We start from the raw sequence: 113,815 nt of genomic DNA, 5'->3' as shown, positions 1-113,815 counted from the left end.
CGAGACCAAGGAGTTCCTGTCCGGCTTCATCATGATCGAGGCGCGGGACCTGAACGAGGCGCTGCAGCTTGCCGCCAACATCCCGATGGCGCGGATGGGCAGCATCGAGGTGCGGCCGGTGTGGGAGCATTGCGGCGGCAGATGACCGATCCGGCCCGGGCGATGCAGCGGAGGATCGAGGCGGTCTACCGGACGGAGTCGCGCCGGGTGCTGGCCACGCTGATCCGCCTGCTCGGCGACTTCACCTTGGCCGAGGAGGCGCTGCACGACGCCTTCCGCGCGGCGGCGGAGCAGTGGCCGCGCGACGGCGTGCCGGCCAATCCCCGGGCCTGGCTGGTCTCCTCCGGCCGGTTCAAGGCGATCGACGGGCTGCGCCGCGGCACCCGCCTCGACGCGGCGCGGGCCGAGCTGGCCAAGCATCTGGAGGAGGCCGAGGACCCGCATGAGCACGAGGCCGAGGAGATCGAGGACGACCGGCTGCGGCTGGTTTTCACCTGCTGCCATCCGGCCCTGGCGCCCGAGGCCCGGCTGGCGCTGACCCTGCGCGAGATGTGCGGCCTGACGACGGAGGAGATCGCCCACGCCTTCCTGGCCGCGCCGACCACGGTGGCGCAGCGCATCGTCCGGGCCAAGGCGAAGATCCGCGACGCCGGCATCCCCTACCAGGTGCCGCCGAAGACCGAGCTGCCGGACCGGTTGGACAGCGTGCTGCAGGTGATCTATCTCGTCTTCAACGAGGGCTACCTGGCGTCCTCCGGCGCCGACCTGACCCGGCCCGACCTGTCGGGCGAGGCGATCCGCCTGGGCCGCCTCCTGGTCGAGCTGCTGCCGGAGCCGGAGGCGATCGGCCTCCTGGCCCTGATGCTGCTGCAGGATTCCCGCCGCGCCGCCCGCAGCTCCCCGACCGGCGACCTGGTGCTGCTGGCCGACCAGGACCGCCGCCTGTGGGACCGCGGCCTGATCGCCGAGGGCACGGCGCTGGTGCGGCGGGCGCTGGCGGGGCCGGAGGTGGGGGCCTATGCCCTGCAGGCGGCGATCGCGGCGGTGCATTCCGAGGCGCCCGACGCTGCGGCGACCGACTGGGCCGAGATCGTCGCGCTCTACGACCTGCTGCAGCAGGCCGACCCGTCGCCGGTGGTGGCGCTGAACCGGGCGGTGGCGGTGGCGATGCGCGACGGCCCGGCGGCGGGGCTGGCGCTGATCGACGCGATCCTGGCGCATGGCCATCTCGGCGGCTACCGTCTGGCCCACGCCGCCCGGGCGGATTTGCTGCGGCGGCTGGGGCGGAGGGCAGAGGCCCGCGCGGCTTATGAGCGGGCGCTCGACCTGACGCAGCAGGAGTCGGAGCGGAGATTTCTGTTGCGGCGGCTGGAGGGGTTGGGGGAGGGGGAGCGGCTGTAGATCAGGTTCGCCAATCCACGGCTACGGAGCCATTTCCGTTATCCGCCTCTGCAGCGAACCCCTCCCTAACGCAGTTCGCGTGATATACCTGCCGCATCCACCCGCAGCTCAATGGGGTAGCGAGTGGTCCATTGACAAGGGGATAGGAAGTGGCCTGGGCAGTGCCGGAGTACAAACCCGAGATAGTGAATGCCGCTGGCAAGGCGCTCGGTAAAATGGAGTTCCCGGTTGTCACCGACGAGGGTTTCGATGCTCTGAAGGTGATCAATAATTGGCGCGCTGCTCATGCTTATCCGTTGAATACCTTTCAGATCACGCTTCGTCATCGTGCTCGCAAGATCGAATCTGACGTCGTCATCGCTCAACGAGCCAAGCGACTAGATTCCATACATCGGAAGCTAGCTTCTAAGCTCACCATGCGAATGACGCAAATGCAGGATATCGCAGGCTGCCGAGCCGTGTTCGTTCGACTGCAGAATGTCTATAAATTGGTAGATGCCTACAAGAGTGGGAAATTTGACCATAAATTCCGAAATGAGAAGGACTACATAGTATCGCCAAAAGTGGATGGTTATCGATCATTTCATTTGGTTTACGAATATGTCGGTACTCAACAGACAAAAGTTTACGATGGGCTTCGTGTAGAAATTCAAATCCGAACTCAGCTTCAGCATTCTTGGGCTACGGCCGTTGAAGCTGTCGGTATATTCACACGTCAGGCATTAAAATCCAATCAGGGAGATGAAGATTGGTTACGCTTTTTTGCTCTTATGAGCTCGGCAATCGCAGCCATAGAGGGAACTCCATGTGTGCCTGATACTCCTACAAAAAAGTCGGAACTGGTTGCCGAATTGAAACGACTGGCGGCCAAACTCCGAGCACGCGAGATGCTTCGAGCTTACAATACTACATTGGATACCCTTGGCTCTTCAAAAGATGCCAAATATTTTATTGTTCAGCTCGATCCGGAGGCTGGGAGAGTGACGGTCCGACGGTATAAAGCCAAAGAGTCTGCCGAAGCCAACCGGGTTTATACGGATCTAGAGAGTCAGATTGCGGACGATTCCAGGCAGCAAGTGGTCCTCGTGTCCGTGGCGGATATCAATGCTTTGAAGCGCGCGTACCCGAACTATTTTCTTGATACGGCGCTATTTTCAAAGCTCGTTGAGCGCGTACTTAGGTCAGAGTTTCCCGATCCTGTCCCCGCTGAAATCAACTCCGTCCAGACCTGAGAACGTCGATAGCTCTGCTCGGTTTCGGTTGTTTGAATCACCGATCAGGGGGTTATGATTCCCCTGATCGGCAACCGAACGAGCCTACCGCCTCACACCATCCAGTCCGCATGCTCGATCTGGTCCGGGCGGACGCCGAGCAGGGTGACGCGGGTGCCGTCGTCGAGCTCGACCACCGTGCTCAGCAGCCCGGCCCGGACCGTGACGTCGGCGCCGTCGGCGATCAGCAGCTTGTCCTGGCGGACGTCGAAATCGGCGATCACGTCGCGGCCGTCGCCATGGCCGAAGGCGAAGCCGTCGGCGCCCCGGCCCCCGATCAGCCGGCCGTTCCCGCCGCTGCCGGCGATGCGGTCGCTGCCGGAGCCGCCATAGAGCGTGTTGTCTCCGCTGTTGCCGATGATCTGGGTGTCGGTGTCGCCGGCCCAGACGATCAGGTCGCGGTCGCCCTGCAGCACGATGCGCTCGACCGCGTCGTTCGCCTTGACGTTGACCGAGGCGCGGACCTCGTCGAACTCCCCGGTGCCCTTCACGATAGCGAAGTTGAAGAAGAAGGTCGGCGTGTCGGCGACGATGATGTTCGGGTTCTCCGGCGTGCCTTCGGCCGGGATGTGCAGTCGCGCCACCGATGGATCGTGATCGCTGACCTGGTCGGCGAAGCCGGCATTGGTGTGGACGATGTCGAACTCCAGCCCCGACCTGTACACGCCGTCGGTCGCCAGCATGTGGTCGAGCTCCTGGCTCGCGCCCTCGAACACGTAGCTCCAGCGCTCCTGCGGCGACAGCAGCTCGTCGGCCAGGTCCTTCAGCACGTGGCTGCCGTCGGTGTCGCCGCGCAGCACCTTCAGCGGGTCGTTCCATGAGAACTCGTTGAGGTCGCCGACCACCATCACCTTGGCGTCGGGATCGGAGGCCAGCCGGCCGTCGACATAGGCGTTGACGATCGCCGCCTGGGCCTCGCGCTGGTCCTCGCCGCGGTTCAGCGGCGGGAAGTCCTCGCCGTAGGTCGGCGAGCTGCCGCTCTTCGAGGTGAAGTGGTTGTTCACCAGCGTCACCGTCTCGCCGTTGAAGACGAAGTCGGCGGCCAGCGGCAGGCGGCTGGCGGCGAAGGCGTCGCCGTCCGACAGGTCGGGGTCGGTCAGCGCCTTGACCGAGCCTTCGACCAGGTCGACCCGGTCCGGGTTGTACAGGTAGCCGACCCGGATGTTGCCGCCGGGCTGGCCGCCCGAGGTGCCGTCCGCCGGCGCCACGTCGACATATTCGTAGCGCGGGCCGCCATTCGCGACGATGGCCTCGATCAGCACCCGCGCCGTTTCGGCGGCCGAGGTGACGCCGGTGATCTCGGCGCCGTCGCTGTCCTGCACCTCCTGCAGGGCGACGATGTCCGGCGAGCCCATGTTGCCGACGATCTGCTCGGCCAGCCGGTCGAACTTGCCGCTGCCGATGTCGTCGTCGACATTGTCCGGGTCCTGGTCTTCGACCAGGTTCACGTCCTCGACCTTGGGGTCGAGATTCTCGAGGTTGATCGAGCCGACGGTCAGGTGGTCGCGGTCGCCGGCCAGCGCCGTCGTCTCCGGCGTCAGCGTGCCGGGGGATTCGACCGTGACCGCCCGGGTCGCCTGGACCTCGTACCAGCCGAAATTGTAGCTGACGACGCCGGTGATATCGCCCAGCTTGGCGCCGGTATTGAAGTCCGGCATGAAGCTGCCCAGCAGGTCGTCGTCGATCTGGATCCGCTCCGGCTGCTGGTCGGTCTCGGAGATCAACAGGCCGCCGGCGCCGCTGCGGGTGCCGGTGGCGTGGTCGCCGTTGTCGGCCAGGACATAGGCCTCGCCGAAATTGTTGGTCGCGCCGATCACCACCGGGGCCGGGATGTCGACCAGCATGCCTTCCAGGCTCTCCCAGTAGTCGACGCCGTCATGGCCGGGGTCGTAGACGGTGCGGCCGTCATCGTCGATCGTCTCGGTCGGCGGGGCGTAGCCGCCGGCGCCGACGCTGACCGCGACCGGCACGGTCTGCTGCACGGCCGAGACCTCGATGTCGGCGCCGGTGATCTGGGTGACCGTCAGGTTGTGGGTCGAGGCGCCGCCCGGCTTGTATTCGGTGACCGTGCCGGTGACGTCGAGGCTGACGCCGAGCTGGACCTCGGCCGGCACGTTGCCGCTGCCGGTGTACACGAAGACCGCGTCCGAGGTGTCGGTGTTGCCGTCGCCCTGCGCGTCCTGGATGTAGAAGCCGTCGGCGGCGATGGCGGTGACCACGCCCTGCGTCGCCACCCGGTCGCCCTCGAATTCGGAGCGGTGGCCGGCGCCCTGGATCTCGTAGATCGCGTGGAAGTCCGGCTCGTCGACGGGCACCGGCGCGTTCTCGGCGTCCGGGGTGTTCAGCGCCTCGCCGGGGGCGGGGGTGCCGGCCTGGCCCGGCAGGCCGGCCAGGTCGAAATCGTTGCGGGTCCAGTCCGATGGGCTGTCGGTGTCGGCGCCGTCGGGCAGGCGCGAGGCGCCGCCGACGGTGAGGCCGGCGCCGTCGAAGCTCGGCGTCAGCACCGTGCTGCTGTAGAAGCGGTCGCCGCTGCCGCCGTCGTCGATCGCGACGCCGTCGCCGATCCGGCCCCAGGGCGAGGCGTCGAGCACGCCGTCGTCATTGGTGTCGAGATCCTGGCCGATCGTGCCGCTGTAGTTCTCCACCAGCAGCAGGGTGCCGCTGCCGTTCTGCAGCAGGTTCGACTGGAAGCCGCTGCTCCAGTATCCGTCCGCGTCGGTGCTGCCGATCTCGGTGGCGGAGATGATGCGGCCGGTGCCGCCGGCATCGCCCTCGATCTGCACCAGGGTCCAGCCGCTGTAGTCGGCCAGGGCGTCGCCCTTGATCTCGATATATTCCGAGCTGTCGGTGCCGACATGGTTGGCGACGAACTCGTTGAGCAACGGATCGGCCATGACGAAGTCCCCCCTTCTTCATCGGCAAGGGCCGAATCCCTTGCCGCTCCCGAAACACCTCTAAGGGGCTTCGGTTGCATTCGCATGACTCCGATAGCGGAAGCGGTCGTCTCGGTAGAAAAGACAGCCATAAGGCGATTTTCTGAAGATGGCTCAATTTCCCGTTGTCATGCCCGGGCTTGACCCGGGCATCCGGAGACTGTCGAGACCCTCTGGATTGCCGGGTCAAGCCCCGGCAATGACAATAGAATTTAGATCAATTCTATGGTTCGGGACTCAATGCCCCGTCGGGTCGGCCACCGTGATGCTGCCGTCGGCGATGGCGCGGCGGGCGGTCTCGACCGCTTCCTCCATCTCCGGGGTGACCAGCGGCCGGTTGTTCTGGTCGATCGCCCAGCCGACCGCGTGCTCGCGCACGCCCAGCGTCACCAGGCCGGCCTTCCAGGTGCCGGCCCGCATGTCGTCCAGCGACCGCAGCACGGCGATGTCGACCCGCTTCAGCATCGAGGTCAGGATGGTGCCGGGCACCGCGCCGTTCTGGTTGCTGTCGACGCCGATCGCGAGCTTCTCCCCCTCCCGCGCCGCCTGGAACACGCCGAGATTGGCCTCGCCGGCGACGGCGAAGAGGACGTCGGCGCCGCGCCCGATCAGGCCGCGCGCGACCGCGGCCGCCCGGTCCCGGTCGCGGAAGGCGGCGGCGTCGGTGCCGATATAGTCGACCAGGGTGGCGGTCTCCGGCCGCGTCGCCCGGGCCCCGGCGGCGTAGCCGGCGGCGAATTTCTGCATCAGCGGGATGTCGGCGGCGCCGACGAAGCCGATCGTGCCGGTCTTCGAGGCCAGGGCGGCCAGCACGCCGACCAGATAGGCGCCCTCCTGCTCGCGGAACACGATCGACCGGATGTTCGGCCCGTCGGCGACGCCGTCGACCAGGACGAAGCGGATGTCCTGATGGGCCGCGGCGCACGCCTTCACCGCATCGGCATAGTAGAAGCCGACGGCGATGATCAGGTTGGCGCCCTGCCGCACCATGCCGTCCACCGCCCCGGCGAAGCCGTCGACCGATTGCAGTTCGGCCTCGAGATAGGCCTCGCCGGTCTCGTTGCGGAAGAACTCCAGCGCGTGCATCGCGCCTTCGTTGAAGCCGCCGTCCCGCTTGTCGCCCAGCGCGTAGACGACGCCTGGCTTGACCGGCGCCTCCTCGTTGCCGCCGCCGCGCAACACCCCGTCGGGATCGGCGGCGGCCATCACGGACAGGCCGGCCACGGCCAGGCTGATGCCGGCAAGAAGGCGGCGGCGGTCGAGAGTCATGGTTTCCGTCTCCGGACGGCAGGGGCGGCGTGGTCCCGGAGATGGACGTGTTAAGCTTCGGTTACAAGAGCGCGTTCCGCAGCGCTCGTCTGCCATGCTTTTGCGGCCAATTCCCAACGATTCCGCCGGATCAGGCCGGCCGGTCCTTCAGCGCCACCAGGCGGATGCCGGCCTGTTCGAGCCGTTCGCGGATGCGGCGGGCGATGCCGACCGCGCCCGGCGTGTCGCCATGGACGCAGACCGTGTCGACCGGCACCGGGATGCGTTTGCCGCTGCGGCTGGTGACCGCCTGCTCCTCGACCATGCGCAGCACCCGCTCGGCCGCGACCTCGGGATCGTGGATCACCGATCCGGCGATCTTGCGCGAGGTCAGGGTGGCGTCGTCCTCATAGGTGCGGTCGGCGAAGACCTCGCGCACCACCGGCAGGCCCAGCTCCACCGCCGCGCGCTCCAGCGCCGTGCCGGGCAGGACCATATAGGCCAGGGTCGGGTCGACCGACTTGATGGCGCGGCCGATCGCCAGCGCCACCGCGTCCTCGACCATCGCCACATTGCTCAGCGCGCCATGCGCCTTGACGTGGGTGACGCGGTGGCCGACGGACTTGGCGATGCCCTGCAGCGCGCCGATCTGGTAGACCACCTGGGCCTCCAGCTCCTCCGGCGTGTCGCCCTTGATCACCCGGCGGCCGAAGCCCCACAGGTCGAGATAGCCGGGATGGGCGCCGACGCCGATGCCGCGGTCGCGCGCCAGGGTCAGGGTGCGCCGCATCACGATCGGGTCGCCGGCATGGAAGCCGCAGGCGACATTGGCGGAGGTGACGATCTCCAGCATCGCCGCGTCGTCGCCCATCTCCCAGGCGCCGAAGCCTTCGCCCATGTCGCAGTTCAGATCGACGCTCGCCATGTTTCCATCCCCGGACCGGCCTTGATGACTCCTGTATGAACTTCGCCGCCGGCCGCGGCAATCGTCGCCCAGCCCCCCGCATTCGTGCTATTCAGAATCAGCACGACCCAGCAGGGGACGCCCATGATGGCGGTGGGGACGAGCGCGCGGCGGGTGTTCGAACTCGTCTTGATCAAGCCGTCGCATTACGACGACGACGGCTATGTCATCCAATGGCTGCGGTCGGCGATCCCGTCGAACACGCTGGCGGTGCTGTACGGCCTGGCCCGCGACTGCGCCGAGCGCCGGATCCTCGGCGCGGATGTCGACATCGCCATCAGCGCGATCGACGAGACCAACACAAGGGTGCGGCCCGACGCGATCATCCGCCGGATCCGGCGCGCCGGGTCCGGGATGGTGGCGCTGGTCGGGGTGCAGTCCAACCAGTTCCCGCGGGCGGTCGACATTGCCCGGCCGCTGCGGGCGGCGGGGATCCAGGTCGGCATCGGCGGCTTCCACGTCTCCGGCACCATCGCCATGCTGCCCGGCCTGCAGCCCGAGGTGGCGGAGGCGCAGGCGCTGGGCATCTCGATGTTCGCCGGCGAGGCCGAAGGGCGGCTCGACGAGGTGCTGGTCGACGCCTTCAACAACCGGCTGAAGCCGCTCTACAACTTCATGGACGACCTGCCGAACATCGAAGGCGTGCCGATGCCGGTGCTGCCGATCGCGCGGGTGCGCCGCACCGCCGGCCAGCACACCAGCTTCGACGCCGGCCGCGGCTGCCCGTTCCAGTGCTCGTTCTGCACCATCATCAACGTCCAGGGCCGCAAGTCGCGCCGCCGGTCGCCCGACGATGTCGAGCGGATCATCCGCGAGAACGTGAAAAGCGGCATCAGCCGCTTCTTCATCACCGACGACAACTTCGCGCGCAACAAGGACTGGGAGCCGATCTTCGACCGGCTGATCGAGCTGCGCGAGCGGGAGAAGCTGTCCTTCCGCATGATCATCCAGGTCGACACCATGTGCCACCGCATCCCGCACTTCATCGAGAAGGCGGGCCGGGCGGGGGTGACCCGGGTGTTCATCGGGCTGGAGAACATCAACCCGGACAGCCTGGTCGGCGCCAAGAAGCGGCAGAACAAGATCACCGAGTACCGGAAGATGCTGCTGGCCTGGAAATCGGTCGGCGCCATGACCTATGCCGGCTACATCCTGGGCTTCCCGACCGACACGCCGGAGAGCATCGTCCGCGACATCGGCATCATCCAGCGCGAGCTGCCGGTTGACCTGCTGGAGTTCTTCTTCCTGACGCCGCTGCCGGGGTCGGAGGACCACAAGAACCTGTTCCAGGCCGGCATCCCGATGGACCCCGACCTGAACCGCTACGACCTGAACCACGTCACCACCGGCCATGCGCTGATGTCGCGCGAGGAGTGGCAGCGGGCCTACAGGCTGGCCTGGCAGACCTACTACTCGCCCGAGCATATGGAGACGGTGATGCGCCGGGCGGCGGCGACCGGGATCAGCGTCGGCAAGATCCTGTTCCTGCTGCTGTGGTTCACCACCTGCATCACTGTCGAGGGGCTGCACCCGCTGGAGGGCGGCTATCTGCGCCGCAAGGTGCGGACCCAGCGCCGTCCGGGCCTGCCGATCGAGCCCGCCTTGCCCTTCTATTTGCGTTATGCCGGCGAGACCGTGGCCAAGCACTGGACCATGGCGCGGCTGTGGTGGCGCTTCAACCAGGTCCGCCGGCGGATCAAGGCCGACCCGAACCGCAAGGCCTATCGCGACCTGGCGCTGACACCGGTGAGCGAGGAGGAGCTGGACACGCTGGAGATGTTCTCGGTGACCCAGGGCGCCCGCGCCGCCGCAGCCCGGGCGCACACCAAGCCGGCGTCGCAGCCGCAGGGCGCCACGGCGGCGGAGTGATCGGTCCTAACGGCGCCATCGGGACTCCCCCTCCCGCCGCGAGCGGCGGGCCCCTCCCTCTCCCCAAGGAGAGGGGAATACGAGCCACGGCCCTATCACCTCTCCTTGGGGAGAGGTCGAAATCGCGTCAGCGATTTCGGGTGAGGGGGCGGCGCCGATCCATCCATTCGGAACGGATCAGACCGCCACCTCGGCCGTGTCCGCCGTCTTGATCTCCAGCGCGGCCTTCAGCAGGGCCTGGGTGTAGGGGTGCTGCGGCGCGTCGAAGATCTGCGTCGCCGAGCCGTGCTCGACCACCTTGCCGGCCTTCATCACGATCACCTCGTCCGACAGGGCGCGCACCACCTTCAGGTCGTGGCTGATGAACAGATAGGCCAGGCGGTGCTTCTCCTGCAGCCCGCGCAGCAGGTCGACGATCTGGGCCTGGACCGACATGTCCAGCGCCGAGGTCGGCTCGTCCAGCACCACGAATTTCGGCTTCAGCACCATCGCCCGGGCGATGGCGATGCGCTGCCGCTGGCCGCCGGAGAATTCGTGCGGATAGCGGTGCCGGCTGGCGGGGTCGAGGCCGACCTCCTCCAGCGCCGCCACGATCATCCGCTCGCGCTCCGCCGCGGAGCCGCCGATGCGGTGCACCTGCAGCCCTTCCTCGATGATCTCGGCCACCGACATGCGCGGGCTGAGCGAGCCGTAGGGATCCTGGAACACCACCTGCATCTCCCGCCGCAGCGGGCGCATGTCGCGGAACTGCAGGCCCTGCAGCTCCCTGTCGCCGTAGCGGATCGACCCCTGGCTGGAGATCAGGCGCAGCAGGGCGAGGCCGAGCGTGGTCTTGCCCGACCCGCTCTCGCCGACCACGCCGACCGTGTGGCCCTCGCGCACGGCGACGTCGATGCCGTCCACCGCCTTCACATGGTCGACCGTGCGGCGCAGCACGCCGGCCTTGATCGGGAACCAGACCTTGATCTCGCGGGCCGCCACCACGGTGCGGGCGTCGGCCGGGGCGGGGGCCGGGGTGCCCTTGGGCTCGGAGGCCAGCAGGCGCTGGGTGTAGGGGTGCTGCGGCGCGGTGAACACCGCCTCGGTCCCGCCCGCCTCGACGATCTCGCCCTTGTTCATGACGCAGACCCGGTCCGCCATCTTGCGGACGACGCCGAGGTCGTGGGTGATCAGCAAGAGCGCCATGCCGAAGCGGCGCTGCAGGCTCTGCATCAGCTCCAGGATCTGGGCCTGGATGGTAACGTCCAGCGCGGTGGTCGGCTCGTCCGCGATCAGGATATCGGGCTCGTTCGCCAGGGCCATGGCGATCATCACCCGCTGGCGCTGGCCGCCGGACAGCTCGTGCGGATAGGCGTTCAGCCGCTGCTCCGGGTTCGGCAGGCCGACCAGGCGCAGCAGCTCCAGCACCCGGGCGCGGGACTGGGCGCGACCCATGCCCTTGTGCACCGACAGCACCTCGCCGACCTGCTTCTCGATCGTGTGCAGCGGGTTCAGGGAGGTCATCGGCTCCTGGAACACCATGGCGATCTTGTTGCCGCGGACCTCGCGCAGCACCTTCTCCGGCGCGCCCAGCAACTCCTGCCCGCGATAGCGGATGCTGCCGCTCGGGTGCCGGGCGCTGGGATAGGGCAGCAGCTGCAGCACCGACAGGGCGGTGACCGACTTGCCGGATCCGCTCTCGCCGACCAGCGCCAGGGTCTCGCCGCGGTCGAGATGCAGCGACACGCCCTTCACCGCCGGCACCGCGCCGCCGGGCACCCGGAACTCCACCGCCAGGTCGCGGATCTCGAGCAGCCTTTCGCCGGAGGCTGGTGTGTCGTTCATCGCGAAACCTCTTCGGCAGGGCCGTCCCAAACCGTCATTGCGAGGAGGCGCAGCCGACGAAGCAATCCAGGGGCCAATGCGTGCGGCCCTGGATTGCTTCGCTGCGCTCGCAATGACGGGATTGAAAGCCTGAAGGGGGCGTTCATGGCGTCTGGGCCTTGGGGTCGGTGACGGGGGTGGGGCCGGCCGCCACGGTCTTGCGCGGGTCGAAGGCATCGCGCAGCGCCTCGCCCATGAAGACGAGGAGGCTGAGCAGGATGGCCAGCGAGAAGAAGGCGGTGAAGCCGAGCCACGGCGCCTGCAGGTTGGCCTTGCCCTGGCTGACCAGCTCGCCGAGCGAGGCCGAGCCTGGCGGCAGGCCGAGGCCGAGGAAGTCGAGGCCGGTCAGCAGGCCGATGCTGCCGGTCAGGTTGAAGGGCAGGAAGGTGATGGTGGCGACCACGGCGTTGGGCAGCACGTGCTTCCACATGATCACCCGGTCCGGTTGGCCCAGCGCCCGGGCGGCGCGGACATAGTCCAGGTTGCGGGCGCGCAGGAACTCCGCCCGCACCACGCCGACCAGGCTCATCCACTCGAACAGCAGCATGATGAACAGGAGCGTCCAGAAGCCCGGCACGAAGAAGGACGACATGATGATCAGGAGGTACAGCTGCGGCATGCCGGACCAGATCTCGATCACCCGCTGGAAGATCAGGTCGGTCCAGCCGGCGAAGTAGCCCTGGATGGCACCGGCGAAGACGCCGATGACGGACGCGATCGCGGTCAGGGTCAGGCCGAACAGGATCGAGATGCGCAGGCCGTAGATCAGCCGGGCCAGCACGTCGCGGCCCTGGTCGTCGGTGCCGAGCCAGTTCACCGCCGAGGGCGGGGAGGGGGCGGGCTGGTCGAGGTCGTAGTTGATGGTGCGGTAGGAGAAGGGGATCAGCGGCCAGACCGCCCAGCCCTTGGCGCTGATCAGCTCGCGCACGAAGGGGTCGCGGTAATCCGCCTCGGTCTCGAACTCGCCGCCGAACGCCGTCTCCGGATAGGTCGCCAGCACCGGCACGTAGTAGTGGCCGTCATACTTGACCAGCAGCGGCCGGTCGTTGGCGATGAACTCGGCGAACAGGGTGACCAGGAACACCGCCAGGAACAGCCAGAGGGCGATCAGCCCGCGCCGGTTGGCGCGGAAATTGGCGATGCGGCGCGCGGTGATCGGCCGGATGCGGACTCCGAGGAAGCGTGGATGGGCGAAGTCCCGGCCCGAGGGCAAAGCCGCCTCAGACATTGCGGGCCTCGAAGTCGATCCGCGGGTCGATCAGGGTGTAGGTCACGTCCTGCACCAGCTTCATCACCAGGCCGAGCAGGGTGAAGACGTAGAGCGTGGCGAACACCACTGGATAGTCGCGCTGGATCGCCGCCTCGTAGCCGAGCAGGCCGAGCCCGTCGAGCGAGAAGATCACCTCGATGAACAGCGACCCGGTGAACAGCACGCCGATGAAGGCGCTGGGGAAGCCGGCGATGACGATCAGCATGGCATTGCGGAAGATATGGCCGTACAGCACGCGCCGCTCGGTCAGGCCCTTGGCCCGCGCGGTCAGCACGTACATCTTGCCGATCTCGTCGAGGAACGAGTTCTTGGTCAGCATGGTCAGGGTGGCGAAGCCGCTGATCACCATGGCGGTGATCGGCAGCACCATGTGCCAGAGATAGTCCAGGATCTGCTGGTACCAGGGCATCAGGGCCCAGCCGTCGGACGTCAGGCCGCGCAGCGGGAACCAGGCGAAGTAGCGGCCGCCGGCGAAGGTCACGATCAGCAGCATGGCGAAGAGGAAGCTGGGGATCGCATAGCCGACGACGACGGCGCCGGAGGTCCAGATGTCGAAGCGCGACCCGTCGCGCACCGCCTTGCGGATGCCGAGCGGGATCGAGATCAGATAGACCAGCAGCGTGGTCCACAGCCCCAGCGAGATCGACACCGGCAGCTTGGATTTCACGAGGTCGACCACCCGTGCGCTCTTGAAGTAGCTGCGCCCGAAATCGAAGCTCAGATAGTCGCGGATCATCAGCCAGAAGCGCTCGACCGGCGGCTTGTCGAAGCCGAACTGCTTCTCGATCTCGGCGATGAAGCGCGGGTCCAGACCCTGGGCGCCGCGATACTTGCTGGTGACGGCGCTGCCGCCGAGCTGGGAATTGTCCGCCGGGCGGCCGAAATCGCCGCCCCCGCCGCTGATCCGGCTGGTCGCGTCGGTGGCGGTGCCCTGGATCTGGGCGATCATCTGCTCGACCGGACCGCCGGGGGCGAACTGCACGATGACGAAGTTGATGACCATGATCCCGAACAGGGTCGGGATGATCAGCAGCAGGCGCCGGATGATATAGGCTAGCACGCCTCAGCCTCCCGCCCTGGCGACGCGGGTCGAGGTGAATGACAACAAGGGTTGATGATCACCGGCGCCGTCCCCTCAGGGCTTGCGGGTTGTGCTCGCTGTACCACCAGGTGGCGAAGCCGAGATTCATCTTGGGCCGCTTGTCCGGCCTGCCGAAGATGTCCCAGTACCCGATCCGGTCGACCGGATCGTAATACAGCATGATCGAATAGAACTGCCAGGTGATGTAGCGGTTGAACGCCCTGCTGGCCGCCCCCCGTTCATCCCACTCGTTCGTGGCGACCAGGTAATCGACCATCTCGTCGACGACGGGGTCGCGGGTCCCCTGGATGTTGAGTCCGCCCTTTTGGTCGGCATAGAGCGAATGCCAGCGGGACTTCTGCTCCGCGCCGGGCGGATAGGCGGGCGGCATGAAGCCGGGCAGGATGTCGAACTCGAACTCGTGCATCCGGGTCTGGAATTGCGGGACGTCCAGCAGTCTGGGCGTCGCCTGGATGCCGACGCGCCGCAGGTTCTGGGTAAACGGCAGGATCGTCTTCTCCATCTCGGAATCGAAGAAGATCATCTCGATCGAGGCGACGTCGCCGGTGGCGGTGTTGGTCAGCCGGTTGTCGCGCAGCTCCCATCCCGCCTGCTTCAGCAGGTCGAGGGCGGCCCGCATGTTCGACCGGATATTGCCGTTGCCGTCGGTGGTCGGCTGGCGAAATTCGGTGGTGAAGATCTCGTCGGGGATTCGGCCCCGGTACTTCTCCAGGATCTCCAGCTCACGGCCCTGGGGCAGGCCCTCGAACATGAACTCCGTATTGGGGAAATGCCCCTGCGCCCGCTGATAGAGCCCGTAATAGCTGGTCTTCTGCGTCGTCTCGAAATCGTAGAGGTAGTTGAGCGCGCGGCGGACACGCACATCCGAGAACAGCGGCCGGCGCAGGTTGAAGATCAGCATCCCGTAGGATTCCGGCGCCTGGGACGGAAACTCCTCCTTCTTGAAGGCACCGGTCTTCAAGGCCGGCAGGCTGTTGAAGCCGGTCGTCCATTCCTGCGGCGAGGTGATGCTCATGAAATCGAACTCGCCCGCCTTCAGCGCCTCATAGAGGACGTTGAAGTCGCGATAATACTGATAGGTGATCTGGTCGAAGTTCCCGGTCCCGATATTCTGCGGCAGATCCTTTCCCCAGTAGTCCTCGACGCGCTCCAGCGTGAAGGAGCGGCCGGGGTCGACGGCCTTGAGGCGCCGCCGGCCGCTGCCCAGCATCGGCTCCAGGATCGGCGCGCTGAAGTCGCGGGTCGACCACCAGTGCTTGGGCAGGATGGGCAGGGAGGCGACGCCCATCAGCAGTTCGGGATTCGACAGATCCTTGGCGGTGAAGCGGACGGTGCGGTCGTCCAGCACGTCGATCCGGTCGAGATACTCGTAATAGGTCGCCTTGAAATAGGGAGCCGCCTTTTCGCGGAAGGTCTCGTGAGTGAACAGGATGTCGTCCGTGGTGATCGGCTTGCCGTCGTGGAAATGCGGGCCGTCCCGCAGCCGGCAGATCAGCGAGAGCTTGTCCTCCGACTCCTCGATGCTTTCGGCGAGATTGGCGTACTCGACCGCGAGCTCGTCGAGATTGGAGGTGATCAGGGATTCGTACAGCGCGCCCATCACGACCCTGGTCCCCGTGCCGAGCGCCGAATAGTCGTTGAGCGTGTCGAAGGTGCCGCGCGTGCCGAGGATCAACTGGCCGCCCCTGGGCGCATCCGGGTTTACATAATCCCAATGCGCGAAGTTCGCGGGATACTGGGCGGGGCGGCCCAGCAGCGACAGGAAGTGGCTCGGCGGCTTGTATCCGGCCCGGACGGCGGGGGCGGCCTGGGCGAAGGCGCGGGGCCAGGGCATGGCCTGGGCCGCCGCGGCGAGCATCGAGCCCAGCGTGAACTGCCGGCGGGTGACTCTCGGATCCCTCATCGCTGGCTCCTCATCCCTGTCCGCGCTTCAACGCCGCATCCTTCGCTGGATCGATCCACCACGCGTCGGGGAAGCCTGTGCCGTAATAGGGCGGCGTCTCTGGCCGAGCGAACTTGTCCCAGAAGGCGAGGCGAGTCTTGTTCAGATAGTAGGACGGGATGATGTAGTGGCCGCGCAGCAGCACCCGGTCGAGCGCCCGGGTGGTGGCCTTGATCCTGTCGAGATCCTCATGCTCGGCGATGATCTCCTTGACCAGCGCATCGACGACCGGGTCCTTGATCCCGGCCCAGTTGCCGCTGTCCTGCTGGTCGACCGTGGTCGACATGAAATAGCCCTCCATCTCCGGGCCGGGCGGCGGGAAGAAGTTCGCCGCGATATAGATCATGTCGTAGTCGAAATCCTGCACGCGCCGCTGGTATTGCGGCGTGTCGACGATGCGGATCTCGGCCTTGATCCCCGCCCGCGCCAGATTGGCCACGAAGGGCTGGACCATCCGCTGCAGGCCGTCGTCATTATCCAGATACTCGAACCGGAAGGGCTGGCCGGTCGCGCTATTGGTCAGGGTGCCGTTCCGCACCTCCCAGCCAGCCTCCTTGAGCAGGCGCCAGGCCTCGCGCAACTGCGGCCGGATCTGGCCCGACCCGTCGGTCTCGGACACCGTGAAGGGGGTGGTGAAGATCTCTGCCGGGATCCGGTCGCCGAAGCGCTCCAGGATCGCCTTCTCCTCACCCTCCGGCAGCGGGAAATCCGTGGTACCGTAATCCGAATTCGGGAAATAGCTCTTCGCCCGGACATACTGGCTGTAGAAGACGTTCCGGTTCGTCCACTCGAAGTCGTAGAGCAGCGCGATCGCCTGCCGGACCCGCATATCCTGGAAGATCGGGCGCCGCGTGTTGAAGACGAAGCCGACGAAGCCGCTGGGGGTGTTGTCGGGCAGCAGCAGCTTCTGGACCCGACCCGACTTGACGACGTCCCGATCGTACTCCGTGGCCCAGCGCTTGGCCTGGTTCTCGGCCCAGAAGTCGAATTCGCCGGCCATGAACGCCTCGAACATCACGTCCTGGTCGCGATAATAGGTGTAAGAGATCCGATCGGCGTTGTTCTGGCCCACATTGACCGGCAGGTCCTTCGCCCACCAGTCGTCGACGCGCTCATAGGTGATGCCGCGACCCGGCTCGACCTTGGTGATCCGATACGGCCCCTCGGACAGCACCGGCTCGACATAGGATTTGGCGATGTCGCGGCCGGACGCCTCCCACCACCGCTTCGGCATCGGGCCGAAACCGCAGACTTTGCCGAGGGTCCGCCAATTGTCCCGGGTGGCGAAGTCGAAGCGGACCTGGCGTTCCGACACCAGCGTCGCCTTCTCGATATCGACCCAGAACTGCTTCAGCAGCGGGCGCGCATTCGCCTTGATGAAGTCGAAGGCGAAGACGAAATCCTCGGCCAGGATGGGGGTGCCGTCCTGCCATGTCGCCCGGGGATCCAGGGTGAACACGGCATGGGACAGGTCGTCCGGGACGGAGACGCTTTCGGCGATCATCGGATAGTAGCTGGACAGCTCGTCGCCCGAGCCGGTCATCAGGCTGCTCATGGTATTGCCGATGCCCGCGGCCCAGTCGCCGCCGACGCGGATGGTGTCCAGGCGCTCGAAGGTCCCGATCGCGGCGAGGCGGATGGTCCCGCCCTTCGGCGCCGCCGGATCGACGTATTTGAACTGCGTGAAATCCGCCGGATAGACCGGGTCGCCGAACTCTGCGAAGCTCTTCAGCGTCGTCAGGTTGCCCGCACCTGCCGCCAGCTTGGGCCGCGCCAGGGCAGGAACGCCGCCCAGAAGCGGGGCGGCGAAGCCCGTCGCCAGGGCCATCCGGCCGAATTCACGTCGCGTCAGCATGCTCTTCATCGACTTGCCCGGTTCAGCGCCGCATCTTTCGCCGGATCGATCCACCAGGTCGAGGGGAACGCGATCCCATTGGGGTCGCCGAAGCGGTGCGACGGCTGCGTCTTCGGCTGGCCGAAGCGGTTCCAGTAGGCCACCCAGGCGTCGGCCTTGCCCCATTGCGGGATCAGGTAGCGGTTCCACAACAACACGCGATCGAGCGCGCGGGTCGCAACCTGCAGCGACGACAGGTCGCGGGCGGCCACGACCTTGTCGATCAGCGCGTCCACCACCGGGTTGCGGATCCCCATCAGGTTGCCGGAGCCGTCGATGCCCGCCGCCTCGGAGCCGAAATAGGTGCGCAGTTCGCTGCCCGGCGGGGGATAGAAGGTGTAGGCGAAGATCGTGACGTCGAAATCGAAGCTCTTGTAGCGTTGCTGGAACTGCGCCGCGTCGACGATGCGCAGGCTCGCCTGGATGCCCACCTGCCGCAGCCGTTCGATGAAGGGCTGGGTCACCCGCTCGAACTGCGGTGTGTCGTCGAGGATCTCGAACCGCATCGGCTCGCCGGTGGCGATGTTGGTCATCACCCCGTCGCGCTGCTCCCACCCCGCCTCCTTCAACAGGCGCAGCGCGGTGCGAATGTTGTCGCGCATGTTGCCGCTGCCATCCGTCTTCGGCAGGGCGAAGGGGGTGTCGAACAGCGCATCCGGCACCTGGCCGCGGAACGGCTCCAGCAGCGCCTTCTCCTCGCCCTCCGGCACGCCGGAGGAACGGAAGCCCTCGGCGTTGAAGTAGCTGGTCAGCCGGTCGTACAGGCCGGAGAACAGGGTCTTGTTCACCCACTCGAAATCGTACAGCCAGCCCAGCGCCTCGCGCACCTTGGGATCGGAGAAGGGGGCCCGGCGCAGATTGAAGAAGTATCCCTGCATGCCGCGAGGATCCTCGCTGGCGATTTCGGCGCGGATGAGGCGCCCGTCGCGCGCCGCCGGGATGTCGTAGCCGGTGGCCCAGAACAGCGAGGTGAACTCCTGCCGGAAGTCGGAGTTGCCGCCCTTGAACGCCTCGAACTCGGCGTCGCGGTCGCGGTAATAGTCGTAGCGGATGCGATCGAAATTCCACTGGCCGCGGTTCACCGGCAGGTCGCGGCCCCAATAGTCCGGCACCCGCTCCCACGTCAGGGTCCGGCCGGGATCGACCGAGGCGATGCGGTAGGGGCCGCTGCCGAGCGGCGGCTCGACCGTGCCCTGGCCGACATCGCGGCCGTTCGAGGTCCACCAGTGCTTCGGCAGGACCGGCAGCGAGTTCGCCACCTGGCCGATCGGCTTGCGGGTGTTGCGGCTGGCGAAGGTGAAGCGCACCCGGCGGTCGTCCAGCGCTTCCGCGCCGGTGACGTCGCGGAAGAAGGACTTCAGGAACGGCTCGGCCTTGTCGCGCACCGTTTCCCAGCTCCACACCACGTCCTCGGCCGTCACCGGCACGCCGTCGTGCCAGCGCGCTTCCGGCCGCAAGGTGAAGATCGCCCAGGCGGCGTCGTCCGGAACCGTCACGCTCTCCGCCAGCAGGCCGTAATAGACCCCGGATTCGTCCTGGCTCTCCACCATCAGCGAATCATTGAGCAGACCGATCGACCGTGGCCATGTCGTGTCGGGGATGACGTTCAGCGTGTCGAAGGTGCCGACCGTGCTCAGCACTAGGCTGCCGCCCTTCGGCGCGTCCGGGTCGGCATAGTCGAAATGGGCGAAGCCGGCCGGGTATTTCGGCTGGCCGAACAGGGCCAGGGCATGGCTCGCCGCCGGCTCCTCCGCGCGAACGACGGCCGGGGCCGCGAGGGCGAGGACGAGCAGGAGGGCGGTGACGATGCGCATGAGGCTCCCGGGCCGGACATCCGGCGCCGCCATGGCGCCGGTCGATGGGCGGAGTCTAGGGAATCCCACGGCGCGGAATAAAGCCAAACATAAATGGAAACGGGACCGCTTTTGGCGGTCCCGCTCCGGAAAGGCAGGGCTGCGGCGATCAGCCGCCGCTCTTCGGCGCCTGTTCCGACCCGCCGGCCGGCGCCTCGCCGCCCGCCGGGGCGGCACCGCCTGCGGGGGCGGCATCCGGGCTCGGCAGCGGTGCGGGCGTGTCGGCGTTGGTGCGCAGCCAGGCGATCAGGTCGGCACGGTCCTTCTCGCTCTTCATCCCGGCATAGGTCATGGTCGTGCCCGGGATGTGCGCCTTCGGGCCGGCGAGGAACTCGTTCAGCTCCTCATAGGTCCATTTCGCGCCTTCCTCGTGCTTCTTCTTGATCGCGGCCGAGTAGTTGAAGTCTTCCTTGTGGCCCATCGGCGCGTCGACCAGGTTCCACTGGTTCGGGCCGACCTTGTTGGCGCCGCCCTTCTCGAAGGTGTGGCAGGCGGTGCAGGCCTTGGACAGCTGCTGCCCCTTGGCCGGGTCGGCGCTGGCCAGCAGCGGCGCGATCGGCGGGATCGACGGCCCGGCCTGCTCGGCGCCGGCGGCCGGCGCGGTGGCGACGGCGCTGGTGTCGACCTTGAATGCGTTTTCCTTCAGCGGTTCCGGCGAGACCAGGACGTCGGCAACGATGCCGGTCGCCATTCCGATGATGCCGGCCAGCAGGACAGCAGCGAATATTTTATTGAATTCCATGCCGGATCTCACCTCGAAGCGCGACGGCAACCTCCCCGGACGCACGACTCGATTCGGCCGTGCGGGCCCGCGGGTCTTGTAGAGGCGTTCCAATCGGTCTGGCAAGGGGCGATGTCCGGCTGCGACACCCTTTGCCGCCGCCGCGGAGGACGGCCGCGTGGCCCGTCCCGGCGATCATCCGGCGATCCGGGATTCGGCCCGGTCTTGACGCCGTCGCGGCAAGGGTGGATGACGCGGCATCATGAGCCCATCCGCCGCCTCCAACCCCATCGTCGTCATCCCCGCGCGCCTGGCCGCGACCCGCCTGCCGAACAAGCCGCTGGCCGACATCCATGGCGAGCCGATGATCGTCCATGTCTGGCGCCGCTCGGTCGCGGCCGGCCTCGGCCCCGTGGTGGTCGCCTGCGGCGACACGCCGATCGCCGAGGCGATCGAGGCGGCGGGCGGCACCGCGGTGCTGACCGACCCGGACCTGCCCTCGGGCTCCGACCGCATCGCCCAGGCGCTGCGCAGCATCGACCCCGACGGCCGCCATGACATCGTGGTCAACGTTCAGGGCGACCTGCCGACGCTGGATCCCGCCCTGCCGCGGGCCGCGGTGGCGCTGCTGGACGACCCTGCGGTCGATATCGGCACGCTGGCCGCGGTGATCGTGCGCGAGGAGGAGAAGACCAATCCCGCCATCGTCAAGGCGATCGTCGAGCGGGAGGAGGGGGCGCGGACCGGCCGCGCCTTCTACTTCACCCGGACCACGGCGCCGTCGGGCGAGGGGCCGCTGCTGCACCATATCGGCCTCTACGCCTATCGCCGGGCGGCGCTGGAGCGCTACGTGACGCTGCCGCCCGCGGCGCTGGAGCGGCGCGAGAAGCTGGAGCAACTGCGGGCGCTGACCGCCGGGATGCGGATCGACGTCGCCATCGTCGACACCGTGCCGCTCGGCGTCGACACCCAGGAGGAACTGGAGCGCGCCCGGCGCCTGCTGGCGGAAGGAACCGCGCGATGACCCGCGCCAAGAGGATCTCGTTCCAGGGCTGGCCCGGGGCCAATTCCGACATGGCGTCGCGCCAGGCCTTCCCGGATGCGGAGACGGTGCCGTGCCCGTCCTTCGAGGAGGCGCTGGCGGCCGTGCATGACGGCCGCGCCGATCTCGGCATGATCCCGATCGAGAACTCGATCGCCGGCCGCGTCGCCGACATGCACCACCTGCTGCCGGAATCGGGCCTGCACATCATCGGCGAGCACTTCCTGCGGGTGAACCACCAGCTGGTGGCGGTGCCCGGCGCGAAGCTGGCGGATATCCATGAGGTGCACAGCCATGTCCAGGCGCTGGGCCAGTGCCGGCAGTGGCTGCGGGCCCGCGGGCTGAAGCCGGTCAACCATGCCGACACCGCCGGCGCCGCGCGCATGGTGGCCGAGCGGGGCGACCCCGCCATTGCCGCCATCTCCAGCCGGCTGGCGGCGGAGATCTACAAACTGGAGATCCTGGCCGGCGACATCGAGGATGCTGAGCACAACACCACCCGCTTCGTCGTGCTGTCGCGCGACCCGGTGCGGCCGAAGCCGAACAACGGCCCGGTGATGACCAGCTTCGTGTTCGAGGTGCGGTCGGTGCCGGCCGCCCTCTACAAGGCGCTGGGCGGCTTCGCCACCAACGGCGTGAACATCACCAAGCTCGAGAGCTACATGCTGGGCGGCCGGTTCAGCCAGACCCAGTTCTACGCCGACGTCGAAGGCCATCCGGACGACCAGCCGCTGCGCTTCGCGCTGGAGGAGCTGCAGTTCTTCACCCGCAACTTCCACCTGCTCGGCGTCTACCCGGCCCACCCCTTCCGCCGCGACCCGAGCCAGATCGCTGCCGACGAGTGACGCCGGAACGGCTGGTCGGCTACTCCTCCGCCAGCCAGTCCTCCAGCAGGCGCCGGGCGATGCTGTCGCGGCGGGGCCGGCGGAACGATTCGTCGTCGACATGGCGGCGCAGCCAATCGCGCTCGAACCAGGCGGCCGATTCCAGCTCGTCCTCGTCGACCTGCAGCTCGGCGGTCACGGCGCGGCCGGTGAAGCCGACCATCAGCGACTGCGGGAAGGGCCAGGGCTGGCTGGAGTGATAGCGGACGTCGTCGACCCGGATGCCGGCCTCCTCCAGCACCTCGCGCTTGACCGCGTCCTCCAGGCTCTCGCCCGGCTCCAGGAACCCGGCCAGCACCGAATGCATGCCGGGCGGCCAGGCCTTCTGGCGGCCCAGCAGCACCCGGTCGCCGTCATGGATCAGCATGATCACCGCCGGGTCGGTGCGCGGGAAATGCTGGGTGCGGCAGTCGGGGTTGGTGCAGTCGCGGCGGTGGCCGGCGTCGCTGCTGGCCGTCGGGTGGCCGCAGACGCCGCAGAAGCGGTGGCGCGAGTGCCACCAGACCATGCCGCGGGCATAGGCCAGGAGGGCGCCCTCGTCATGCGGCAGCAGCGGCCCCACGGCGCGCAGGTCGAGGAAGCTGCCCATCCCGGCCAGAATCGGGTCCGCGGCCGGATCCGCGACGCCGCTGACATCGACCGCGAGATAGGTGACGTCGCCGTTGACGCCCAGCATCACGACCTCGGCCGCGGCCTCGCGCCACCAGGCCTCGGTCGCCGGAAGATAGGCGGCCTGCGGCGCCTCCGGCGGCCCGGCGATCAGGTTGCGGCCCTGCCATACCGGCAGGATCCGGGTGTGCTCGCTGACCGTGACGCGGGCTATCCACTCGGTGTCGCGGCGGTAGCGGCCGGCGCGGTCGAGCGACGGATGGACGTAGAAGTTCGGGCGCAGCATGTCAGGACACTGGCATGGGCCCGGCTGCCGCGCCAGAGGCCGGAAAAGCAACTGTGCCATCCGGGAAGGACGGGCTACATTGCATAAAATTGAAGGCCGAGAGAATCGGCCGGGTTCATGACACGAAGGGGGTCACGTCTATGAAGCTTTGCCGCCGGATCGGCCTCGGCCTGCTTGCCGCCACGGCTCTTGCCTTTGCCCTGCCGACCGCCGCCCAGGATTATCCGAACCGCGTCATCACCATGGTCGTGCCCTTCGCGGCCGGCGGGCCGACCGACACGGTGGCGCGGCTGATCGCCGAGCCGATGAGCAAGACCCTCGGCCAGCAGGTGATCGTCGAGAATGTCGGCGGCGCCGGCGGCACCATCGGCGCCTCGCGCGTCGCCAAGGCCGAAGCCGACGGCTACACCCTGCTGCTGCACCATATCGGGCAGGCGACCAGCGCCACGCTGTACCGCAACCTCGACTACAAGCCGGGCGAGGCCTTCGCCGGCATCGGCCTGGTCACCGACGTGCCGATGACCTTCGTCGCCCGCGGCGATTTCGAGGCGAAGTCGATGCAGGAGCTGGTGGAGTACGCCAAGTCGCACAAGGACGACGTGACGATCGCCAATGCCGGCGTCGGATCCGCCTCGCATCTCTGCGGCATGCTGTTCATGGATGCGATCGGCACGCCGCTGACCACCGTCGCCTACAAGGGCACCGGCCCGGCGATGAACGACCTGCTGGGCGGCGTGTTCGACTTCATGTGCGACCAGACCACCAACACGACCAGCCAGATCAAGGGCGGCAAGATCAAGGTCTACGCCGTCACCACCGACAAGCGGGTGCCGTCGCTGCCGGACGTGCCGACCACCACCGAGGCCGGGCTGCCCAATTTCAGGATCGGCATCTGGCACGGGCTCTACGCGCCGAAGGGCACGCCCCAGCCGGTGATCGACAAGCTCGAGGCCGCGCTGAAGCAGGCGCTGCAGGACCCGAACGTGGTCGCCCGCTTCGCCGATCTGGGCACCGAGCCGGTGCCGCTCGACCAGGCCACCCCGGCGGCGCTCGACGCCCATCTCAAGGCCGAGATCGCCAAGTGGCAGCCGGTGATCACGGCCGCCGGCGTCTACGCCGATTGAGTTCGCGTCTCCCGCCCCGCCACCGGATCCAGGAGCCGCGATGCGCCTCTCCATCCGTCATCCCAAGGACTTCTGGTCCGGGCTGATCTTCCTGGCCCTGGCGATCGGCTTCGGCTGGATCGCCCAGGGCTATTCCATGGGCCGCGCCATCAAGATGGGGCCGGGCTATTTCCCGATCGTGCTGGCCGGGATCCTGGCCCTGATCGGGCTGATCACCCTGCTGCGATCCTTCGTGCTGGAGGGCGAGGGCGTCGGCCAGTGGGCCTGGCGCGGCGGGGCGATCGTGCTGGGGGCGATGCTGCTGTTCGGCCTGCTGCTGCGCGGCGGCGGCCTCGCCGTCTCGGTGCCGGTGGTGGTCCTCGTCGGCGCCGCCGCGAGCGTCCGGTTCCGGGCGCCGGTGGCGGCCGCCGCCGCGGTCGCCATGACCCTTTTCTGCATCGCCGTCTTCATCTGGGGGCTCGGCCTGCCGATCCCCGTCTTCGGCCGCTGGTTCGGGAGCTGAGGCGACCATGGATCTCCTGCACGACCTGATCCTCGGCTTCAGCGTCGCCTTCACGCCGACCAATCTCGCCTACTGCTTCGTCGGGGTGCTGCTCGGCACGCTGGTCGGGGTGCTGCCGGGCCTGGGCCCGACCGCGACCATCGCCATGCTGCTGCCGGCCACCTTCGTGCTGCCGCCGATCGCCGCCCTGATCATGCTGGCCGGCATCTATTACGGCTCGCAATACGGCGGCTCGACCACCGCGATCCTGATCAACCTGCCGGGCGAATCGGCGTCGGTGGTGACCGCGATCGACGGCTACCAGATGGCCAAGCAGGGCCGGGCGGGCGCCGCCTTGGCCGCCGCCGGCATCGGCTCCTTCTTCGCCGGCACCGTCGCCACCTTGCTGATCGCGCTGTTCGCGCCGCCCCTGGCCGCCGTCGCGCTGAAGTTCGGACCGGCGGAGTACTTCTCGCTGATGGTCCTGGGCCTCGTCGCCTCGGTCGCCCTGGCGCACGGCTCGGTCCTGAAGGCGCTGGGCATGATCGCGCTCGGCCTCCTGCTCGGCCTGGTCGGGCAGGATGTCGAGACCGGCACGCCGCGCTACACCTTCGGCATCCCCGAGCTGTCGCAGGGCATCAACTTCGTCGCCATCTCGATGGGGCTGTTCGGCATCGCCGAGATCATCCGCAACCTGGAGGCCGAGCACCTGCGCGACGTCATGGTGCGCAAGGTCTCTGGGTTGCTGCCGACGCGGCAGGAGGCGCGGCGCATGGCCCCGGCGATCCTGCGCGGCACCACGCTGGGCTCGATCCTCGGCATCCTGCCGGGCGGCGGCTCGATCCTGTCCTCCTTCGCCGCCTATTCGCTGGAGAAGAAGCTGTCGCGCCGGCCGCAGGAGTTCGGGAAGGGCGCGATCGAGGGCGTGGCCGGGCCGGAATCGGCCAACAACGCCGGCGCCCAGACCTCCTTCATCCCGATGCTGACGCTCGGCATCCCGCCGACGCCGGTGATGGCGCTGATGGTCGGCGCCATGATCATCAAGGGCATCCAGCCGGGCCCGATGGTGATGACCGAGCAGCCGGACCTGTTCTGGGGCCTGATCGCCTCGATGTGGATCGGCAACTTCTTCCTGATCGTGCTGAACCTGCCGCTGATCGGCATCTGGGTGCGGCTGCTGAAGGTGCCGTACCACCTGCTGTTCCCGGCGATCCTGGCCTTCTGCTGCATCGGGGTCTACAGCCTCAACAACAACGTCTTCGACGTCTACCTGACGGTGGTCTTCGGCCTGGTCGGCTACATCCTGGTGAAGCTGGACTGCGAGCCGGCGCCGCTGCTGCTCGGCTTCATCCTGGGGCCGATGATGGAGGAGAACCTGCGCCGCGCCATGCTGCTGGCGCGCGGCGACGCCACGGTGTTCCTCACCCGGCCGATCAGCGCCGTGCTGCTGCTGCTGACCGTCGGCGTGCTGCTGGTGATGGTCAGCCCGGCGATCCGCCGCAAGCGCGAGGAGGCGTTCCAGGAGGAGGCAGGGTAGCGGTTCCGCCGCAACCCTTCCATGAGGGCAGGATAATGTCCGGCCATTCGGCTGGCTGAGGCGCCGGATTTGCGCTTATCTGGCAGGACATCCGTCTTCTTGCCCAGCGGTGACGCATGACCTCGCTTGCCGATCTCTCCGCCGTCGATCTCGTCGCCCGCTACCGCGACCGCAGCCTGTCGCCGGTCGAGGTGACCGAGGCGGTGCTGCAGCGGATCGAGGCCTGGGAGCCGAAGCTGCAGGCGCTGTGGGCGCTGGACCCGGCCGGTGCCCGCGCCGCCGCCAGGGAGTCGGCCGCGCGCTGGGCCGAGGGGCGGCCGCTCGGCCCGGTCGACGGCGTGCCGGTGACGATCAAGGAGAACATCGCGACCAGGGGCGTGCCGGTGCCGGTCGGCACCGCCGCGACGCCGCTGGGCCCGGCCGCCGATGACGCGCCGCCCGCCGCCCGGCTGCGCGAATCCGGCGCCGTGATCCTGGCCAAGACCACCATGCCGGATTACGGCATGCTGTCCTCCGGCCTCTCCAGCTTCCACAAGCTGGCCCGCAACCCCTGGGACCTGTCGACCAATCCGGGCGGCTCCAGCGCCGGGGCCGGAGCGGCAGCCGCGGCCGGCTACGGGCCGATCCATGTCGGCACCGACATCGGCGGGTCGATCCGGCTGCCGGCCGGCTGGTGCGGCATCGTCGGACTGAAGCCCAGCCTGGGGCGGATCCCGATCGACCCGCCCTATGTCGGCCGCGTCGCCGGGCCGATGACGCGGACGGTGGCCGACGCGGCGCTGGCCATGTCGGTGCTGGCGCGGCCGGACGGGCGCGACGGCATGAGCCTGCCGCCGGCCGACATCGACTGGTCCGACCTGGCGATCGACCCGAAGGGGCTGCGCATCGGCCTGATGATGGAGATCGGCGCCGGCCTGGGGCTGGACCCGGAGGTGGGAGAGGCGGTGACCGCCGCCGCCCGGCTGCTGGAGGCGGCGGGCGCGGTGGTCGAGCCGGTGCCGGCGATCCTGACCCGCGAGATGCTGGACGGCCTCGATGATTTCTGGCGGGCCCGGTCCTGGGACGATGTCGAGAAGCTGCCGGAGGAAAGCCGGGCGAAGATCCTGCCCTATATCCGCGCCTGGGCGGAATCGGGGGCGCGGCGTTCCGGCCTCGCCGTGATCCGCGGCTTCAACCAGACCATGGCGATCCGCAAGGCGGCCGCCGCGCTGTTCGCCTCGCTGGATTTCGTGCTGTCGCCGACCGCGCCGGTCGCCCGCTTCCCGGCGGAGTGGGCCTCGCCGGTCGACGACCCGGAGAAGCCGTTCGAGCATATCGGCTACACCGTGCCCTGGAACATGTCGGAGCAGCCGGCGGTGTCGATCAACTGCGGCTATACGCGGGCCGGGGCGCCGATCGGGCTGCAGATCGTCGGCCGGCGCTTCGACGACCTCGGCGTGCTGCGCCTGGCCAAGGCTTATGAGGATCGCCGCGGCCCGCAGCGGCCCTGGCCAGTGCTGTAAAGGCCAACGCCAGCTTCCCTCAATATCATTGCGAGGAGGCGAAGCCGACGAAGCAATCCAGGGGCCGGTGCGCACCGGCCCCTGGATTGCTTCGCTGCGCTCGCAATGACAGTGGAAAAGGGTTGCAGGCCCGAAGAATGGCTATTGATAATCACTTTCACTTGTTCCATTGGGTGCGCCCGACGCGACTCACCACTCCGGAACAGCCCCCATGATCTCCCGGCGCTTCCTCGGCCTTGCCGCCGTCCTTCTGTTCGCCGCCGGCGCAGCGTCGGCGGCTGACACGCAGACGATCGAAGACGTTGCCGGCCGTACCGTGCAGATCCCGGCCGAGGCCAAGCGGATCATCCTGGGCGAGGGGCGGCAGATCTATCTGCTGGCGGCGCTCGACACCGAGGCGCCGTTCCAGCGCGTCGTCGGCTGGCGTGACGATCTCGAGAAGGCCGACCGCGACGGCTATGAGATCTACCGCGCGAAATACCCCTTCATCGCCGACCTGCCGCGCTTCGGCGGCGCGAAGGAGGGCACCTTCGACGTCGAGCAGGCGCTGTCGCTGCATCCCGACGTGGTGGTGATGAACCTCGAATCGAAGCTGGCGACCGACGAGGGCGGGCTGATCGACAAGCTGGCCGCCGTCGGCATCCCGGTGGTGTTCATCGACTTCCGCGAGAGACCCTTCGAGAATGCCGAGAAGAGCATCCGCATCCTCGGCCGGGTGATCGGGCGGGAGGCGCGGGCGGAGGAACTGATCGCCTTCCGCCGCGCCGAGATCGAGAAGGTGACGAGTCGGCTCGCATCCTACACCGGGCCGCGGCCGAAGGTGATGATCGACCGCGCCGGCGGCTATAGCGACGAATGCTGCATGTCCTTCGGCGACGAAAATTTCGGCCGGATGGTCGAGGTGGCCGGCGGCGACAACATCGCCAAGGAGCTGATCCCCGGCACCTTCGGCACGCTGAACCCGGAGCAGATCGTGGCGTCGAAGCCGGACGTGGTGGTCGTCACCGGCAGCAACTGGACCCTCTACGAGACCGCCGGCGCCTGGGTCGGCGTCGGCCCCGGCGCCGACCGCGACGCCAGCCGCGCCCGGCTGGAGGCGCTGATGAAGCGGCCGGCCTTCACCACCATCCCGGCGACGCAGAGCGGCCGGGTGCATGCCATCTGGCATCAGTTCTACGACAGCCCCTATCAATTCGTGGCGATCCAGGCGCTGGCCAAATGGATCCATCCCGACCTGTTCGCCGACCTCGACCCGGACGCCACCTTCCGCGCCTTCCACGAGCGCTTCCTGCCGGTCGAGTACCGGCCCGGCTACTGGGTCTCGCTGACTCCCGGCTGACAGGCGGCGGCCGGATCGTCCGATCGGTCCTGTCATGAAAGCGCCACCGAGCGCCCGTAGATTGCGGACAAGCAACATGGCGGTCCGAGGTGCCGCAGCGCGTCGCGGCCCGACGGATCCGCCGGAAGGGGGCCGCCCGGGGTGGCGGCGGATCGAGGAGGGCTGAGCTCATGCCGGGACCCGTCACACCCGAATTCGTCGTCAACACCTGGAACGGCGCGTGGCAGGACAACCCGGACATCACGACGCTCGCGAACGGCAACATCGTCGTCATCTGGGATTCGCTGTACCTGGAGGACGGCCTGGACGTCCAATACGCCGCGGCCCAGGTCTTCCGCCCCGACGGCACGCCGGTCGGGGGCGAGAAGATCCTGTCGGACCTCGCCCTCGTCGCCAACTACGCCCGGATCGAGGCGCTCGAGGGCGGCGGCTTCGCGGCGGTGTGGGAAGGGAGTCCCGATTCGGTCCTGGAACGGGCCGACATCTACACCGCCGTCTATGACGACAGCGGCAACCGCGTCAGCGCGATCCAGAAGGTCAACCAGCCCACCGACGACTATTACTTCGCTCCCGAGATCGTCTCCCGCCCGGATGGCGGCTACACCGTCATCTGGTCGCGGGAAGGCATGGCCGACGGCGAACCGGCGTTTCATGGTGACAACTCCTTCGCCAGGAGCTTCTCGGCGGCCGGCGCGCCGATCGACGCCGTCTTCCAGCTCAACCAGCGGACCTTCGGCGACCAGCACGATGTGCGCGCGGTGCAGCTCTCCAACGGCAACATCGTCACGGTCTGGGAAAGCGAGTATGCCGGCCAGAGTCCGTACGGCACCCCCTCGGATCTGCGCGCGCGCATCCTCGGCCCCGACGGGCGGCCGGTCACGGCGGAGTTCGGCCTGTCCCCCGAGGCGAACGGCCCCAATGAGGGCTTCGCGCTCACCAACACGGACATCTCGGTCGCGGCGCTCACCGGCGGCCGCTTCGTCGCCACCTGGGTGGAGACGGTTCTCGAGGGCCGGCCGGATGGCGACACCGCCTTCCGGCTCTACGGCCGGATCTTCTCGGCCGACGGACGGCCCGAGGCGGCGACGTTCCAGATCAACACCTTCGACGGCGAGATCCCGGACCATTCGAGCGTGGTCGGCCTGGCGGGCGGCGGCTTTGCCGTGGTCTGGGACCAGTGGGGCCCGGACGAATTGCCGCTTCCGGACCGGCACTTCAACGAGGTGTTCGGCCAGTACTTCTTCGAGGACGGGCGCAAGGTCGGCGGCAACTTCCTGGTCAACCAGTCCTTCGTCGGCAACCAGGAGTGGCCGTCGGTCACGGCGCTGGAGACCGGCGGGTTCTTCGTGGCCTATGAGAGCGAGGGTCTCGACGGCGACGACGACGGGATCGGTGGCCGCGTGTACTCCGGCGTCACCGTGGCGACGCTGACGGGCTCCGCCGCCGCCGACCTCCTGCAGGGCGGCGCCGGCGGCGAGCGCATCCGGGGCCTCGGCGGCAACGACCGGCTGGTCGGGAACGGCGGCGACGACATCGTGACGGGTGACGCCGGCAATGACGCGCTCCGCGGCGGCGCCGGGGCCGACTGGCTCGACGGCGGCGCCGGCTTCGACACCGCCAGCTACGCCGACAGCAGCGTGGGCGTGACGGTGAACCTCGCCGCCGGCACCGGCAGCAGCGGCACCGCCTTCGGCGACCGGCTGGTCTCGATCGAGGCGATCACCGGCTCCGCCCATGCCGACGCCTTGACCGGCAGCGCCGCTGCCAACGTCTTCTCCGGCGGGGCGGGGGCGGATGTCTTCAACGGCGGGGCCGGCTTCGATACCGCCAGCTATGCCGACAGCAGCACGGGCGTGACCGTGAACCTCGCCACCGGCACCGGCAGCAGCGGCACCGCCTTCGGCGACCGGCTGGTCTCGATCGAGGCCGTCACCGGCTCGGCCCATGCCGACGCCATCGCAGGCAGCAGTGCCGCCAACACGCTCAGCGGCGGGGCGGGCAACGACGCGCTCCGGGGAGCAGGCGGGAAAGACCTGCTGACCGGCGGCAGCGGCGCCGACCGCTTCGTCTTCGCCGCCGCCGGCGACAGCGCGACGGGGATGGCCAATGCCGACCGGATCACCGATTTCAGCCATGCCCAGGCAGACAGGATCGACCTGTCGCAGATCGACGCCAATGGCAGCGGGATCGCCGGGAACGGCAGCTTCAGCTTCATCGGCACCGCCGCCTATACCGGCGTGGCCGGACAGTTGCGATACGTCCTCTCCGGCAGCGACGCCGTGATCGCCGGCGACGTCAATGGCGACAAGGTCTCCGACTTCAACATCGTGCTCAGCAACGTCGGCAGCCCGCAGGCTGCCGACTTCGTGCTGTAGCGCGAGAGTCGCCGTTCCAAGTTTGGCCGGACGGCCTCCCCGGTTTGGCGACCGTCTTCCTAAGTTTCGAGGGATGGGCGCGCGCCGGCGGCCGACAACAGCCACGGCTCGCCGCGCAGGCGCAGGAGGACTTCCATCCGGTTGGCGGCACTGAACTTGCCGAGCACCGCCGACACCTGGTGCTCGATCGTGCGCGGCGACCGCGACAGGCTTCGGGCGATTTCCTTGTTGCTCTTGCCCTCGGCGATCAGGGCCAGCACCTGCTGCTCGTTCTGTGTCAGGCCCAGCGGATGATGGCGGGCGGCCGTATAGGGTCCGCGACGCGCCTTCGGCAGCTGGACCGCGACACCCAGGCGCTGGGCGAGCTTTCGTGCCAGCGCGGCCGCGGACCGCGCCTCGATCGCCTCGAGCATGGTCACCGCGCCGGCCAAGGCCGTCCCCGCATCGGTGCCCCGGACCTGCATCAGGGAGAGCGCCGCCTCGTAGGGGAGGCCCAGCCGTGTCCATTCCGCCGCGGCCGCGGCCGGATCGCCGCGGAGCTCGAGCGACCGCGCCTCGAGGATCCGCACCCCGGGCGCCGGCGGCGCCTCCGCCATCCCGCATCGTCGCCACCAGACCGCCAGCTCGCCGACGTCCCAGGGGCTGAAGGCGTCGAGGCCCATCGCCGCGAGAGCCTTCAGCTGTGCGCGGCCGGCGTCGGGATCCTCGGCGAGCCAGGCGGCTTCGGTCAGCGCCAGCCGGACCGGTATGATCCGCTGGGGCTCGCCGGTCGGCGATCCTTCCTCGAGCGCCTGCTGCAGCAAGGCAGGGCCGTCGGGCTGGCCCAGCCGCACGCGCACCCTGCCGAGCGCCGTCAGGGCCGGCAGATGCATCACCACCGGCAGGCGTTCCAGGCTCATGACCCCCTGGGCGATGGTCTCCGCCTCGCGGAAGCGGCCCTGCTCCAGGCGGAACTGCGCCTGCCGGCCGAGCAGATACTGGGCCGCCGAATCGAGGTCGTGCCGGCTGCAGAAGGCGATGCCTTCGGCCAGCAGCCGTTCGGCCAGGGCGAAGTCCTTCGACACCACCGCATATTCGGCGAAGTTGGTGTAGGCCCGCGCCGCATGGTCGTGGAACCCGTGCTCGAGCGCCAGCGCGAGGCCTTCCTCCAGTCGCTCGCGGCCGCCCGGCCGGCCGGCGAAGAGAAGCGCGGTGCCGACATTGTTCAGGGCGTGGACGCGCGTCTCGATCTCGCCCAGCCGGTCGGCCAGCGCGATCGCGCGCAGGCCCCAGTCGACGGCCTCGTCGAAGCGATAGTGCAGCATGTGGAGCTGCGAGCGCGTGCTGTAGGCCATGGCCAGTTCCGGCCCCGGCGGCATGCCTTCGACCTCGCGCACCGCCTCGTTGGCGAAATGCTCCGCCTGCTCGCCTTCGCCGCGGCGCCAGTGCAGCCGTGACAGCCAGCGCAGGTTGAGGGCGACCTTGTCGATCCGCCCGAGGTCGCGCCAGATCGCAATGGCGCGGTGCCGCGCTTCGATGATCTCGTCATAGACCAGCAGCACCAGCCCGGCCTCGTAGGCCCAGTCCTCGTAGAGCTGGGCCGCCAGCGCCTGCGGCGCCTGCGCGACATAGGTGAGGGCCGTGGCCAGGTGCGAGGCCGCTTCGCGATGCGCGCCCATGCGCGAGGCCTGCGCGGCGGCCTGCGGCGCGAGCTCGAGCACCCGCGCACCGTCGCCGGCCCCGGCGGCGTGGTGCATCCGGCGGGAGAGCAGGGCGCTCGCCTGGGCCGTCAGGAGCCTCGATATCGCCGCGTCCATCTTGGCATGGAGCGACCGCTGCAGGCTTGGTGACAGCCGATCGAGCGTCGCCTGCCGGGCCAGGTCGTGGCGGAACGTCAGGGCGCCCTTGCCGTCCCGCCGCAGCAATCCGCGGGCCACGCACTGGTCCGCCAGAATCTCGGCCTCGCCGCCGAGTAGCGCCCGGATCAGCCCCGGTTCGGCACTTCCCGGAATGATGCTCATCAGGTCCAGCACCTCGCGCTCGCCGGCCGTCAGGCGCGACAGGCGGGACCACACCGCGTCGCGGATGGAATCCGGGATCTGACCCAGCTCGAACTCCCGGCTCGCCAGCAGCTCGGAGACGAAGAACGGGTTGCCTTCGGTGATGCGGTGGAGATCCGCGGCGGCGCGGCCCGCCTGCTCCGCCAGCGCGGCGACCGCTCCGGGAGACAGCGGCTCGAGCCTGATGCGGGTGACCGAGGCCGGCTGCAGGTCGCCACGCACATGCGTCAGGGGATGGTCGGCGTCGACCTCGTCGCTGCGGGCGCTGAGCACCATCATCGTGTGCAGGACGGAGATGCGGCGGCCCAGGTATTTGATGAGATCGAGCGTCGCGTTGTCGGCCCAATGCACGTCCTCGAAGACGAGCACCGTCGTGCCCTCCGCGGCCTGGAGGGCGCTCAGCAGTGCCGGAAACAGCCGCTCGGGCGCCGACGCCTGGTCGAGCAGGGCCGCCACGCGCGGGTCGAGCGACCGCGCCATGTCCTGCAGGGGGCCGAGCGGGCGCGGCGTGAACAGCGCCTCGCACCAGCCCCACAGCACCCGGCAGCTTCCGCCCGCACGGTCCGCGAACTCCTGCAGCAGGGACGTCTTCCCGATGCCGGCCTCACCTTCGAGCAGCACGGTGCGGCCGACGCCCGCCGCAGCGCTTCGGGCGGCCGCCAGCAAGGCTTCCAGTGGACCCTCTCGCTCGAGCAGCATCGGGCGCAACCGTCTTCAGGCTCCTGGCGAGCATACCGCGCCGGGGACGGCTTTGGCACGCCTGAGGACGGCCGTCTTCCGGCGATGGCGGCCGGGTCCGCTCTGCTCGCCGCATCCATTCACGGGCCGCGGCGGCAACAAGGCCCCGCTCCGGGCGGGGCCTTGCCTCCAGTCTCGGGACGCCCGGCCGCGGTCAGGCGGCCAGCGCCGGTGCGATCAGGGTCACCGGCGCGGCCTCGACCTCATGCCACTGGCCCTTGTCGTCGAGATAGCGATACGAGGCCGTGCCCGACTTCCAGTCCGGCGTCAGCGTCATCCGCAGCTCGACATTGGGCGGGATCACCGGCCCGATCCCGCCATGGGGCGGCCAATGGATCGGCGGATACCCGGTCAGCACCACCAGCAGCAGGGACGGCGCCGGCGGCAGCGTCGGCAGCTGGCTGTAGTTCCCCTGGAGCGTCGTGGGGATGTCGAGCGGCGGGCTCACCGCCTGGGTGATGCGGCCGAGGCCGTTGATCCGCTTCGTCGGCGTGTCGACGACGAGGTCCAGGGTGAACAGCTTCCCGCCGGGCCGGCTCTCGCCGATCCGGTAACTGGCGTGAAACAGCCCAACGCTCTCGGTACCTGTAGCCTTGCTCATGGACGTGTCCCTTTTTGTCTGCTGGTGGATCGGGCGTTCGGCCGGGCCGTCAGCCGGCCAGCCGCTGCACGTAGCTGTCGCTCTGCTCCGCCGGGATCGCCTCGACCGGCACGACGCGGTCGCCGTTCGAACCTGAGACGATGATCTTCGGCACGTACTGGCCGGGGAAGCTGCCTCTGACCACATAGGGCGTGGTGCCCTGGCCGAGGGGGCCGGTCCAGCCCATGACGTCGATCTTCAGGCCGCCGACCCAGTGCGGGTCCCGGACCAGGGTGATGCCGGTCGTGTAGTTCGGGGCATTGCCCTGGACCTCGACCAGGAACACGCCGAAGCCGTCCGGGCGCTGGACGAAGCTGGCCTTGGCGGTGTCGAACGGTTCGCTCTGATAGAAACCCATGACGGTTCTCCTGCTGTGACGGGCACTCGGGCGTCGACAAGGGCGCAGCAGCCCGGTGCAAGGGGGACAGGGTGGCCCGTCCGGCCGGTTCTGGCCGGCAAGCATTTCCCCGGGGAAATGACGCGCCGCACGCGCTGCGCCGGTCCACGGGATCGCGGGCCGTCGAATTTCATTGTGATCCACGACATGTCGGGGCGGCCGCCCCGACAGAACTCGATCCGGACGACGATCGCCCGAGCCCCTTTGGCTGCCGGCCTCCGGTCATGCTCGAAACTCTCATCGGCCCGATCGGCCGCCCGGCCTCGCAATTCCGGGGTTGGCATAAAGTAATATTCAGACGTTGCTGTCTTTAATCTCTATCGCTCAGCTTATGTTCCTATTTGCGCATGGCGATGTTCAGACCTGTGACCGGGATGTGAACCGCCATTTGCATCGCAATATTCAGAGCGCCGTCCCGCGGCCGCCCGAGGATGATCGGACCGTGTCCCGGGGATGGCGTGGCTCAGGCAGCGGCTTGGTCCAATGGTGCTGATCGGAAGGAGGGGCCGCGCCGGCGCTCCGCAGAGGGATGAGCTGACGCGGCCCCCGGCGAATGGCCTTCAGCCGATCTTCACGCTCATCCCGCCATCGGCCATCACCACCGAGCCGACCATGAAGCTGGCGCGGTCCGACGCCAGGAAGGCGACGACCTCGGCGATCTCCTCGGCTCGCGCCGCGCGGCCGATCGGGGCCTTGCGGCCGTGATCGGCCAGGAACTCCGACCCGTTGTCCATCTTGCCGGCCCAGATGTTGGTGACCACGTCGCCGGAGCCGACCGCATTGACACGGATGCCGTGCTCGATCGCCTCCAAGGCCAGGGTGCGCGTCAGCTGCACCAGGGCGCCCTTCGAGGCGGTGTAGGCCGCGATCTGCGGGAAAGCGAAGTAGGCTGCGTAGGAGGCGATGTTGACGATCGCGCCGCTGCGGTTCGGGATCATCGCCTTCATCGCCTCCCGCGAGTGGAGGAACGCACCGGTGACGTTCACCGACATGATCGCGTCCCAGTCCTCCCGCGTCATGTCGACCACGAGCTTGCTCATGATCCGCGCCGCGTTGTTGACCAGGATGTCGAGCCTGCCGAACGTCTCGACAGCGAGCGCCACGGCTTTTTGGGCGCTGTCCTCCTTCGAGACGTCGGCCACCAGCGGCACGATGCCCGGCCCCGCGAGGCGTTCGACGTCGGGATTGATGTCTTCAGCCACCACCTTGGCGCCGCGGGCGTGCAGAAGCTCCGCGATGGCGCGTCCGATGCCGCTGGCGGCGCCGGTCACGATGGCGATCTTTCCTTCGACATCGGTCGCGGGGGAGGTGTTCATGATCGGGTCTCCTTGCTTGATCTGCCGGCCAGGGAGGCAGGGCCGTCCGTCGCCGTGCCACAAACCTGGGAGGAGACGACGTCCCGATTAATCTGCCGTATCCGGAAAAGGTTCTTTAGGTTGACCGACATAAATCCGAGTGGCAGCCGACGAGCCCTATGAAAGCCAGCGGGACCAACGATCTTCGTGCCTTCGTGGCGGTTGCCGAGCAGGGCAGCTTCTCGAAGGCGGCCGAGAGGCTCGGGCTGTCGCCGTCATCGCTCAGCCAGATCATCCGCGCGTTGGAGGAACGCCTCGGCGTCCGCCTGCTGCAGCGCACGACCCGCAGCGTGGCGCTGACCGAGGCCGGTGAACGGCTGCTGCTGCGCATCCGGCCTGCGCTCGATGAGCTCGACGCCGCCCTGCGGGATGTCGGCCATTTCCGTGACCGGCCGGCCGGCCTCGTGCGCGTGCGGTGCCTGAGGCTGGCGTTCCGAACCTATGTCGAGCGGATCCTCGCCGCGTTCCACGACGCCTATCCGGAGATCACGCTCGACATCCTGGTCGATGACGCCATCGTCGATCTTGTCGCCGGCGGCTTCGATGTCGGGTTCACGCTCGGCGAGGTGCTGGAGAAGGACATGGTCGGCGTGAAGCTCGGAGCCGAGATCCGGCAGATCGCGGTGGCCGCGCCGAGCTACATCTCCAGGCATGGCCGCCCGGCCACGCCCAAGGACCTGCATGGCCATAACTGCATCCGTTGGCGCTGGCCGGGACGCAGCCTGCCGTACAACTGGGAGTTCTTCAGCAACGGCACTTGGGTCGAGGTGGAGGTCGACGGGTCGCTGATCGTCAGCGAACAGCAGATGGCCATCGACGCGGCCGTCGAGGGGATCGGCATCGCCTTCTGGGTCGAGCATGCCGTACAGCCTTTGATCGACGAGGGGAAGCTGGTGCCGCTGCTGCAGGACCACTCGGCTCCGTTCCCGGGCCTCTATCTCTGCTATCCGCGGCAGCGCCAGATGGCTCCGGCGCTGCGGGCGTTCATCGACTTCGTCAAGGCGAGCGCCGTGACGCCGTGAGGTCGTCCGAGGCCGTACGGCTCCAGGCCGGCGGGAAACGGGCCCCTCCGGTCGGTCGCCGCATGTCTGCCTCCGAGATGACGGCGCTGGTCGTGGCGCGCATATTTGTCCGGCATTGACAGGCGGCTGATCCCGGGTCCAGTGTCTGTCCACAAAATGGATAGTATGTCCATAATGTGGACAAAACGGAGGAAAGCGTCATGCCAACCGACGCTGACACCAAGCGGATGCCCTACCAGTATCCGAACCCGCCCGAAGCGCTGCGGGATATCGTCGTGCCCCATGCCGTGCCGCAGGACGAGCGGGTCTGGGTGCCGCAGGCCGAGAACGTCTGGTTCCGGCCGCTCTGCCTCAACATCTCCAGCGGCTACTGGATGAACCTGCTGCGGGTGCGGAAGGCCGGGGTGCTCAGCCGCCACCGCCATCCCGGGCCGGTGCACGGCTTCGTGCTGAAGGGCAGCTGGCGCTACCTGGAGCACGACTGGATCGCCACCGAGGGCAGCTACGTCTTTGAGCCGCCGGGCGAGACCCACACCCTGGTGGTCGACGAGGACGTCGAGGAGATGATCACCTATTTCCAGGTCAACGGCGTCATGTACTACGTCGACCCCTGGGGCAAGCACACCGGCTACGAGGACGTGTTCACCAAGCTGGATATGTGCCGCAAGCACTACGCCGAAGCAGGTCTGGGCGCCGACTACGTCGATCAGTTCATCCGCTGATCGCGCCGCCCGAAAAACCATAAGATCCCGAGTTCCGAGGAAACCGTCTCATGTCATCCGGCAAGCCGCCGCGGATCCGCCGGATCCAGTGGGTCGCCGTCGCCTTCCTGACCGCGGCCGGCATCGTCAACTATCTCGACCGCAGCACCCTCTCGATCGCCAACCACGACATCTCGGCCGAGCTCGGCCTGTCCGGCACGCAGATGGGGCTGCTGCTCTCCGCCTTCTCCTGGGCCTATGCCTTCTCGCAGCTGCCGGTCGGGGCGATGCTCGACCGTTTCGGCGCCCGCATCATGCTCGGCGCCGGCATGTTCTTCTGGTCGCTGGCCCAGCTGGCCGGCGGGCTGGCCCAGTCTCTGGGCCAGCTGATCGGCACCCGGGCGGTGCTGGGCGTCGGCGAGGCGCCGCAGTTTCCGGCCGGCGCCAAGGTGATCAGCGAATGGTTCCCGATGCGCGAACGCGGCATGCCGACCGGCGTCTTCATCGCCTCCTCCTGCATCGGCCCCGCCATCGCGCCGCCGATCCTGACCGCGATCATGCTGGCCTTCGGCTGGCGCCCGATGTTCGTCCTGATGGGCGTGCTCGGGGTGATCGTCGCCATCGGGTGGTACCTGATCTACCGCAACCGCGGCGAGACGGCCCTGACCGAGGCCGAGCGCTCCTTCCTCGACGACGGCCGCCCGGCCCAGGCCCGGCCGCGGCAGAGCTTTGCCGACTGGGCCGGGCTGTTCGCCAATCGCACCACCTGGGGCATGGTGTTCGGCTTCATGGGCGTGATCTACATGGTCTGGCTGTACCTGACCTGGCTGCCCGGCTATCTGGAGCATGAACGGGGCCTCAGCATCGCCCGCACCGGCTGGGTGGTGGCCATCCCCTATCTCGTCGGCGCGCTCGGCATGCTCTGCTCCGGCAAGGTGGCGGACTTCCTGCTGGCCCGCGGGGTCGGCGCGGTCGCCAGCCGCAAATGGCCGATGGCGGCGGGACTGATCGGCGGTGCGGTCTTCACCCTGCCGGCGGCCTATACGCCGAGCCTGACCATGGCCGTGGTCTACATCTCGCTGGCCATGTTCTGCATCAACTACGCCAGCTCCACCGCCTGGATGCTGGTCAGCGCCGCGGCGCCGTCGCGCCAGGTGGCGTCGCTCGGCAGCATCCAGAACTTCGGCGGCTACTTCGCCGGCTCCTTCGCGCCGATCATCACCGGCTTCGTGCTCGACCGGACCGGTTCCTTCGTCGACGCCCTGCTGATCAGCGCCGCCGTCGCCGCGGTCGCCGCCCTGGCGCTCATCGTGCTGGTGCGGAACCCGATCGAGGACCGGGCGGCGGCCGTCCCGGAGGGAAGACCCGCATGACCTTCCAGCCCGACCTCTTCGCCGGCCGCACCGCGCTGGTCACCGGCGGCACCCAGGGCATCGGCGCCGCCATCGCGGCCGGGCTGGCGCGGCTGGGGGCGACCGTGACCGCCGCCGGCCTGGCCCCGGCCGCGGGCGCCGAGGCGCCGCAGGGCGCGACGCTGGCCGAGCTCGACGTCACCGACGCCGCGGCGGTCGAGGCGCTGGTCGGCGGGCTCGGCCGGCTCGACATCCTGGTCAACTGCGCCGGGGTGATCCGCCGCGGGGCGGAGCACGACCCGGCGGTGTTCGAGCAGGTGCTGGCGATCAACCTGACCGGCACGATGCGGCTCTGCGCCGCCGCCCGGCCGCTGCTGAAGCAGACGAAGGGCTGCATCGTCAACACCGCCTCGATGCTCAGCTTCTTCGGCGGCGGGCTGGTGCCGGGCTACAGCGCCAGCAAGGGCGGGGTGCTGCAGCTGACCAGGTCGCTGGCCATCGCCTATGCCGAGGACGGCATCCGGGTGAACGCAGTGGCGCCGGGCTGGATCGCCACGCCGCTGACCCAGGCGCTGCAGGACGACCCGGCGCGGTCCGGCGCCATCCTGGCCCGCACCCCGATGGGCCGATGGGGCCGGCCGGAGGACGTGGCCCAGGCCGTCGCCTTCCTGTGCAGCCCGGCCGCCGGCTTCATCACCGGCGTGGCGCTGCCGGTCGATGGCGGCTATCTCGTCGCCTGAACGGGGCGAGGGGGCACGATGGGGCAGGGCGGTTCGGCGGCGGTGCAGGGGGCGGCGGCCTTCGGCAAGGCGATGGCGGTGCTGCAGGCCGTGGCCGATGCGGCCGAGCCGGTCTCCGTGGCGCAGATCGCCCGCGTCACCGGCCATCCGCGGCCGACCGTGCACCGCATCGTCGCGGCGCTCCAGGCCGAGGGCATGCTGGCCGAGGTGCCGCGCGGCGGCGCCTTCGGTCTCGGCCCGCGGCTGATGGCGCTGGCCGCCCGCGCCTGGGACCGGTTCGAGCTGCGCCTGATCGCGGCCGAGGAACTGGCGAAGCTGCGCGACGCGACCGGCGAGACCGTGCATCTCGCCGTCCGCAGCGGACCCGAGATGATCTATGTCGACAAGCTGGAGAGCCCGCGGGCGGTGCGCATGGCCTCGCGCATCGGCACCCGCGTGCCGCTGCATTCCAGCTCGGTCGGCAAGGCCTGGCTGGCGGCGCTGCCGCCGGCCGAGGCCGCGGCGCTGCTGCCGAAGCTCGAGCTCGCGCCGATGACGCCGCAGACCCTGACGACGGTCGCGGCGCTGGCCGAGGAGATCGAGCGCATCCGCGCCCGCGGCTATGCCATCGACGCCGAGGAGAACGAGGCCGACATCTGGTGCTATGGTGGCGCGATCGCCGGGGCGGGCGGGGCGATCGGCTGCATCAGCGTCAGCATCCCGAAATACCGCGCGGCCATCGACGACCCGGAGCGCTATGCCGGGCCGCTCCTGGCCTGCTGCCGGCGCATCGCCGCGCTGGCGGCCGACGGGGTGCGCTGAGCCGGCGACACGCAACTGTCATTCCGCACTTGCCACCGGCGGCCGGAACCCCGATATAGGGCGCGGGAGATCGGCGCGGGCGTGTCCCTCGCCAACCCGGTCAGGTCCGGAAGGAAGCAGCCGTAACGAGTTTCGATACGGGTCGCCGCCGGTCTCCCACCTTCCCTCATCGCTTGATCGCTCTTCGTCCGGCAGGTCGTGCTTCGGCCTTTCGACCACGGCTTCCATTCCTTATGATCGCGCGCCATGAGCGATGACGCAGCCCTGCCCCTGATCGAGGATCCGCCGCAGCCCGGGAAGGCCGCGGCCTACCGCGTGCTCGCCCGCAAGTACCGGCCGACCACCTTCGCCGAGATGATCGGCCAGGACGCGCTGGTGCGGACGCTGACCAACGCCATCGCCTCCGGCCGGCTGGCGCACGCCTTCGTGCTGACCGGGGTGCGCGGCGTCGGCAAGACCACCACGGCGCGGATCCTGGCCCGGGCGCTGAACTGCGTCGGCCCGGACGGCAAGGGCGGGCCGACCGCCGATCCCTGCGGCGTGTGCGAGCCCTGCCGCACCATCCTGCAGGACCGCAACGTCGACGTGATGGAGATGGACGCCGCCAGCCGCACCGGCGTCGACGACATCCGCGAGATCATCGACGGCGTGCGCTACGGCCCGGTGGCGTCACGGTACAAGGTCTACATCATCGACGAAGTGCACATGCTCTCCAAAAATGCCTTCAACGCGCTGTTGAAGACGCTGGAGGAGCCGCCGCCGCATGTGAAATTCGTCTTCGCCACCACCGAGATCCGCAAGGTGCCGGTGACGGTGCTGTCGCGCTGCCAGCGCTTCGACCTGCGCCGGATCGGCGCCGACCAGCTGCAGGAGTACTTCACCGGGATCCTGGACAAGGAAGGCGTGGCGGCGGAGCCGGAGGCGGTGGGCATGATCGCCCGCGCCGCCGACGGGTCGGCCCGCGACGGCCTGTCGCTGCTGGACCAGGCGATCGCCCAGGGCGCGCCGGTCGGCGACAGGCCCTTCATCGCCGCCGCCCAGGTGCGCGAGATGCTGGGCCTGGCCGACCGCTCCAGCGTCATCGACATCCTGGAGGCCGCCTTCGCCGGCGAGGGCCCGCGCATGCTGGAGGGGCTGGAGGCGGCGCGCCGGGCGGGAGCCGACCCGCAATCCGTCCTCGGCGACCTGCTGGATTTCATCCATTTCGTCACCCGCGCCCGCATGGTTCCGGCGGTGCTGGACGACCCGGCGGTGCCGGAGGTCGAGCGCAAGCGCGGCGGCGCCCTGGCCGAGAGGATCTCGCTGCCGGGCCTGACCCGGGCCTGGCAGACCCTGCTGAAGGGGGCGGGGGAGGTGCAGGCGGCGCCGAACCCGCAGGCGGCGCTGGAGATGGTGCTGATCCGCCTGCTCTATATGAGCGACCTGCCCAGCCCGGGCGAGCTGGTCCGCAAGTTCGGCGACCTGCAGGCCCAGGGGGCGGTGACCGCCGGCCCGGCCCCTGGGCCCGGTCCCGGCGGCGGCGCCCGGATGGCGGCAGGCGGCGGTGGCCTGTCGGTGGTGCCGGCCGAGCCGGCGCCGGTGGCGCTGGCGCCTGCTCCGGCCCCGGCTCCGGCGGCGGTCGCGGCCGCGCCGGCACCGAAGGCGGTGCTGCGGGCCGACCCGAAGAGCTTCGACGAGCTGGTGCAGATCGCCTTCCACCGCGACGTGGTGCTGCACGGCCAACTGATGAGCGCCGTGCACCTGGTGCATTTCGAGCCGGGGCGGCTGGAGTTCCGGCCGCATGACTCGGCGCCGCCGGACCTGGCCAACCGCCTGGGCACCGCGCTGCGCGACTGGACCGGCGAGCGCTGGGTGGTCAGCGTCTCCGGCGCCGAGGGGGCGCCGACGCTGACCCAGCAGGCCCGGACCGACCGCGAGAACGCCCTGGCGGCGGCGGCCGAGCACCCGCTGGTCAAGGCGGTGATGAGCGCCTTCCCGGGGGCGGTGATCCGCGACCTGCGCAACCCGCTGGAACAGGATGAGGTCGCGGGGCCGGCAGCCGAGCCCGCCCCGGACGCCACCGATGAAGAGGAGCCGCGAGAGGCATGAAGAATCTCGGACAGATGATGAAGCAGGCGCAGGAGATGCAGGCCAAGATGGCCGAGATGCAGTCGCGCCTGGGCGAGATCGAAGTGCCGGGCCAGGCCGGCGCCGGAATGATCGCGGTGGTGCTGAACGGCAAGGGTGAGCTCCGCTCGCTCAAGATCGACCCGAAGCTGGTCGACCCCTCCGAGGTCGAGGTGCTGGAGGACCTGATCGTCGCCGCCTTCAACGACGCCAAGGGCAAGGTCGAGGCCGCGGTGCAGGCCGAAACCCAGAAGCTGATGGGCGGGCTGAAGCTGCCGCCGGGGATGAAGCTGCCGTTCTGAGCAGCCGATCATGCCCCTTCGCCTCGCCTATATGGGCACGCCGGATTTCGCGGTGCCCGCGCTGCTCGCGCTGATCGAGGCCGGGCACGAGATCGCGGCCGTCTACACCCAGCCGCCGCGACCGGCCGGGCGCGGCCACAAGCTGCAGCCCTCCGCCGTGCACCGGGCCGCGGCGACGGCGCAGCTGCCGGTCCGTCACCCGGCCACGCTGCGCACGCCCGAGGCGCAGGCCGAGTTCCGGGATCTCGGCCTCGACGCCGCGGTGGTCGCGGCCTACGGGCTGATCCTGCCGCGGCCGATCCTGGACGCGCCGCGGCTCGGCTGCTTCAACATCCACGCCTCGCTGCTGCCGCGCTGGCGCGGCGCCGCCCCGATCCACCGCGCCATCCTGGCCGGGGACGACGAGACCGGGGTCACCATCATGCGGATGGAGGCAGGGCTCGACACCGGGCCGATGCTGCTGGCCGGGCGGGTGCCGATCGGGCCGCAGACGACCACGCCGGAGCTGCACGACGCGCTCGCGGCCCTCGGCGCCCGGCTGATCGGACCGGCGCTCGACGCCGTGGCCGCGGGCCGGGCGGTGGAGACGAAGCAGCCGGAGGACGGCGTCACCTACGCCGCCAAAATCGGGCCGGAGGACGAGCGCATCGACTGGGCCGATGCCTCGGCGATCGACCGCCAGGTGCGGGCGCTGACGCCGCGGCCCGGCGCCTGGTTCGAGCACGACGGCGAGCGCATCAAGGTGCTGGCGGCGATCCTCGCCCATGGTTCGGGCGAGCCCGGCACGGTGCTGGACGAGCAGCTGACGGTCGCCTGCGGCCGCGGCGCCATCCGCCTGACCCGGCTGCAGCGCGCGGGCAAGGCGCCCATGCCGGCGCGCGACCTGCTGAACGGTTTTCCGATCCCCGCCGGAACGATCTTGAGATAGCCGCGGAATAAGATCCCACCTCCATCGTTGTCACGGAAACGTCACATGATCCGGAGACAACGGTGCTCGCCCGACACTCCCTCGCGCCGCCCCTCGCACCGGGCCGCCTGACCCTTCCCGCACCGCGGACCCTTCTCGCCCTGTCGCTGGCGATGCTGCTGCCGGTCACGGTGGAGCTCGGGCTGGCCTCGTTCGACCGGCCGGCCCGCTCCGCCCTGATCTTGTTCGGCCTCGCCATCATCGGCTGGGGGCTGACCCGGCTGGACGACACGCTGGTGGCGCTGCTGGCGGCGCTCGGCATGGCGCTGTGGGTCTTCCCGGCTCCGGATCCGGTGTTCGCGGCGCTGGGCAACGACCTGGTCTGGCTGCTGATCGCCGCCTTCATCCTGGCGGATGCGCTGAAGCGCGCCGGGTTGGCCGACCGGCTGGCGCGGCTGGTGGCGGCGCGCGCCCGCAGCCCGCGCGCGCTGTTCCACGGGCTCGGCCTCGTGATGCTGGCGACCGCCTTCGTCGTGCCCTCGACCTCGGGCCGGGCCGCGCTGATGATCCCGGTGCACGCCGCGCTGGCCAGCGCCACCGCCAATTCCCGCCTGCGCCGCGCCCTGGCCCTGTTGTTCCCGACCGCGATCCTGCTGTCCGCCTTCGCCTCGCTGACCGGCGCCGGCGCGCATCTGCTGGCGGCCGAGATGATCGGGCGCTGGACCGGCCGGCCGATCGGCTTCCTCGACTGGGCGCTGCTGGGCCTGCCTTTCGCCCTGGCCAGCACCGCGTTGGCGATCGAGGCGATCCTCTTCCTGTTCCTGACGCCGGAGGACCGCCGCACCCCGCTGACGGCGCCGGCCACAATGCCGGCGACGCCCGGGCGGCAGACGCTGCCGGCGCTCGGGATCGCGGCCCTGGTCGTGCTCGGCTGGTTCACCGCGCCGCTGCACGGCATCGACGACACGCTGATCGCGCTGGCCGGGGCGCTGCTGCTGACCCTGCCGGGCCTGGGCGGCGGCGGGCTGCGCGACGGGCTGAAGGCGGTGGAATGGCCGCTGATCCTGTTCATGGCGGCGACCATCGCCATCGCCGACGGGCTGACCGCGTCCGGCGTCAGCGGCCGGCTGGTCGGCGGCGCGCTCGACGGGCTCGGCGGCGCGGCCCCCATCCTCGCCTGCGCCGGGCTCGCGGCGATCGGCCTCTTGCTGCATCTCGTGGTGCAGTCGCGCACCGCTCGGGTGTCGGTGCTGCTGCCGCCGGTCCTGGCCGGGGCGGCCGGGCTGGGGCTCGACCCCGCTGGCGCCGGGCTGCTCGTCGTCGCCGCCACCGGCTTCTGCCAGACGCTGATGGCCAGCGCCAAGCCGGTGGCGATGTTCGGCCTGGCCGGCGAGGACCAGGGCTACGGCCCGGCCGATCTTCTCCGTCTCTCCCTGGCGCTGCTGCCGATGCTGTTCGCGCTGCTGCTGCTCTTCGCCCTGGCCGTCTGGCCGGCGCTGGGCTTCGGCCGCTTCCCCCTCTGACCCGCTGTTCGAGGACGACATGATGATCACTCGATCGAACAAGCCGATTCGCGTCCTGCTGGCCCCGTCCGGCTTCAAGGAGGGGCTGGGCGTGGCCGAGGTGATCGACTGCATGGCCCGCGGCGTGCTGGCCGCGCTGCCGCAGGCCGAGATCCTGTCGGCGCCGATGGTCGATGGCGGCGAGGGCTTCACCGAGACCCTGGTGGCCCTGACCGGCGGGCGCCTGCACCGGGTCAAGGTCACCGGGCCGGTCGGGCAGCCGGTCGAGGCGCAGTTCGGCTTCCTCGGCGGCCGGGGCCGCATCGCGGTGCTGGAGATGGCGTCGGCCGCCGGGCTGCGCCTGGTGCCGGCCGGGGCGCGTGACCCGCTGCGCACCACCAGCCGCGGCGTCGGCGAGCTGATCCGCGCGGCGCTTGACGCCGGGGCGCGGCGGATACTGGTCGGCTGCGGCGATTCCGGCATCAATGACGGCGGCGCCGGCATGGCCCAGGCGCTCGGCATCCGGCTGCTGGACGCAACTGGGGCCGAGATCGGCGCCGGCGGCGGCGCCCTTGCCGGGCTGCGGCGGATCGACCTCGCCGGGCGCGACCCGCGGCTCGGCCGGGTACGGATCGACGTGGCGCTGAACTGGCACAACCAGCTGCTGGGGCCGCGCGGCGTCAGCCGGGTGTTCGGGCCGCAGAAGGGCGCGACCCCTGCGGCGGTCGAGGCGCTGGAACAGGCGCTGGAGACCTACGCGGCAGCGGTGCGCCGCGATCTCGGCGTCGAGCTGCGGGACATGCCGGGCAGCGGCGCCTCGGGCGGGCTCGGCGCCGGGCTGCACGCCCTGCTGGGCGCCGTGCTGCACCCGCGCTACGACATCGTCATGCGCTATATCGACATCGACGCGCTGCTGCGCCGGGCCGACCTGGTGCTGACGGCGGAGGGCAGCCTCGATGGCCAGACCCCCTTCGGCAAGGTGCCGTCCGAGATCGCCCGCCGGGCCAAGCGCTACGGCCTGCCGGTGATCGCGCTGGCCGGCACGGTCGGGCCGGATGCGCATCTCAACCTCGCCGCCGGCATCGACGCCTATTTCAGCATCCTGAAGCGCCCCTGCTCGCTGGCGGAGGCGCTGGCCGAGGCGCCGCGGCTGGTCGCCGACGCCGCCGAGCAGGCGCTGCGCATGGTGCTAGCCTGCCTTTCCCAGCCCCCTTGTGCCCTGCGCCGTCGTCCCATGCCCGCAGGGCAGGAGAACGGCGCAGCGCGATGCGGCACATCGGGCAAGCCGTTCGACGCACCCTGCGGGCATGGGACGACGGCCCGGAGGGTCGCCTTGCGGCGGCCGCCTGCGGGCGCGGGCCGCTCGACCGTATGACCCGATACGCTCTTCGCGGCTCGCGCCCACATCCGACTCGCCGCAAGGCGACGCAGGACGCAAGGGGGCTGGGAAAGGCAGGCTACGATGACCGACGCTGGCGCTTCTCGCCGGGGCCGCTATGGTGCGGCGCATGGCGCGGTACAAGCTCACCATCGAGTATGACGGACGGCCCTTCGTCGGCTGGCAGCGGCAGGCCCATGGCCTGTCGGTGCAGCAGGCGGTCGAGGAGGCGATCTTCCGATTCTGCGGCGAGGAGGTGCGGATCACCGCCGCCGGCCGCACCGATGCCGGGGTGCATGCGGCGGGGCAGGGGGCGCATGCCGACATCGCCCGGCCGACCGATCCCGGCACGGTGCGCGACGCGGGCAATTTCCACCTGAAGCCGCTGCCCGTGGCGATCCTGGCGGCGGAGGAGGGGGACGACCGCTTCGACGCCCGCACCTGGGCCGTGATGCGCGCCTATCGCTACCGCATCGTCAACCGCCGGGCGCCGCTGGCGCTCGAGGCCGGGCAGGCCTGGCAGGTGGCGCGGCCGCTGGACGCCGCGGCGATGCACGAGGCGGCGCAGCACCTGGTCGGGCACCACGACTTCACCAGCTTCCGCGCCGCCGAATGCCAGGCCAAGTCGCCGATGCGGACGATGGACCGGCTGGACGTGGTGCGCCGCGGCGAGGCGATCGAGATCGAGGCCGAGGCGCGGTCCTTCCTGCACCACCAGATCCGCAACATCACCGGCACGCTGAAGCTGGTGGGGGAAGGCAAGCGCCCGCCCGGCTGGGTCGCCGAGGTGCTGGCAGCGCGCCACCGTGCCGCCGCCGGCGCCACCGCGCCGCCGGACGGGCTGTGCTTCCTGTGGGTGCGCTACAGGGAGGACTTGGCGACCAGGTCGACCCAGCCGGCCAGCAGCTCGGAGGCCAGTGCGTCGAACACCACCAGCCCCGCCGCGATCGGCACGTCGACCTCGACCGCGGTGCGCAGCACGAAGCCCTCATAGAGGTAGCAGGCGGCGGCGACGGCGATGGCGACGACGATGCCCACCGTTCCGGGCAGCAGGCCGACGGCGTCGAGGACGATGCGCACGAACTGGGCCAGCATGATCAGCAGGGTAGCCCAGTTGTAGGCGACGATGGCCTCGGGCAGGCGCCGGCCACGGTCGAGCCATGGCAGGATCCAGGTCAGCGCCGCCGGCATCAGCGCCCAGGCGGCGGCAAAGCCGAAGGTCTGCACGATCAACGGCAGCGGCTGCAGCAGCAGGGGCCATCTGTCGCCCAGGAACAGGGCCTGGACGATCATGTAGAGCGGGAAGGCCAGCACCGCGGCGAAGAAGCTCTTGGCCGCCCCGTCCGGCGAGATGTCGAACATGGCCATGCCGCCGGTGTCGCGCCGCGCCAGGCGCCAGGCGCCCCAGACGCCGCGGATGATGTCGGCCGAAGACACCGCCATGGCCGTCAGCCCTTCTCCGGGAAGCTGTCCTCGAGCACCGCCTGGTAGATCCGGGTCAGCGTGTCGATGTCCTCGACCGGCACGTTCTCGTCGGTCTTGTGGATGGTGGCGTTGACCAGGCCGAGTTCGACCACCGGCGCATGATCCTTGACGAAGCGGGCGTCGGAGGTGCCGCCCGAGGTGCTGAAGGCCGGGCGGCGGCCGGTCACCCGCTCCACCGCCCCGGCGACGCGCCCGGTCAGCTCGCCCGGCGCGGTCAGGAAACTGTCGGCGCCGCTGCGGAGTTCCAGCGCATAGTCGCCGCCGACCGAATCGAAGCGCTGGCGCAGCCAGGCGCCCAGGCTGTCCGCCGTCCAGGTGTCGTTGAACCGGATGTTGAAGGTGGCGCGGCCCTCGGCCGGGATCACGTTGGCGGCCGGGTTGCCGACATCGATGGTGGTGATGGCCAGCGTCGACGGGTCGAAATGGGCGCTGCCCTCGTCGATCTCGGGTCCGGGGCCCAGTGCCGCCAGCATCCGCACCAGCCGGGGCAGGGGGTTGTCGGCCTTGTGCGGATAGGCGACATGGCCCTGCACCCCGCGCACGGTCAGCCGGCCGGTCAGGCTGCCGCGCCGGCCGATCTTCATGGTGTCGCCCACCGCCTCGCTGCTGGACGGCTCGCCGACGATGCAGGCGTCGATCGCCTCGCCGCGCGCCGCCAGGGCCTGCAGCACCTTCACCGTGCCGTTGACCGCCTCGGCCTCCTCGTCGCCGGTGATCAGCAGGCTGATAGAGCCGCCGAACGCAGACCCGCGTTCGGCGAGGAAGCGGCCGGCGGCCGCGGCGAAGGCGGCGACCGCGCTCTTCATGTCGCAGGCGCCGCGGCCCCAGATCCGGCCCTCGGCGATCCGCCCCTCGAAGGGCGGGAAGCGCCAGCGCGTCTCGTCGCCCGGCGGCACCACGTCGGTGTGGCCGGCGAAGCAGAGATGCGGCCGGCCGCTGCCGATGCGGGCATAGAGGTTGTCGATCGGCGCCGTGCCCGGCGCCTCGAACCGCATCCGCTCGCAACGGAAGCCCAGCGGCGCCAGCGCCGCCTCCAGCACCCCCAGCGCCCCGGCATCGGCCGGGGTGACGCTGGGGCAGCGGATCAGCGCCTGGGTCAGCTCGATCGGGTCTGGAACGGCCGTCGTCGCCATGTCGAGGGTCAGTCGCGCAGCAGCTCGTTGATCGAGGTCTTGGCGCGGGTGCGCTCGTCCACCCGCTTGACGATGACGGCGCAGGCCAGCGAGGGCCCGGGCGAACCGTCGGCCAGCGGCTTGCCGGGCAGCGACCCGGGCACCACCACCGAATAGGCCGGAACCCGGCCGTAGGTGACGGTGCCGGTCTCGCGGTCGACGATCTTGGTGGTGGCGCTGAGGAACACGCCCATCGACAGCACGGAGCCGCGCTCCACGATCACGCCCTCGACCACCTCCGACCGCGCGCCGATGAAGCAGTCGTCCTCGATGATCACCGGGTTGGCCTGCAGCGGCTCCAGCACGCCGCCGATGCCGACGCCGCCAGACAGGTGGCAGTTCTTGCCGATCTGGGCGCAGGAGCCGACGGTGGCCCAGGTGTCGACCATGGTGCCGCTGTCGACCCGGGCGCCGACATTGACGAAGCTCGGCATCAGCACCACGCCTGGCGCGATGTAGGCGGAACGGCGGACGACCGCGCCCGGCACGCTGCGGAAGCCGGCCTCGCGGAAGCGGTTCTCGCCCCAGCCGAGCGTCTTCGGCGCCACCTTGTCGTACCAGACCGCGCCGTCCGGCCCGCCCGCGACGATCTTGCTGTCGGTGATGCGGAAGGACAGCAGCACCGCCATCTTCAGCCACTGATGGGCCTGCCACTGCCCGTCGATCTTCTCGGCCACGCGCAGGACGCCGGAATCGAGGCCTTCCAGCGCCGCCTCGATGGCGTCGCGGGCCGGGCCCTGGGTGGCCGGGGTCAGGCTGTCGCGGTCGGCCCAGGCCTGTTCGATGGCGGTCTTCAGCGCGGTGTCGGTCATGGCGGGAAATCGGCAATCTCTGGTGTCGGGCCCGCACGATGGGGCGCCCCCGTCCGGCTTGTCAACGCCACCTCTGACCTAGGTGTCATGCCGATCGATCGCCGCTGCGGTCCAGCCGGCAGCCGTCGATTCGCCAGCTGCCGTCGGGCTGCCGCTCCATGATGTATTCGGCGATCACCGGCACCCCGTCCGGGCCGACGAACAGCACCTTCTGCACGATCCGGCCCCGGCTCGTGACCAGCTCGCGGAAATCGACCGAGCGCGGCCGGTAGACCGGCTGGTAGCCCTCGCGGACCATCGCCATGAACCGGTCCGGCGTGCCGAACATGTGCTGGATGTTCGGCGAGGCATAGCCGAAGGCCTCCGCCGCCCGGTCGCCCTGGAAGGCGTCGAGCTGTTTCCGGATCACGCCGATGATCGCCGCCCCGTCGGCGTTGCCGACAATCGTCGTGTCGGCCGCGATCATAGTGTTGTCGGCGTCGCCGACGGGCGCCTGGGCGAAGGCGGGCATGCTGATCAGCAGCAGGAGGGCGAGAACGCGCCCGACCACGTCGCACACCAGCCCCATGATGGCCTCCCGGATTCTGCCGTCCCTGGAAGGGAGATGGCGCGGCCGGGCGCGGCGGGAAAGCGGCTGCAGGGCAGGGGCTGCGGCCCATGCGGCGGCCGCATGCCTCGTTTCGTGTCGGATCGATGAAAATGGGGCTTGCAATCGGGGGCGGGCATCGACTAGGTTCCGCCCGCCTGACGACGGGGCGGCGACAAGACGCCCCGCAGAACGCGCCCGTAGCTCAATTGGATAGAGCATCTGACTACGGATCAGAAGGTTAGGAGTTCGAATCTTCTCGGGCGCGCCACTATCTCGCTGAGATAGGCTTTCCAATCCTCCATCCCGGATCTCATGCCGGCGCCTTCGCGGGCGGGCTTCGTCATTCCCGCAAGATGCGCAGGGGCATGATCCAAGGGCTGGCGCCGCCCGATGCGGCGGAATCCCGGTCCTGCCCGAGGAACCATCCCGCCATCGCGGCTGTTCCAGCCCACAACGGCTGGAGCGTCCCGATGCCGACCCGCCGCCATGCGATCCTCGAAGCGCCGTCCACCCTGGGCCTGGCGACCGACGGCGTGGAAGGCCTGCCCGACCGGCTCCTCGATCTGGGCCTGGCGGAGCGCATCCGGGCGCGTCGCGCCGGGCGGCTGACCGTGCCGCCGAAGGACCCGACGCCCGACCCCGGGACCGGGACCCTGAACGCCGAGGCGATCGCGGCGTGGTCGCCCAGGCTCGCCGACGCCGTGGGGGCGGTGCTGGATTCGGGCGAGTTCCCGGTGGTGCTGGGCGGCGATTGCACGATCCTCCTGGGCTCGATGCTCGCATTGCGGCGGCGGGGCCGCTACGGGCTGCTCTTCATCGACGGCAATGCCGACTTCTTCCAGCCCGAGGCGGAGCCCAACGGCGAGGGCGCCTCCATGGACCTGGCCTTCGCCACCGGATACGGGCCGGCGCTGTTGACCAATATCGAAGGCCGAGCCCCGCTGGTCCGGGCCGAGGACGCCGTGGCTTTCGCCTTCCGCGATCACGAGGACCAGGCCGAGTTCGGCAGCCAGCCCCTGCCGCCGGAGCTGCGCGCCTACGACCTTCACGCCGTGCGCCGCCTGGGCGTGGAGAATGCGGCCCGCGCGGCGGTCGATCACCTGACGCGGCCGGAGCTGGACGGATTCTTCCTCCATCTCGACGCCGACTGCCTCGACGACGCCATCATGCCGGCGGTCGATTTTCGGGTGCCGGGCGGCCTGTCCTGGGACGAGCTCGCGGCCGCGCTCCGCATCGCCCTGGCGAGCAGGAAGGCGGTCGGCCTCGAGGTCACGATCTACAATCCGCGCCTCGACCGGGACGGCAGCGCCGGCCGTGGCCTGGCCGACATCCTGGCGGCCGCCCTCGGGCCGGCGGCGCGATGACGTCGCGACCCTGCAGGACCTGAAGCCGCGCCGACCGGCAATCCGCGCATCGCCTGTCCTTGCCCGTGCCGCGGCTGTGCGCGTATAGTCGGCGCAAGGGGTCATCCGCGACTACCCCGTGAGGCGGCAGCCCAAAGTTCGCGTCCACGGTCCTCATCGAGGATGGACGCCATGCCGTCGAACACCGAGATCACCGTTCCGCAACTGTCCCGTCTCGTCGGCCTGCCCAACGCGCCGACGATCGTCGATGTCCGCACGCCCGAGGACGTCGAGGCCGATCCGCGCCTGCCGCCGGCGGCGCAGCGGCGCGACTTCCGGTCGGTCGCGTCCTGGGCGAAGGACCTGGCCGGCCACAAGGTCGTCGTGGTCTGCCAGAAGGGCCAGAAGCTCAGCCAGGGCGTCACCGCCTGGCTGCTGCACGAGGGCGTCCGCGCCGAAAGCCTGGAAGGCGGCTTCGAGGCCTGGCGCGACGCCGGCGGGTTGCTGGTCGAGGCCGGCCGCCTGCCGCCGCGGGACGCGACCGGGCGGACCGTCTGGGTCACACGCGCCCGGCCCAAGGTCGACCGCATCGCCTGCCCCTGGCTGATCCGCCGTTTCGTCGATCCGAGCGCCGTGTTCCTGTTCGTCGCGGCCGCCGAGGTGCCGGCGGTCGCCGACCGCTTCCAGGCCACGCCTTTCGACATCGACGGCGTGTTCTGGAGCCATCGCGGCGAGCGCTGCACCTTCGACACCATGATCGAGGAATTCGGGCTGGCCTCGGACGCGCTCGACCGGCTGGCCGCGATCGTGCGCGGGGCCGACACCGCGCGGCCTGATCTTGCACCGCAGGCGGCCGGCTTGCTGGCCGCCTCACTCGGCCTGTCGCGCATGCATCGCGACGATCTCGAGCAGCTCGCGGCCGGGCTGGCGCTGTACGACGCCTTCTACCGCTGGTGCCGGGATGCGACCGAGGAGACGCACAACTGGCCCTCCGGCCCGAAGCCGGTTTGAGGCGGTCATGTCGATTGTCACGGACGCCGGCGCCACGCCCATGGCGCCGGCTGCCCCGACCTTCGCCGAGGCGGCCAGGGTCTGGGCCAGGATCGGGCTGCTGAGCTTCGGCGGCCCGGCCGGCCAGATCGCGCTGATGCACAGGGAGTTGGTCGAGCAGCGCCGCTGGATCGGCGAGCAGCGATTCCTGCACGCGCTCAACTACTGCATGCTGCTGCCGGGGCCGGAGGCGCAGCAGCTGGCCGTCTATATCGGCTGGCTGCTGCACCGGACGGCCGGCGGGCTGGTGGCCGGGATCCTGTTCATCCTGCCCGGCGCGCTGGTCATGCTGGGCCTCAGCATCCTCTACGCCCTCACGCGCCAGGTCGCGCTGGTTGATGCCGTGTTCCTCGGCGTCAAGGCGGCGGTGCTGGCCGTGGTGGTCGAGGCGGTGCTGCGGATCGGCCGGCGGGCGCTGCGGAACCGGGCGATGGTGGCGATCGCCGCCGCGGCCTTCGTCGGCCTCTTCGTCTTCCATGTGCCGTTCCCGCTGATCGTCCTGGCCGCCGGGCTGTGCGGCTGGATCGGCAGCCGCCGGGCGCCCGGGCTGTTCGCCTCCGCCGGACACGGCGGGGGCGCGGCGTTCGACGCCGGGGGCGTGGTCGACCGGATGTTCGAGCAAGGCGAGCTGGCCCATGCCGACCCGTCCTGGCGGCGGGCCATCCGCGTGCTGGCGTTGTGGCTGCCGGTGTGGCTCGGGCCGGTCCTGCTGCTGTGGCTGGTCGCGAGGCCGTCCGCGATCTGGACGCAGATCGGCGGCTTCTTCTCCCTGATGGCCGTGGTCACCTTTGGCGGCGCCTATGCGGTGCTGGCCTATGTCGCCCAGGCGGCCGTCGACACCTTCGGCTGGCTGGCGCCCGGCGAGATGGTCGATGGGCTGGGTCTGGCCGAAACCACGCCCGGGCCGCTGATCCTGGTGCTGCAATTCGTCGGCTTCCTCGCCGCGCACCGGGCGCCCGGCGGTCTCGACCCGCTGCTCGCCGGCGGGCTCGGGGCGCTGCTGACGGTCTGGGTTACCTTCGCGCCCTGTTTCCTGTGGATCTTCCTGGGCGCGCCCTATGTCGAGGCGCTGCGCGGCAACCGGGCGATCTCGGCCGCGCTGTCGGCGATCACCGCCGCGGTGGTCGGGGTGGTGCTGAACCTGGCGCTGTGGTTCGCGCTGCATGTCGTGTTCCGCGAGGTGCGGACCTTCGGCCTCCTCGGCGTCGGTCCCAACCTGCCGGTGCCGGGGAGCATCGACTGGCGGGCGGCGGTCCTCGCGGTGGCGGCGATGGTGGCGATGTTGCGGCTCAGAGTCGGGATGATCCCGACGCTGGCGGGGTGCGCGGTGGCGGGCGTGGTGCTCGGGCAACTGCCGGCATGAACAGCCGCTAGCCCGACACCGGCCCCGGCTGGCGCGGGCTGGACGGCAGGGCCGGGTCGACATGGCCCCAGCTCGGGGCCGAGGCGGTCCAGATCACGCTCGCCGGGCGGGCGACCTCCGGATCGTCCAGGGCGCCGGCCCGGACCACCATGTAGCCCGGCTCCTCCAGCGCCTCGCTGAACAGGGGCGTGCCGCAGGCCGGGCAGAAGCGGCGGCGCATCATGGCGCCGCTGTCCGCCCGGCTGAGATATTCGCTGGTCTGGCCCGTCACGGTGAAGCCCGCGGTCGGGAAGATCACGCCGACCGAGGCGTTGCCGGAGGACAGGTACTGGCAGTCCCGGCACCAGCAGGCGCGCGCGGTCACGGGCGGCTGGTCGAAGCGGAAGCGGACGGCACCGCAGAAGCATCGGCCGGTGATGGGCGTGGGCACGGCGCGGTCCTCCCCCTTGTTGCCGAGGAAAGTGAAGGCCAGGTCGGCCGCGATGGCAACCCTGGGTTCCGGCGCGGGTGTCTTTACAGCGCTCGCAAGCCTGGCAGATCCTGGAGGCCTTGAGGGGGCCTCGTCCGCGGAACGCGGCGGCTTCCTGCTGTCCGGAGCGCCGCCCATGATCCTGATCGGTCAGTTCGATTCCCCCTTCGTCCGCCGTGTCGGCATCGCCCTGACGCTGTACGGCCTGCCCTTCGAGCACCGGCCGTGGTCGGTGTTCGGCGATCCCGAGAAGATCCGGCCCTACAACCCGCTGACCCGCGTGCCGACGCTGGTGCTGGACGACGGCGACACGCTGATCGAGAGCCACTGCATTCTCGACTATCTCGACAGCCTGGTGCCGGCCGAACGCGCGCTGTACCCGCGCATCGAGCCGGACCGGCGCCGAGCCATGAAGGTCGCGGCGCTGGCGATGGGAACGGCGGAGAAGGCGGTCAGCCTGTTCTACGAGCAGCGGCTGCACCGCGAGGTCTCCGACGTGTGGGTTTCCCGCTGCCGGGCCCAGATCGCCGACGCCCTCGCCATCCTCGAAGCCGACCGCGCCGGCCGGCCCGGCGAACACTGGTTCGGCGGCCGCCTCGGCCATGCCGACATCGCCGTCGCTGTGGTGCTGCGCTTCCTGGCCGAGGCCCATCCCGGCCTGGTCCCGGCAGGGGCGATCCCGGCGCTGGCCGCCGACGCGGCCCGGCTGGAGCAGCTGCCGGCGTTCCGGGCCGTCTCGCAGCCCTTCAACGCGCCGGCCTGAAAATGCTTTAGGCCTAAAGCAATTCGCCGTACTCTCGCGGGGCAGGGCCGGGATTGCGCGTCCGGCCCGGGACGGGAGAGACGGGATGCGGATCACGGTCATCGGCGGCGGTCCGGGCGGCCTGTACTTCGCGCTTCTGACCAAGAAGGCGCGGCCGGACTGGCATGTCGCGGTGCATGAGCAGAACCGCGCCGACGACACCTTCGGCTTCGGCGTCGTCTTCTCCGACGACACGCTGGACGAGTTCCTGTCGCGCGACCCGGAGTCCTACGAGCGGATTCGCGACCGCTTCGCCTACTGGGACGACGTCGCGATCCACTACAAGGGCGAGACCGTCCGCTGCGCCGGCAACGGCTTCTGCGGCACCTCGCGGATGGGGCTGCTGCAGATCCTGCAGGGCCGCTGCCGCGAGGTCGGGGTCGAGCTGTCCTTCTCCGACCGGATCGACCCGGCGACGCTCGGGCAGCACTTCGCGGATTCCGACGTCATCGTCGCCGCCGACGGCATCAACTCGGCGATCCGCGAGCATTTTCGCGACGAATTCCGGCCCGAGGTCTCGATCAAGGCCAACCGCTTCTGCTGGATGGGCTCGACCCGGCCGATGGGCGAGTTCAACTACTTCTTCCGCCAGACCGAGCACGGCGTGATCTGCGCCCACACTTATCAGTATGAAGCGGACCGCTCGACCTGGGTGTTCGAGATGGACGAGGCCTGCTGGCAGGGGCACGGCTTCGCCGAGGCGGACGAGGAGGGCTCGCGCGACAAGCTGGCGGCGATCTTCGCCGAGGAGCTGGACGGCCACCCGCTGCTGCTGAACCGGTCGATGTGGCGGCGCTTCCCGCGGATCTTCTGCGAGCGGTGGTGGCACCGCAACATCGTGCTGCTGGGCGACGCCAAGGCCTCGGCGCATTTCTCGATCGGCTCCGGCACCAAGCTGGCGATGGAATGCGCCATCGCCCTGTCGGACGCGGTGGTGGCGCATGGCGAGACCAGCGTCGAGGCGGCCTTCGCCGCCTATGACAAGGCCCGGCGTACCCCGTGCCAGGTCACCCAGCACAATGCCGACGTGTCGCTGGCCTGGTTCGAGCACATGAACCGGTCCTTCGACATGGACCCGATGCAGTTCGCCATGGTGGTGATGTGCCGAGCCAAGTCGATCACCTACGACAATCTGAGGATTCGCGACCCGGAGTTCGTGCGCCGCGCCGACGACGCCTTCTACGAGCGGCTGTTCCGTGAGACCGGCGACGACTATCGCTCGAGCCGCCCGACGCCGATGTTCACCCGCTTCCGGCTGCGCGGCATGGAGCTGGCGAACCGCGTGGTGATGTCGCCGATGGCGCAGTATTCCGCCGACCGCGACGGCAACCTCACCGACTGGCACTTCGTCCACTACGCTTCGCACGCCCTGGGCGGCATGGGACTGATGTTCGTCGAGATGACCTGCCCGTCGCCGGACGCGCGGATCAGCCTCGGCTGCGCCGGCCTGTGGACCGACGCGCATGAGGCGCAGTGGAAGCGGCTGGTCGATTTCGTGCACGCCCACAGCGAGACGAAGATCGCCATGCAGCTCGGCCATTCCGGGCGCAAGGGGTCGACCCAGCTGGGCTGGGAGAACCCCGACCACCCGATCGCCGAGCCGGCGGACAACTGGCCGGTGATCTCGGCCTCGCCGGTGCCCTGGATCGAGGGCGTCAGCCCGGTGCCGCGGGAGATCGACCGCGCCGGGATGGACCGGATCAAGGCCGACTTCGTGCAGGCGGTCGAACGCGCCGCCCGCGCCGGCTTCGACCATCTCGAGCTGCACTGCGCCCACGGCTATCTCTTCGCCTCCTTTCTGTCGCCGCTGACCAACCGGCGGACGGACGAGTATGGCGGGCCGGTCGAGAACCGGCTGCGCCATCCGCTGGAGGTGTTCCGGGCGATGCGGGGTGTCTGGCCCGAGGAGCGGCCGATGTCGGTGCGCATCTCCGCCACCGACTGGAAGCAGGGCGGCATCGGCGAGGACGACGTCTTCGCCAGCGTCGAGGCCTTCCGCGACGCCGGCTGCGACCTGATCGACGTCTCCGCCGGCCAGACCGTGCCGGACCAGAAGCCGGTCTATGGCCGCATGTTCCAGGTGCAGTTCGCCGAGGCGATCCGCAACGTGCCGAAGATGGCGACCATGGCGGTCGGCGCCATCACCGAGCCGGGGCAGATCAACACCATCCTGCACACCCGACGGGCCGACCTGGTGGCGCTCGGCCGGCCGCATCTGTGGAACCCGACCTTCGTCCGCCAGGCCGAGGCCTGGTACGGCGTGCGCGGCCAGGCGTGGCCGCAGCAGTACTGGCCGGGCCGCGACCAGGCCTTCCGCGAGATCGCCCGGGCGGCCGACAAGCAGGCCGAGCTGCAGATCAAGGCCCGGCCGAGACGGCATGGGCGGTGACGCCGCGCCGGGAGCGCCGTCCAGCGCCGCACGATGACAGTGGCCGTGGCATCGATATCCGTTCCTCCAAGCGCTCATGCGGAGAGGAGGGCGCAAACACCCTCGACCAAGATGATGATCCTACCGACCGACGGATCAGCCGGGTGGCGATCGGGTGTGCGGCATCGTCGCGGGCTCCCTTGAACAAAGGGAGAGTTCCGGGCTCGGCTCCGCCTCGCGGACCATATTCATACCTCTTGTGGCGATACGCCCACGGACAGCATTCCTTTACTTCCGGCCATCGTGAAATCCTGGCGCCGTGAAGCCAGAAGAGGGGCGTTCCGGCCCCAAGGATCCGGTCGGCCCGTCGCAGTCAAATGAAGGTTCTGCATGATCATCGATGCGCGCGGCCTGCCTGACGGCCTGAGGATCGATGCCGAAATCTGCATCGTCGGCGCCGGTGTCGCAGGCATCACCCTGGCCCGGGAGTTCGCCCGGGTGGGACTGTCGACCTGTGTCATCGAGGGCGGAGGCTGGACCCGGGACTGGGAGTCGCAATCCCTCTATGAGGGGGAGTCGACAGGGATCCCGTACGACCTTGTGAACACCCGCAGCCGCCATGTCGGCGGCAGTTCCAATTGCTGGGGCGGCTGGTGCCGGCCCTTTTCGGCGATCGACTTCGATTCCCGACCCTGGGTGGACGGCAGCGGATGGCCGTTTGCGCTGGCCGACCTCTCGGACGCCTACAGGCGGGCTCGCGACCTGCTGCAGGTCGGGCACCTGCCCGACGATCCGGGCTTCTGGCTCGACCGGCTCTCCGGGCGGGTCCGAAACCTGCCCTTGCCCTCGGGGGCGATCGAGACGCAGATCGCCCATTTCAGCCCGCCGGTGCGCCTCGGACGCATGTTCCGGCCGGAGCTGGAGCAGTCGTCGTCGATCAGGCTGCTGCTGCACGCCAATGCGGTCGGCGTGGCGGTCGACAGGTCGGGAACACGGGCCGAGGGCGTCCGCATCCGGACCGAAGGCGGAAGGACGATCTTCGTCAGCGGCCGCGAGGTGATCCTGGCGGCCGGCGGGATCGAGAACGCGCGGCTGATGCTGCTGTCGAACGACGCCCAGCCCGCCGGCCTCGGCAACGGCCACGATCTGGTCGGGCGCCATTTCATGGACCACCCGCGGATCCCGCTCGGCCGGGTCACGCTGCGTGATCCATACGGGCGGCGCCTCTTCCACGACGTGCGCTACAGCTTTCACAACCCGCGGCTCGCCGTCGACGGCATCTCTGCCAGCGCCTATTTTGGGTTGTCGGAGCAGATCCAGCGGGCCGAAGGGCTGCTGCAGTGCCGGACCTATCTGTTCGCCTGCTACCCCGAGGACGAGCATCCGGCGGTGGACGGGGCCCGGCGCATCCGCGATGCGCTGCAGCACCGGTCGCTGGCGATCGGCGGCCGGGCCGCGCTGAGCGTCATGGCGGGCGCGCCGAGCGGGGCGCGCGCCCTGCTGCGCCGCGGCGGCATGATCGCGCCCCCACCGACGCATCTCATCCCGATCAGCGTGCTCGAGCCGGTCCCCGATCCCGAAAGCCGGGTCACCCTGTCCGAGAGGAAGGATCGCTTCGGCTGCAACCAGGCCCGCCTGCACTGGCGGGTCGGCGAGCTGGAGCGGCGCACGCATCTGCGTATGCTCTCGCTGCTGAAGCGCGAGATCGGAGGGGCCGGGCTCGGTTCGGTCGAGATCTCTGACGACGAGATCGCCGAGGACAGGTGGCGCAACACCATCGCCTGGGCCTGGCACCATATGGGAACGACCCGGATGCACCCCAGCCCGCGGCTCGGCGTTGTCGACACGGATTGCCGCGTGCACGGCCTGAGCAATCTCTATGTCGCCGGCAGCTCGGTGTTTCCGACGGGCGGCAACGATATGCCGACGCTCACCATCACCGCCCTGGCGCTCCGCCTTGCCGACCATCTCCGGGCACAGCGCGAAAGGAGCATCCCCGTCGTGGCGGAGGCCATGGCCGAAATGGCGGTCCCGGCGGAGGGCGGCCTGGCGGATACGGGGCACGCCGCCTTCCTGCCCTCCGCCGGGGACGGCTTGGCCGCGCGACGCTCCGCCCTATGAGTGATCCGGATTCACCTGCACGCCGAGCACCAGCCGGCCCGCGCCGTTGACCGTGACGGCTAGGTCCTCGTAATCCGCGATCACCGGATGCCGCGTCGCCATCGGATGGGCATGGGTGGCGCCGACGACCACGACGGATGCGCCCGACGCCTCGGCCGCGGCGATGCCGGCCGGCGCGTCCTCCCAGACCAGGCAGTCCTCGGCGGCGACGCCCAGCCGCTTCGCCGCGGCCAGGAAGCCGTCCGGTGCCGGCTTGCCGCGGGCGACATCTTCGGCGGTGATCAGCACGGCGGGCGGGACCAGGCCGGCGGCGGCGAGGCGCTTGGCCGCCAGCGCCCGCGGCGCCGAGGTGACGATCGCCCAGCGGTCGGGCGGCAGGGCGCGCAGGAACCGCTCCACCCCGGCGATCGCGATCACGCCCCCGACATCGTCGATCTCGGCCTGGGTCAGCTCCGCGGCCTCGCGCTCGACATCCGGCACGCCCCAGCGGCGGATGGTCTCGACCGCGCGCACGCCGTGCATCGTCTCGACCACTGCCGCGGCATCGAGCCCGTGCCGCTCGGCCCAGCGGGTCCAGACGCGGACGGCCGAGGCGATGCTGTCGATCAGGGTGCCGTCCATGTCGAACAGGAAGGCGGCATAGCTTCGCTGCATCAGCATCGGTATGTCCATTCCGTCGTCGGGAGGTGGGCACGATGCCCGAGCCGAGCGAAGCGTGCCAGCGCTGCCCGCGGCACGGGCGCATTCGCTGGTGCGGGCTGAGGCAGGCGCCGGCCATCAGGGCCCGAAGACCGACCAGCCCATCGCCTTGGCCAGCCGCTCCAGCGCCAGGGTGCCGAGCAGCGAGTTGCCGTGCTGGTTCAGCCCGGGCGACCAGACGGCGACCGAGGCGCGGCCCGGCACGATCGCCAGGATGCCGCCGCCGACGCCGCTCTTGCCCGGCAGGCCGACGCGGAAGGCGAAGTCGCCCGACCCGTCGTAATGGCCGCAGGTCAGCATCAGGGCGTTGATCCGCCGCGCCCGTTCGGGCGAGACCACGCGGTGGCCGGTCGACAGCCGCCCGCCGCCATCGGCCAGGAAGCGCCCGGCGGTGGCCAGCTGCCGGCAGGTCATGGCGATGGCGCATTGGTGGACGTAGACGCCGAGCGTCAGCTCCACCGGATGCAGCAGGTTGCCGAAGGACTTCATATAGGCGGCCAGCGCCATGTTGCGGTAGGCGGTGCCGGCCTCGGACCGGGCCACCTTCTCGTCGATGGCGATGCCTTCGTCATCGGCCAGCCAGCGGACGAAGCGCAGGATCGACCCGATCGCCTCGCGCGGCTGATGCCCGGCCAGGACCACGTCGGTCACCACCAGCGCGCCGGCGTTGATGAAGGGGTTCCGCGGCACGCCCTGCTCGTGCTCGAGCTGGACGATCGAGTTGAAGGCGTTGCCCGAGGGTTCTCGCCCGACCCGCCGCCACAGCGCGTCGCCGATGGCGCCGAGCGCCAGCGTCAGGGTGAAGACTTTGGAGACGCTCTGGATCGAGAACGGCACCTCGGCGTCGCCGGCGACATGGACGCCGCCGTCGAGGGTGGCGACCGCGATGCCGAACTGGCCGATATCGACCTTGGCCAGCTCGGGGATGTAGGTCGCGACCTCGCCGCGCCGCTGCTCCCGCGCCATGGCGTCGGCGATGCCGCCGACGACGTCGCCCAGATCCGGCATCCCGGCTCAGCTTTCGCGGTCGATGGTCATGTACAGGGCGGCGCCGTCCGGCGTGTCGATCGGCCCGCGGCGCTGGAAGCCGGCCTTCTCATAGGCGCGGATCGCGGCAGCGTTGGCCGGGGCCGGGTCGACCTGCACCCGCGCCGTCTCCGGCAGGGCCAGCAGGCGGCGCAGCACCAGCTTGATCAGCCGCGTGCCCATGCCGCGGCCGATCACATCGGTCTCGCCCAGGAACAGGTCGATGCCGAAGGTCTGGCGCGGCAGCTGGTGGGCCGCCCAGTAGCTGTCGGGATTGGCGTGGTAGACATGCATGTAGCCGATCGGCCGGCTGCCCTCGCAGGCCAGGAATGGCGCGATGTTCGATTCGACCAGATGCGCCGCGATCTGCGCCAGCTCCTCCTCCGGGTCGCCCCACCAGCGCATGACATGCGGCCGCTCCAGCCAGCGGGCGATGATCGGCAGATCCTCGATACGCAGCGCGTTCAGGCCGATCGACGGGTCGACCGCATCGGCGAGGCGCTCGCCCGCCAGCTTCAGCGCGACAGGATCCGGCCCCGCCGCGGGCAGGGGATGATCATCGCTCATGCCGCGCCGGGGAGGGCGATCTCTCGCCAAATCGGGGAGGGGACAGACTCATGGACGGCATCGGTGCAGCGAACGGGTCAAGAACCTGTACCCGATCGCGGCGGGCGGTCAAAGGGTCCTGTATCGCGTCCTACAGATCGTACGGCAGCTCCTCGTCCCGCTGATTCAGGAACAGGAGGACGATGCCGGTGACGGTCAGGAACAGGTGGGCGGCGGGCTGGCCGTTCCACTCGCGCGACTGCCACATCGCGAACCATTCGCCGCCGATGGCGACGAAGCCGAAGGCGTAGAGGAGGAAGCCCATTCCGACCCCGGCCAGCGCCACGGACTTGGCCCGGGCGAAGACGGCGGAAGGGGCGTCCCAGCGCGCCGCCATGCGCACGGTGCCGGCCCAGCAGACCAGCGCGGTGACGATCTCCCAGGCGATGATCAGGGCATAGGCCAGATGGGCGGCCCAGGAAACGTCGATCGCCCGCCACATCAGGGCGGGCGACCGGAAGGTGGTGTCCATCGCCAGCACGTGCTGGACGAAGGCGAAGTTGGAGCCGTAGTCGGTCAGGTTGCCGACCGCGACCAGGGTGAAGAACAGTGCGACGCCGGCTGTGGCCAGGATCTTGAGGACCCTGGCCGTCAGCATCAGTGGGCCATCGCCGGCTCGCGGCCGATATCGGCCATCGGGTGCCGCTCCGCCCGCTGCAGGGCCTGGCCCTGGGCGTCGAACAGGTGGCAGGTGTCGGCGGCGAAGCCGATCTGGATCTGGTCGTTGGTCTTGACCCGGCTGTCGCCGTCGGCCTGCACCGTCAGCATGCCGACCTCGGTCTTGACGTAGAGATAGGTCTCGCCGCCCAGCCGCTCGACCACCAGCACCTGGCCGGGGATGGTGGCGGCGCCGGTGCCGGCCTCGTTCATGTGCTCCGGCCGGATGCCGAGCGTGACCTTGTCGCCGACCTTGGCCCGGCCCGGCTGCACCGGCACCGTGACCGAACCGTTGCCCGGCAGCCGGACGGTGGCGGTGGAGCCGTTGGCCGCGGTGACCTCGGTCTCGATGAAGTTCATCTTCGGGCTGCCGATGAAGCCCGCGACGAACAGGTTGTCCGGGTGGTGGTACAGCTCGAGCGGCGAGCCGACCTGCTCGATCCGGCCGGCGCTCAGCACCACGATCTTGTCGGCCAGCGTCATCGCCTCGACCTGGTCGTGGGTGACGTAGACCATGGTGGCGTTCAGGTCGTTGTGCAGACGGGCGATCTCGATCCGCATCTGCACGCGCAGCGCCGCGTCGAGGTTCGACAGCGGCTCGTCGAACAGGAATACCTTGGGGTTGCGCACGATGGCGCGGCCGATGGCGACACGCTGGCGCTGGCCGCCCGACAGTTCCTTCGGCTTGCGCTTCAGCAGGTGCTCGAGCTGCAGGATGCGGGCGGCGTCGCCGACCTTGCGCTCGATCTCGGCCTTGTTGGTCTTGGCGAGCTTCAGGCCGAAGGCCATGTTCTCGTAGACCGTCATGTGGGGATAGAGCGCGTAGCTCTGGAACACCATGGCGATGCCGCGCTCGGCCGGCGGCAGGTCGTTGACCCGCTGGCCGTCGATGGCGAGGTCGCCGGAGCTGATGTCCTCGAGGCCGGCGATCAACCGCAGCAGGGTCGACTTGCCGCAGCCCGACGGGCCGACGAAGACGACGAATTCGCGGTCGCGGATGTCGAGATCGACGCCCTTGATGATCTCGAGGTCGCCGAACGACTTACGAATGCCACGGAGCGTAACGCCAGCCATGTTTCCTCCACTGCGCAAACTTTGTCCGCACCATATCCAGCACGGGCGCCCGAGGCCAGCATTTTGGAACCCGGGATGTCAAATCGTCTGATGTTTGCACGAATCTGATTCGGGAACGCCGGTCTGTCGGTACCCGCCGCGGGCCTGCGATCGATTGACAGGGGCCCGGCCCCGCCCCTTAATCCGCCGGCCCGAGAGGAGCCGACATGTCAAGCCGTCACTCTTATCCGCCCGCCAGGACCGGCGCCGCATCGTGAACCGGCATGCGATCAGGCTCGCCACCGCGCTGGTCGGGCTGGCCGGGCTGTGCGGCATCATCGCGCTGGTCGCCTCGCAGAACGCCGACGCCGTCCTGCGGCTGCTGCTCGGCGCCAGCGGCGGCATCCTGCTGGTGGTCGCCTTCCATCTCCTGCCGATGGCGTGCTCGGCGATGGCGTGGCGCGCCGCGATGCGGCCGCTGTGGTCGGCCGGGCCGGGCATCTTCCTGTGGGCGCGGCTGGTGCGGGAATCGGCCAACGCCGTGCTGCCGGTGGCCCAGGTCGGCGGCAACGTCCTGGGCGCCCGGGTGCTGGCGCTGCACGGCGCCGGCACGCTGCCGGCCGGCGCCGGGATGCTGGTCGACCTCACCCTCGAATTCCTGACCCAGATCCTGTTCTTCGCCATCGGCCTGGTGGTGCTGCTGCTGATCGGCGGCGGCGACGCGCTGGGCTGGGCCGCGCTCGGCCTCGGCATCGCGGTGCTGATGGGCATCGGCTTCGTGCTGGCGCAGCGCTGGGGCATGTTCCGGCTGTTCGAGAACCTGCTGGGCCGGATCGCCCGGCAGTTCGACTGGCCGGCGCTGGGCTCGCTGTCCGGGCTGCACGACACGGTGCTGACGATCTATCGCGACCGCGGCGCCATGGCCCGGGCGGCCGCCTTTCACCTCACCGCCTGGGTGCTCGGTGCCGGCGAGATCTGGCTGGCGCTGCATGTGCTGGGCGCCGAGATCGGCTTCGCCGAGGCCCTGGTGATGGAGAGCATCGGCCAGGCGGTCCGCACCGCCGCCTTCCTGGTGCCGGGCGCGCTCGGCATCCAGGACGGCAGCATCCTGGCGCTGGGCGTGATGTTCGGCCTGCCGCCGGAGCTCGCCTTGTCGGTGGCGCTGGTCAAGCGCCTGCGCGAGCTGCTGCTGCATGCGCCGGCGCTGCTGATCTGGTACCTCATCGAAGGCCGGCGCCTGTTGCGGTCGCCGGATGTTGCGCGCGAGCAGGCATGAAATCGATCTACACCCAGCCCCACACCTCCTGGACCCATCGCCTGACCCGGATGATGGTACAACCCCTGGTCGGCACCAGGGTCACGCCGAACCACCTGACCACCGGACGCCTGGTGACCGGCCTCGCCAGCTGCGCCGCCTTCGCCGTCGGCGATGCGCAATGGACCGTCTGGGGCGGGGTGATCTGGCTGGTCTCCTGCCTGCTCGACCGGGCGGATGGCGAGCTGGCGCGGCTCGGCAACAGCTCCTCGCCCTTCGGCCATCTCTACGACACGGTCAGCGACCTCGCGGTCAACGCGCTGATGTTCCTGGCGATCGGCATCGGGCTGCGCACCAGCTGGCTGGGCGAGGCCGGGCCGCTGCTGGGGCTCCTGGCCAGCGCCGGGGTGCTGCTGGCCTCGGTCCTGTCGACGCGGCTGGAGGCGGCGGGGGCGGTCGAGACCAAGGCCTATGTCGGCATCCTCGGCTTCGACTTCGACGATGCCCTCTACCTGTTCGCGCCGGCGGCCTGGTTCGGCCTGTTCCCCTATATCCTGATCGGCGCGGCGATCGGCGGGCCGTTCTTCGCCATCCTGACGGCGGTGCGCCTCCGCGCCGCACGGGCGGGAGCGGGGGCAGGATAGAGCGCCTATTGACACTCATTCGCAATCTCATCTACATCCGACGGCGACACACCGGAGCCGCCGACGCATGTACATCTGCATCTGCAACGCCCTGAACGACACTCAGATCCGGTGTGCCGTGGAGTCAGGGGCGAAGAACGCGGGGCAGGTCTATGCCGGGCTCGGCTGTGCGCCCCAGTGCGGCAAATGCGTCACCTCGATCCGCCGGATGGTGCACGAGGCCACCCGCGAGCAGGACGACGCGCCGGTCCTCCTCGCCGCCGAGTAAGCGGCCTCTATACGCCGCGCCGCCGCGGTGCTAGCCAGCCTCCCGAGAGAGTTCCGAAGGGGAGGCCGCGATGGCGGGGACCAGGCGCATCATCATCGACACCGATCCGGGCCAGGACGACGCCATCGCCATCCTGCTGGCGATGGGCTCGCCGGAGCTGGAGATCGCCGGCCTCACCACCGTCGCCGGCAATGTGCCGCTGCACCTCACCACCGCCAATGCGCTGAAGCTGTGCGAACTGGCTGGGCGCAGCGACATCCCGGTGGTCCAGGGATCGATCCGCCCCCTGGTGCGCCCGCTGGTCACCGCCGAAGCGGTGCACGGCAAGACCGGGCTCGACGGCTCCGGCCTGCCGGATCCGACCACCAAGCCGATCCCCGGCCATGCGGTCGACTGGATCGTCGACACGATCATGGCGGCACCGGAGGGCACCTACACGCTGTGCCCGCTCGGCCCCCTGACAAACATCGCCGCCGCGCTGGTGCGCGAGCCGAAGATCACGCCGCGGATCCGCGAGATCGTGTTCATGGGCGGGGGCTTCTTCGAGGGCGGCAACACCACCCCGGCGGCCGAGTTCAACATCTATGTCGACCCGCACGCCGCGCATGTGGTGCTGACCAGCGGCATCAAGCTGACCATGGTGCCGCTCGACGTCACCCACAAGGCGCTGATCTCCAGCGCCTGGCTGGACAAAGTGGCGGCGCTGGGCACGCCGGTGGCGAAGAGCGTCCACGGCATGCTGGATTTCTACGAGCGCTTCGACATGGAGCGCTACGGCACGGCCGGCGGCCCGCTGCACGACCCCTGCGTCATCGCCTATCTGCTGCGGCCGGAGCTGTTCGGCGGCCGCGACTGCCACGTCGCGGTCGAGCTGGCGGGCGAGCACACGCTGGGCATGACGGTGGTCGACTGGTGGGACATGGCCGCGAAATGGAACCGACCGGACGCGAAGCCGAAGAACTGCCGGGTGCTGCGCGAGATCGACGCCGGCGGCTTCTTCGAGTTGATCTACCAGGCGCTGCAGCGGCTGTGAGGTTTTCATGAGCGAGCCCCTGGAAAGCATCTTCACCATCGAGGCGGCGCCCCTGAAGTTCGGTGCCGGCGCGGTCGAGGATCTGGGCTGGGAGCTGAAACGCCTCGGCGTCACCCGGGTGCTGCTGGTCGCCGACCCGGCGCTGCACGACTTCGAGCTGGTCGACCGGGTGATCGGCATCATCCAGCGCAGCGGCGTCGGCGTGACCCGGTTTGAGGGCATCGCGGTCGAGCCGACGCTGGAGTCGCTGGAGCTCGCCGCCGAGGTGGCGCTCGCGGCGGAGGTCGACGGCTTCGTCGCGCTCGGCGGCGGGTCGACCATCGACACCGCCAAGGTCGCCAACCTGATCAAGCGCCATGGCGGCGCGATCATGGACTACGTCAACGCGCCGATCGGCGGCGGGCACAAGCCGCCGGGGCCGCTGTTCCCGCTGGTGGCGGTGCCGACCACCTCGGGCTCGGGGTCGGAGGCGACGACCGTCGCCATCCTCGACATCCCCGAGCTCAAGGTGAAGACCGGGATCTCGCACCGGCATATCCGCCCGAGCCTGGCGTTGGTGGACCCGGAGCTGGCGCGCACCACCCCGGCCGGAGTCACCGCCTCGGCCGGGCTCGACGTGGTCTGCCACGCGGTCGAATCCTACATCTCCAGGCCCTTCGACGCGCGGCCGCGCCCGGCCACGCCGGACGACCGGCCGCCCTATCAGGGCAGCAACCCGGTGGCCGACCTCTGGTCGCTGCGGGCGATCGAGTTCGGCGGCCGCTTCCTGGCCCGGGCGGTGGCCGGCGGCGACGACCTGGAGGCACGCGGCACGATGATGCTGGGCGCGACCATGGCCGGGATCGGCTTCGGCACCGCCGGGGTGCACATCCCGCACGCCTGCGCCTATCCGATCGCCGGCCTGAAGCACGTCTTCCACGCCGAGGGGTACAGCCACGCCTTCGTGCCGCACGGCTATTCGGTGATCGTCACCTCGCCGGCGGCGTTCCGCTTCACCTACGATTCGGCGCCGGAGAAGCACATCCGGGCGGCGGAGCTGCTGACCGGACGGCCGGTCGACGATCCCGGGCCGGAGAGCCTGCCGCAGGCGCTGATCGCGCTGATGCGGCAGGTCGGGGCGCCGAGCGGTATCGCCGCGCTGGGCTATGGCGAGGCCGACATCCCGGCCCTGGTCGAGGGCGCGCTGAAGCAGCAGCGCCTCCTGGTCGGCGCGCCGAAGCCGGTCGGGCCGGCCGACCTGGAACGGATCCTGCGGGAGTCGCTGGTGAACTGGTAAGGCCGGCGGGTTTTTACTGACTCTCCAACCCTATCCCGTCATGGCGAGGCGCGTAGCGCCGTGGCCATCCAGAGGCCGATGCGAGCGGCCCTGGATGGCCACGCCCCTCCGGGGCTCGCCATGACGGATTAGTGTTGCCCGTCAGTATCAAGCGGCGCGCAGCACCACCTCGGTCGGCACGTAGTTCAGGCCCAGGGCCTCGGCCACCGGCTTGTTGGTGACCTGGCCGGAATGGACGTTCAGCCCCTCGCGCAGATGCGGGTCGTCCAGACAGGCGCGGCGATAGCCCTTGTCGGCCAGCGCCAGGGCGAAGGGCAGGGTGGCGTTGTTCAGCGCCACGGTCGAGGTCCGCGCCACGCCGCCCGGCATGTTGGCGACGCAGTAATGCACCACGCCGTCGACCACATAGGTCGGGTTGTCGTGGGTGGTCGGCTTCGAGGTCTCGAAGCAGCCTCCTTGGTCGATGGCGACGTCGACCACCACAGAGCCGGGCTTCATCTTCGCGATCATGGCCCGGGTCACCAGCTTCGGCGCCGCGGCGCCCGGCACCAGCACCGCGCCGATCACCAGGTCGGCACCGGTGACGTGTTCCTCGATCGCGTCGACGGTGGAGTAGACCGTGTTCAGCTCGGCCCCGAACTGCAGGTCCAGCTCCTTCAGCCGCTGCAGCGACTTGTCGATCACCGTGACGCTGGCCTCGAGGCCCATCGCCATGCGCGCGGCGTTGGTGCCGACCACGCCGCCGCCGAGCACCACGACCTTGGCCGCGGGAACGCCGGGCACGCCGCCCAGCAGCATGCCGCGGCCGCCCTGGATCTTCTCCAGGCAATGGGCGCCGCACTGGATCGACATGCGGCCGGCCACCTCGCTCATCGGCGCCAGCAGCGGCAGGCCGCCGCGGGAATCGGTCACGGTCTCATAGGCGATGGCGACCGCGCCGGACTTCATCAGCAGCTCGGTCTGGCGCGGGTCCGGCGCCAGGTGGAGGTAGGTGAACAGCACCTGGCCGCGGCGCAGCATGCGGCATTCGTCCGGCTGCGGCTCCTTGACCTTCACCACCATGTCGGCGCGGTCGAAGATCTCCTGGGCGGAGGACACGATCTCCGCCCCGGCAGCGCGGTACCGGTCGTCGCCGAAATCGATCCCGGCGCCGGCATTGGTTTCGACGATGACGCTGTGACCGTGATGGACCAGCTCGCGGACGGAGCTCGGGGTCAGGCCGACACGGTACTCGTGGGTTTTGATTTCCTTCGGCACGCCGATGAGCATGTTTCCCCCGGGTTACGTTGTCGGCGGCCGCCCTGCGGGCGGCGCCTATATGATTCCTACATCAGCCGTGCGGAGAATGACATCATGTGCGCTGATGCAGATCGAAACGCCGGCGGCGACTATCTTGCTGCTGTCACTCCACGGGAGAGGAAACAGCTCGAATGATGTCCGAACGCGGCCGCATTTCACGATCCGCAGGCGATCTGCGCCCGTTTCCGCTTAAGCTGATCCGCTGGATCAAGCGATTCTCCTTCATTCTGTCGGTTGTCGCCGTGAACGCATGCACTCAGGAACCGGGCGCGCCGGCCGGCGGCGTCTACAACCTGCTCGTCGGCACCTACACGGGCGGAGGCAGCGAGGGCATCTACATCTATCGCTTCGACAGCAGCACCGGCAGCGTCACGTCGGTCTCGTCGGCGAAGGCGGAGAACCCGTCCTATCTCGTGACGAGCCGGGACGGCCGCTTCGTCTACGCCGTCAACGAACTGCCGGGCGACAGCGGCCCTGCGAGCCGGCGCGGCAGCATCAGCGCTTTCGGCTTCGACGCAGGGACAGGCACGCTGACCTTCCTGAACCGGGTGTCGGCGGAAGGAAACGACCCCTGTTACCTGAGCCTTTCGCCCGACGGCAAATATCTCGTCTCCGCGAACTACTCGGTCGCGGCCGACCCCGGCGGCAGCTTCTCGGTGTTTCCGCTCGCGGCCGACGGCCGGGTCGGCGCCGCCGTGCAGACCGTCCGTCACCAGGGCAGGGGGCCGGTGAGGGGACGGCAGGACAGCGCGCATGTGCACTCGGCCGTGTTCTCGCCCGACGGCCGGTCCCTGTTCGTGCAGGATCTCGGCGCGGACCGGATTTTCGAGTACCGCTACGCGCCGGACGGCGACCGCCGGATCTTCACCCCTGCCGATCCGCGCGACGTGCCCACAACGCCCGGATCCGGCCCGCGTCATCTGGTGTTCAGCATCGACGGACGCTTCGCCTATGTGACGAACGAGCTGGACGCGTCGGTCGGCGTGTACCGCTATCGCGACGGGCGCCTCACGCCCATCGAGACCGTGTCGATGTCCGAACCCGGCTTCAAGGGCAAGGTGGGCGCCGCGGCAATCCATCTGTCGCCCGACGGCCGCTTCCTCTATGCCAGCAATCGCGGCGACGCGAACGAGATCGTGATCTACGCGGTGGACGCCGACAACGGGCGCCTGACGCTGATCGGCCGGCAGCCGAGCCTCGGCCGGACGCCGCGGGAGTTCCTGATCGACCCGAGCGGCCGATGGCTGATCGCCGGCAACCAGGACAGCGACAGCGTCGTCGTGTTCCGGCGCGATGTCGCGACGGGCAAGCTCGATCCCGACGCGACGACGGTCCCGGTCGGGAAGCCGGTGGACTTCAAGCTGGTTCCGGTGCGGTAGCCTCGGTCTGGCCTGCGGCGATCCTGGAGGGGCAAACGACAAAACCGCCGCAAGGCGGTGCCTCCGGCGGTACGTCACATCCGTTCTGTCGTCCGCGGCGGGCCGCGGTCAGGGTGTCGTCAGAAGCCTTCGCGCTCGAGCCGCTTGCGCAGCATCTTGCGGGCGCGGCGAACGGCCTCGGCCTGCTCGCGGGCGCGCTTCTCGGACGGCTTCTCGTAGTTGCGACGAAGCTTCATCTCCCGGAAGATGCCTTCGCGCTGCATCTTCTTCTTCAGCGCACGCAGCGCCTGGTCGACGTTGTTGTCACGGACATGGACTTGCACGTTCTGCCATCGCTCCTTTCACAGCCGGGGTGATCCCGGTGCAGGTCTCAGTGGGGCGTGTCTTGTATCACGCGACTTTTTTCTTGCCAAGTCAGGGCAAATCAGGTTCGGCCATCAGCCGGGAGACGGGATCGTGACTCTGTTGAAGATCGTCGGCATGGGCCATCCCGTGCTGCGCCGAATCGCCGACCCGGTGGCGGATCCGGGCGATCCGGAGATCGCACGGCTGGCCGCCGACATGATCGAGACCATGCGGGACGCGCCGGGCATCGGCCTGGCCGCGCCGCAGGTCTACCGTCCGCTGCGGCTGATCGTGTTCGAGGTGCCCCCCGGACGGCAGGAGGAGGGCGAGCCGCCGGCGCCGGAGGGGCCGACCGTGCTGATCAATCCGGAGATCGTGCCGCTGGCCGAGGACAAGGCGCTCGGCATGGAAGGCTGCCTGTCGATCCCGGGCTTCCGCGGCCTGGTGCCGCGCTGGCGCCGGATCGGCTATCGCGGCCTCGGCCTCGACGGCAAGCCGATCGAGCGCGAGGCCGAGGGGCTGCACGCCCGTGTGGTGCAGCATGAGGTCGACCATCTCGACGGCGTGCTGTATCTCGACCGGCTGCGCGACCTGAACGATCTCGCGGTCGACGCCGAGGCCCGCCATCTCGCCGACAGAGCCTGAGGGAAGCAATCATGACCGACACGACGACCGGCGACCGGACGGTGGAGCGCGACGCCCTGCTGCTGGCGGTACTGCCGCATGTCGCCTTCGACGGCTGGACCCGGCAGGCGCTGCGCCTGGGCGCCGAGGACGCGGGGTTCGGCCTCGACGAGGCCGCCATCCTGTTCCCGGGCGGGATCGCGGAGCTGGCGGACCATCTGCACGGCTGGGCCGACCGGGCGATGCTGGAGCGGCTGGCGGAGGAAGGCGAGGCCTTCGAGAGCCTGCGGGTGCGCGAGAAGATCGCCCAGGCGGTGCTGGCGCGGCTCGATGTCCTGCTGCCGTACCGCGACGCGATCCGCCGCGACCTGGCGCGGCGAGCGCTGCGCCCGGTGTCGCGCCGGACCCTGCGCCAGCTGCACCGCACCGTGGACGCGATGTGGCGGGCGGCCGGCGACCGCTCGACCGACATCAACTACTACTCCAAGCGCGGCCTCCTGGCCGGGGTCTACGCCTCGACCCTGCTGGTCTGGCTCGACGACCGGTCGGAGGGGCAGGAGATCACGCGCGCCTTCCTCGAGCGCCGGATCGGCGAGGTGCTGGCCTTCGGCCGCCAGATCTCGGGGTTGAAGCGGCTCGGTGATCTGGCCGAGGCGCCGTTCCGGCTGGCCGCCCGGCTGCGCGAGGGGCGGGGAGCGGCGGCGGAGGCTGTTGCGCGCCGGGTGGGGTCGCGGGAGCGAACCCAACAGAGGGGGTTGCAGTGAGATGTTGGGGTCGCGAGGCGAACCCACCTACGGGTGATCCGTCTACTTCTTCCGGAACGCGTCCAGCGCCACGACCTTGGCGCCGTCGGCCGGCGCGGCCTCGGCCGGGGCTTTGGCGTCAGCTTCGGGAGCCGAATCCGGGGCCTCGGCGGCATCGGACTCTTCGTCCTCGGAGCCTTCCTTGGCGGACTGGAACTGCAGGGCGAAGTTGACCGACGGGTCGGCGAAGGTGGTGATCGCGGCCAGCGGGATCACCAGGCGCTCGGTCTTGCTGGAGAAGCTGAGCGAGACCGAGAACCGGTCCTCGCACACCTCGAGCCCGAAGAACTGGTGTTGCAGGACGATCGTCATCTCCTGCGGGTATTTCTGCCGCAGATAGTCCGGAATCGCGACCCCTCGATGATTGGTCACGAAGGTCAGGTAGAAGTGATGATCACCCGGCAGCCCCTTCTCGGCCACATGGGCCAAAGCTTCCCTGACCACGCCCCTGAGGGCGGATTCGACCATTCGGTCGTATCGGAGTTCGTCGTCCATCCAACCACACTAGACCGGGGCCGGCGGGTTGAAAAGGGAGACGCGCGGCAACCGGCCGCTCATGTCCGACATTCGGGCCGAGATTTCGGAGATAAACGGGGCGTTCTGTTGCTGGGTGCCCCTGACCCCACCTCGACGGGGCTAGCCGCCGAGGGATTGAGAGAGGACGCTTAGCTGCTTACGCAGCCGCGCGAACCTCAGCAAAGTTGTCGTTGGCAACTATTGCTATGGCCCGATAACGGCGGAACCATGCCGGACGAAAACCTTTTCTTTACTACACGCGTCGATCCTGTTTCGCCCCCGCACTCCGTCCAACACCGGAGATCTGGTGGAGGCGCCGGGTACCGCCCCCGGGTCCGCAGCGTCTATTCCAAAAGGCGTTTATCGTCATAGTCGGTTGCCCGACGCCCCTAAGATAGGGGTTCGCGGCCGCGGATGGAAGGGGGGGAGGCCGATCACAGCACGAAGTCGGCGGCGATCAGCCCGATCGTTCCGGTCAGCCTGATCTGGAAGTCGGATACGCCGTCGCCATTGATGTCGCCGCCGATGGTGGTGACGCCGTCACGCGTGACATAGCGCAGCTCGCCGGCATGGTGGCTGTACAGGGCCGTGCCGATGAAGCCGAAGGTCTGGTTGCCGGCAATGCCGGTGTGGGCGTCGATCGCGGACAGGTCGATCCTGTCCCCCGGGGCGCGGCTGAAATCGGTGATCAGATCGGCGCCGGCCCCGACCGGGCTCTGCAGCACATGAGTATAGGCGAAGCGGTCGGCTCCGGCCCCGCCGATCAGCTCGTCACGGCCCACGCCCCCGGTGAGCACGTCGTTGCCGTTCTCGCCCCGCAGCGTGTTGGCCAGCGAATTGCCGACGAGATGGTCGCCATGGGCGCTGCCGACGAGGTTCTCGATCCCGCCCAGCCTGTCCTGAAAGGCCGTACCGGTGCTGCCGAGGCCGGTGGCCAGGTTGACCGTGACCCCGACCGTGCTGTCGGCGTAATTGGCGGTGTCGGTTCCGGCGCCGCCGCGCAGCACATCGGCCCCGGCGCCGCCGCGAAGCAGGTCGTTGCCATGTCCCCCGGTCAGGGCGTTGCCGCCAGCGCCGCCGGTGAGCCGGTCGTCGCCGTCGCCGCTGATCGCGTTCTCGATCACCGTGCCGGCTGCAAAGCCGATGACGCGGCCGGCGATGGTGGCGGTCCCGCCGAGGAGGTCGATCAGCGCGGCGCCGGTCAGGGCCGCTCCGTTGATCGTGTCTGTCCCGCCGCCGTCGGCTAGCGTCCGGCGCGCCGCATCGGCGCCGACGGTGGCGAACTCGTCGGTGTAGACATAGGTGTCGTCCGGGCTGGCGGCGTCGCCGGTGAGGCGAAGGTTCCAGGAATTCAGGATCCCGGTGTCGCCGCTGACAAGGTCGCGGATGGTCAGCGTCCAGGTCCCCTGGCCGCTTTCGCCCCAGTCCTGGACGGTGCCAAAGGTGAAGGCGATGTTGTCCTGGCTGGATCCGTCGACGGCGTTTTCGCTCAGCCCAGGACGGTTCAGAAGGATGCTGTCGGTGCCGTCAGGCGACGTCAGGACGATCTGCAGATCGCCGATCCAGGTGTGGCTGATGTTCAGCGTCACCTCGACGCGGTCGATCTCGATGCCGGTGGCGATGGTCAGGCTGGCGGTCACGCCGTCTTCATCGCCATCCGGGATGGCGAGGCTGGGCGAGGCCGAGGCGGAGACGCTGATCTCGTTGGCGCTGGTGCGCGCGGTGCCGCTCCAGCTTTCGGCCAGGCGCACCGCGGCATGGGCGTCGACCAGGCCGAAGCCGATGTCGTGGTTGACCGTCAGCCCGCCGCCGTTCCAGTTGGTGGCGCCGTTGGTCTGGTCGTTCGAGGCGGCCGGGGCGGTGCGGGCGCTGTAGGCCAGGATCTCCTGCACGTCGCGCCAGCCGAGATTCGGATTGGCGTCGAGCATCAGGGCGACGATGCCGGAGACCATCGGTGCCGCGGCAGAGGTGCCGTTGAAGCTGCCGGTGTAATCGCCTGCGGCATAGCCGTTGCCGCCGACCCGGTCGGTGGTGACGATGGTGCCGGCGGAAGGGCTGCCCGGCGCCCCAACCAGGATTGTGGCGCCGGGCGTCGAGTAGTCGGAGATGGTGCCGTCCTGGTTGGTGGCGCCGACGGTGATGGTCCAGCGGTTGTTCTGGAAGCTGTGCAGGTTGGTGTCGTCGCCGTATTCGTATGCGTTGCCGGCGGACTGCACGATGATCGTGCCCAACCCGTCCCGCCCGTTCGCGGCTGCGTTGATGGTGGCGGTGCGGGCGGCGGCCCAGGCCGCACTGGCGAAATTGTCGAGGAAGGCAGAATTCGGATCGTCGAAGAAGGCGTTGCCGAAGCCCCAGCTGTTGTTGAGCACGTCGGCCTCGGCGGCCGCGTGGTTGCGCGCGTTCACCACCGCGCTCTGCAGCGTGTTGAGGTACAGCGGGTCGTAATAGGATAGAAGCGTCGCGCCATAGGCGATGCCGACGACGCCCGTGCCGTTCCGTTCCGCCGCGATGATGCCGGCGACGGCTGTGCCGTGATTGTCGTCGGCCGTCGCCGGCGCGCCGCCCGGACCGCCGGTGTAGGCGTTGAAGCTGTGCGTGGTATCGATGTTGCCGTTCAGGTCGGGATGGGCGAAATCGATGCCCTGGTCGTGCACGGCGACGACCACGCCGGCGCCGGCATATTCGTCCCAGAGGTTACCGAGATTGATGCCCCACTGGCCGGTGAGATGCCATTGCTGGGCGTAAAGCGGATCGGTCGGAGCCGGCATAACGAAGTATCCTGCAATGGAAATGGGAAAGCATGAACATAGCTGGGAAATGCGGCCGTTCTGCGAAGAACTATCTTAAACTCACGTATGTGGGGTTCACTGTCCGTCTGCGATGGCCGCACCAGCCCTTGGCCCCGCAGCCCGGGGCGGCTACACTATCTAGCAATTCCGTGACAGAAGCCTGACCCATGACGATCACCGCCGACCAGCGCGCCGAGCTGGACCAGATCCGCTCGGCCACCTTCGCCACCCGCCGCGCCACCGTGCCGGCGCTGGAGGAGATCCTGTTCGAGCCGCTGCCCGTGCTCGACCACGGATTCGTCCGCGTGATCGACTACATGGGCGACGATTCGGCGGTGGTGCAGGCGGCGCGCGTCTCCTACGGCCGCGGCACCAAGAAGGTGTCGGAGGACGAGGGGCTGATCCGCTACCTGATGCGGCACTGGCACACCACGCCCTTCGAGATGTGCGAGATCAAGTACCACGTGAAGCTGCCGATCTTCGTGGCCCGGCAGTGGATCCGCCACCGCACCGCCAATGTGAACGAGTATTCCGCCCGCTATTCGATCCTGGACCGGGAGTTCTACCTGCCGGCGCCGGAGCATCTGGCGGCGCAGTCCAGCCGCAACCGCCAGGGCCGCGACGCGGTGCTGGAAGGGGAGGAGGCGTCGCGGGTGCTCGACCTGCTGCGCGAGGATGCCGAGCGCTGCTGGCGCGACTATGCCTGGATGCTGAACGAGGAGATCGACGGGGCCGAGCCGGTCGACCCGTCCCGCCAGGGGCTGGCGCGCGAGCTGGCGCGGATGAACCTGACGCTCAACACCTACACCCAGTGGTACTGGAAGACGGATCTGCATAACCTCATGCATTTCCTGAGATTACGGGCCGATCCTCATGCGCAGTATGAGATCCGGGCCTATGCCGACGTGATGCTGGACGCGATGGAGCGCTGGGTACCGCTCTCCGCCCGAGCCTTCCGCGACTACCGGATGAACGCGGCCACGATCTCGGCGCCCGGCCTCGCCGTGCTGCGCCGCCTTCTGGCGGGCGAGGCGGTCGCCCAGCCGGACAGCGGCCTCAGCCCGCGCGAATGGCGCGAACTGATGGCGGTGCTGGACCGGCCGGCCTGACGCTCAGTTCCCGTCGGTCCGCAGACCGCGCTCGCGCGCGATCTGGGTAACATCGGCCTTGATGTCGTCGGCGTCGGTCGGCCAGGTCTGGGCCAGCAACTGGTTGACCAGCTGCTGCTGTGCATTCTTATCGCTGCCCAGCGCGTCGAGGGCGTTGTTGATCACGAAGCTGCGCGCATGGGCCGAGCCCTCGGCGGCATAGTCGTAGCCGACCAGGTCGAAGGTGGCCTGGACGAAGTCCTCCTGCGGCACCGAGTTGAGATAGGTCCCGATATCGGCGTCGATCCCGTCCCATTGCTGCATGGCGGTGCCGGAATCGGCGTTCGCGGCCTTGTTGGCGCGGGTTTCGATGCTCTGGGCGAAGGCGTCCCGGCCCTCGGGGCCCAGGGCGCCGGCGCCTTCCGGTGTCGGGGCGGGCACCGCCACGGCCTCGCCGATCTGGATGAGGTCGTCATCCGCGAAATTGTTGTGGGCCGTCATCTCGGCCCATGGGGAGCCGATCTGCTCCGACATCGACCATTGCGAATCGCCCTCCTCGGCGATCAGGAACCGCATGTTCGAGGCTTCGTTCGCATCGATGCCGTTCCGCTGCATCGCTTGCTGGACGGCGGCCTGCCACTGCTGCTGCTGCCCGGTGGGCACATAGGTCGTGACGCCGCCCTCGACCTTGACCATGCGCCCGTCCTTGTCGACCTCGATCGCCATTCCGGCCTCCATCCTCTCCACCCGGGGGGCGGCACCATAGACGACGGGTCCCTCCGGAAAGATGACGGTTCGGTGAAGATCTCGATCGTTTAGGCTTCTCCGACGAAAATCCTATTTCGGGTGTCTTCAGCCTTCTTTGTCATACAAATGAAATAACGGCGTCATGCAATTTTTCTAGGCTTTCCGACCGGTCCACGAAGGCGGCGGGAAGACATGCTGAAGCCGATCGAGCGCACTCCACGTCCCGCCAATCCGGTCCGGCCCAACACCGATCCGGAGTTCCAGGCGGCGGTGCGCCGCGCCCTGGCCGCCCGGGCGACGGCGGAGGGCCGCCCGCCCGAATCGCATGGCTACGAGACGGCGGGCCAGGTGCGCCCCGGCGACGATCTGATCCGGCTGGTGGGGACCGACGGCGTCGCCAACAACAGGCAGTTCCCCGATCCCGGCCGCATCCAGCCCGGCGACATCTACTTCCAGCCGGGAGCATCGCCGGTCAGCGCCCAGACGGAGGCGGTGATCGACACGGCGCTGGCCTATGACCGGGAGCACGGCACGAACGCACCGGACAGCCAGCGCAACTGGGACGCGGTCGAATCGGCGATCGCCGGGGAGCTGCGCCAGACCGTGCAGCTCGACGCCAACGGCCAGCTGAAGCTGACCGATGACCAGCAGCAGAAGCTGCAAGCGCTGAACAGCTGGGCGGTCGGCACCGACCAGCTGTCGATCGAGACGCAGCAGGCGCTGGCCAAGGTGGACAGTGAGGTCCAACAGACTTCGCGGACCACGATGCTCGACCAGAGCATCGCGGCGATCCAGGGCGATCTCGACAAGGTCAACGCCAAGCTCGACGACCAGAGCTTCGTCCGCAAGGGCTGGGGCTGGATCACGCCGGGCAAGAGCTCGGGCGAGGAGTTCCGCGACTTCCTGCAGGGCAAGCTCGACGACCTGAAGGAGATCAAGGCGGACGACACCGGGCTGCCGCAGGACCAGTACCAGCAGAAGGTGACCGCCGTCCTCGGGAATTTCGACCAGGAGTTCCAGGACCACGCCAAGGCGATGGAGGACAGCGACAAGACCTGGAACACCATCGGCGAGGTCGGCCGGGTGGTGGCGGCGACGACGGTCGGCATCGTCACCACGGCAGCCACCGGCGGCAATGTCGTGGCCGGATTTGCGGCCGGCTTCGGCACCTATGAGCTGATCGACGCCGCCGGCGACATCAGCGCCGTGGCCCAGGGCAAGGACATGTATGCCGACGGCCACAGCTCGATCATCGGCTTCGGCATGGATGCGGCCGGCCTCGACGGCGACAAGGGCGACGGCTGGGGCGTCAGCTGGGATCACAGCAAGGCGATGCTCAAGGACACGGCGATCGACGCGGTGTCATCGATCTCCACCGCCGGGGCGACAACCGCCGGCATGAAGGTCAGCGCCGCCGTCGGCACCCGGCTCGCCAGCACCGCGTTGCCGAATCTGGGCGCGCGGGTCGTCGCCACCTCGGCCGGCAGCACGGTCGGGCAGGTGGTGAACGGTACCGGGCAACTTGCCTCCGACGCCACGCGGCTGGCCTTCGACAACAAGCTGTTCACCGCCGAGGGCGGGCGGCAGATGCTGACCTCAGCCAAGACCCAGGGCATCTATCTGGCGACGGCGCCGGTGACGGGTGCCGTCTCGGGCGCGATCCCGATCCAGCGGGTGGTCGGCTCGGCCTCGACCGGAGCGACACAGGCGACCCAGCAGGCGACGACGCAGGCGACGCAGCAGGGCACGTCCCAGACGGTCCAGCAGGCGACGACGCAGGCGACGCAGCAGGGCACGTCCCAGACGGTCCAGCAGGCGACGACGCAGGCGACGCAGCAGGGCACGTCCCAGACGGTCCAGCAGGCGACGACACAGGCGACGCAGCAGGGCACGTCCCAAACGGTTCAGCAGGCCACGACGCAGGGAACCGGGCAGGCGGCCCAGCAGGGGGCCAGCCAGACGGCGTCGGTCTCGGCCGGCGCGGGCGACGTGACCCGCCTGTCGCGGCTGGGCGTGACCGCCCAGTTCGGCAACGACGTGGCCAGCAATCTCGGCGGCGCTGAGCTGGTGGCGCAGCTCACCGAAGGCCGCCACATGAACCGGGACGAGGCGATCTCGTCGGTGATGGGGGCGCTGCCTGGCACCGCCCAGAACGTCGCCATGCACCCGCAGATGATGCAGCGGATCGCCGACCGGCGCGACATGCTGCAGGCCAATGGCGGGATGAGGCAGGAGGCGGACGTCCCCAAGCTCTGGGGATGGCAGAGCAAGATCCCGGAGTTCCGCCTCGGCGCCCAGTTCCGGATTCTCGGCAACCCGGACATGGTCACGCAGTCGAACCTGCCGCAGTTCGGCCGGCCCACCCTGGCCTCCGGCGGTGCGGCCATCAGCACCAAGATGAACGTCAGGGCGCTCGGGCAGTCCGTCATCGACAGCCTGGTGATGGGGTCGACCAAGCCGTTCCGGCTGACATTGGGCCGTGAGCTGACGGTGTCGCAGCGGCCGCACGAATACCGCAACATCACGCTCAAGGAGGCGGGGATGCTGCCCGCCTCCAACCAGACGGTCTTCCAGATCAAGGGATCGACCGTGCTGAAGCAGGGCGAGCAGGCCCTGTTCGCGACCGATCCGACCCAGGTGAGGGCGGATTTCATGCCGACGCTGCAGGGCGTGCGCGACGTCGGGGCGCCGCGCGACGCGGACGGTAACGAGCTGCCCGGCAGCGTGATGGAACTGAGCTGGGGCGCGATGCTGCCCGACGCGCAGACGGTGACGCTCCACCCGGGCGAGATGGATCTGCTCGGCACCGTCGCCGGGCGCGACGCCCCCGTCGACGCCTTCGTCGCCGTGCCGGAGGGCGGCATCACCTTCACCAAGCTGATGGAGGAGCAGAAGGTCGGTATCCGGCCGCGCTTCTGGACCAACTTCATCCCCGGGCTGAAGCACCTGCCGCTCCTGGGCGCGGAGCGGCGGCCGGAGGACAACATCAAGGTCACCATCCCCGAGGGCACCGTGCTGTCGCGGCAGGCCTGGGACCAGATGCAGGCCACCTATGAGCGGCTGTCGATGCGGACCAGGATCGTGGTGGACGACGAAACCAGCCGGCTTCTCCTGGATTCGGAGCCCGATCTCGCGACCATCCGGGGCCTGGTCGGCGATGAGCGGATCGATCCCAGCACCGCCGTCTCCTACGTGCCCGGACGCTCCAGCGGCATGCGCCTGTCGGCGGTCACCGGCAAATACGCGGAGGAATATGTCGATCTGCTGACCGGCAGGGACTATCAGTGGCATCGCGATGCGGCGAATGCCGACTTCATCTTCAACGACCTGTACCCGACCGAGAGCATCCCCCTCCTGCCGGACAGCGTGGGCAACCCCGACCGGGCGCTCTCCAACGAGGCTTACCAAAACCGCATCAGCGCAGCCGAGTATGACAGACTCCAGGGGGATGCCGAGACGCGCCCCCTGCCGCGCTCGACGGAGCAGGACAGGACGCCGCTGGTGCGCGGAGTGCCGTCCGAGGTCAACATGTACCGCCGCCTGACCGGACCGATGGCTTCCTTCGTGGCCGAGGCGACGCGCTTCACCCTGTCCCTGAAGCTGCCGACGTTCAGCTTGCCCTTCCTTCCGGTCGCCGCTTCGCTCGAGTTCCGCGGCCAGGTCAAGATCGATCCGCCGGGCGTGTCGAAGGAGACGCCGCGCGGAGTCTCCCGCGCCGTGAGGGAGCGCGAGGACGTTCTCTACACCTATGCCGGAGGCGATGGCGGCAACCGGCACCTGACGGTCCCGAGCTGGCTGGACGCCTTCCTGAAACATGGGGAGCAAGGCCAGGGCGTCCTGTTCCCCGAGGGCGGCGCCGCCGCGATGAGGCAATATCTGGTGGACCTCGAAGCATCGGCGAGGACGGACCAGCAGCGCCAGGCGATCGCGGATTTCCGCGACGGCGTGCTGCCGAAGCTCGGCAACGAGATCCTGACTCCGCCGGACAGGATCGAGGCGATCCGCCAGTTCCTGGAAGGCCAGGCCGTGCCCGCCGGTGCCGCGCCGCGCATCCCCGAATGGGTCCCGGCCGATCCGATGCCGCTTTGGAACCAGAGCCGCCGTTCCGGCGGCAATCCCTGACCGGCCATCCGGTCAATTCCAGATCGGCCGGGTCAATCCAGGTCGATGACGGGCCGGCTGCACAGGTTGAGGCTCCAGTACTCGGCCTCGCCGCCGTCGTTCTGGCGCACCTTGACGTCGAAATAGCAGCCGCCGCGCAGGTCCTCGGTCGGGATCCGGGCGGAAGCGCCGGGCGCCAGCGGCGCTGCGCGCAGCCGGTTGTAGCCCCAGGAGCTCTCGAAATCGGGCGAGACGCGCAGATCCTCGATCGTGGCGCTGCGCCGGTTCTGGATCTCGACCGAATCCGGCAAGGCCTGGGCCGGCGCCGCGGCCGGAAGCCCGGCTGCGGCCGCGGCGAGGACCGCGATCCGGCAGAAACGTCGCATCACTCTCCCACTCCGAGGGTCGGCGCCGGGTCCGTCCCGGCACCGCGATTGCGCTCGTTATCGGATCGATTTGTGGCGAGGTGGTGACGCCGTGGCTGGTCACTCGATCACGATCCGGGGGGCGGCCGGGCCGGCGCCGGAGCGCAGCTTGGCCCATCCCCGCGCCGCGATCCCGCGATAGGCCTCGGCATGCGGGCTGTCCGGCGCCGAGACCACGATCGGGCGCCCGGAATCCGAGGTCTCGCGGATGCTGATGTCGAGCGGGATCTCGCCCAGGAAGTCGCAGCCCAGCTTCTCCGCCTCGGTTCGCGCCCCGCCGTGGCTGAAGATGTCGGTGCGGTGGCCGCAGTTCGGGCAGCAGAAATAGCTCATGTTCTCGATGATCCCGAGCACCGGGACATCGACCTTGCGGAACATGTTCAGCCCCTTGCGGGCATCGAGCAGGGCGATGTCCTGCGGCGTCGACACGATCACCGCGCCGGCCAGCGGCACCTGCTGCGCCATCGTCAGTTGGGCGTCGCCGGTACCCGGCGGCATGTCGACCACCAGCACGTCGAGTTGGCCCCAGTTGACGTCGCGCAGCATCTGCGACAGCGCCGACTGCACCATCGGGCCGCGCCAGATCATCGGCGTCTCCTCGTCGATCAGGAAGCCGATCGACATCACCTTCAGCCCGTAATTCTCCTTCGGGTCCAGGCTCTTGCCGTCGGGCGAGCTGGGCTTGCCGGTGATCCCGGTCATCCGCGGCATCGACGGGCCGTAGATGTCGGCGTCGAGCAGCCCCACCTTGAGGCCGAGGGCCGCGAGGCCGAGGGCGAGGTTGACCGCGGTGGTCGACTTGCCGACGCCGCCCTTGCCCGAAGCCACGGCGATGATCGACCCGATGCCGGCGACCGGCAGCTTGCGGCTTTGTGCCCCACCCGGCGCGGCGGGGCGGGGAGCGGCGCCGGGGGCTGCGCCGCCCGGGGCCGCCGGGCCGGAGCCGCGATGGGCGGTCAGGACCGCGGTGACCGAGAGCACGCCCGGGATCGCCGCCACGGCCTTCTCCGCGGCCTGGCGCAACGGTTCCAGGGCCGGGCCGCGCTGCGGATCGACCTCGATCGAGAACAGCACGTGGCCGTCGCGCAGGGTCAGGCCGGAGATCATGCCGAGGCCGACGAGATCGCCGCCGCGTTCCTCGTCCCGCACGCGGCCCAGCGCCTCGCGCACTGCGGCCTCGGTTACCGTGATCCGGCCTGTCGCCATGGTTGAACTTCCTGCCCTTTGTCCAATATGACAGGCTCCACAATTGCTGCCCGTCGCGCCGAGATATAGCATCCGGCGCCCGGGATGACAGGGCGGTCGACGGGGGAAGGGATCTGGATGCCGTGGAGTAATCAAGGCGGTGGTGGCGGCGGCGGCCCCTGGGGCGGATCACCGCAAGGCGGCGGACAGAATCCCTGGGGTCGTGGCGGCGGGCCGAGCCAGGCCGATATCGAGGAGATGATCCGCCGCGGCCAGGACCGGTTCCGCCAGGTCATGCCCAAGGGCTTCGGCGGCGGCCGCGGCATCTTGATCGCCATCGTCGTCATCATCATCGGCTGGCTCCTGACCGGCATCTACCGGGTGCAGCCGGACGAGCTGGGCGTGGTGCAGCGATTCGGCGCCTATGCCCGGACCGAGCAGCCCGGCCTGCGCTACCACCTGCCGGCGCCGATCGAGACGGTGACCAAGCCGTCGGTGACGACGCAGAACCGTATCGAGATCGGCTTCACCAGCGGCGAGGGCCGCGCGGCCGGCCGCGACGTGCCGGACGAAAGCCAGATGCTGACCGGCGACGAGAACATCATCGACATCGATTTCGTCGTGCTGTGGCGCATCTCCGACCCGGTCGCCTATCTGTTCAACATCAAGAACGCCGACGCCACCGTGAAGGTGGCGGCGGAGAGCGCGATGCGCGAGGTGATCGGCCGCACCGAGATCCAGCCGGCACTCAACGAGGCGCGCGGCCGGATCGAGCAGGACGCCCGGCGCCTGCTGCAGGCGACGCTCGACAGCTACGGCACCCCGGGCCGGCCCGGCGCCGGCGTGGTGATCGACCAGGTGCAGCTGCAGAAGGTGGCGCCGCCGCAGCAGGTGATCGACGCCTTCGACGACGTGCAGCGCGCCCGCCAGGACCAGGACCGGCTGCGCAACGACGCCGAGACCTACCGCAACGACATCGTGCCGCGGGCCCGCGGCGATGCCGCGCGGATCGTGCAGGAGGCCGAGGCGTATCGCGAGCAGGTGGTGGCCAAGGCCCAGGGTGACGCCGCGCGCTTCACCTCGGTGCTGCAGTCCTACCGGGCGGCGCCCGAGATCACCGCCGAGCGGTTCTACCTGGAGACCCTGGAAAGCGTGCTGAAGGGTTCGAACAAGATCATGATCGACGACGCCGTCGGTGGCCAGGGCGTGCTGCCCTACCTGCCGCTGAACGAGCTGATCAGCCGCCCGCCGGCGGCTCAGGCGCCGCGGGGAGGGCAGTGAGATGAACGCCAAGCTTGCCGCCCTCGGCGCCGCCATCGTCGTCGCCGGCCTGGTCCTGGCCGATTCCCTCTACACCGTCGGCCAGAACGAGCAGGCGCTGGTCCTGCAGTTCGGCGAGGTGGTGAAGATCGAGTCCGAGCCCGGGCTGAAGCTGAAGCTGCCGGTGATCCAGAACGTCCAGTTCTACGAGAAGCGCGTGCTGGACGTGGACCCGCCGGTCGAGCAGGTGATCCTGTCGGACCAGCGCCGGCTCGACGTCGACAGCTATGCCCGCTACCGCATCGCCGATCCGCTGCTGTTCTTCCAGTCGGTGCGGAACGAACAGACCGCCAGCACCCGGATCAGCAGCTTCGTCAACAATGCGCTGCGCAACGTGCTCGGCAACTACAACCAGCTCGACGTGCTGTCGGAACAGCGCGGGCCGATCATGCGGTCGATCCGGGACCAGGTCGAATCCAACGCCAAGCCGCTGGGCATCGAGATCGTCGACGTCCGCATCGTCCGCGCCGACGTGCCGGAAGGCACGGTGCAATCGGTCTATGACCGCATGCGCTCCGAGCGCGAGCGCGAGGCGGCGCAGTACCGCGCCCAGGGCGCCGAGTACTCGGCGCAGATCAAGTCGAGCGCCGACCGCGACCGCACCGTCCTCCTGGCCGAGGCGGAGCGCAAGGCGCAGGAGCTGCGCGGCCAGGGCGATGCCGACGCGATCAAGGTGCAGGCCGACGCCTATGGCGCCGACCCGCAGTTCTTCTCCTTCTACCGCAGCCTGCAGGCCTATCAGAACGCGCTGGGGTCGAGCGGCACCACCCTGGTGCTGTCGCCGAAGGGCGACTTCTTCAAGTACTTCAACGATGCCACCGGTCGCGGCCTGGTGCCGGCGGTGACCCAGCAGACCCCGCCGGGCTCGGGCAACAGCCCGGCCCCGGCCCCCGCGCCGGCGGCTCCCGAGACGCCGGCCCAGCCGGCGCCTGCGACACCGGGGAACCCCGGCTGATGCCGGCCACCTTGCTGCCGCGATCGGGTGTATGATGACAGGCGCCGGCCTCCCGAATGGGGCCGGCGTCGTGCTTTGAGCGAGGGAGAGCGTTCGTGACCAGACCGATAGCCCGCCGCCCGATCGCCGTCGCCCGCGCCGCGGGAGAGACCGTCCTGCTGCGCTGGGCCGCGACGGTGCTGGTCGTGGCGGCCATGCTGATGGCGGCGGCCATCCTCACGACCGGGGCGGCTCGCGCCGCGCCGGCGCCCGACAGCTTCGCCGACCTGGCCGAGAAGCTGGTGCCGGCGGTGGTCAACATCTCGACCACCCAGAAGGTCCAGGACGGCCAGGACCTGCCGGAGATGCCGCAGTTCCCGCCGGGATCGCCGTTCGACGAGTTCTTCCGCGACTTCTTCAACCGGCGCGGCCAGGGAGACCGGCCGCGGCCGCACAACGCGACCGCGCTGGGCTCCGGCTTCATCGTCCGCGAGAACGGCTACATCGTCACCAACTACCATGTGATCGAGGGCGCCGAGGAGATCACGGTCGTCCTGCACGACAACACCAGCCTCGAGGCCAAGCTGATCGGCCGCGACGACAAGACCGACCTGGCGGTGCTGAAGGTCGAGACCGACAAGAAGCTGCCCTTCGTCCAGTTCGGCGACAGCGACACCATGCGGGTCGGCGACTGGGTGCTGGCGATCGGCAATCCCTTCGGCCTCGGCGGTACGGTAACCGCGGGTATCATCTCGGCCCGCTCGCGCGAGATCAACGCCGGGCCCTATGACGACTTCCTGCAGACCGACGCCGCCATCAACCGCGGCAATTCCGGCGGCCCGATGTTCAACATGGACGGGCAGGTGATCGGCATCAACACCGCGATCTACTCGCCGTCGGGCGGGTCGGTCGGCATCGGCTTCGCCATCCCGTCGTCGCTGGCCCGCGGCGTGGTCGACCAGATCATCGAGTTCGGCCGCACCAAGCGCGGCTGGCTCGGCGTCCGGATCCAGTCGGTGACGCCGGAGATCGCGGAGAGCCTGGGCCTGGCGAAGCCGGAGGGCGCGCTGGTGGCCGGGGTTACCGAGAACGGCCCCGCGGCCAAGGCCGGGATAGAGACCGGCGATGTCATCCTGCAGTTCGACGGCAAGCCGATCACCGAAAGCCGGCGCCTGCCGCGTGTGGTCGCCGATACGCCGGTCGACAAGCAGACCTCGGTCCAGGTCTGGCGCAAGGGGGCCCGCAAGGACTTGCCGGTGACGCTGGGCGAGCTGGAGGCGGCGGAGGAATCCGGCCTCCTGGCCTCGACCACCGACAGCCAGTCCGACAGCGGCAAGCCGCAGGCGCTCGACGCGCTCGGCGTGACCCTGTCGGCGCTGACCGACGCGCTGAAGAAGCAGTATTCCCTGGCCGACGACCAGAAGGGCGTGGTGGTCACCGCCGTGACCGGCGGGTCGCCTGCGGCGGAGAAGGGGTTGAAGCCCGGCGATGTGATCGTCGAGGTCGGCCAGGCCGAAGTGTCGGCCCCGGCCGACGTCGCCAAGAAGATCGACGAGGCCCGCAAGGGCGGTCGCAAGTCGGTGCTGCTGCTGGTCGAAAGCGGCGGCGACCTGCGTTTCGTGGCCCTGCCGGTCGGGCCGGGCTGACGGTCGTCCGCCATCGTGACGAAACAGGCGCTGCCTTCGGGCGGCGCCTTTTTCTTACCCCCGCCGGCGCAGCCGCCGCAGGTCCCCGCGCCGCAGGGCGCCGAGGCCGAACAGGGCGGCGAGGTAGAGGAGGCCGGACACCGCCAGCACGCCGAGCACGGTGGCGATCGCCAGCAGGTCGGAGCGGCCGGCCAGGGCCGGCGCGGCCAGCACCAGCAGGCCCCACAGCGCCGCCGCCATCGCCGCCCCGGCCAGAACCATGCGCGGCAGCCGCCGCAGGGCCGCGGCGTCGAGGCGGAAATGGCCGCGCCGGTGCAGCACCCAGGCCAGCAGCACGATGTTCAGCCACACCCCGGCCGAGGTGCCGACGGCGAGGCCGACCTGGGACAGGGAGTCCATCAGCGCGATCTTCAGCCCGACATTCAGCGCCACGGTGGCGACCGCGATCTTGACCGGCGTCGCCGTGTCGCCGCGGGCGTAGAAGCCCGGCAGCAGGCAGCGCACCAGCACCACCGCCGGCAGGCCGAAGGCATAGGCGGTCAGGGTCAGGGCCGACTGGTGGCTGTCGACGGCGGTGAACCGTCCCCGCTCGAACATCGCCGCCAGGATCGGCTCCGCCGCCACCAGGAAGGCGATGGCGAAGGGCAGGGTGAGGGCCAGGGTCAGCTCGATCGCCCGGTTCTGGCTGGCCAGCGCGCCCTCATGATCGTCGGCGGCCAGGCGGCGCGTCACCTCCGGCAGCAGCACGGTGCCGACGGCGATGCCGATGACGCCGAGCGGCAGCTGGTTCAGCCGGTCGGCATAGTTCAGGTAGGACTGGGCCCCTGTCGGCAGCGCCTGGGCGATGATGGTGTCGGCGAAGACGCTGATCTGGGCCATGCCGGCGCCCAGCGTCGCCGGCCCCAGCGCCCGGAAGAAGCGGCGCACGCCGGGCGACAGCCGCGGCCGGACGAGGTTCAGCGAGACGCCGGCCCGCCGCATGTCCCATTCCAGGTACAGGAACTGGGCGATGCCGGACAGGAACACGCCCCAGGCCAGGGCATGACCGGCCGTGGGCAGGAACGGCGTCAGCCCCAGCACCGCGCCGATCATGAACAGGTTCAGCAGGATCGGCGCGGCCGCGGCGGCGCCGAACCGGCCGAGCCCGTTCAGCACGCCGCCCTGCAGCGACACCAGCGACATGAACAGCAGGTAGGGGAAGGTGATCCGGGTCAGCTCGACCTTCAGATCGGTCTGCGCCGCCGTGGCGCTGCCCGGCTCCATCAACGCGATCAGCCAGGGCATGGCGGCGAGCGCCGCGACCAGCACGACCAGCAGCACGGCCAGGAGGATCGCCTGCACCTGCTCGGCCAGTTGCAGCGCCCTGGCCTTGCCTTCGCGCTGCAGCGTGGTGGTGAAGGTCGGCAGGAAGGCGACGTTGAAGGCGCCCTCGGCGAACAGCGAGCGGAAGTGGTTCGGCAGCCGGTTGGCCAGGAAGAAGGCATCGGCCACCGGCCCGGCCCCCAGCACCGCGGCGATGATCTGGTCGCGGACCAGGCCGAGCACGCGGCTGGCGAGCGTCAGCCCGCCGACGGAGGCGATCTTGCGGTACATCGTCAGGCCGGGACGAACTCCGAAGCGCGATAGCCCTGCAGGTAGAGCAGGGCGGTCAGGTCGCCATGCGTGATCGACACCGGCACCGACTCCCGCACCAGCGGCTTGGCCCGGAAGCCGACGCCCAGGCCGGCGGCCTGCAGCATCGGGATGTCGTTGGCGCCGTCACCGACGGTGACGGTGTCGGCCAGGCTCAGGCCGCGCTCCGCCGCCATCTCCTCGAGGAAGCCGCGCTTGGCGTCCTTGCCCAGGATCGGCTCGCGCACCCGGCCGGTCAGGCGGCCGTCGGCCTCGATCAGGTGGTTGCCCTCCGACCGGTCGAAGCCGACCGCCGCGGCCACCGGCCGGGTGAAGGCGTCGAAGCCGCCGGAGACCAGGGCGCAATAGGCGCCGTTCGCCCGCATCGTCGCCACCAGGGTGCGGCCGCCGGGCGTGTAGCGCAGATCGGCCAGGGCACGGTCGATGATCGAGCGCGGCTGCCCTTCCAGCAGGGCCACGCGCTCGACCACCGCCTCGCGGAAGTTGATCTCGCCGCGCATGGCCCGTTCGGTGATCGGCACCACCCGGTCGGCGACGCCGGCCAGGGCCGCCAGCTCGTCCAGCGTCTCGGCCTCGACAATGGTGGCGTCCATGTCGGCGACCAGGAGGCGCTTGCGGCGCCCCTGGGCCGGCACGACATTGGCGTCGACCGGCTGCCCGGCCAGCGACAGCCGCGCCGCCGCCTGCGCCGCCCTGGCATCGGCCGCGGTGAATGCGATATCGCAGGCGATGCCGGGGGCCAGCCAGTCGACCGATCCCGGCGACCCGCCGGCGATCGCCAGCGCGTTGCGCACATGGCGGGTCAGGGCGTCGTCGAGGGCCGGCTGGTCCGGGGCGGTGGTGAGGGTGAGGACGAGATCCATGGCGCGGGCATCTCCCAGGGCAGGGGACCGTCTATGCCGCAGCGCCGCCGTCCCTGTCTATGCGCGCTTTGACGGGTTTCGCTGGGACCGATGGATCAGCCCGTGGATGTAGCCCATCTTCTCGACCACGCGCGGGGCGATGACGAAGGGGTAGAGATCCGGCTGGCCCATCGAGCGGTTCAGGCAGTTGACGGCATAGGTCAGCGGCAGCCAGGCGTCGATCAGCACCTGCACGTCGCGGACCCGGTGCGGGTCGAACCGGATGTCGGTCTCGAGAGTCGGGTCGTCGGTGATGCCCGGGCTGACCTCGATGCCGAAGGCGCCGGCGATCTCCAGCGTGTCGACGATATGCAGGTAATGTGCCCAGGTCTCGGCCCAGTCCTCCCAGGGATGCGCCGTGGCGTAGGCGCTGACGAAGCCCTGCTGCCACCCGGCCGGCGCGCCCTGGTCGTAATGGGCCTGCAGCGCAGCCCCGTAATCCGCCCGCTCGTCGCCGAACAGGGCGCGGAAGCCGTCCAGCTCGCCGCCATCGCGGACCAGCCGGTCCCAGTAGTAGTGGCCGACCTCGTGCCGGAAATGGCCCAGCAGGGTGCGGTAGGGCTCGCCCATCGCGGCGCGGGTGGCTTCGCGGTCGGCATCGTCCGCCTCGCGCAGCGACAGCGTGATCAGGCCGTTTTCATGGCCGGTCATGACCCGCGGCGCGTGGGCGGCAGGAGGATCGGCCAGGAAGTCGAACATCAGCGGCTCCGGGTCGCCGCTGGCCGCCGTAGGGATGGGCAGGGACAGCTTGATCAGCGAATAGAACAGCCGCCGCTTGGCCTCCTCGATCTTGAGCCAGCGGCGATGGTTATCCGGGTCCGAGACGTCCGGGATGGTTCGGTTGTGCCGGCAGGCGACGCAGAAGACGTCGTCTCCGTCGGCGGGCACCATCCAGTTGCAGGCCTGCTGTTCCCAATTGGCGCAGAAGCGGTAGCGCGACCGCCGATCGGCCAGGGCGATCCAGGCCGGCCCGTCCGGCTCCACCGCGCTCAGGGTTCCGAGATTCGGCAGATAGCCGAGGGATCGGCCGCAGCGTTCGCAGGTGCTGTTCTCGAAATACAGGACCTGGTGGCAATGCTGGCATTTGAACAGTTGCATCGCGTCCCCCGGGAGCCGTCCGCGGTGCAAGACTAATAGGAAGATGGACGATATGTTCCCGCGCATTGCGCCGAGGCGGCCTGCCCCGCGGGCGCGGGAGCGAGGTGAGCGATGACGATGACCGCGTCCGATACACCTGCCGTGATCGTCGTCGGCGGACCGACGGCCAGCGGCAAATCGGCGCTGGCGCTGGACCTGGCCGAGGCGCTGGACGGCGTGGTGATCAATGCCGACAGCATGCAGGTCTATGCCGAGCTGGCGATCCTGACCGCCCGGCCCGGCCCGGCCGACCTGGCGCGGGCGCCGCACCGGCTCTACGGCGTGCTGCCGGCGGCGACGCGCTGCTCGGCCGCCGCCTGGTGCGACATGGCGCTGGCCGAGATCGGGCTGGCGCAGAAGGCCGGCAGGCGGCCGATCGTGGTCGGCGGCCCCGGCCTCTCCCGCCGCGCTTTGACCGATGGGTGGAGCCCGACCCCGCCGGTGCCGGAGGAGATCCGCCGCGCCACGGTCGAGCTGCACGAGAGCCTGGGCGGGGAGGCCTTCCATGCCGAGCTGATGCGCTGGGACCCGAAGATGGCCCGGCGTCTCGCCCCCGGCGACACGCAGCGGCTGATCCGGGCCTGGGAGGTGATGGTGGCGACCAACCGCTCGCTCGCCGACTGGCAGCAGGAGGCGGGGGCCGGCCCGCCGCCCGGCATGGTGTTCGACTGGATCGTGCTGGCGCCGCCACGCGACGCGCTCTACGCCGCCTGCAACGGCCGCTTCCGCGCCATGGTTGCCGCCGGGGCGCTGGAGGAGGCGCGGGCGCTGCTGGCGCTGGATCTCGACCCGGAGCTGCCGGCGATGAAGGCGGTCGGGGTGCCGGAGCTGGCGGCGCATCTGCGCGGCGAGACCGATCTCGAGACCGCGATCGCCCGGGCGCAGCAGGCGACGCGCAACCTGGCCAAGCGCCAGACCACCTGGTTCCGGCACCAGATCCCGGTTGCGGGCGCAAGGGTGCAACGCAGCCATGTCGCTCGCGCGCAATATTCGGAAAAAATTGCATCCGAAACTTTGTCTTTTCTTCGCAATTCCGGTTGACCTCTCGGATTCCGCCGTCTAGCTTGCCGACCCTCGTTGATCCCCAACGTTGAACGTCGCGGCCCGGAGGGGGCCGCAATACCGAGGTTACGATGTCGACAGAAACGCTGACCGGAGCCGAAATCGTCCTGCGTGCCCTTCGGGACCAGGGCGTAGAGGTTATCTTCGGATATCCGGGCGGTGCTGTCCTTCCGATCTACGACGCGATCTTCAAGCAGAACGCGATCCGCCACATCCTGGTCCGGCACGAGCAGGCGGCGGTGCACGCAGCGGAAGGATATGCCCGCTCGACCGGGAAGGTCGGCGTCGTCCTCGTAACCTCCGGCCCGGGCGCGACCAACGCGGTCACCGGCCTGACCGACGCGCTGATGGATTCGATCCCGATCGTCTGCCTGACCGGGCAGGTGCCGACCCATCTGATCGGCAACGACGCGTTCCAGGAAGCCGACACGACCGGCATCACCCGGCCCTGCACCAAGCACAACTACCTGGTGAAGGACGCCAACGCCGTCGCCCGCACGCTGCACGAGGCGTTCTACGTCGCCCGCAGCGGCCGGCCCGGCCCGGTGGTGATCGACCTGCCGAAGGACGTGCAGTTCGCCGAGGGCGTCTACACCCCGCCCGAGCATGTCGAGCACCGCACCTACCGGCCGCGGACCGAGCCCGATGCCGATCTCATCGAGCAGGCGGTCGAGCTGATGGCCAAGGCCGAGCGGCCGATCCTGTACACCGGCGGCGGCATCATCAACTCCGGCCCCGACGCGTCGGCGGCGCTGCGCGAGCTGGTGGAGCTGACCGGCTTCCCCTGCACCTCGACCCTGCTGGGCCTGGGCGCCCTGCCGGCCTCCGACCCGCGGTTCCTCGGCATGGTCGGCATGCACGGCACCTACGAGGCCAATCTGGCGATGCACGGCGCCGACCTGATGGTCGCGCTGGGCTCGCGCTTCGACGACCGGGTGACCGGCAAGATCAGTGCCTTCTCGCCGGGGTCGACCAAGATCCATGTCGACATCGACCCATCCTCGATCAACAAGAACGTCCATGTCGACCTGCCGATCGTCGGCGACGCCGGCAAGGTGATCCGGGCGATGGTCGAGGTCTGGAAGCGCCGGGGGTACAAGCCGCGCGAGAAGGCGATCGCCGGCTGGTGGGGCCAGATCAGGCAGTGGCAGGCCCGCAACTGCCTGCAGTTCGCGCAGGACCGGTCGCATGAGGCGATCATCAAGCCGCAATACGCGATCAAGCGCCTGGGCGAACTGACCGCCGACCGCGACGACGTCTACATCACCACCGAGGTCGGCCAGCACCAGATGTGGGCGGCGCAGCTGATCCCGTTCCAGAAGCCGAACCGCTGGATGACCTCGGGCGGGCTCGGCACCATGGGCTACGGCCTGCCGGCCGCGGTCGGGGTGCAGATCGCGCATCCCGAGGCGCTGGTGATCGATGTCGGCGGCGAGGCCTCGCCGCTGATGAACATCCAGGAGCTGTCGACCATCGCCCAGTACCGGCTGCCGGTGAAGATCTTCATCGTCAACAACTTCTGGATGGGCATGGTGCGGCAGTGGCAGGAGCTGCTGCACGGGGAGCGCTATTCCGAGAGCTACTCCGAGGCGTTGCCGGACTTCGTCAAGCTGGCCGAGGCCTTCGGCCTGACCGGCCTCCGCGCCACCTGCATGGGCGAGGCCGACGACGTGATCCGCGAGATGCTGCGGATCAAGGGACCGGTGGTCGTCGACATGCAGGTCTCCAAGATGGAGAACTGCTTCCCGATGATCCCGGGCGGGGCCGCCCACAACGAGATCCTGCTGGGGCCGAGCGACCAGGCCGCGAAGCCGACCTCGGAGGAGGGGATGGTGCTCGTATAAGGCGCGGACGACGCCCTTCGCCGCGGCCATCCGACCAGAGGGTGGCCGCGACTCTCGTCTCGTGACCTTCCCCGGATCGACCATGACCCCGCAGACCCAGATCGAAACCCATACCATCGCCGTGCTGGTGGACAACGAGCCGGGCGCTCTCGCCCGCGTCATCGGCCTGTTCTCCGGCCGCGGCTACAACATCGAGAGCCTGACCGTGGCCGAGGTCGACGCGGCGCGGGACCTGTCGCGCATCACCGTCGTCACCTCCGGCACGCCGATGATCATCGAGCAGATCAAGGCCCAGCTGGACCGGCTGGTGCTGGTTCACAGCGTGCACGACCTGACGCTGGACGGCCCGGCCGTGGAGCGCGAGCTGGCCCTGGTCAAGGTCCGGGGCAGCGGCGACAAGCGCATCGAGAGCCTGCGCATCGCCGACGTGTTCCGGGCCCGGGCCGTGGATTCGACGACCGAGAGCTTCGTCTTCGAGGTCACCGGATCGTCCCAGAAGATCGACGCCTTCATCCAGCTGATGGTGCCGCTCGGGCTCGTCGATGTCAGCCGGACCGGCGTCGTCGCCATCGCCCGGGGGCCCGAAGGGCTCCTGACCGCCGTCTGAACCATTGCTGCCGGTTGCCAGCAGCCGGCGGTTCCCGTCATCGTTGAGAAAGGCCGGGCCGCCCGGCCCTGTGTGAGAGGACAGAGCTATGCGCGTTTATTACGACCGCGACGCGGATGTGAACCTGATCAAGTCGAAGAAGGTGGTGATCGTCGGCTATGGCAGCCAGGGCCATGCCCATGCCGCCAATCTGCGCGACAGCGGCGTCAAGGATGTGCGCATCGCCCTGCGCCCCGAGAGCCCGACCGTGAAGAAGGCCGAGGCCGCCGGCTTCACCGTGATGTCGCCGGCCGAGGCCGCCGCCTGGGGCGACGTGCTGATGATGTGCACGCCGGACGAGCTGCAGGCCGACATCTACGCCCGCGACCTCGGGCCCAACATGAAGGAAGGCGCCGCCATCGCCTTCGCCCACGGCCTGAACGTGCACTTCAACCTGATCGTGCCGCGCAAGGACCTGGACGTGTTCATGGTGGCGCCGAAAGGCCCGGGCCACACCGTGCGCTCGGAGTACCAGAAGGGCGGCGGCGTGCCGTGCCTGATCGCGGTCGACCAGAACGCCACCGGCGCCGCGCTCGACATCGGCCTGTCCTATGCCTCGGCGATCGGCGGCGGCCGCGCCGGCATCATCGAGACCACCTTCAAGGAAGAGTGCGAGACCGACCTGTTCGGCGAGCAGGTGGTGCTGTGCGGCGGCCTGACGGCGCTGATCATGGCCGGCTACGAGACCCTGGTCGAGGCCGGCTACGCGCCGGAGATGGCTTATTTCGAGTGCCTGCACGAGGTCAAGCTGATCGTCGACCTGATGTATGAGGGCGGCATCGCCAACATGCGCTACTCGATCTCCAACACCGCGGAATACGGCGACTACGTCACCGGCCCGCGGATCATCACCGAGGAGACCAAGAAGGAGATGAAGCGCGTGCTGGACGACATCCAGTCCGGCCGCTTCACCCGCGACTGGATGCTCGAGAACAAGGTCGGCCAGGCCAGCTTCAAGGCCACCCGCCGCCGCCAGGCCGAGCACGACATCGAGAAGGTCGGCGAGAAGCTGCGCGCGATGATGCCGTGGATCGCCAAGAACAAGCTGGTCGACAAGGCCAAGAACTGATCCGGACGCAATTCGGAAACGGAAAGGGCCCCTTCGAGGGCCCTTTCTCTTTGTCGGAGCCGAGGCCCGAAGCCTGCCGCGGCGCGGCCTCCGGTTTGCCACGGGCGGTGCCTAACCGTCGTGTGGTGGCGCCGTGCGATGGAAGGGCGAATGAAGGGGGAGAGGGAAGAGTGGGTCGCGGAATCTTGAAGGGGCTCGCCGTCGTGGCCGCCCTGCTGGGCGTGGCGCTGGCGCATGGTGAGGCGCAGGCCGAGGACGGCTGCCCGGAAGGGTCGATGCCGGTGCCGGAGCAGTACACCGACCCCGCCAACGGCACGCTGCAGCTCAGGATCAACTGTCTGCCGGGCTCCCGCTACCCCGATCCCGTCCATCAGGGGCCCTCCCAATCCGCGCCCCCGCCCGACGGCTATGGAGCCTTTGCCACGGACCCCGGCCATCGGCAGCTGTTCTGGTCGACCTTCTACGGCAGCGAGCAGGAGGCCGAGCAGGCTGCGATCGAGAACTGCGGCAGGGCGACCGGGCAGCGCTGCAAATCGCTCGGCTGGTTCGGCAACCAGTGCGGCGCCGTCGCGGTGACCCAGACCGGCCAGACGATCACCGGCTACGGCACGTCCTGGCGCGGCGCGGCGAAGGATGCCCTCGACGCCTGCGAGAAGGCGGGCGCCGGAGCGTACACCATCTGCCGCCTGTGGGTGCCGCCGGTCTGCTCCGGCGCCTCGTTCACGGCGGAGGACAACGAGCCGGCCAGGACCGCGACCGTGGACGAGATCGAGGAGATGTCGGCCGAGATCGTCGATCGCGAGTACTGGGGCGCGGTGGCGTCGGATGGCCACGACATCCGGGGCGGCTACGGCCTGCCGGACCGGCGGTCGGCCGAGCGGGTGGCCCTGTCGAAATGCACCGGCTGCAAGATCGTGCAGGTCTTCGAGAGCAGCTGTGCCGGCATCGCCTGGCCCACCGACGGCCGGCCCGTCTACGAGGTCGTGGTCAACACGGACCCCGCCGTCGCCAAGGCCAGGGCGAAGGCGCAATGCACCGGAGAGTATGGCGCCTGCGAGGCCGGAGTGCGCTGTTCCGGCCGGCGCTATCCCGCCTCCAATCCCGACGCCGCGGCCGCTCCTGCAGGCGGAGGTTGATCAGCGCGCCTCCGCCGGGACCGGAGGGCTTCGCCCGAACACGGCGCGCCGCGCCAGCCAGGCCGCGACCACCACGGCGGCCGAGGCCAGGCTGAGGAGGATCTGCGACCGGGTGTCGGCCTGGAATCCCATCGCCACCAGCACCGCCACCATGCCGGCGATGGTGAGGAGCGTGAGCGCCGGGAAGAGCCACATCTTCACCCGCAGCCGCTGTGGCGGGGTGCGCGGGCGCAGCACCAGCTGCGACACGGCGATCATCAGATAGACGAACAGGATGACGGCGCCGGAGGAGTTCAGCAGGAACAGGAACACCGTGTCCGGCGAGACATAGGCGGCGATCACCGACAGGTAGCCGATCACGGTCGAGGCCAGGATCGCCCGGGCCGGAACGCCGCCCTTGGTGGTGCGGGTGAGGGCGGCTGGTGCCTCGCGCCGCCCGGCCAGCACGAACAGCATGCGCGAGGCGGTGTAGAGCCCGGAGTTCAGGCAGGACAGCACGGCGGTCAGCACCACCGCGTTCATCAGGTCGCCGGCCCAGGGGATGCCCATCCGTTCGAAGGCGACGACGAAGGGCGACTGCTTCGGCGCCAGGCTGTCCCAGGGCAGGATCACGGCCAGCAGGAACACCGAGCCGATGTAGAAGATCAGGATGCGGACCACGACGGAGCGGGTGGCGCGCACCACCGCGCGCTCCGGGTCCTTGGCCTCGGCCGCGGCGATGGTGGCGATCTCCGCCCCCACCATCGAGAACACCACCACGACGATGCCGGAGAAGATCGCCCCGACGCCGTTCGGCAGGAAGCCGGCCGCCGGCGTCAGGTTCGAGAAGTCCATGTCCCGGCCGGGCCACAGCCCCAGCACATAGACGGTGCCGAGGATCAGGAAGACCACGATGGTCGCCACCTTGATGCCGGCGAACCAGTACTCGAACTCGCCGAAGGAGCGGACGGAATAGAGGTTGGTCGCGGTCATCAGCAGCAGCAGGCCCAGCGACGCCGCCCACAGCGGCACGTCCGGCAGCCATTTCTGCAAGAGGCCGGCGCCGGCCACCGCCTCGAACCCGACCACGATCACCCAGAAGTACCAGTACAGCCAGGCCACGGTGAAGCCGGCCCAGTCGCCCAGCGCCAGCCGGGCGTAATCGGAGAAGGAGCCGGTGGAGGGATTGGCCGCCGCCATCTCTCCCAGCATGCGCATCACCATGATGATCAGCACGCCGGTGACCGCATAGGTCAGGAAGGCGCCCGGGCCGACCGTGCCGATGATGGAGCTGGAGCCGACGAACAGGCCGGCGCCGATGACGCCGCCGATCGCGATCATGCTGAGGTGGCGCTGCTGCAGGCCCTGGTGGAGCCCGCCCTCCGGTGCTGCGGCCATGGTTCGATCTTCTTCTTGTGGATCCGATGCGCGCCCTCCTAGCCTGATTTCCATCGCGGCACACGCGATTTTGTCGGGAATGAGGCATTCCGGCCCGTATGCGACATCGTTTATAGGATTTTCGCCCGTGCTTCTGGGAGACGACGATGCCGAACACTAGCGACGACGACGTGGCCCATCTCGCCCGGCTGGTCGGGCTGGCGACGTCGGATCCGGACAACATCCGCCTGCTGGCGCCGCGCGACGCCTGCGCGGTGGCGCTGCTGCTGAACCGGCTCGACCTGCTGCCGGAGCCGCAGCGCCACCCGTTGGCGGCGCTGGAACTGCTGGGCCCGGCCGGCCGCGAGATGGTGCTCGACCTCTATCACCGCCGTGCCGGCAGCGACGCTTCGCAGGACGCGTAGAGGGCAGGGACGGGCCTCATCGGATCACCTTCCGGGCTTGGCTCAGCAGCGCCGGCGGAACGGTGACGCCCATGGCCGCGGCCGATGCCAGGTTGACCACCAGGTCGCTGCCGCGGGCATTCACCACAGGCATGTCCCCGGGCTTCTCGCCCCGCAGCACCCGCACGACCATGGCTCCGGTCTCGCGGCCGAGCTGGAAATAGTCGAAGCCGATCGCGGCGACGGCGCCGCGGGCGACGCTTTCGGTCTCGGCGGCGAAGACCGGGATCCGGTTCTCGAGTCCGACCCCGACCACCGACTCGACCGCCGTGGCGACGGTGTTGTCGGTGGGGACGTAGATCGCGTCGACCTTGCCGACCAGGCTCTGTGCCGCGGCGCGGACATCGGCCGTCTTGGTGGCCGCGGCATCAATGATGCCGACGCCCCATTCCGGCGCCATCCCGCGCAGCGCCGCCACGGTCGAGACGCTGTTGGCCTCGGCCGGATTGAAGACCACGCCGATCGTCTTCACCGCCGGCACGATCTGCCGGACCAGGTCCAGGTGATCGGCCAGGGGCAAGGCGTCGGACGTGCCGGTGACGTTCCCGCCGGGATGCTCGCGGCTGGCGACCAGCCCGGCGGCGACCGGGTCGGTGACGGCGCCGAACACCACCGGGATGTCCCGCGTCGCCGCCGCCGCGGCCTGGGCCGAGGGCGTGGTGATCGCGACGATCACGTCCGGCGCCTCACCGACATATTTCTGCGCGATCTGGGCTGCCGTGGCCGGGCTGCCCTGCGCCGATTCGTATTGGAAGACGAGAGCCTCGCCCTCCTTGTAGCCGGACTCCTCCAGCGCCGCCTTCACCCCGTCGCGGACGGCGTCGAGCAGCGGGTGCTCGACGACCGCGGTGACCGCCACCGCGACCTTGTCGGCGGCGGGGGCAGCAGAGGACAGGAACGCCAGGGCGGCACCGGCCGCCAGGGTTCGACGGATGATGGGCATGGATTTCCCCCGATGGATGGCGCGGCCGGGCGGCCGGGCCCCTGCATTTACGCAGGCGGGCGGAACTCCGGCTGTCCCGCGGGGAACAGCGGGTGCCCGGATCCAGCTGGGGTCATTGCGGTCCCTGAAGCGCCGAGGGCGCCAGCAACAGGATGGCGCCGGCGGCGATCAGCGCCAGGCCGGGCCAATTCGCCCTCAGCCCGAAGCCCCACAGGCTGAAGGACCGCTTCTCGCGGTTGAACCGGCTGATCCAGATGGCCTGGAAGGCCGAATACACCAAGCCGGCGATGACCAGGAGCGCGCCGATCAGGGGCAGCAACGCAGTCGAGGGCATGGGCGACCTCCAGCCGTGCGTCCGGCAGGAAGGCTCAAGATGCCGGGCGGGTCGGCTGGAAATCAACGGCGCCGGGCCGGAGATGGTTCCCGGCGGTGGCTCTCAGCCGGCGCGGAACAGGCCCAGGCGCTGCAGCAGCCGGCCGATGACGTGGCCCAGCCGCTCGGCGAAGCTGGCCGGGCGCGGGGCCTGGCGGGCAGGCTCCGCCGCCTGCGGGCGATGGCCGGCCGTCTCCGCGTCCTCGCCCGCGAAGGCGGCGCGCGCCTGCTCCAGCAGCACCGGGATCGATCGTGCCTGGCGCAGCAGCATCGGCAGGAACAGGAGGCCGACGACCGCGCCGATGATCAGGAGTTTCGCAGCGCTCAGGCCCATGGCGTCCTCCTCAGGCCTGCTCGCCGGCGGTCCGGTTGCGGCGGACGCGGACCGGTACGGCGCGGCGGGACGCGAACTTGGCGAAGACCGCCAGGGTCAGGGCGCCGGCCAGAAGCGGGCCGCCGGTCATGACGATCCATTCGGTCTCGCCGATGCCCTCCAGCTCGCCGACGCCTTGGGCCACCAGCCAGCCCGGCGCCAGCATGGCCGGGACCCAGACGATGGCCGACAGCACATTGGCGATCTGGAAGCGGGCGGGGCGCATGCGCATGATCCCGGCGATCAGCGGCACCACGGCGCGCAGCGGCCCCAGGAAGCGGCCGAGGAAGATCGAGGCGGTGCCCCAGCGGCGGAAGAACAGCCGGCCGCGGGCGATCATCGCGCGGTCGCGCGAGAACGGCCAGACGTTGCGGGCGTTCGGCCCCAGCTTCTGCCCCAGCCAGTAGGAGACGGCATCGCCCATCACGGCGCCGGCGATCGACCACAGGATCACCGGGACGGGATGCAGCAGGCCGCCGCCGACCAGGGCGCCGGTCGCCAGCATCAGCGCGGTGCAGGGGACGAACAGGCCGACCACGGCCATGGATTCACCGAAGGCCAGCAGGAACAGGATCGGTCCCGCCCAGGCCTGGTTGTCGGTGATGAATTGCGTGACCTGGGCAACAAGACTTTCCACGATATGTCCCGATCGGCTCACGTCAAAAAGGGGAGGCCGGAGGCATGACGCCGCCGGCCCCATACTAACCTCAGAACTCCTCGCCGCCCATATCGACCCCGGCGTCGGACGCCGGGTCGCCGGCGGCGTCCTCGGCCGCCTGGGCCATGTCGGGGGTGAACGCGTCCATCAGCAGGTTGCCGAGGACCACGCCGCCGGCCACGCCCATGGCGGTCTGCATGGCGCCCGCCATGAACCCGCCACCGCCGCCGGACCGGCCGTAGCCCTGCTGGGCGCCGTATCCCGGCTGACCACCATAGCCGGGCTGGGCCTGCTGCCGGCCCCAGGGCGAGCCACCCGGCTGCGGCCGCTGCTGGCCGCCGCCGAACAGCCCGGCCAGGAAGCCGCCGGCCGCCGGCTGGGCGGCGCGCCGCTCCAGCTCGTTGATCTGGGCCTGGGCGGCGGCCAGCGCCTGCTCCTGCACCAGGATCACCTGGGCCATGTAGTAGGCTGCGGCCGGCTGCTCGGCGAGGCGGCGCCGGATCAGCTCCTCGGCGCCCGCGTCGCGCGGGCCGCCGTCGCGCTCGGCCCGCGCCAGCTTCACGAACAGGTCGTCGATGGCCTGCTTCTCGTTATCGTACACGCTGCTACTCCTCACGCGTCATGCCGGTCAGCTGCAGCAGCAGCTGGAACATGTTGATGAAGTTCAGGTACAGCGACAGCGCGCCCATCACCGCGAGCTTGTTCAGGCTCTCGCTGTCGTAGTGCTCGGCATATTCCTCCTTGATCCGCTGGGTGTCCCAGGCGGTCAGGCCGGTGAAGATCAGCACGCCGGCGACCGAGACGACGAACTGCAGCGCGGTCGAGCCGAGAAAGATGTTGACGATGCTGGCGATGATGATGCCGACCAGGCCCATCATCAGGAACGAGCCGAAGCGGGACAGGTCCGCCTTGGTGGTGTAGCCGTACAGGCTCATCGCGCCGAACATGACCGCGGTGATCATGAAGGTGCGGGCGATGCTGGTCCCGGTGAAGACCAGGAAGATCGAGGCCATCGACAGGCCCATGGCGCCGCAGAACAGCCAGAACACCATCTGCGCCGTGGAGGAGGAGATGGCGTGGATGCGGAACGAGAAGAAGAACACGAAGGCCAGCGGCGCCAGCATCACCGCCCATTTCAGCGGGCTGGTGAAGATCGGGATGTAGATCGCCGGGGTGCTGGCGACCAGATAGGCGACCAGGCCGGTCAGGACTAGGCCCAGGCCCATGTAGTTGTAGACGCGCAGCATGTGCTGGCGCAGGCCGGCATCGAGCTCGGCGGCTGTGGCTCGCGCCGCCGTCCCCTGCCATTCGTATTGCTGCATGTTCATGGTGTCGTTCTCTCCTTGGGGACCAAGTCAGTACAGGGTGTCGGCCAGGCCGTTGGCGGCGACCAGCAGGTCCTCCGCCTTCGCCTCGGCGCAGAGCGCGTAGACCGAGGGGCCGACCTGCCAATAGGCGACGGTGACGTCCTTGGCGCGCTGGGCCTGCGGCGTCTGCACGTCGAAGCCGTCGGTGGCGGCAGCGAACAGCGTCACCAGCCCGAACCGGTCGGTGTCGATCGTCGCCTCGAAGCCGGAGCCGCCATCCCAGGGCACCACCTCGATCGAGCGGATCGACCAGCCCTGCGGCAGGTCGGGCAGCGTGATCGGCGCCTTGGCCAGATCCTCCGGCTTCAGCCCGCCCTTGGGCTCGGCCGGGTCGACCAGGTGGCGGTACAGCACGGTGCGGTAGGCGTCGCCGGCCTCGTCGGCATAGGCCGGGATGGTGGCCGAGGCGCTGTCGATCCGGGTCACGCCCAGGATCGACTGGGCGCCCCAGCCGATGCCGACCAGCAGCACCACCGCGGCCACCCGGCGCAGGCGGCCGGCCAGCCGGCGCCAGCGCACGGCGCGGCCGAGCAGCCGGGCGTTCTCGTAGCTGGCGACGCGGATGCCGGCATCCTCGGCGAAGGCCAGGCGCAGCGCGTCGCGCAGGCGCAGATCGGCCATCACCTGGGCGGCGAGGGCGGGATTCGCCTCGAGATGGGCCTCGACCTCGATCCGGCGGGGCAGGTCGAGCTCGCCGTCGATATAGGCCTGAATCTCGGCTTCGGTCGGGGTGGTCTGGGTCATGGGCGTCACTCCACCAGCCGCAGCCGCGGCGGGGTCGGTCCATCGGTGCCGGCCGCGTCGCCGGCGCCGCTGCCGACGGTCTCGCGCAAGGCGGCCCGGGCGCGGCCCAGGCGCGACATCAGCGTGCCGAGCGGGATGCCGAGGATGGTCGCGGCCTCCTGGTAGCGGAACTCCTCGACCGCCACGAGCAGCAGCGCCTCGCGCTGCTCCTCCGGCAGGGTCAGCAGCGCCCGCTGCACCTGGGCCAGCTGGACCCGGGCATCCTGGCTCGGCGCGCCGGATTCGGGGGCGAACTGCGTCGCCTGCGCGATGCGGGCGTCCTCGGCGCGGCGGCCGCGCAGCCGCGAGGCGTGGGCGTTGTGCATGATCGAGAACAGCCACGGGCGCAGCGCCCGGTCCGGCTGCCAGCCGCGCCGCCCCTCATAGGCCTTGAGCAGGGTCTCCTGCAGCAGGTCCTCGGCCTCGGCGGCATCGCGGGTCAGGACCAGCGCGTAGCGCTTCAGCCCCGGCAGCTCGGCGATGACGTCGAAATCATCCTTGCGGCGTTTCATGCCCCATATACGCAGCCATCGTCGATTTTCATCCCGCGCCTCCGCTTTCTTCCGGTGAAGGCACGGACAAACTCCGAACAAGATCCTGGATATGATGATTTTTCCGAGGATTTTTCAGACGAAACCCGCGTCGCGGGTGTTATAGGCAGCAACATTCGATAGTCCGGCCGCGATTCGGAGCGACATGACCGACGACACTGTGGAGCAACGCCGATCGGTCGATCCGTCCGTGTCCGATCGCTATCGGGGTCGACCGGTCGGCGCCACAGCAGCCTCGGTCGCCCTGCCGTATCCGCGCCCCGGCGTCCTCGACGGCTGGCCCGGCTGGCTGGTCGGGCTGGCCGGGCTCCTGACCCTCGGGCTGCTGCTTCGCATCGTCCTCGCCCTGGCGTTCCCGCGCATCCACCACGCCGACGAGCTGTTCCAGTATTACGAGCAGGCGCACCGGCTGGCCTTCGGCCAGGGCATCGTCCCCTGGGAGTATCGCGAGGGCATCCGCTCCTGGCTGCTGCCGGGGATGCTGGCCGGGCTGATGAAGGCGGTGTCCTGGGTCAGCGACGACCCGGCCTCCTATCTCGCCGTCTCGAAGGCGCTGTGGTCGGCGCTGTCGCTGAGCATCCCGGCGGTCGCCTTCCTCTGGGCCCGCCGCGCCGCCGGGCTGACGGCGGGGCTGACCGCGGCCTTCATCGCCACGCTCTGGTTCGAGCTGGTCTATTACGCGCCGACGGCGCTGACCGAATCGATCGCCACCAGCCTGCTGCTGGTCGCCTGCTGGCTGGCCTGGACGGCGGAGGCGGGCGACCGGCGGCGGCTGATCTGGGCGGGGCTGCTGTTCGGCCTGGTGTTCGTCTTCCGCTTCCACCTGCTGCCGGCGATCCTCACCGCGGCCGTGGTCGCCAGCCGTGGCGACTGGCGCGGCCGGCTGCGGCCGATGCTGCTGGCCGGGCTGGCCCCGGTGCTGCTGTGCAACGGCCTGCTCGACTGGGTGACGCTGGGCTGGCCGTTCCAGTCGGTGCTGAAGAACTTCTGGATCAACATCGTCGAGGAGAAGAGCCACAGCTTCGGCGTCATGCCGCTGGGCTTCTACCTCGAGGAATACGTCCGGGTCTGGTCGTGGTGGCTGGCGCCGATGGCGGCGCTGGTCGTGCTGGGCGCGCGCGGCCAGCCGATGCTGGTGGCGGTGCCGCTGGCGGTGGTGCTGTCGCACAGCCTAGTCGCGCACAAGGAATACCGCTTCGTCCTGCCGGCGCTGCCTTTCCTGCTGATCCTGGCAGCGCTGGGCACCGAACGGCTGGCCCGGCGCCTGGCGGGGCTGGCGGCCGAGCGCTGGGGGGGCGTGCCCCACTGGGCGCCTCTCGCTGTGCTCTGCGCCGCCTGGGTGCTGGCCTCGGGCCTGCTGTCGGCCAGCGACCGCTGGCGCCCGGAATGGACCCGCGTCGCGCCCGGCATCGCCACCACCCAGGCGCTGCACGAGCGCGAGGCGCTGTGCGGCCTCGGTCTGCTGACGCCCTGGTGGGACCTGGCGGGCTACACCACCCTGCACCGTGACGTGCCGGTGTTCTGGTTCGGCGACAACATGCGGCGGTTGTGGCGTTCGGCCCCGTCCTTCAACTATGTGATGGCGCGGCCGGAGCAGATGCCGCCGGAGACCGGCTACCGGCTGGAAAGCTGCCCGAGCGAGATCTGCCTGTACCGCCGGCCGGGGCAGTGCGCCGCACCCCGGGACATCGACGTCAGCGGCTCGATGGCCGAGCGCGGCATGTGATTCCGGGTGCCATGATTCTGCCCGACTCTCCGCTTGAGACTCGGGCCGGGCTGGTCTAAAGCAACCCGGCGGCGGGATCGGCCCGCCGCTCCCGCCCCTCGCTCTGGACCCTCCCAGCCGAGCCCGGCTGACAGGACATCACGGCCGCATGTTCAATTTCTTCGGTTTCCTCTCGGCTGACATGGCCATCGACCTGGGCACGGCGAACACGCTGGTCTACGTCAAGGGCCGTGGCATCGTCCTGAACGAGCCGTCGGTGGTGGCGATCGCCAACATCCGGGGCAAGAAGCAGGTCCTGGCGGTCGGCGACGAGGCCAAGCAGATGCTGGGCCGTACCCCGGGCAACATCACTGCCATCCGCCCCCTCCGCGACGGCGTCATCGCCGATTTCGAGGTGGCGGAGGAGATGATCAAGCATTTCATCCGCAAGGTGCACAACCGGCGCAGCTTCGCGGCGCCGGAGGTGATCGTCTGCGTTCCCTCCGGCTCGACCGCGGTCGAGCGCCGCGCCATCCAGGAATCGGCGGAGAGCGCGGGCGCCCGCCGGGTCTACCTGATCGAGGAGCCGATGGCGGCGGCGATCGGCGCCGGCCTGCCGGTGACCGAGCCGACCGGCAGCATGGTGGTCGACATCGGCGGCGGCACCACCGAAGTCGCGGTGCTGTCGCTCGGCGGCATCGTCTATTCCCGTTCGGTCCGCGTCGGCGGCGACAAGATGGACGAGGCGATCATCGCCTATATCCGCCGCAACCATAACCTCCTGATTGGCGAGGGCTCGTCCGAGCGGATCAAGAAGGAGATCGGCACCGCCGCCCCGCCGGAGGACGGCGAGGGCCGCTACATGGAGATCAAGGGACGGGATCTCCTGAACGGCGTGCCGAAGGAGCTGGTGATCTCCGAGCGGCAGATCGCCGAGAGCCTGTCCGAGCCGGTCAGCCAGATCGTCGAGGCGGTGAAGGTGGCGCTCGAGCACACCGCGCCGGAGCTAGCGGCCGACATCGTCGACAAAGGCATCGTCCTGACCGGCGGCGGCTCGCTGCTGGGCAATCTCGACCTGGTGCTGCGGCACGCCACCGGCCTGCCGGTGTCGATCGCCGACGACCCGCTGTCCTGCGTCGCGCTCGGCACCGGCCGGGCGCTGGAAGAGATGAAGACGCTCAAGCACGTGCTGATCAATATGTATTGATCAGCACCCCGGCACATGCTGGGGTATTCGGGAAAACGGTAGTACTCTGCCTTTCGGAAATCCGGTCTTCGGCGGACGGGACATGCGGGTGATGCAGCGGAGCAGACCGGTGGTTCGCATCGCGGCGATCAGGGCCGTGGCGCACCGATTCTCCTTCGGCCTGCTGCTGTTCGCCGCGATCAGCCTGCTCATGGTCGGCAAAATCGATGCCGTCCTGCTCGACGGCGCCCGCGCCCGCGTGGTCGATGCGGTGGCGCCGATCCTCGACGCCATGTCGCGCCCGGCGGCCAGCGTCGCCCGCCTGGTGACCGAGATGCAGAGCCTGTCCGACATCCGCGGCGAGAACGCCCGGCTGCGGCAGGAGGTGGCGACGCTGCGGCAGTACCAGGACGTGGCGTTCCGGCTCGAGGCCGAGAACCTGACCCTGCGCAACCTCCTGAACTACACGCCGGATTCGGCCCATTCCTTCCTGACCGCCCGGGTGGTGGCCGACAATGGCGGCGCCTTCGTCCGCAGCCTGACGATCAATCTCGGCGCCGCCAACGGCATCCGCGACGGCCAGGCGGTGCTCGGCGGCCGCGGCCTGATCGGCCGGATCGTGCAGACCGGCGACCATTCCGCCCGGGTGCTGCTGATCACCGATCTCAACGCCCGCATCCCGGTGGTGGTGGAGCGTACCCAGCAGCGCGCCATCGTCGGCGGCGACAACACCGACCGGCCGCGGCTCCTGTATCTGCCGCCGGACGCCTCGATCCGCGTCGGTGACCGCATCGTCACCTCGGGCAATGGCGGCATGTTCCCGGCCGGGCTGCCGGTCGGCATCGTCGCCGCCGCCCAGGACAGCGCCGTCCGCATCCAGCCGATCGAGCCGCTCGAGGCCATCCCCTACGTCAAGGTCGTCGATTTCCGCGCGCTCGATCCCGGCATGGCGATGCAGCCGGTGCCCGGCTTCGCGCAATGACCGGGGACCTGCTGCACAAGCTCGACCTCGCCGCCCGCCATGCCGCCCCCGGGGCCGTGACGCTGATCCTGGTGCTGGTCGGGGTGACGCCCACGCAATTGCCCTATTACAGCGCGATCGCGCCGCTGCTGCCGCTGGCCTCGGTCTACTACTGGGGCGTGCACCGGCCCGACCTGATGCCGATGTGGCTGATCTTCCTGGTCGGCCTCCTGCACGACGCGCTGACCGATGCGCCGATCGGCCTGCACGCCGCGATCCTGCTGCTGTGCCAGTGGGTGCTGCTGCGCCAGCGCCGCTTCCTGGCCGGCCGGCCTTTCGTGGTGCTGTGGCTGGGCTTCGCCGTGCTGGCCGCCGTCGTCACCCTGGTCGAATGGATCGGCGTCGGCCTCTATGACGTCGCGATCGTGCCGCCGCGGCCGCTCCTGGTCCGGCTGGCCGTGACCATCGCCCTCTTCCCGCCGCTGGCCTGGCTGTTCATCCAGGTGCATCGCGGCTTCCTGCGGGCAGGGGACTAGCCCCCATGGAGCGCGACACCGACCGCTCCCGCGGCTTCACCCGCCGCGCCTTCGCCCTCGGCGGGCTGAAGCTCGGCCTGCTCAGCGTGCTGGGCGGGCGGCTCTACTACCTGCAGGTGGAGGAGAGCGACCGCTACAAGGTGCTGGCCGAATCGAACCGCATCAACATGCGGCTCCTGGCGCCGTCGCGCGGTCTGATCACCGACCGCTTCGGCACCCAGCTCGCGGTCAACGACCAGAACTTCCGGGTCGTGCTGGTGGCGGAGGAGGCGAAGGATATCCAGGGCGTGCTCGGCCGGCTGGCGCAGGGCGTGCCGCTGACCGATGCCGACCTGGCCCGCATCGTCCGCGACGTGAAGCGCCGCCGCGCCTTCGTGCCGGTGACGGTGAAGGAGAACCTCAGCTGGGAGCAGGTCTCCTGGATCGACGTCAACGGGCCGGAACTGCCGGGCCTGTCGATCGAGGTCGGCGAATCCCGCCGCTATCCCTTCGGCACCGAGATGGCCCATGTCATCGGCTATGTCGGCGCCGTGGCCGAGGCCGACCTGACCGGTGAGCCGGTGCTGAGCCTGCCGGGATTCCGCATCGGCAAGTCGGGCGTCGAGCGGCAGTACGAGACCGACCTGCGCGGCGTCGCCGGGTCGAGCCAGGTCGAGGTCAACGCCGTCGGCCGGGTGATCCGCGAGCTGAACCGGGAGGAGGGCAAGCCGGGCCAGGAGGTCCGGCTGACCATCGATTTCGAGCTGCAGCGCTATGTCATGGAGCGGCTGAAGAGCGAGTTCAGCGCCGCCGCCGTGATCATGGACGTGCACAATGGCGACGTGCTGGCCATGGCCTCGCACCCGTCCTACGACGCCAACCTGTTCCCGAACGGCATCAGCACGGCGGATTGGCGCCGCCTGGTCGACGACCCCTACGGCATCCTCAACAACAAGGTGATCAACGGCCAGTACCCGCCGGGTTCGACCTTCAAGATCGCGGTGGCGATGACGGCGCTGGAGGCCGGGGTCACCACGCCGGACCAGCGCGTCTTCTGCCCCGGCTACGTCAATCTCGGCGACCACCGCTTCCACTGCTGGAAGCGCGGCGGCCACGGCAGCCTGAACGTGGTCGACGCCATGGCCCAGTCCTGCGACGTCTATTTCTACGAGATGGCACGGCGGCTCGGCATCGACCGGCTGGCGGAGGGCGCGAACAAGTTCGGCATCGGCCAGAAGCTGGGCGTCGACCTGCCGAACGAGCGGCCGGGGCTGATGCCGACCAAGGCCTGGAAGGAGGGGGCCATGGGCACCTCCTGGCAGCTCGGCGAATCGCTGATCGCCGGCATCGGCCAGGGCTATGTGCTGGCGACGCCGCTTCAGCTCGCCACCATGACCTCGCGGCTGGTGAACGGCGGCAAGGCGGTGGTGCCGCGCCTGGTCATGGCGGTCGGCGACCAGGTGATGCCGGAGACGCCGGACGTCCCGTCGATGGGCTTCGCCAAAGCCCATATCGACACGGTGATGGAAGGCACGGCCGCGGTGATGACCCGCGGCACCGGCCGCAAGTCGCAGATCAAGCAGAAGGGCATGGAGATGGGCGGCAAGAGCGGCACCAGCCAGGTCCGCCGCATCAGCATGGCCGAACGCGCCGCCGGGGTGAACCCGGACAACTGGCCGTGGAACCAGCGCCACCACGCCTGGTTCGTGGCCTACGCCCCGGTCGGCGCGCCGCGCTACGCCTGCTCGGTGATCGTCGAGCATGGCGGCGGCGGCAGCGAATACGCGGCGCCGATCGCCCGCGACATCCTGCTGGAATGCCAGCAGCGCGAGTCCGGCCGGCGCCTCCTGTCGGCCGCGCCGGGAGAGGGCGCCGATAAAGGTTGAGAGTTTCGTGAAGAAAGGGTTGCAACCCGTCCGGCCGTTGGCTATATCACCGGCCGTCCCGAGCGAACGGGCGCATAGCTCAGTTGGTAGAGCAGCTGACTCTTAATCAGCGGGTCCTAGGTTCGAGCCCTAGTGCGCCCACCAGTTCGCAGGATGGAAAGAGCAGGGCCCGCTTCGGCGGGCCTTTCTTTTGCCCGCCTCGGCTTGGTTGTTCGGACCGTCCCGTCACCCCTCCTTTACGATCCGCTGCAGCAGGTCGCGGAAACGGGCGGTCTCTTCGACCGTCAGCGGCCGGGCGGCGAGCGGGTGGACCTCGTCGCGGCGCTCCGGCGGCAGGGTCAGGGAGCGCCAGCTGGAGGCGGCGCCGGCGGCCAGCCGGCGCGACAGGAAGCTGCAGCCGCGGCGGAAGAAATCGGCCTCCCAGGCGTCGAAAGGCTGGTCTAGCCGCTCCAGGTAGCGGGAAGCCCATTCGGCGATCTCGGAGAGCGGCTCGCGGCGCTGGCCTCCGGGCATGGGATCGACCTCCGACTCCAATCCTTGCGGGCCCGAAGCCCGATTGCGCCCGGAATAGGACGACAGTCGTTAATCCTTCGTGAATTCCGCCCGGGGGGCGTGGCCGGGCCCGAGCTGCAGCGCCGCCTCGATCCGCTGCAGCCGGGCCAGGGCCGAGGCCAGGCCGGCGCAGAGCAGCCACAGCACCAGCCCGGAGACCACCGCGCCGCCGCCCATGGTCCAGGCCTCGGCCCGCAGTTGCCGGCTCAGCCCCGGCCCGTCGCCGATCATGTCCGCGAGGGCGGCGATGCGGGCGTCCGGCATGCCCAGCATGTCGGCCGGCCGGTCGGGAATCAGGGCGGAGACCTGCCCAAGCATGTCGGCGGTGCCGAGCAACCGGGCGGCCAAGATATAGCCGGCCAGGAGGCCGGCGACGAACAGGGCGGCGCCGAGGACGTGGAGCGCGACCGCCAGGCCGGGCATGCGCAGGCTGTCCGGGTCGCGGCTGGACAGCGGGCGTCGGTCCCTGGAGGCCTGGAGCATGGATCCCCTCGCGCGATCCGGAAGGGGCGGCGGGCGGGTCCGACGGGCCCCCCGGATCACGCCGATCTTAAAGCGGCGCGTTTTCCGAGGCGAGGGGGCGCCATGCGGGCGGTTTCAGACGCCGGCGGGCACCGGCGCCGGCTGCACGGCGTAGCCGACATAGAGCGGGTGCTTGGGCGAACCGTCGGCGGTGATGGCGAGCGCGTGCGGCACCGCCCCGGCCTCGGCCAGCATCCGCAGCAGCGCCCGGCCCCAGCCGGGGCGCACGGCGTCGCAATGCCGGCCCCAGCCGCAGACCACCAGCGCCGCGGCGCGGGCGGCCTGGACGATCGCCTCCGGATTGCCGGGGCCGACCGGATCGGGATCGGCGTAGAGCGCCTTCGGATCGGTCGAGCGCAGGGCGAAGGCGTTGGTGACGATCAGCCCGCCATAGCCCATCGCCCGGGCCCGGCGCTCGCAGCGCTCGACCGTCGGGTCGTTCTTGACCTCGTCGGCCGTGGACGGGTTCAGCAGCAGGAAGTTGGCCGGCGGCGCCGACCGGTCCCAGCGCCGCCACAGCAGGGTGCGGTAGCGGCCGCAATCGCTGAAGACGGCGCCGCGGTCAGTGAACAGGTCGGGCTGGGCCATGCCGGTCTCCGGTCGGGATTGGCCGTTCTTAGCCCAGCGATGCGGCGGCGTCTAATCATGCGGTCCGAGGGCGCGGAGCTGCGCTTCGGCCCGGTCGAGGCCGAGCGCCAGCAGCGCCGCGATCTCGTCCTCGCGCAGCCCCTTCTCCAAAGCGCGCCAGCGCAGCTCACAGCGCCGCACCGCGTCTTCGAGATCGGCCTGGGATCGGATGTCCCGGATCGGACGCATCGGGCGGACGGCTCCTCGGATGTCGGGGCGGGCAAGGTTTCGCGGGCGGATTCGGCACAGCGAATCCAGGGGCGTCGTCGCGGCGGGTCTCGCGGCCATCAGGGGTCTCGCTGGGATGTTTGTTCTTGATTTGTTCTATACGATAGCAGCGCCTGAGTCGAGTCCGCGGATGCGTCGGCCGCCTCAGGCCGGATAGCGCTCGACCAAGTAGAACAGCAGCTTGGGCTTGTAGGGGACGACCCGGACGCGCTTGAAGCCGGCGTGCCGCAGCAGGGCCGAGAGCTCCGCCGAATTCAGCGCGTTGACCCAGCCGAGCGACCAGCGGTCGCGGCCGATGTTCCGATCCAGCGGATGATAGCTCAGCAGGGCGCGGGGCACCGCCACCCGCAGGCCGCGCAGGAAGCGCGGCACGTCATAGATGTATTCCAGCACGCCGAGGGCGAAGGCCATGTCGGCCGCGATGTCGGGAAACGGCTCCCGGTTCAGGTCGCGGACGATGGTGCGCTCGTCGCGGCGGACGCAGTCGAGCGGCAGATAGGTGCAGCCCTCCGGCAGCGCACTCTCCAGCGCCATGGCGCCGCAGCCGATGTCCAGC

The 113,815-nt window shown here is 69.6% G+C and carries 101 protein-coding genes, 2 tRNA genes and 2 other RNA genes (2 of these 105 cut by a window edge); 56 read left to right on the top strand and 49 right to left on the bottom strand.

What is annotated here, in order from left to right; genetic code table 11:
• The 3 genes from LG391_RS12755 to LG391_RS12745 all read left to right on the top strand — a co-directional run.
• Positions 1 to 145, top strand: partial view of a YciI family protein gene (locus LG391_RS12755; RefSeq protein WP_225768382.1) — the final stretch only. 215 nt of this gene lie to the left of the window's left edge; only the last 145 of its 360 coding nucleotides appear in the window; its start codon lies off the left edge, out of view; the stop codon is at positions 143 to 145.
• A complete protein-coding gene (locus tag LG391_RS34860; RefSeq protein WP_304608463.1) occupies positions 142 to 1,401 on the top strand; it encodes an RNA polymerase sigma factor in 1,260 nt (419 codons plus the stop codon). Before LG391_RS12755 ends, LG391_RS34860 begins: the two co-directional genes overlap by 4 nt.
• Positions 1,402 to 1,550: 149 nt before the next feature.
• Positions 1,551 to 2,633: a RelA/SpoT domain-containing protein gene (locus LG391_RS12745; protein ID WP_225768381.1), complete on the top strand. Its 1,083-nt coding sequence runs from the start codon at positions 1,551 to 1,553 to the stop codon at positions 2,631 to 2,633.
• 92 nt (positions 2,634 to 2,725) lie between these two features.
• Here the strand turns inward: LG391_RS12745 and LG391_RS12740 are convergent, their stop codons facing one another.
• The 3 genes from LG391_RS12740 to LG391_RS12730 form a co-directional block, all read right to left on the bottom strand.
• Positions 2,726 to 5,566 (bottom strand): endonuclease/exonuclease/phosphatase family protein, encoded by a 2,841-nt coding sequence (locus LG391_RS12740; protein WP_225768380.1) that lies wholly within the window; start codon positions 5,564 to 5,566, stop codon positions 2,726 to 2,728.
• Between the two features lie 276 nt (positions 5,567 to 5,842).
• Positions 5,843 to 6,874, bottom strand: coding sequence for a BMP family protein (locus LG391_RS12735; protein WP_225768379.1), 1,032 nt, complete (start codon positions 6,872 to 6,874; stop codon positions 5,843 to 5,845).
• Between the two features lie 130 nt (positions 6,875 to 7,004).
• Complete coding sequence (locus LG391_RS12730) at positions 7,005 to 7,778, bottom strand: LamB/YcsF family protein (protein ID WP_225768378.1); 774 nt, start codon at positions 7,776 to 7,778, stop codon at positions 7,005 to 7,007.
• Between the two features lie 123 nt (positions 7,779 to 7,901).
• On the opposite strand from LG391_RS12730, the gene LG391_RS12725 reads away from it, so the two are divergent.
• Positions 7,902 to 9,686, top strand: a complete 1,785-nt coding sequence (locus LG391_RS12725; protein ID WP_225768377.1) for a radical SAM protein — start codon at positions 7,902 to 7,904, stop codon at positions 9,684 to 9,686.
• A 177-nt stretch (positions 9,687 to 9,863) separates the two neighbouring features.
• Here LG391_RS12725 and LG391_RS12720 read toward each other — a convergent pair whose 3' ends face one another.
• The 7 genes from LG391_RS12720 to LG391_RS12690 form a co-directional block, all read right to left on the bottom strand.
• Positions 9,864 to 11,510: an ABC transporter ATP-binding protein gene (locus tag LG391_RS12720; RefSeq protein WP_225768376.1), complete on the bottom strand. Its 1,647-nt coding sequence runs from the start codon at positions 11,508 to 11,510 to the stop codon at positions 9,864 to 9,866.
• A 142-nt stretch (positions 11,511 to 11,652) separates the two neighbouring features.
• Positions 11,653 to 12,777 carry an ABC transporter permease gene (locus LG391_RS12715; protein WP_225768375.1) on the bottom strand — a complete coding sequence of 375 codons (1,125 nt, stop codon included), beginning with the start codon at positions 12,775 to 12,777 and terminating at the stop codon, positions 11,653 to 11,655.
• The gene (locus tag LG391_RS12710; protein WP_225768374.1) at positions 12,770 to 13,879 is read right to left on the bottom strand and encodes a microcin C ABC transporter permease YejB; all 1,110 of its coding nucleotides are present in this window, start codon (positions 13,877 to 13,879) and stop codon (positions 12,770 to 12,772) included. The genes LG391_RS12715 and LG391_RS12710 overlap by 8 nt, the downstream gene beginning before the upstream one ends.
• Positions 13,880 to 13,937: 58 nt before the next feature.
• A complete protein-coding gene (locus LG391_RS12705; protein ID WP_225768373.1) occupies positions 13,938 to 15,824 on the bottom strand; it encodes an extracellular solute-binding protein in 1,887 nt (628 codons plus the stop codon).
• Positions 15,825 to 15,834: 10 nt separating this feature from the next.
• Positions 15,835 to 17,718, bottom strand: coding sequence for an extracellular solute-binding protein (locus LG391_RS12700; protein ID WP_225768372.1), 1,884 nt, complete (start codon positions 17,716 to 17,718; stop codon positions 15,835 to 15,837).
• Between the two features lie 5 nt (positions 17,719 to 17,723).
• On the bottom strand, positions 17,724 to 19,571 hold the full coding sequence (locus LG391_RS12695; RefSeq protein ID WP_225768371.1) for an extracellular solute-binding protein: 1,848 nt from the start codon (positions 19,569 to 19,571) through the stop codon (positions 17,724 to 17,726).
• A gap of 148 nt (positions 19,572 to 19,719) precedes the next feature.
• Positions 19,720 to 20,352 carry a cytochrome c family protein gene (locus LG391_RS12690; protein ID WP_225768370.1) on the bottom strand — a complete coding sequence of 211 codons (633 nt, stop codon included), beginning with the start codon at positions 20,350 to 20,352 and terminating at the stop codon, positions 19,720 to 19,722.
• 241 nt (positions 20,353 to 20,593) lie between these two features.
• Between LG391_RS12690 and LG391_RS12685 the strand changes: the two genes are divergently transcribed.
• Both LG391_RS12685 and LG391_RS12680 read left to right on the top strand, forming a co-directional pair.
• The gene (locus LG391_RS12685) at positions 20,594 to 21,355 is read left to right on the top strand and encodes a 3-deoxy-manno-octulosonate cytidylyltransferase (protein ID WP_225768369.1); all 762 of its coding nucleotides are present in this window, start codon (positions 20,594 to 20,596) and stop codon (positions 21,353 to 21,355) included.
• A complete protein-coding gene (locus LG391_RS12680; RefSeq protein ID WP_225768368.1) occupies positions 21,352 to 22,218 on the top strand; it encodes a prephenate dehydratase in 867 nt (288 codons plus the stop codon). The genes LG391_RS12685 and LG391_RS12680 overlap by 4 nt, the downstream gene beginning before the upstream one ends.
• A 19-nt stretch (positions 22,219 to 22,237) precedes the next feature.
• Here the strand turns inward: LG391_RS12680 and nudC are convergent, their stop codons facing one another.
• The gene (gene nudC / locus LG391_RS12675; protein WP_225768367.1) at positions 22,238 to 23,152 is read right to left on the bottom strand and encodes an NAD(+) diphosphatase; all 915 of its coding nucleotides are present in this window, start codon (positions 23,150 to 23,152) and stop codon (positions 22,238 to 22,240) included.
• A gap of 140 nt (positions 23,153 to 23,292) precedes the next feature.
• On the opposite strand from nudC, the gene LG391_RS12670 reads away from it, so the two are divergent.
• The 6 genes from LG391_RS12670 (at position 23,293) to LG391_RS12645 (ending at position 31,510) form a co-directional block, all read left to right on the top strand.
• On the top strand, positions 23,293 to 24,276 hold the full coding sequence (locus LG391_RS12670) for a tripartite tricarboxylate transporter substrate binding protein BugD (RefSeq protein WP_225768366.1): 984 nt from the start codon (positions 23,293 to 23,295) through the stop codon (positions 24,274 to 24,276).
• Positions 24,277 to 24,316: 40 nt separating this feature from the next.
• Entirely contained in the window at positions 24,317 to 24,778 is a 462-nt protein-coding gene (locus LG391_RS12665; protein ID WP_225768365.1) for a tripartite tricarboxylate transporter TctB family protein, read from the top strand.
• Positions 24,779 to 24,785: 7 nt separating this feature from the next.
• Positions 24,786 to 26,294 carry a tripartite tricarboxylate transporter permease gene (locus tag LG391_RS12660; protein ID WP_225768364.1) on the top strand — a complete coding sequence of 503 codons (1,509 nt, stop codon included), beginning with the start codon at positions 24,786 to 24,788 and terminating at the stop codon, positions 26,292 to 26,294.
• Between the two features lie 116 nt (positions 26,295 to 26,410).
• Positions 26,411 to 27,796 (top strand): amidase, encoded by a 1,386-nt coding sequence (locus LG391_RS12655; RefSeq protein ID WP_225768363.1) that lies wholly within the window; start codon positions 26,411 to 26,413, stop codon positions 27,794 to 27,796.
• 211 nt (positions 27,797 to 28,007) lie between these two features.
• On the top strand, positions 28,008 to 29,135 hold the full coding sequence (locus LG391_RS12650) for an ABC transporter substrate-binding protein (RefSeq protein ID WP_225768362.1): 1,128 nt from the start codon (positions 28,008 to 28,010) through the stop codon (positions 29,133 to 29,135).
• Positions 29,136 to 29,305: 170 nt separating this feature from the next.
• Positions 29,306 to 31,510 (top strand): calcium-binding protein, encoded by a 2,205-nt coding sequence (locus LG391_RS12645; RefSeq protein ID WP_225768361.1) that lies wholly within the window; start codon positions 29,306 to 29,308, stop codon positions 31,508 to 31,510.
• 59 nt (positions 31,511 to 31,569) lie between these two features.
• Here LG391_RS12645 and LG391_RS12640 read toward each other — a convergent pair whose 3' ends face one another.
• The 4 genes from LG391_RS12640 to LG391_RS12625 all read right to left on the bottom strand — a co-directional run bounded on the left by LG391_RS12640 (position 31,570) and on the right by LG391_RS12625 (position 36,640).
• Positions 31,570 to 34,248: an AAA family ATPase gene (locus tag LG391_RS12640; RefSeq protein WP_225768360.1), complete on the bottom strand. Its 2,679-nt coding sequence runs from the start codon at positions 34,246 to 34,248 to the stop codon at positions 31,570 to 31,572.
• 193 nt (positions 34,249 to 34,441) lie between these two features.
• Positions 34,442 to 34,888, bottom strand: a complete 447-nt coding sequence (locus LG391_RS12635) for a DUF1842 domain-containing protein (protein WP_225768359.1) — start codon at positions 34,886 to 34,888, stop codon at positions 34,442 to 34,444.
• A gap of 49 nt (positions 34,889 to 34,937) precedes the next feature.
• Positions 34,938 to 35,285 carry a hypothetical protein gene (locus LG391_RS12630; RefSeq protein WP_225768358.1) on the bottom strand — a complete coding sequence of 116 codons (348 nt, stop codon included), beginning with the start codon at positions 35,283 to 35,285 and terminating at the stop codon, positions 34,938 to 34,940.
• A gap of 599 nt (positions 35,286 to 35,884) precedes the next feature.
• Positions 35,885 to 36,640: an SDR family NAD(P)-dependent oxidoreductase gene (locus LG391_RS12625; RefSeq protein ID WP_225768357.1), complete on the bottom strand. Its 756-nt coding sequence runs from the start codon at positions 36,638 to 36,640 to the stop codon at positions 35,885 to 35,887.
• A gap of 158 nt (positions 36,641 to 36,798) precedes the next feature.
• Between LG391_RS12625 and LG391_RS12620 the strand changes: the two genes are divergently transcribed.
• The 12 genes from LG391_RS12620 to truA all read left to right on the top strand — a co-directional run bounded on the left by LG391_RS12620 (position 36,799) and on the right by truA (position 48,484).
• Positions 36,799 to 37,701: a LysR family transcriptional regulator gene (locus tag LG391_RS12620; RefSeq protein WP_225768356.1), complete on the top strand. Its 903-nt coding sequence runs from the start codon at positions 36,799 to 36,801 to the stop codon at positions 37,699 to 37,701.
• A gap of 200 nt (positions 37,702 to 37,901) precedes the next feature.
• Positions 37,902 to 38,423 (top strand): 2,4'-dihydroxyacetophenone dioxygenase family protein, encoded by a 522-nt coding sequence (locus LG391_RS12615; RefSeq protein ID WP_225768355.1) that lies wholly within the window; start codon positions 37,902 to 37,904, stop codon positions 38,421 to 38,423.
• Between the two features lie 50 nt (positions 38,424 to 38,473).
• A complete protein-coding gene (locus LG391_RS12610; protein WP_225768354.1) occupies positions 38,474 to 39,775 on the top strand; it encodes an MFS transporter in 1,302 nt (433 codons plus the stop codon).
• On the top strand, positions 39,772 to 40,494 hold the full coding sequence (locus LG391_RS12605; protein ID WP_225768353.1) for an SDR family NAD(P)-dependent oxidoreductase: 723 nt from the start codon (positions 39,772 to 39,774) through the stop codon (positions 40,492 to 40,494). Before LG391_RS12610 ends, LG391_RS12605 begins: the two co-directional genes overlap by 4 nt.
• Before the next feature lie 18 nt (positions 40,495 to 40,512).
• The gene (locus LG391_RS12600; protein ID WP_225768352.1) at positions 40,513 to 41,295 is read left to right on the top strand and encodes an IclR family transcriptional regulator; all 783 of its coding nucleotides are present in this window, start codon (positions 40,513 to 40,515) and stop codon (positions 41,293 to 41,295) included.
• A gap of 62 nt (positions 41,296 to 41,357) precedes the next feature.
• Positions 41,358 to 41,458: signal recognition particle sRNA small type (ffs, locus tag LG391_RS12595), an RNA gene on the top strand.
• Positions 41,459 to 41,541: 83 nt separating this feature from the next.
• A complete protein-coding gene (locus LG391_RS12590) occupies positions 41,542 to 43,383 on the top strand; it encodes a DNA polymerase III subunit gamma/tau (protein WP_225768351.1) in 1,842 nt (613 codons plus the stop codon).
• Positions 43,380 to 43,703 carry a YbaB/EbfC family nucleoid-associated protein gene (locus LG391_RS12585; protein WP_225768350.1) on the top strand — a complete coding sequence of 108 codons (324 nt, stop codon included), beginning with the start codon at positions 43,380 to 43,382 and terminating at the stop codon, positions 43,701 to 43,703. Before LG391_RS12590 ends, LG391_RS12585 begins: the two co-directional genes overlap by 4 nt.
• Before the next feature lie 10 nt (positions 43,704 to 43,713).
• Positions 43,714 to 44,631, top strand: a complete 918-nt coding sequence (fmt, locus tag LG391_RS12580) for a methionyl-tRNA formyltransferase (RefSeq protein ID WP_374200743.1) — start codon at positions 43,714 to 43,716, stop codon at positions 44,629 to 44,631.
• A gap of 62 nt (positions 44,632 to 44,693) precedes the next feature.
• On the top strand, positions 44,694 to 46,133 hold the full coding sequence (locus LG391_RS12575) for an SLC13 family permease (RefSeq protein ID WP_225768349.1): 1,440 nt from the start codon (positions 44,694 to 44,696) through the stop codon (positions 46,131 to 46,133).
• A gap of 19 nt (positions 46,134 to 46,152) precedes the next feature.
• Positions 46,153 to 47,487, top strand: a complete 1,335-nt coding sequence (locus LG391_RS12570; protein WP_225768348.1) for a glycerate kinase — start codon at positions 46,153 to 46,155, stop codon at positions 47,485 to 47,487.
• A gap of 133 nt (positions 47,488 to 47,620) precedes the next feature.
• Positions 47,621 to 48,484 carry a tRNA pseudouridine(38-40) synthase TruA gene (gene truA, locus LG391_RS12565; protein ID WP_308013046.1) on the top strand — a complete coding sequence of 288 codons (864 nt, stop codon included), beginning with the start codon at positions 47,621 to 47,623 and terminating at the stop codon, positions 48,482 to 48,484.
• 454 nt (positions 48,485 to 48,938) lie between these two features.
• Here truA and dapE read toward each other — a convergent pair whose 3' ends face one another.
• The 3 genes from dapE to LG391_RS12545 form a co-directional block, all read right to left on the bottom strand.
• The gene (gene dapE / locus LG391_RS12555; RefSeq protein WP_225768346.1) at positions 48,939 to 50,108 is read right to left on the bottom strand and encodes a succinyl-diaminopimelate desuccinylase; all 1,170 of its coding nucleotides are present in this window, start codon (positions 50,106 to 50,108) and stop codon (positions 48,939 to 48,941) included.
• Positions 50,109 to 50,116: 8 nt separating this feature from the next.
• A complete protein-coding gene (gene dapD / locus LG391_RS12550; protein ID WP_225768345.1) occupies positions 50,117 to 50,959 on the bottom strand; it encodes a 2,3,4,5-tetrahydropyridine-2,6-dicarboxylate N-succinyltransferase in 843 nt (280 codons plus the stop codon).
• Between the two features lie 85 nt (positions 50,960 to 51,044).
• A complete protein-coding gene (locus tag LG391_RS12545) occupies positions 51,045 to 51,527 on the bottom strand; it encodes a DUF4864 domain-containing protein (RefSeq protein WP_225768344.1) in 483 nt (160 codons plus the stop codon).
• A gap of 212 nt (positions 51,528 to 51,739) precedes the next feature.
• Here LG391_RS12545 and LG391_RS12540 point away from each other — a divergent pair.
• From LG391_RS12540 to chrA, 4 genes are all read left to right on the top strand, one after another.
• A tRNA-Arg gene (locus LG391_RS12540) sits at positions 51,740 to 51,816 on the top strand.
• 202 nt (positions 51,817 to 52,018) lie between these two features.
• Entirely contained in the window at positions 52,019 to 52,912 is an 894-nt protein-coding gene (locus LG391_RS12535; RefSeq protein ID WP_225768343.1) for an arginase family protein, read from the top strand.
• 171 nt (positions 52,913 to 53,083) lie between these two features.
• A complete protein-coding gene (locus LG391_RS12530) occupies positions 53,084 to 53,902 on the top strand; it encodes a chromate resistance protein ChrB domain-containing protein (RefSeq protein ID WP_225768342.1) in 819 nt (272 codons plus the stop codon).
• Between the two features lie 7 nt (positions 53,903 to 53,909).
• Positions 53,910 to 55,304: a chromate efflux transporter gene (gene chrA, locus LG391_RS12525; RefSeq protein WP_225768341.1), complete on the top strand. Its 1,395-nt coding sequence runs from the start codon at positions 53,910 to 53,912 to the stop codon at positions 55,302 to 55,304.
• 7 nt (positions 55,305 to 55,311) lie between these two features.
• Here chrA and LG391_RS12520 read toward each other — a convergent pair whose 3' ends face one another.
• A complete protein-coding gene (locus LG391_RS12520; protein ID WP_225768340.1) occupies positions 55,312 to 55,734 on the bottom strand; it encodes a GFA family protein in 423 nt (140 codons plus the stop codon).
• Positions 55,735 to 55,909: 175 nt separating this feature from the next.
• On the opposite strand from LG391_RS12520, the gene LG391_RS12515 reads away from it, so the two are divergent.
• From LG391_RS12515 to LG391_RS12505, 3 genes are all read left to right on the top strand, one after another.
• Positions 55,910 to 56,536 carry a glutathione S-transferase family protein gene (locus LG391_RS12515; RefSeq protein ID WP_255646580.1) on the top strand — a complete coding sequence of 209 codons (627 nt, stop codon included), beginning with the start codon at positions 55,910 to 55,912 and terminating at the stop codon, positions 56,534 to 56,536.
• Between the two features lie 85 nt (positions 56,537 to 56,621).
• On the top strand, positions 56,622 to 58,964 hold the full coding sequence (locus tag LG391_RS34855; RefSeq protein ID WP_304608462.1) for a bifunctional salicylyl-CoA 5-hydroxylase/oxidoreductase: 2,343 nt from the start codon (positions 56,622 to 56,624) through the stop codon (positions 58,962 to 58,964).
• Positions 58,965 to 59,333: 369 nt separating this feature from the next.
• Complete coding sequence (locus LG391_RS12505) at positions 59,334 to 61,064, top strand: FAD-dependent oxidoreductase (RefSeq protein ID WP_225768338.1); 1,731 nt, start codon at positions 59,334 to 59,336, stop codon at positions 61,062 to 61,064.
• On the opposite strand, the gene LG391_RS12500 is transcribed toward LG391_RS12505, so the two are convergent.
• The 5 genes from LG391_RS12500 to LG391_RS12480 all read right to left on the bottom strand — a co-directional run bounded on the left by LG391_RS12500 (position 61,059) and on the right by LG391_RS12480 (position 65,126).
• On the bottom strand, positions 61,059 to 61,724 hold the full coding sequence (locus tag LG391_RS12500) for an HAD-IA family hydrolase (protein ID WP_225768337.1): 666 nt from the start codon (positions 61,722 to 61,724) through the stop codon (positions 61,059 to 61,061). The two genes, LG391_RS12505 and LG391_RS12500, sit on opposite strands and share 6 nt — an antisense overlap.
• Before the next feature lie 117 nt (positions 61,725 to 61,841).
• A complete protein-coding gene (locus tag LG391_RS12495; RefSeq protein ID WP_225768336.1) occupies positions 61,842 to 62,771 on the bottom strand; it encodes a glutaminase in 930 nt (309 codons plus the stop codon).
• A gap of 6 nt (positions 62,772 to 62,777) precedes the next feature.
• Complete coding sequence (locus LG391_RS12490) at positions 62,778 to 63,356, bottom strand: GNAT family N-acetyltransferase (RefSeq protein WP_225768335.1); 579 nt, start codon at positions 63,354 to 63,356, stop codon at positions 62,778 to 62,780.
• Between the two features lie 130 nt (positions 63,357 to 63,486).
• Entirely contained in the window at positions 63,487 to 63,993 is a 507-nt protein-coding gene (locus tag LG391_RS12485) for a DUF2165 family protein (protein ID WP_225768334.1), read from the bottom strand.
• On the bottom strand, positions 63,993 to 65,126 hold the full coding sequence (locus tag LG391_RS12480) for an ABC transporter ATP-binding protein (protein WP_225768333.1): 1,134 nt from the start codon (positions 65,124 to 65,126) through the stop codon (positions 63,993 to 63,995). Before LG391_RS12480 ends, LG391_RS12485 begins: the two co-directional genes overlap by 1 nt.
• Before the next feature lie 253 nt (positions 65,127 to 65,379).
• Here LG391_RS12480 and LG391_RS12475 point away from each other — a divergent pair, with 253 nt between their 5' ends.
• The 5 genes from LG391_RS12475 to LG391_RS12455 all read left to right on the top strand — a co-directional run bounded on the left by LG391_RS12475 (position 65,380) and on the right by LG391_RS12455 (position 69,581).
• Entirely contained in the window at positions 65,380 to 66,381 is a 1,002-nt protein-coding gene (locus LG391_RS12475; protein ID WP_225768332.1) for a lysylphosphatidylglycerol synthase domain-containing protein, read from the top strand.
• Positions 66,378 to 67,004: a CDP-alcohol phosphatidyltransferase family protein gene (locus LG391_RS12470; protein WP_225768331.1), complete on the top strand. Its 627-nt coding sequence runs from the start codon at positions 66,378 to 66,380 to the stop codon at positions 67,002 to 67,004. The genes LG391_RS12475 and LG391_RS12470 overlap by 4 nt, the downstream gene beginning before the upstream one ends.
• Before the next feature lie 67 nt (positions 67,005 to 67,071).
• A complete protein-coding gene (locus LG391_RS12465) occupies positions 67,072 to 67,272 on the top strand; it encodes a bacterioferritin-associated ferredoxin (protein ID WP_225768330.1) in 201 nt (66 codons plus the stop codon).
• Between the two features lie 70 nt (positions 67,273 to 67,342).
• Positions 67,343 to 68,305 (top strand): nucleoside hydrolase, encoded by a 963-nt coding sequence (locus LG391_RS12460; protein WP_225768329.1) that lies wholly within the window; start codon positions 67,343 to 67,345, stop codon positions 68,303 to 68,305.
• A gap of 7 nt (positions 68,306 to 68,312) precedes the next feature.
• Positions 68,313 to 69,581 carry a hydroxyacid-oxoacid transhydrogenase gene (locus LG391_RS12455; protein ID WP_225768328.1) on the top strand — a complete coding sequence of 423 codons (1,269 nt, stop codon included), beginning with the start codon at positions 68,313 to 68,315 and terminating at the stop codon, positions 69,579 to 69,581.
• Between the two features lie 147 nt (positions 69,582 to 69,728).
• Here LG391_RS12455 and ald read toward each other — a convergent pair whose 3' ends face one another.
• On the bottom strand, positions 69,729 to 70,850 hold the full coding sequence (ald, locus tag LG391_RS12450; protein ID WP_225768327.1) for an alanine dehydrogenase: 1,122 nt from the start codon (positions 70,848 to 70,850) through the stop codon (positions 69,729 to 69,731).
• 161 nt (positions 70,851 to 71,011) lie between these two features.
• Here ald and LG391_RS12445 point away from each other — a divergent pair, with 161 nt between their 5' ends.
• On the top strand, positions 71,012 to 72,259 hold the full coding sequence (locus tag LG391_RS12445) for a lactonase family protein (RefSeq protein WP_225768326.1): 1,248 nt from the start codon (positions 71,012 to 71,014) through the stop codon (positions 72,257 to 72,259).
• 119 nt (positions 72,260 to 72,378) lie between these two features.
• Here the strand turns inward: LG391_RS12445 and rpsU are convergent, their stop codons facing one another.
• Positions 72,379 to 72,582, bottom strand: a complete 204-nt coding sequence (gene rpsU, locus LG391_RS12440) for a 30S ribosomal protein S21 (protein ID WP_026873525.1) — start codon at positions 72,580 to 72,582, stop codon at positions 72,379 to 72,381.
• A 133-nt stretch (positions 72,583 to 72,715) separates the two neighbouring features.
• On the opposite strand from rpsU, the gene def reads away from it, so the two are divergent.
• Complete coding sequence (gene def, locus LG391_RS12435; RefSeq protein WP_225768325.1) at positions 72,716 to 73,249, top strand: peptide deformylase; 534 nt, start codon at positions 72,716 to 72,718, stop codon at positions 73,247 to 73,249.
• An 11-nt stretch (positions 73,250 to 73,260) separates the two neighbouring features.
• Positions 73,261 to 73,992, top strand: a complete 732-nt coding sequence (locus tag LG391_RS12430) for a COQ9 family protein (RefSeq protein WP_225768324.1) — start codon at positions 73,261 to 73,263, stop codon at positions 73,990 to 73,992.
• 42 nt (positions 73,993 to 74,034) lie between these two features.
• On the opposite strand, the gene LG391_RS12425 is transcribed toward LG391_RS12430, so the two are convergent.
• From LG391_RS12425 to LG391_RS12415, 3 genes are all read right to left on the bottom strand, one after another.
• Positions 74,035 to 74,499, bottom strand: a complete 465-nt coding sequence (locus LG391_RS12425) for an SspB family protein (protein ID WP_225768323.1) — start codon at positions 74,497 to 74,499, stop codon at positions 74,035 to 74,037.
• A 120-nt stretch (positions 74,500 to 74,619) separates the two neighbouring features.
• Positions 74,620 to 74,971, bottom strand: a transfer-messenger RNA (tmRNA) gene (ssrA, locus tag LG391_RS12420).
• 10 nt (positions 74,972 to 74,981) lie between these two features.
• A complete protein-coding gene (locus LG391_RS12415; protein WP_225768322.1) occupies positions 74,982 to 77,315 on the bottom strand; it encodes a S8 family serine peptidase in 2,334 nt (777 codons plus the stop codon).
• A 188-nt stretch (positions 77,316 to 77,503) separates the two neighbouring features.
• On the opposite strand from LG391_RS12415, the gene thyX reads away from it, so the two are divergent.
• Complete coding sequence (gene thyX, locus LG391_RS12410; protein WP_225768321.1) at positions 77,504 to 78,445, top strand: FAD-dependent thymidylate synthase; 942 nt, start codon at positions 77,504 to 77,506, stop codon at positions 78,443 to 78,445.
• Positions 78,446 to 78,448: 3 nt separating this feature from the next.
• On the opposite strand, the gene LG391_RS12405 is transcribed toward thyX, so the two are convergent.
• Positions 78,449 to 79,150: a hypothetical protein gene (locus tag LG391_RS12405; RefSeq protein WP_225768320.1), complete on the bottom strand. Its 702-nt coding sequence runs from the start codon at positions 79,148 to 79,150 to the stop codon at positions 78,449 to 78,451.
• A 213-nt stretch (positions 79,151 to 79,363) separates the two neighbouring features.
• Between LG391_RS12405 and LG391_RS12400 the strand changes: the two genes are divergently transcribed.
• The gene (locus tag LG391_RS12400) at positions 79,364 to 83,293 is read left to right on the top strand and encodes a hypothetical protein (protein ID WP_225768319.1); all 3,930 of its coding nucleotides are present in this window, start codon (positions 79,364 to 79,366) and stop codon (positions 83,291 to 83,293) included.
• Positions 83,294 to 83,325: 32 nt separating this feature from the next.
• Here LG391_RS12400 and LG391_RS12395 read toward each other — a convergent pair whose 3' ends face one another.
• Together LG391_RS12395 and apbC are read right to left on the bottom strand one after the other, a co-directional pair.
• The gene (locus tag LG391_RS12395) at positions 83,326 to 83,658 is read right to left on the bottom strand and encodes a hypothetical protein (protein WP_225768318.1); all 333 of its coding nucleotides are present in this window, start codon (positions 83,656 to 83,658) and stop codon (positions 83,326 to 83,328) included.
• 99 nt (positions 83,659 to 83,757) lie between these two features.
• Positions 83,758 to 84,903: an iron-sulfur cluster carrier protein ApbC gene (apbC, locus tag LG391_RS12390; RefSeq protein ID WP_225768317.1), complete on the bottom strand. Its 1,146-nt coding sequence runs from the start codon at positions 84,901 to 84,903 to the stop codon at positions 83,758 to 83,760.
• A gap of 117 nt (positions 84,904 to 85,020) precedes the next feature.
• Here apbC and hflK point away from each other — a divergent pair, with 117 nt between their 5' ends.
• Genes hflK through LG391_RS12375 form a run of 3 tightly spaced genes read left to right on the top strand, consistent with a single transcriptional unit; the run spans position 85,021 to position 88,782 of the window.
• Complete coding sequence (gene hflK, locus LG391_RS12385) at positions 85,021 to 86,163, top strand: FtsH protease activity modulator HflK (protein ID WP_225768316.1); 1,143 nt, start codon at positions 85,021 to 85,023, stop codon at positions 86,161 to 86,163.
• Position 86,164: 1 nt separating this feature from the next.
• Positions 86,165 to 87,157: a protease modulator HflC gene (gene hflC, locus LG391_RS12380; RefSeq protein ID WP_225768315.1), complete on the top strand. Its 993-nt coding sequence runs from the start codon at positions 86,165 to 86,167 to the stop codon at positions 87,155 to 87,157.
• Positions 87,158 to 87,213: 56 nt separating this feature from the next.
• Positions 87,214 to 88,782: a DegQ family serine endoprotease gene (locus LG391_RS12375; protein WP_374200742.1), complete on the top strand. Its 1,569-nt coding sequence runs from the start codon at positions 87,214 to 87,216 to the stop codon at positions 88,780 to 88,782.
• 54 nt (positions 88,783 to 88,836) lie between these two features.
• Here LG391_RS12375 and murJ read toward each other — a convergent pair whose 3' ends face one another.
• The 3 genes from murJ to LG391_RS12360 are packed head-to-tail and all read right to left on the bottom strand — an operon-like array spanning position 88,837 to position 92,414.
• A complete protein-coding gene (murJ, locus tag LG391_RS12370) occupies positions 88,837 to 90,375 on the bottom strand; it encodes a murein biosynthesis integral membrane protein MurJ (RefSeq protein ID WP_225768314.1) in 1,539 nt (512 codons plus the stop codon).
• 2 nt (positions 90,376 to 90,377) lie between these two features.
• Complete coding sequence (serB, locus tag LG391_RS12365; protein WP_225768313.1) at positions 90,378 to 91,277, bottom strand: phosphoserine phosphatase SerB; 900 nt, start codon at positions 91,275 to 91,277, stop codon at positions 90,378 to 90,380.
• 57 nt (positions 91,278 to 91,334) lie between these two features.
• Positions 91,335 to 92,414, bottom strand: a complete 1,080-nt coding sequence (locus LG391_RS12360; RefSeq protein WP_225768312.1) for a putative zinc-binding metallopeptidase — start codon at positions 92,412 to 92,414, stop codon at positions 91,335 to 91,337.
• A 117-nt stretch (positions 92,415 to 92,531) separates the two neighbouring features.
• On the opposite strand from LG391_RS12360, the gene miaA reads away from it, so the two are divergent.
• From miaA to LG391_RS12335, 5 genes are all read left to right on the top strand, one after another.
• Entirely contained in the window at positions 92,532 to 93,494 is a 963-nt protein-coding gene (miaA, locus tag LG391_RS12355) for a tRNA (adenosine(37)-N6)-dimethylallyltransferase MiaA (protein WP_308013044.1), read from the top strand.
• A gap of 92 nt (positions 93,495 to 93,586) precedes the next feature.
• A complete protein-coding gene (locus LG391_RS12350) occupies positions 93,587 to 95,359 on the top strand; it encodes an acetolactate synthase 3 large subunit (RefSeq protein ID WP_225768310.1) in 1,773 nt (590 codons plus the stop codon).
• 82 nt (positions 95,360 to 95,441) lie between these two features.
• A complete protein-coding gene (gene ilvN, locus LG391_RS12345) occupies positions 95,442 to 95,966 on the top strand; it encodes an acetolactate synthase small subunit (protein WP_225768309.1) in 525 nt (174 codons plus the stop codon).
• Between the two features lie 88 nt (positions 95,967 to 96,054).
• The gene (gene ilvC, locus LG391_RS12340; protein WP_225768308.1) at positions 96,055 to 97,074 is read left to right on the top strand and encodes a ketol-acid reductoisomerase; all 1,020 of its coding nucleotides are present in this window, start codon (positions 96,055 to 96,057) and stop codon (positions 97,072 to 97,074) included.
• A 170-nt stretch (positions 97,075 to 97,244) separates the two neighbouring features.
• The gene (locus LG391_RS12335) at positions 97,245 to 98,210 is read left to right on the top strand and encodes a DUF4189 domain-containing protein (protein WP_225768307.1); all 966 of its coding nucleotides are present in this window, start codon (positions 97,245 to 97,247) and stop codon (positions 98,208 to 98,210) included.
• Here LG391_RS12335 and LG391_RS12330 read toward each other — a convergent pair whose 3' ends face one another.
• Positions 98,211 to 99,587, bottom strand: a complete 1,377-nt coding sequence (locus LG391_RS12330) for an amino acid permease (RefSeq protein WP_225768306.1) — start codon at positions 99,585 to 99,587, stop codon at positions 98,211 to 98,213.
• Positions 99,588 to 99,733: 146 nt separating this feature from the next.
• Between LG391_RS12330 and LG391_RS12325 the strand changes: the two genes are divergently transcribed.
• Positions 99,734 to 99,991 (top strand): hypothetical protein, encoded by a 258-nt coding sequence (locus tag LG391_RS12325; RefSeq protein ID WP_225768305.1) that lies wholly within the window; start codon positions 99,734 to 99,736, stop codon positions 99,989 to 99,991.
• Positions 99,992 to 100,007: 16 nt separating this feature from the next.
• Here LG391_RS12325 and LG391_RS12320 read toward each other — a convergent pair whose 3' ends face one another.
• The 8 genes from LG391_RS12320 to LG391_RS12285 all read right to left on the bottom strand — a co-directional run bounded on the left by LG391_RS12320 (position 100,008) and on the right by LG391_RS12285 (position 105,038).
• Complete coding sequence (locus LG391_RS12320; protein WP_225768304.1) at positions 100,008 to 100,973, bottom strand: ABC transporter substrate-binding protein; 966 nt, start codon at positions 100,971 to 100,973, stop codon at positions 100,008 to 100,010.
• A 112-nt stretch (positions 100,974 to 101,085) separates the two neighbouring features.
• Positions 101,086 to 101,307 carry a hypothetical protein gene (locus LG391_RS12315; RefSeq protein WP_225768303.1) on the bottom strand — a complete coding sequence of 74 codons (222 nt, stop codon included), beginning with the start codon at positions 101,305 to 101,307 and terminating at the stop codon, positions 101,086 to 101,088.
• Positions 101,308 to 101,409: 102 nt separating this feature from the next.
• Positions 101,410 to 101,679 (bottom strand): hypothetical protein, encoded by a 270-nt coding sequence (locus LG391_RS12310; protein WP_225768302.1) that lies wholly within the window; start codon positions 101,677 to 101,679, stop codon positions 101,410 to 101,412.
• 10 nt (positions 101,680 to 101,689) lie between these two features.
• On the bottom strand, positions 101,690 to 102,355 hold the full coding sequence (locus tag LG391_RS12305) for a DedA family protein (protein WP_225768301.1): 666 nt from the start codon (positions 102,353 to 102,355) through the stop codon (positions 101,690 to 101,692).
• 70 nt (positions 102,356 to 102,425) lie between these two features.
• Complete coding sequence (locus LG391_RS12300; RefSeq protein WP_225768300.1) at positions 102,426 to 102,977, bottom strand: DUF2076 family protein; 552 nt, start codon at positions 102,975 to 102,977, stop codon at positions 102,426 to 102,428.
• A gap of 4 nt (positions 102,978 to 102,981) precedes the next feature.
• Positions 102,982 to 103,704, bottom strand: coding sequence for a Bax inhibitor-1/YccA family protein (locus LG391_RS12295; RefSeq protein WP_374200741.1), 723 nt, complete (start codon positions 103,702 to 103,704; stop codon positions 102,982 to 102,984).
• A 27-nt stretch (positions 103,705 to 103,731) separates the two neighbouring features.
• Complete coding sequence (locus LG391_RS12290) at positions 103,732 to 104,487, bottom strand: anti-sigma factor (RefSeq protein WP_225768299.1); 756 nt, start codon at positions 104,485 to 104,487, stop codon at positions 103,732 to 103,734.
• 5 nt (positions 104,488 to 104,492) lie between these two features.
• Positions 104,493 to 105,038: a sigma-70 family RNA polymerase sigma factor gene (locus LG391_RS12285; protein WP_225768298.1), complete on the bottom strand. Its 546-nt coding sequence runs from the start codon at positions 105,036 to 105,038 to the stop codon at positions 104,493 to 104,495.
• A gap of 184 nt (positions 105,039 to 105,222) precedes the next feature.
• Between LG391_RS12285 and LG391_RS12280 the strand changes: the two genes are divergently transcribed.
• The 6 genes from LG391_RS12280 (at position 105,223) to LG391_RS12255 (ending at position 111,474) form a co-directional block, all read left to right on the top strand.
• The gene (locus LG391_RS12280; protein WP_225768297.1) at positions 105,223 to 106,803 is read left to right on the top strand and encodes a hypothetical protein; all 1,581 of its coding nucleotides are present in this window, start codon (positions 105,223 to 105,225) and stop codon (positions 106,801 to 106,803) included.
• A 148-nt stretch (positions 106,804 to 106,951) separates the two neighbouring features.
• Positions 106,952 to 107,989, top strand: coding sequence for a rod shape-determining protein (locus LG391_RS12275; RefSeq protein WP_225768296.1), 1,038 nt, complete (start codon positions 106,952 to 106,954; stop codon positions 107,987 to 107,989).
• A gap of 109 nt (positions 107,990 to 108,098) precedes the next feature.
• A complete protein-coding gene (gene mreC, locus LG391_RS12270; protein WP_225768295.1) occupies positions 108,099 to 108,950 on the top strand; it encodes a rod shape-determining protein MreC in 852 nt (283 codons plus the stop codon).
• Positions 108,947 to 109,465, top strand: coding sequence for a rod shape-determining protein MreD (mreD, locus tag LG391_RS12265; protein ID WP_225768294.1), 519 nt, complete (start codon positions 108,947 to 108,949; stop codon positions 109,463 to 109,465). Before mreC ends, mreD begins: the two co-directional genes overlap by 4 nt.
• Positions 109,466 to 109,470: 5 nt before the next feature.
• Positions 109,471 to 111,330: a penicillin-binding protein 2 gene (gene mrdA / locus LG391_RS12260; protein WP_225768293.1), complete on the top strand. Its 1,860-nt coding sequence runs from the start codon at positions 109,471 to 109,473 to the stop codon at positions 111,328 to 111,330.
• 68 nt (positions 111,331 to 111,398) lie between these two features.
• Positions 111,399 to 111,474 (top strand) — tRNA-Lys (locus LG391_RS12255).
• Positions 111,475 to 111,555: 81 nt separating this feature from the next.
• Here LG391_RS12255 and LG391_RS12250 read toward each other — a convergent pair.
• From LG391_RS12250 to LG391_RS12230, 5 genes are all read right to left on the bottom strand, one after another.
• Entirely contained in the window at positions 111,556 to 111,843 is a 288-nt protein-coding gene (locus LG391_RS12250) for a hypothetical protein (protein WP_225768292.1), read from the bottom strand.
• 69 nt (positions 111,844 to 111,912) lie between these two features.
• Positions 111,913 to 112,365 (bottom strand): hypothetical protein, encoded by a 453-nt coding sequence (locus tag LG391_RS12245; protein WP_225768291.1) that lies wholly within the window; start codon positions 112,363 to 112,365, stop codon positions 111,913 to 111,915.
• 114 nt (positions 112,366 to 112,479) lie between these two features.
• The gene (locus LG391_RS12240; RefSeq protein WP_225768290.1) at positions 112,480 to 112,992 is read right to left on the bottom strand and encodes a DUF1643 domain-containing protein; all 513 of its coding nucleotides are present in this window, start codon (positions 112,990 to 112,992) and stop codon (positions 112,480 to 112,482) included.
• A gap of 51 nt (positions 112,993 to 113,043) precedes the next feature.
• Positions 113,044 to 113,220, bottom strand: coding sequence for a hypothetical protein (locus tag LG391_RS12235; protein ID WP_225768289.1), 177 nt, complete (start codon positions 113,218 to 113,220; stop codon positions 113,044 to 113,046).
• Positions 113,221 to 113,403: 183 nt separating this feature from the next.
• Positions 113,404 to 113,815, bottom strand: partial view of a methyltransferase domain-containing protein gene (locus LG391_RS12230; protein ID WP_225768288.1) — the 3' portion only. It continues 176 nt past the right edge of the window; only the last 412 of its 588 coding nucleotides appear in the window; its start codon lies beyond the right edge, outside the window; the stop codon is at positions 113,404 to 113,406.

Origin of the sequence: Inquilinus sp. Marseille-Q2685 (assembly GCF_916619195.1) — a bacterium.
In the GTDB taxonomy this organism is placed as follows: domain Bacteria; phylum Pseudomonadota; class Alphaproteobacteria; order DSM-16000; family Inquilinaceae; genus Inquilinus.
The sequence above is the reverse complement of the archived record's forward strand: the minus strand, read 5'-3'. Positions and strand labels throughout refer to the sequence as shown.

Coding starts and splice junctions, on each gene's coding strand:
- LG391_RS12430 (WP_225768324.1), top strand. CDS start 73,261: ATGACCGACACGACGACCGGCGACCGGACGGTGGAGCGCGACGCCCTG.
- fmt (WP_374200743.1), top strand. CDS start 43,714: ATGCCCCTTCGCCTCGCCTATATGGGCACGCCGGATTTCGCGGTGCCC.
- murJ (WP_225768314.1), bottom strand. CDS start 90,375: ATGTACCGCAAGATCGCCTCCGTCGGCGGGCTGACGCTCGCCAGCCGC.
- LG391_RS12400 (WP_225768319.1), top strand. CDS start 79,364: ATGCTGAAGCCGATCGAGCGCACTCCACGTCCCGCCAATCCGGTCCGG.
- LG391_RS34855 (WP_304608462.1), top strand. CDS start 56,622: ATGCGGATCACGGTCATCGGCGGCGGTCCGGGCGGCCTGTACTTCGCG.
- LG391_RS12360 (WP_225768312.1), bottom strand. CDS start 92,414: ATGCAACTGTTCAAATGCCAGCATTGCCACCAGGTCCTGTATTTCGAG.
- LG391_RS12665 (WP_225768365.1), top strand. CDS start 24,317: ATGCGCCTCTCCATCCGTCATCCCAAGGACTTCTGGTCCGGGCTGATC.
- ald (WP_225768327.1), bottom strand. CDS start 70,850: ATGCTCATCGGCGTGCCGAAGGAAATCAAAACCCACGAGTACCGTGTC.
- LG391_RS12645 (WP_225768361.1), top strand. CDS start 29,306: ATGCCGGGACCCGTCACACCCGAATTCGTCGTCAACACCTGGAACGGC.
- LG391_RS12315 (WP_225768303.1), bottom strand. CDS start 101,307: ATGCCCTCGACTGCGTTGCTGCCCCTGATCGGCGCGCTCCTGGTCATC.
- LG391_RS12680 (WP_225768368.1), top strand. CDS start 21,352: ATGACCCGCGCCAAGAGGATCTCGTTCCAGGGCTGGCCCGGGGCCAAT.
- LG391_RS12715 (WP_225768375.1), bottom strand. CDS start 12,777: ATGTCTGAGGCGGCTTTGCCCTCGGGCCGGGACTTCGCCCATCCACGC.
- thyX (WP_225768321.1), top strand. CDS start 77,504: ATGACGATCACCGCCGACCAGCGCGCCGAGCTGGACCAGATCCGCTCG.
- LG391_RS12705 (WP_225768373.1), bottom strand. CDS start 15,824: ATGAGGGATCCGAGAGTCACCCGCCGGCAGTTCACGCTGGGCTCGATG.
- LG391_RS12655 (WP_225768363.1), top strand. CDS start 26,411: ATGACCTCGCTTGCCGATCTCTCCGCCGTCGATCTCGTCGCCCGCTAC.
- LG391_RS12325 (WP_225768305.1), top strand. CDS start 99,734: ATGCCGAACACTAGCGACGACGACGTGGCCCATCTCGCCCGGCTGGTC.
- LG391_RS12515 (WP_255646580.1), top strand. CDS start 55,910: ATGATCCTGATCGGTCAGTTCGATTCCCCCTTCGTCCGCCGTGTCGGC.
- LG391_RS12650 (WP_225768362.1), top strand. CDS start 28,008: ATGATCTCCCGGCGCTTCCTCGGCCTTGCCGCCGTCCTTCTGTTCGCC.
- LG391_RS12640 (WP_225768360.1), bottom strand. CDS start 34,248: ATGCTGCTCGAGCGAGAGGGTCCACTGGAAGCCTTGCTGGCGGCCGCC.
- LG391_RS34860 (WP_304608463.1), top strand. CDS start 142: ATGACCGATCCGGCCCGGGCGATGCAGCGGAGGATCGAGGCGGTCTAC.
- LG391_RS12615 (WP_225768355.1), top strand. CDS start 37,902: ATGCCAACCGACGCTGACACCAAGCGGATGCCCTACCAGTATCCGAAC.
- LG391_RS12350 (WP_225768310.1), top strand. CDS start 93,587: ATGTCGACAGAAACGCTGACCGGAGCCGAAATCGTCCTGCGTGCCCTT.
- LG391_RS12285 (WP_225768298.1), bottom strand. CDS start 105,038: ATGAAACGCCGCAAGGATGATTTCGACGTCATCGCCGAGCTGCCGGGG.
- LG391_RS12620 (WP_225768356.1), top strand. CDS start 36,799: ATGAAAGCCAGCGGGACCAACGATCTTCGTGCCTTCGTGGCGGTTGCC.
- LG391_RS12495 (WP_225768336.1), bottom strand. CDS start 62,771: ATGCCGGATCTGGGCGACGTCGTCGGCGGCATCGCCGACGCCATGGCG.
- LG391_RS12535 (WP_225768343.1), top strand. CDS start 52,019: ATGCCGACCCGCCGCCATGCGATCCTCGAAGCGCCGTCCACCCTGGGC.
- LG391_RS12375 (WP_374200742.1), top strand. CDS start 87,214: ATGGGGCCGGCGTCGTGCTTTGAGCGAGGGAGAGCGTTCGTGACCAGA.
- LG391_RS12240 (WP_225768290.1), bottom strand. CDS start 112,992: ATGGCCCAGCCCGACCTGTTCACTGACCGCGGCGCCGTCTTCAGCGAT.
- LG391_RS12275 (WP_225768296.1), top strand. CDS start 106,952: ATGTTCAATTTCTTCGGTTTCCTCTCGGCTGACATGGCCATCGACCTG.
- LG391_RS12395 (WP_225768318.1), bottom strand. CDS start 83,658: ATGCGACGTTTCTGCCGGATCGCGGTCCTCGCCGCGGCCGCAGCCGGG.
- LG391_RS12545 (WP_225768344.1), bottom strand. CDS start 51,527: ATGGGGCTGGTGTGCGACGTGGTCGGGCGCGTTCTCGCCCTCCTGCTG.
- ilvN (WP_225768309.1), top strand. CDS start 95,442: ATGACCCCGCAGACCCAGATCGAAACCCATACCATCGCCGTGCTGGTG.
- LG391_RS12290 (WP_225768299.1), bottom strand. CDS start 104,487: ATGACCCAGACCACCCCGACCGAAGCCGAGATTCAGGCCTATATCGAC.
- LG391_RS12720 (WP_225768376.1), bottom strand. CDS start 11,510: ATGAACGACACACCAGCCTCCGGCGAAAGGCTGCTCGAGATCCGCGAC.
- LG391_RS12460 (WP_225768329.1), top strand. CDS start 67,343: ATGGCGGGGACCAGGCGCATCATCATCGACACCGATCCGGGCCAGGAC.
- dapE (WP_225768346.1), bottom strand. CDS start 50,108: ATGGCGACGACGGCCGTTCCAGACCCGATCGAGCTGACCCAGGCGCTG.
- chrA (WP_225768341.1), top strand. CDS start 53,910: ATGTCGATTGTCACGGACGCCGGCGCCACGCCCATGGCGCCGGCTGCC.
- mrdA (WP_225768293.1), top strand. CDS start 109,471: ATGGAGCGCGACACCGACCGCTCCCGCGGCTTCACCCGCCGCGCCTTC.
- LG391_RS12320 (WP_225768304.1), bottom strand. CDS start 100,973: ATGCCCATCATCCGTCGAACCCTGGCGGCCGGTGCCGCCCTGGCGTTC.
- hflC (WP_225768315.1), top strand. CDS start 86,165: ATGAACGCCAAGCTTGCCGCCCTCGGCGCCGCCATCGTCGTCGCCGGC.
- LG391_RS12690 (WP_225768370.1), bottom strand. CDS start 20,352: ATGGAATTCAATAAAATATTCGCTGCTGTCCTGCTGGCCGGCATCATC.
- LG391_RS12605 (WP_225768353.1), top strand. CDS start 39,772: ATGACCTTCCAGCCCGACCTCTTCGCCGGCCGCACCGCGCTGGTCACC.
- apbC (WP_225768317.1), bottom strand. CDS start 84,903: ATGGCGACAGGCCGGATCACGGTAACCGAGGCCGCAGTGCGCGAGGCG.
- LG391_RS12695 (WP_225768371.1), bottom strand. CDS start 19,571: ATGCGCATCGTCACCGCCCTCCTGCTCGTCCTCGCCCTCGCGGCCCCG.
- LG391_RS12505 (WP_225768338.1), top strand. CDS start 59,334: ATGATCATCGATGCGCGCGGCCTGCCTGACGGCCTGAGGATCGATGCC.
- LG391_RS12630 (WP_225768358.1), bottom strand. CDS start 35,285: ATGGGTTTCTATCAGAGCGAACCGTTCGACACCGCCAAGGCCAGCTTC.
- LG391_RS12330 (WP_225768306.1), bottom strand. CDS start 99,587: ATGGCCGCAGCACCGGAGGGCGGGCTCCACCAGGGCCTGCAGCAGCGC.
- LG391_RS12590 (WP_225768351.1), top strand. CDS start 41,542: ATGAGCGATGACGCAGCCCTGCCCCTGATCGAGGATCCGCCGCAGCCC.
- nudC (WP_225768367.1), bottom strand. CDS start 23,152: ATGCTGCGCCCGAACTTCTACGTCCATCCGTCGCTCGACCGCGCCGGC.
- LG391_RS12625 (WP_225768357.1), bottom strand. CDS start 36,640: ATGAACACCTCCCCCGCGACCGATGTCGAAGGAAAGATCGCCATCGTG.
- LG391_RS12730 (WP_225768378.1), bottom strand. CDS start 7,778: ATGGCGAGCGTCGATCTGAACTGCGACATGGGCGAAGGCTTCGGCGCC.
- LG391_RS12485 (WP_225768334.1), bottom strand. CDS start 63,993: ATGCTGACGGCCAGGGTCCTCAAGATCCTGGCCACAGCCGGCGTCGCA.
- LG391_RS12480 (WP_225768333.1), bottom strand. CDS start 65,126: ATGGCTGGCGTTACGCTCCGTGGCATTCGTAAGTCGTTCGGCGACCTC.
- truA (WP_308013046.1), top strand. CDS start 47,621: ATGGCGCGGTACAAGCTCACCATCGAGTATGACGGACGGCCCTTCGTC.
- LG391_RS12585 (WP_225768350.1), top strand. CDS start 43,380: ATGAAGAATCTCGGACAGATGATGAAGCAGGCGCAGGAGATGCAGGCC.
- LG391_RS12570 (WP_225768348.1), top strand. CDS start 46,153: ATGATGATCACTCGATCGAACAAGCCGATTCGCGTCCTGCTGGCCCCG.
- LG391_RS12415 (WP_225768322.1), bottom strand. CDS start 77,315: ATGCCGGCTCCGACCGATCCGCTTTACGCCCAGCAATGGCATCTCACC.
- LG391_RS12610 (WP_225768354.1), top strand. CDS start 38,474: ATGTCATCCGGCAAGCCGCCGCGGATCCGCCGGATCCAGTGGGTCGCC.
- dapD (WP_225768345.1), bottom strand. CDS start 50,959: ATGACCGACACCGCGCTGAAGACCGCCATCGAACAGGCCTGGGCCGAC.
- LG391_RS12530 (WP_225768342.1), top strand. CDS start 53,084: ATGCCGTCGAACACCGAGATCACCGTTCCGCAACTGTCCCGTCTCGTC.
- LG391_RS12445 (WP_225768326.1), top strand. CDS start 71,012: ATGATGTCCGAACGCGGCCGCATTTCACGATCCGCAGGCGATCTGCGC.
- LG391_RS12280 (WP_225768297.1), top strand. CDS start 105,223: ATGACCGACGACACTGTGGAGCAACGCCGATCGGTCGATCCGTCCGTG.
- LG391_RS12600 (WP_225768352.1), top strand. CDS start 40,513: ATGGGGCAGGGCGGTTCGGCGGCGGTGCAGGGGGCGGCGGCCTTCGGC.
- LG391_RS12500 (WP_225768337.1), bottom strand. CDS start 61,724: ATGCTGATGCAGCGAAGCTATGCCGCCTTCCTGTTCGACATGGACGGC.
- LG391_RS12465 (WP_225768330.1), top strand. CDS start 67,072: ATGTACATCTGCATCTGCAACGCCCTGAACGACACTCAGATCCGGTGT.
- hflK (WP_225768316.1), top strand. CDS start 85,021: ATGCCGTGGAGTAATCAAGGCGGTGGTGGCGGCGGCGGCCCCTGGGGC.
- LG391_RS12425 (WP_225768323.1), bottom strand. CDS start 74,499: ATGGTCGAATCCGCCCTCAGGGGCGTGGTCAGGGAAGCTTTGGCCCAT.
- LG391_RS12740 (WP_225768380.1), bottom strand. CDS start 5,566: ATGGCCGATCCGTTGCTCAACGAGTTCGTCGCCAACCATGTCGGCACC.
- LG391_RS12235 (WP_225768289.1), bottom strand. CDS start 113,220: ATGCGTCCGATCCGGGACATCCGATCCCAGGCCGATCTCGAAGACGCG.
- LG391_RS12700 (WP_225768372.1), bottom strand. CDS start 17,718: ATGCTGACGCGACGTGAATTCGGCCGGATGGCCCTGGCGACGGGCTTC.
- miaA (WP_308013044.1), top strand. CDS start 92,532: ATGACCGCGTCCGATACACCTGCCGTGATCGTCGTCGGCGGACCGACG.
- LG391_RS12725 (WP_225768377.1), top strand. CDS start 7,902: ATGATGGCGGTGGGGACGAGCGCGCGGCGGGTGTTCGAACTCGTCTTG.
- LG391_RS12685 (WP_225768369.1), top strand. CDS start 20,594: ATGAGCCCATCCGCCGCCTCCAACCCCATCGTCGTCATCCCCGCGCGC.
- LG391_RS12670 (WP_225768366.1), top strand. CDS start 23,293: ATGAAGCTTTGCCGCCGGATCGGCCTCGGCCTGCTTGCCGCCACGGCT.
- LG391_RS12245 (WP_225768291.1), bottom strand. CDS start 112,365: ATGCTCCAGGCCTCCAGGGACCGACGCCCGCTGTCCAGCCGCGACCCG.
- LG391_RS12405 (WP_225768320.1), bottom strand. CDS start 79,150: ATGGCGATCGAGGTCGACAAGGACGGGCGCATGGTCAAGGTCGAGGGC.
- LG391_RS12470 (WP_225768331.1), top strand. CDS start 66,378: ATGAAATCGATCTACACCCAGCCCCACACCTCCTGGACCCATCGCCTG.
- ilvC (WP_225768308.1), top strand. CDS start 96,055: ATGCGCGTTTATTACGACCGCGACGCGGATGTGAACCTGATCAAGTCG.
- serB (WP_225768313.1), bottom strand. CDS start 91,277: ATGGATCTCGTCCTCACCCTCACCACCGCCCCGGACCAGCCGGCCCTC.
- LG391_RS12490 (WP_225768335.1), bottom strand. CDS start 63,356: ATGAGCGATGATCATCCCCTGCCCGCGGCGGGGCCGGATCCTGTCGCG.
- LG391_RS12295 (WP_374200741.1), bottom strand. CDS start 103,704: ATGAACATGCAGCAATACGAATGGCAGGGGACGGCGGCGCGAGCCACA.
- mreD (WP_225768294.1), top strand. CDS start 108,947: ATGACCGGGGACCTGCTGCACAAGCTCGACCTCGCCGCCCGCCATGCC.
- LG391_RS12310 (WP_225768302.1), bottom strand. CDS start 101,679: ATGGGCCTGAGCGCTGCGAAACTCCTGATCATCGGCGCGGTCGTCGGC.
- LG391_RS12660 (WP_225768364.1), top strand. CDS start 24,786: ATGGATCTCCTGCACGACCTGATCCTCGGCTTCAGCGTCGCCTTCACG.
- LG391_RS12250 (WP_225768292.1), bottom strand. CDS start 111,843: ATGCCCGGAGGCCAGCGCCGCGAGCCGCTCTCCGAGATCGCCGAATGG.
- LG391_RS12735 (WP_225768379.1), bottom strand. CDS start 6,874: ATGACTCTCGACCGCCGCCGCCTTCTTGCCGGCATCAGCCTGGCCGTG.
- LG391_RS12635 (WP_225768359.1), bottom strand. CDS start 34,888: ATGAGCAAGGCTACAGGTACCGAGAGCGTTGGGCTGTTTCACGCCAGT.
- LG391_RS12455 (WP_225768328.1), top strand. CDS start 68,313: ATGAGCGAGCCCCTGGAAAGCATCTTCACCATCGAGGCGGCGCCCCTG.